Raw genomic sequence first — 114865 nt, forward strand, 5'->3', positions numbered from 1 at the left:
CAACTGGCCGGCCGGCCCGACGCCGCCGAAACGCTGCGCTCGCTGCGAGAAACCGCGCTGGCCAACGAGAAATGCGGCCCCATGGAACGCCAGCTGGCTGAAAAGCTGGCGGCCTGAGACAAGCAAAGATAGGGACAAACGCCGTGCAGACACTGAAACTCATCGTCCGGGAAGTCCGGCAGGAATCGCCGCTGATCCGTTCGTTCCGGCTGACGCGCGAGGACGCCGGCCCCCTGCCCGCCTTCGGACCGGGCGCGCACCTGAAGGTGACGGTGCCGGGCCTGCGCGAGCCGCGCTGCTACTCGCTGGTGCAGTTGGCGCCGGAAGCCGGCAAGTTCGCCCAGCCCGCGGAGTACCGGCTTGGCGTGCGCCTGGAGGAAACCAGCCAGGGCGGCTCGCGCCACATGCATGCGCTGGCCGAGGGCGACACGCTCGATGTCGAAGGCCCGAAGAATGATTTCCCGCTGCACGAATCGCCTGCCGGCGACGAACCCGTCGTGCTGATCGCGGGCGGCATCGGCATCACGCCGGTGGCATCCATGGCCGCGGCGCTCAAGGCCGCGGGACGCGCCTTCCATCTGCATTACTGCGGCCGCAGCAAGGACCAGCTGGCCTTCCTGCCCGAACTGCAGGCCCTGGCCGGCGACGACCTGAGCCTGCACGCGGACGACGATCCGTCCTGCCGCTTCGACCTGCAGGCGCTGCTGGACGCATCCTCGCCGCGCCAGCACCTGTATGTCTGCGGCCCCAAGGGCCTGATCGACGCAGTCATCCAGGGCGCGCACGCACGCCACTGGCCCGACGCCCACATCCATTTCGAACTTTTCGCCACCGCTGCACCGCAGGCCGGCGACCAGCCCTTCGAGGTCGAGCTGCGCCAGTCGGGCCGGGTGCTGACCATCCCCGCTGACAAGACCATCATCGACGTGATGGAAGAGGAAGGCTGCGACCCGATGTACGACTGCAAGCGCGGCGAATGCGGCGTCTGCCAGGCCACCGTGCTGGAAGGCGAACCCGACCACCGCGACTACTACCTCTCGGACACCGAGAAGGCCAGCGGCAAGATCATCCAGATCTGCATCTCGCGCGCGAAATCGGCGCGCCTGGTGCTGGACCTGTAGCCCCGACGCAAGGAAGCGCCCTCATGGCCAAATACCGCGACAACCCCGACGCCATCCGCGCCCTGCTGCGCGACACCGAGGTGCACAAGGATCTGTTCATCGACCAGGAGCTGTTCGAGCTGGAGATGGAACGCCTGTACGCCAACACCTGGGTCTACGTCGGCCACGACAGCCAGGTCCCCAACCCGGGCGACTACATCACCACCACAGTGGGCAACCAGCCCGTGGTGATGGTGCGCCACAGCGACCGCTCGGTGCGGGTGCTGCACAACCGCTGCCCGCACAAGGGCACCATGGTGGCGGGTGAAGCCTGCGGCAACACCGGCAAGTTCTTCCGTTGCCCCTATCACGCCTGGACCTTCAAGACCGACGGCAGCCTGCTGTCCATCCCGCTGAAAAAGGGCTACGAGAACACCGGCCTGGAAAACTGCGAAGCCAGCCAGGGCATGGCTGCCGTGAAGGACGTGAAGAACCATCGCGGCTTCGTGTTCTGCCGCCTGAACCCCGAGGGCCAGTCCTTCGAGGATTTCTTCGGCGAATCGCTGTCCACCCTGGACAACATGGTCGACCGCTCGCCCGAGGGCCGGCTGGAAGTCGCCGGCGGCGTGCTGCGTTACATGCACCGCTGCAACTGGAAGATGCTGGTCGACAACCAGACCGACACCTGCCACCCGATGGTGGCGCATGAGTCCTCCGCAGGCACCGCCGTGAAGGTCTGGGAACAGGCGCCGGAAGGCACGCCCAAGCCCATGGCCGTCGAGTTGTTCGCCCCCTTCATCTCGCCTTACGAGTTCTTCGAGAACATGGGCATCCGCGTATGGGAGAACGGCCACGGCCATACCGGCGTGTCGGACTCCATCCATGCCTCGTACTCGGGCATTCCGGGCTACTGGGACTCCATGGTCGCGGCCTACGGCGAGGAACGCGCCAAGCAGATCCTGGGCGACGTGCGCCACAACACCGTGTACTTCCCCAACATCATGGTCAAGGGCCCGATCCAGACGCTGCGCGTCTTCAAGCCCATCGCAGCCGACCGCACGCTGGTGGAATCCTGGACCTTCCGCCTGGTGGGCGCGCCCGACCTGCTGCTGGAACGCACGCTCATGTACAACCGCCTCATCAACGCGCCGACCTCGGTGGTCGGGCACGACGACCTGGAAATGTACGAGCGCGCCCAGGACGGCCTGCAATCGCGGGCGCGGGACTGGGTCAACGTGGGCCGGCTGTACTCGCCCGACGAGGTCGGGCAGAAGAACGTCGCCACCAATGGCACCAATGAATGGCAGATGCGCAACCAGTACCGCGCATGGGGCCGCTACATGACCGGACCGGAGTCGGTATGAGCGCAAGCGACCGCGAGTTGATCGATTTTGTCTACGCCGAGGCGCGCATGCTGGACGAGCTGCGCTTCGAGGACTGGCTGAACCTGTACACCGAAGACGGCTACTACTGGATGCCGCTGGCCCATGGCCAGACCGATCCCAAGCTGCACGCCTCGCTCATGTACGAAGACAAGCTGCTGCTGCGCGTGCGCGTGGAGCGGCTGGCCGGCCAGCGCACGTTTTCGCAACAGCCCAAGAGCCGCTGCCACCACTTGCTGCAGGCGCCCACGGTGGAGCACGGCCATCCCGATGCCGCCCCCGCCGAAGGCCGCCACGTGGTACGCACCGCCTTCCATTACGTCGAGACGCGGCAGGACGCGCAGACGCTGTATGCAGGCTGGACCACCCACCACCTGGTGGAGCAGGACGGCGTCTTGCGCATCCGTCTCAAGCGCGTGGACCTCGTCAACTGCGACGCGGCCTTCGGCAATATCCAATTGTTCATGTAGGAGCGGCTTGTGAGCACCACGGTCCATCAGGCATTCCGCGACACCGCGGCCCGCTACGGCGCCCAGCCCTTCCTGTGCATCCTGCCGGAAACGGCCCAGGCCTATGGCATCGCCGCAGGCGAACTAAGCTACGCCCAGGCCGCCGAGTCCATCGAGGCCCTGCGCGCGGCCTATGCGCGCGCCGGCTACGGCCACGGCCACCGCGCCGGCCTGCTGCTGGAGAACCGCCCCTCGTTCTTCCTGCACTGGTTCGCGCTGAACGCGCTGGGCGTGTCGGTGGTGCCCATCAACCCCGATCTGCGCGCAGCGGAACTGGAATACCTGACGGGGCATTCCGAGATCGCTTTGGCCGTTGCCCTGCCGGAACGCCATGCCGACCTGCTGGCCGCGGCAGAACGCGCCGGCCGCGAACTGCGTGTGATGGGACCGGACGACACGCCGCCCGCCGCGCCCTTTGCGGCGCCGCTGGCGGGCAGCGAGCCCGATATCCTGACCGAATGCGCCCTGCTCTATACCTCCGGCACCACCGGACGGCCCAAGGGCTGCATCCTGCCCAACCGCTATTTCCTGCATGCCGGCGGCTGGTACGCGCGCATCGGCGGCTTGTGCGAACTGCGCCCTGGCCAGGAACGCATGCTGACGCCGCTGCCCCTGGTCCACATGAACGCCATGGCGTACTCGGCCATGGCCATGCTCCTGACCGGCGGCTGCCTGATTCCGCTTGACCGCTTCCATCCCAAGACCTGGTGGGACAGCGTGCGCGATTCCGGCGCGACGGTGCTGCACTACCTGGGCGTCATGCCCGCCATCCTGATGAAGGCCGAACCGTCCGCACGGGATAAGCAGCCCGCCATCCGCTTCGGCTTCGGCGCGGGCGTGGACCGCAAGCTGCACCAGCCCTTTGAAGAACGCTTCGGCTTTCCGCTGCTGGAAGCCTGGGCCATGACCGAAACTGGCGCGGGCGCCGTCATCATCGCCAACCATGAGCCGCGCCACATCGGCAGCAGCTGCTTCGGCCGCGAGGAAGAAGACGTGCTGGTGCGCATCGTCGCTGATTCCGGCTTGGAAGCCGCCGCCGGCGAACCGGGCGAATTGCTGGTGCGCCACGCCGGCGATGACCCGCGCTACGGATTCTTCGCCGGCTACCTCAAGGACCAGGACGCGACCTCCCAGGCCTGGGAGGACGGCTGGTTCCATACCGGCGACATCGTGCGCCGCGACGCCGACGGCGCGCTGCGCTTCGTGGACCGCAAGAAGAACGTCATCCGCCGCAGCGGCGAGAACATCTCCGCAGTGGAAGTCGAAAGCGTGCTGCTGCAGCACCCGCTGGTGAAGGCCGTGGCGGTCGCCGCCGTGCCCGACGCCGTGCGCGGCGACGAAGTGCTGGCCTGCGTGGTGCCCGAAAGCCTGCCGGCCGAGGGCGTCGCAATGGCCGAGGCCGCCCGCAGCATCGTGCAATGGAGCCTGGAGCAGCTGGCCTATTACAAGGCCCCCGGCTACGTCGCCTTCGTCGACAGCCTGCCGCTGACCACCACCAACAAGATCCAGCGCGGCGAAATGAAAGCCCTGGCGCCCACGCTGCCCGGCACGGCCCGCTGCGTGGACACCGGCCACATGAAGAAGCGCCAGGAGCCCGCGCGATGAACCGCCTGGGCTATGACGGCGTGGTGGCGGCCCTGCCCGTCACGATTCCGTATGAACGCTATTCCACCCATGCGGCCCACTGGTGGCTGGGACGGGCGCTGGGCGCGCTGATCCGCCAGGCCGGTATCGCCAAGACCGAGGTGGACGGCCTCTGCGTGTCCAGCTTCACCCTGGCGCCCGACACCGCCGTCGGCCTGGTGCAGCACCTGGGCATGAGCCCGCGCTGGCTGGACCATATCCCCATGGGCGGCGCCAGCGGCGTGGCTGCCTTGCGCCGCGCGGCCCGCGCCGTGCAGGCCGGCGACGCCAGCATCGTGGCCTGCATCGCAGGCGACACCAACCACGTGGACTCGTTCCGCAACACGGTCAGCCAGTTCTCGCGCTTCGCGCAGGACGCGGTCTATCCCTATGGCGCAGGCGGCCCCAACGCCAGCTTCGCGCTGCTGACCGCCAACTACATGCGCGCGACCGGCGCCACCCGCGAGGACTTCGGCAAGCTTTGCGTGGCGCAGCGCGACAACGCCCTGCGCTATCCGCACGCGCTGATGAAGAAGCCGTTGACGCTCGCCCAGTACCTGGACGCCCGCGTCATCACCGACCCGATACACCTGTTCGATTGCGTGATGCCCTGCGCCGGCGCCGACGGCTTCCTGGTCATGAGCGAAGACCGGGCGCGCGCGCTGAACCTGCCCTACGCCCGCATCCTCTCCACCATCGAACGCCACAACGCCTGGATCGAGGACCCGATCCAGACCCGCGGCGGCTGGACCGTGGACCTGGACGAACTCTACGGCCAGGCCGGCGTCCAGCCTGGCGACATGGATTTCCTGCAGGCCTACGACGACTATCCCGTCATCAACCTGATGCAGATCGAAGACCTGGGCTTCTGCCCGAAGGGCGCGGCCCCCGACTTCGTGCGCAACAACAGCTTCACCGTGGACGGCAGCTTTCCCTTCAACACCAACGGCGGCCAATTGTCCGTGGGCCAGGCCGGCGCCGCCGGCGGCTATCTGGGCATGGTCGAAGCGCTGCGCCAGTTGAGCGGCACGGCCGGCGGCACGCAGGTGGCCGACGCCCGCCTCGGCATGGTGAGCGGCTTCGGCATGATCAATTACGACCGCGGGCTGTGCACGGCCGCGGCCATCCTGGGGAGCCACGCATGACCGAACCCTTGGCCAAGCCGCCCCGCAAGAACCCGATCGCCCGCACCCGCCAGCCGACGCTGCCGCCGGGCTGGCGCAGCCGCAGCGCGCTTGGGCTGACCGCCGCCGCAGCCGAGGGCCGCTTCGACCTGCAGACCTGCGCCGATTGCGGCGCGGTCCAGTATCCGCCCCGCGAAGTCTGCGGCCATTGCCTGTCCGAGCATCTGCCCTGGCGGCCTGCCGATCCCGGCGGCGTGCTGCTGGTCAGCACCACCCTGCATCACAGCAACGACCTGTATTTCCGCGAACGCCTGCCCTGGCGCGTGGGCACGGTGCGCATGACTGCCGGCCCATCCGTGGTGGCGCATGTGCACCAGGACTGCGCCGACGGCGACCGCGTGCGCCTGGCGCTGAAGCTGGACCGCAGCGGCCAGGCCGTGATGATCGCCCTGCCTGAAAGGAATACGCCCAACATGGAAGACGACAAGACCCTGCGCGAGACCTCTTGCGATCCGAAGTTCCGCCGCGCGCTCGTCACCGACGGCAAGTCGGCGGTGGGCCAGGCCGTGGCGCGCGCCCTGCTGGACGCCGGCTGCCCGACCGTGTTCCTGGGCGACCCGCAAGCCTGGAAGCGCGACGCCGCCTACGAGGCCCTGGCGGCAGACCCGCGGGTGCAGGCGGTGGTGCTGGACGTGACCGATACCGATTCGGTCGAGCGCGCCGCCGCCTCCATCGGCGGCAAGGTCGAGATCCTGGTGAACACCGCCGACCTGGAACGCGAAGGCGGGCTGCTGAACCGCAAGGACGTGAACACGGCGCGCGACGCCATGGACGTGAACGTGCTGGGGCTGATGCGCCTGGCGCAGAGCTTCGGCCCGGCCCTGTGCGGACGCGCGGCGGACGGCGTGAACAGCGCCACGGCCTGGGTCAACGTGCTGTCCATCTACGCCCACATGAACCTGCCGTCGCGCGGCATGTGGTCGGCGTCCAAGGCGGCTGCGCTGTCCCTGGCGCAATGCCTGCGCGCCGAGATGCGCGGCGCGGGCGTGCGGGTGGTGAACGTGTTCCCCGGGCCGGTGGATCACGAATGGGAGCAGCGCACGCCGCCCCCGCGCGTGGCGCCTGCCGCGATCGCGGCCGCCATCGTGCGCGCACTCAAGGACGGCATCGAGGACGTCTACGTCGGCGATGTCGCGCAGGAATTCCGCGCCCGGCTGGCGGACAACCCCAAGGGACTGGAACGGGAGCTGGGAGCCTGACGGCCCGCCGCCCCGACAACGTACGAACCTAGAGGAACAGCACATGAGCCAAAACATTCTTGCCCAATTCATGGCCGAACTGATGTCCGGCCGCATCCGCGTGGTGGACCTGACCGAAACGCTGACGCCGGAATTCCCGACCATCGTGCTGCCGCCGGAATTCGGCCAGGCCTGGCCGTTCCGCATCGAGGAGATCTCGCGCTACGACGAGCGCGGCCCCGCCTGGTACTGGAACAACTTCTCGTGCTCCGAACACACCGGCACCCACTTTGACGCGCCGGCCCACTGGGTCACGGGCAAGGACCAGCCGGACAACACCGTCGACACCATTCCGGTGGAAGCCTTCATCGCCAGCGCCTGCGTCATCGACTGCTCGGCCGAGTCGCGCGACAACCCCGATTTCCTGCTGACCATCGACTTCGTGAAGAAATGGGAAGAGCAGCATGGCCGCATTCCCGCGCGTTCCTGGGTGCTGATGCGCACCGACTGGTCCAAGCGCGCCAAGCCCGCCGATTACCTGAACCAGCAGGAAGACGGCGCGCACTCGCCCGGCCCGGACGCTGAAGTGGTGCCCTGGCTGATCAAGGAACGCGACGTGCACGGTTTCGGCACCGAGTCGGTCGGCACCGACGCGGGCCAGGCGCAGCACCTGGATCCCCCCTATCCTTGCCACTACTACATGCATGGCAACAACCGCTACGGCCTGCAATGCATGACCAACCTGGACCAGCTGCCGCCCACCGGCGCGGTGATCTTCTCGGCGCCGCTCAAGATCCGCAGCGGCTCGGGCAGCCCGCTGCGCGTGCTGGCGCTGGCGCCCAAGGCCTGAGCAGGCCGCCCCAGAGCCGGCCTCACGACAACGACAACAGGGGGATACCCATGACGCACACCAACGTCGCCATCGTCACCGGCGGCAGCGCCGGCATCGGCGCCGAAATCTGCCGCAGCATGCTGGACGCGGGCTACGAAGTGATTTCCATGGCACGCCGTGCCGCCGACTTCAGCCACCCGCGCCTGCACAACGTGCAGGTGGACCTGCTGGACGCCGAGGCCACCGCGCAAGCGGGCGCCGAAGCCGCTGCCAGGTTCCCCATCAGCCACGTCATTCACAACGCCGGCGTCATCTGGCCCAACCTGCTGCCGCAGGTCACGCAGGAAGAACTGCACGGCCTGACCCAGATCCACCTGGGCGCGGCCATCAGCCTGGTGCAGGCCGCCCTGCCCGGCATGCAGGAGCGCAAGTTCGGCCGCATCGTGATGATGTCCTCGCGCGGCGCACTGGGCCTGCCGACCCGCACTGCCTATTCGGCCACCAAGGCCGGCATGGTGGGTATGGCGCGCACCTGGTCGCTGGAGCTGGCGCCTTATGGCATCACGGTCAACGTGGTGGCTCCCGGTCCGATCCAGACCGACATGTTCTACGAGGTGATCGAGCCCGGCAGCGAGCGCGAAAAGCAGCTGGCGGCCGGCATACCGGTCAAGCGTCTGGGGCGTTCCGACGACGTGGCGCGCGCCGTCATGTTCTTCTCGGATCCCGCCAACAGCTTCGTCACCGGCCAGACGCTGTTCGTCTGCGGCGGCGCCAGCGTCAGCTCCATCACCATCTGAACACGCGTCGCGCGAGCCCGCTTCGGGTTTTGACGGATAGGTAAGCACTGCGGACCAGGTCTACAGTGCGAGCCTGCGCACAGAAAGTTTAAGCAACAAGTATTAAAGCAAACCAAGCAAGCACAGAAGTACCCGTTTTCTCCGTTTTCCAGCCGCACCCCCACCCTGCTCCCTATCCGGAGGTTTTGCCATGCTGTCGAAGAAACTCCCCCTGGCCGCTGCCGCCGCGGTAGCCGCGCTGTTCGCCCTGCCCGCCCTGGCCCAAGTCAAGGTCGGCGTCGTCACTTCATCCACCGGCCCGACGGCCCTGGTGGGGATTCCCCAGAAGAACACCGTGCCGCTGCTGCCGAAGAAAATCGGCGACTTGACCGTGGAATACATCTCGCTGGATGACGCCAGCGATTCCACCAACTCGGTGACGGCCTTCAAGAAGCTGATCTCGGAGCAGAACGTGGACGCGCTGATCGGCCCGTCGGGCTCGCCCAACGCCATGGGCGTGATCCAGTTCGCGGCGGAAGCCGGCGTGCCGATGCTGGCGCCCGTGGGCACCGCCGCCGTCGTGCTGCCCATGAACGACCAGAAGAAGTGGGTCTTCAAGACCACGCAGAACGACGACATCATTGCGCGCGCGCTGGTCGACCACATGGCCAAGACCGGCATCAAGACTGTCGGCTTCATCGGCCTGAACGATCCCTATGGCGAGAACTGGTACAAGGTCTTCTCGGGCATGGCCGCCGAAAAGGGCATCAAGATCGCCGCCAACGAACGCTACCTGCGCTTTGACAGCTCGGTCACGGGCCAGGCGCTGAAGATCCTGGCCGCCAAGCCGGACGCCGTGCTGGTGGCCGCCCCCGGCGCCGCCAGCGTGCTGCCCCAGACCACCCTGTTCGACCAGGGCTACAAGGGCAAGTTCTACCAGACCCACGGCGCGGCCCTGCCCGACTTCCTGAAGCTGGGCGGCAAGAAGGTCGAAGGCACGGTGCTGGCCGCCAGCCTGATGCTGGTGCTGCCGGAAATGCCGGACAGCAACCCGTCCAAGAAGGTCGCTTCGGACTACATCGCCGCCTACGAAAAGCTCAACGGCTCCAAGCCCGCCACCTTCGGCGCCAACGTCTATGACGCCGGCCTGCTGCTTGAGAAGGCCGTGCCGCTGGCGGAAAAGGCCGGCAAGCCGGGCACCAAGGAGTTCCGCAACGCGCTGCGCGATGCGCTGGAACAGACCAAGGAGCTGGTTGGCACGCAAGGCGTCTACAACATGACGGCCGCCGACCACAGCGGCTTTGACGACCGCGGCCGCGAGCTCATCACCGTCAAGGACGGCGCCTGGACATTGGTGAAATAGTCCCCCCCGAAGCGCTGCGCGCTTCCCCCCAGGGGGGCATGCCTGCGGACCGGCAAAGCCCGGCTCCGCAAGGTGGACTCCCCCCGAAGCGCTCCGCGCTTCCCCCCAGGGGGCATGCCTGCGGACCGGCAAAGCCGGCTCCGCGGCATCCCGAGGATGCGCAGAGTTTGCTCCGTGGGCGCGCGGATGGGGAATGAGGTGCCTGGCGTGCTTGTCTGTCTTACCCGGAATTTCGCATGAATGCTCAGATTGCCCTGATACTCGGGCAGGACGGCATCACCAACGGCGCCATCTATGCGCTGCTGGCCTTGTCCATCCTGCTGGTCTTTACCGTCACCCGCGTGCTGTTCATCCCGCAAGGCGAGTTCGTCGCGTTCGGCGCGCTCACCATGGCCGCGTTGCAGGCCGGCAAGCCGGTGCTGCTGGTGTGGCTGCTGTTTGCCTTCGCGCTGGCCGAGGTCGGCGCCGATCTGCTGGCGCGGCGCAAGCGCCCCGGACGCAACCGCGGCGTCTGGCGCATGGCGGTCAAGGTGGCCTATCCGCTGGTGCTGGCCGCGCTGTTCTACAACCTGCCGCTGGCCCAGCTGCCGATGGCGGCGCAGGCGCTGCTGACGCTGCTGCTGCTGGTGCCGATGGGACCGCAGCTGTACCGCTTGTTCTACCAGCCCATCGCGTCGGCCTCGACGCTGGTGCTGCTGATCGTCTCCATTGCCGTGCACCTGGCGCTGGTGGGCCTGGGGCTGCTGGCCTTCGGCGCGGAAGGCGCGCGCACGGCGCCCTTCAGCGACGCCAGCCTGGCGCTGGGGCCGTTGAACGTCAACAGCCAGGCGCTATGGGTGGTGGCGGTGTCGGCCTTGCTCATCGTCGTGCTCTACCAGTTCTTTGAACGCTCGATGTACGGCAAGGCCCTGCGCGCAGCCGCCTTCAACCGGCTGGGCGCGCGGCTGATGGGCATTTCGCCGATCTTCGCCGGCAAGGCCACGTTCTTCCTGGCCGCGCTGATCGGCACGGTGTCGGGCATCCTGATTGCGCCCATCACCACCATGTACTTCGACTCCGGCTTCATGGTCAGCCTGAAGGGCTTCGTGGGCGCCATCATCGGCGGCCTGGTGAGCTATCCGCTGGCAGCGGCCGGCGCCATCCTGGTCGGCCTGATCGAAGCCTTCTCCTCGTTCTGGGCCAGCGCCTACAAAGAAATCATTGTGTTCACGCTGATCATCCCCGTGCTGCTCTGGCGTTCACTGAAAAGCCATCACGTCGAGGAAGAAGACGAATGAACCCGCGCCACATCCTCTTCGCATTCCTGGCGCTGCTGGCCCTGGCGCCGCTGGCGCTGCCGCCGTTCTACGTCACCTTGCTGAACTACATCGGCCTGTACGCCATGGTGGCGCTGGGCCTGGTGCTGCTGACCGGCGTCGGCGGACTGACGAGTTTCGGGCAGGCCGCGTTCGTGGGCGTGGGCGCCTACACCACGGCGTTGCTGACCACCCGCGCGGACACGCTGCCGTCCTGGCTGGCATGGCTGGGCGCATCGCCCTGGCTGACCCTGCTGGCGGGGCTGTTGCTCACGCTGGTCATCGCTTACCTGCTGGGCGCGATCACGCTGAAGCTGTCGGGGCATTTCCTGCCACTGGGCACCATCGCCTGGGGCCTGTCGCTGTACTTCGTCTTCGGCTCGGTGGAGGGCCTGGGCGGCCACACCGGCATCCCGGACATTCCCGCCATCAATCTGTTCGGCTGGACGCTGAACCAGGGCGACAACATCTACTACCTGATCTGGGCCTTCCTGCTGGTGGCCGTATGGTCCACGCAGAACCTGCTGGATTCGCGCGAGGGCCGCGCCATCCGGGCGCTCAAGGGCGGCCGCGTGATGGCCGAATCGATGGGCGTGGATACTGCGCGCTCGCGCATGGTGATCTTCATCATCGCCGCGCTGCAGGCCTGCGCCTCGGGCTGGCTGTACGCGCACATGCAGCGCTTCGTGAACCCCAACCCCTTCGGCCTGCAGATGGGCATCGAGTACCTGTTCATGACCGTCATCGGCGGCGCGGGACAGGTCTGGGGCGCGCTGGTCGGCGCGGGCGTCTTCACCGTGCTCAAGCAATGGCTGCAGGACTGGATGCCCAAACTGCTGGGCCAGACCGGCAACTTCGAGGTGATCGTATTCGGCTTCGGCATGGTGCTGCTGCTGCACCGCGCCCGCAGCGGCCTGTGGCCGGTGCTGACGCGCTGCGTGCCGGTGAAGAAGCAACAGCGCAAGCTGGACATGAACGCCGAGCCGCTGCCGCGCAAGCCCATGCCGCCGCGCGGCGAGGTGGTGCTCAAGGCCGTGGACGTGACCCGCAAGTTCGGCGGCCTGGTCGCCAACAACGCCATGAACCTGGAAATCCGCGCAGGCGAAATCCTGGCGCTGATCGGGCCCAACGGCGCGGGCAAGAGCACCATGTTCAACCAGATCTCGGGCGTGGACACGCCGACTTCCGGCACGGTGACGCTGCTGGGCCATTCCGTGGCCGGCGTCGGCGCGCGCCGCATCGCGCGGCTGGGCCTGTCGCGCACCTTCCAGCACGTGCGCCTGCTGGGCCGCATGAGCGTGCTGGAGAACGTGGCCATCGGCGCCCATCTGCGCGGCCATCGCGGCGTGCTGCCTGCCGCCTGGCGGCTGGACCGCGCCGAGGAAGCGCGCCTGCTGGCCGAAGCCGCCCGCCAGGTCGAGCGCGTGGGCCTGGGCAAGCATCTGCACGACGAGGCTGGCTCGCTGGCCCTGGGACAGCAGCGCATCCTGGAAATCGCCCGCGCGCTGGCGTCCGACCCCTGCATCCTGCTGCTGGACGAGCCCGCCGCCGGCCTGCGCTACCAGGAAAAATGCGAGCTGGCCGAATTGCTGAAGAAGCTGCGCGCCGAAGGCATGGCCATCCTGCTGGTGGAGCACGACATGGACTTCGTGATGGGCTTGGTGGACCGCGTGGTGGTCATGGACTTCGGCGAAAAGATCGCCGAAGGCCTCCCCGCCGAGATCCAGAACAACCCCGCGGTGCTTGAAGCCTATCTGGGCGGAGTGGAATGATGAGCGCGAAACTGCTGGAAGTGCGCGACCTGCGCGTGGCCTACGACAAGGTCGAGGCCGTCTCGGGCGTCAGCCTGGAAGTAGGCGAAGGCCAGATCGTGACCGTGATCGGCCCCAACGGCGCCGGCAAGACCACCTTGCTGTCTGCCATCATGGGCGTGCTGCCGTCCAGCGGCCGGATCGTCTTTGGCGGCAAGGTCCAGGAGCATGCCGAGATCGAGGAAATGGTGGCGGCCGGCATGAACCTGGTGCCTGAGAAGCGCGAGCTGTTCGCCGAGATGACGGTGGAAGACAATCTGATGCTGGGCGCGTTCCACCGCTTCCGCAGCGGCCTGCGCGACCAGGACCAGACGCTGGCCGAGGTCTATGAACTGTTTCCGCGCTTGAAGGAGCGCCGCGCCCAGCTGTCCGGCACGCTATCCGGCGGCGAACGCCAGATGCTGGCGGTGGGCCGCGCGCTGATGGCCAAGCCCAAGCTCCTGATGCTGGACGAGCCCAGCCTGGGCCTGGCGCCGCGCATCGTGCGCGAAGTGTTCCGCATCGTCACGCGCTTGCGCGAGATGGGCGTGTCCATCCTGCTGATCGAACAGAACGCCCGCGCCGCGCTGCAGGTGGCGGACTATGCCTATGTGCTGGAAACAGGTGCCGTCACGCTGGAAGGCCCGGCCGCCCAGGTGGCGGAAGACCCGCGCGTGGTCGAGGTGTATCTGGGACTGGGGCACGGAGCCGCTGCCTCAACGCCCGCCTGAAACGCCGGCAGAAGCCTGCCAAGGGCCTGCCAGCTTGGCAGGCTTCAGGCCACGCCGCGGCGTCTGTCGCGGCGGTACATGGCATAGCCCAGCGGCCACAGGGCCGCGACCATGAACTTCGCCATGGGATTGGTCAGCTTGTAGGCTTGCACCGCCGTCGGCACGCCGGAATGCTTCAGATGCAGCCGAAAGCGCGTGTAGCGGATCGCGGCCATGATGAATTCGCGCGGCCGGTAGCGGAAGAATTCCAGGTGATGCTGCAACACGTCCCAGGCCAGCAGGTACAGGCCTTGGGCATTGTTGCCCACGGAAACCGCGCCCTGGCTCAGGCCGCCGGGCGTGTCGTGGTAAGTCCGCACCACGCGGTTGATGAAGCGGCTGAGATACCCCGCCCGCGCAATCGCCCACCACACCAGGCTTTCGGGCACAAAGCCCGCGACATCCTCGGGGAAGGGATACTTCCTGAGAATGTCGGTGCGCATACAGCCGAATTTCTCGCCTTTGATGCGATAGCGGAAATAGACATCCACCGCCGTGCTGTCGAACACGTCCTGCGGATAGCGGTCGCCGACGATGCTGCCATCGGGACGCGCACACAGGCCCGTTACGGCCACGTAGGATTCGCGCCGCGCCGGCGGAATGCTGTCCCAGGCCTCCTTGAATGTGGCCAGGGCATCGGGCGGCATTTCGTCGTCGCTGTCCAGCGCGACGATGAGTTCGCCGCGCGCCTCGCGCACGCCACGGTTGAAGGCGGTTTTCTTGTGGCGGTTGTTCTGCCAGAAATAACGGATGGGAAAATCGGCGCGCGCCTGCCAGTCCAGGATCGATTCGTGGGTGTTGTCGGTGGAACCGTCGTCCACCACGACCCATTCGAAATCCCGGAAAGTCTGCCGGGAAAGGGATTCATATACCCGGTGCAGCGTGCCCGCCCGATTGTAGGTGGGCGTTAAAACAGTGAATAAAGTTGGTGTGTCGGTCATGCCCACTGAGCCCCTTTGCGATGCGTCGAGCAAGCGCTGCGGTCTTGGTTTTGGTGTTTTCGCCTGAAGTTTAGGGGATATGCTCGCGCGTACCGGCCCCGTCGGCCTCAAATTTGCAATCAAATCTGACAAAAACTGCAATTCGCGGGACTTCGCGAAGCCGTAGTTGCCTTGGGACGCACTCCGTAGTGGCGTACACTCGGGCGGCCAAAACCGGAATGCCTATGGAAGCTTCGACCGTCCAGCTCAATGACATCGCCTTGTTCGTGGAGGTTGCCAAGCGCAAGAGCTTCAGCCTGGCGGCGCGCGCGCTGAACATGCCGACCTCGACTTTATCGCGCCGCATCAACGAGTTGGAGCGCGCCATCGGCCTGCGGTTGATCAACCGCAACACGCGCCGCCTCGACCTCACCGAAGCCGGCGCGGCCTATATGCGGCGCTGCCAGGGCCTGATCGACGAAGCCAGGTTGGCGCACGAGCAGCTGCAATCCCTGTCCGGCGGCCCGTCCGGCAACCTCCGGGTATCCATGCCCTACAGCCTGGCGATCTGGCTGTTGCCAGAAACCATCAATGATTTCACCGACCGCTATCCGGAAGTGGAATGCGAGTTCGACCTGAGCATGATGACGGCCTCCGACGCGCAAGGCACGCCGTTCGACATCGTGCTGCGCTTTGGCAGCAATGCGGATTACCCGCTGGCGTCGGCCAGCGCCGCCGATCTGAATGGCAACCGGGGCATGCACAGCGGGGCGGTCGTGCAGGAGCTGGTCTCCCTGAACAACTACCTGTATGCCTCCGACCGCTACCTGGAACGCTACGGCGAGCCCAAGACGCCGGCGGATCTCACCCAGCACCAGTGCCTGCGCACCACCATCGACGAGGCGCATTCGCACTGGACGCTGCGCCGCGGCGCGGTCAGCGAACGCGTGCCGGTCAGCGGCCACCTGGCGGCCAACAACATGAGCATCGCGGGCACCCTGGCGGGCCTGGATCTGGCGATCACGCGCATGCCGCATTGCCTGGCGCTGGAGCCCATCATCAAGCGCAATTCGCTCAAGCGGGTGCTGCCAGGTTGGTCGGTGGATCCGATCTCGATCTACGTGGTGTATCCGTCCAGCATCCAGCCGGCCAAGACCCGGGCCTTCATGGACTTCATCCGGCCCAAGCTCGGTCCGCCCCAAGACAAGAAATAGGCTGGCCCCCGCAGGACAAAAAAAACCGCTCGGCGCACCGAGCGGTTTTTTTGATCTGGCCGAGCCTGGGCTGCGGCCGGACGCGTCACTTAGACGCGCTTGATCTTTTCCAGCATCTTGAAAACGCCCTTGGGCGACGTGACGAACAAGCGCTTGAAAGCCTTGCCCAGGCAACGACGTTCCAGGGTGTTGCGACGCACGCGTTTGCGTTCAGCCATGTTGATTCTCCTGTTGAATTTGCGGAAATGTTGCCCGCACAACCGGAAACTGGGCTGGCGGAAAATTCGGGTAACTTGGCATTTTAGCCTGAAATGCCCTGACGGCGCCAGCGACGCAAAAATGCGGTGTTTCCGCCACGTTCGCGCCTGAAGCACTCAAATGCGGGACGGAACGCCGCCCGGTCAGCCGGAATAGGCGCCCGCACCCGTCCAGGCCCCCTCCTGCAATCAGCCGGAAAGGCTCTTCAGCCGCTCCAGCACCTGTTCCTTGCGCGGCAGCGGATCCACCGCGCCATAGCCCAGCGTGGACAAGGCCGCCGCGGCATTGGCGTAACGCACGGCGTCTTCCCAGGAGTCTCCCAGGCAACGGCGCGCCAACAGGCTGCCGGCGAAGCAGTCGCCCGCGCCGGTCGCGTCCACCGCATCCACGCGCAAGGCGGCCACGGGTACGCGGCGCTGGCCGTCGTCAATGATGGAGCCGTCCTTGCCCAGCTTCAGCACCACCACGCCGGTGGCGCCGGCATCGCGGATCCAGTCCAGCGTGCGTTCCGGATCGTCGTTGCCAGTGAGATGCTGCATATCGTCCATGCTGGGCAGGAACAGGTCGGCCGTGCGCATGGTTTCGCGCAGCACGGCGCGGGCGCGGTCCACCGGCCACAGGCGCAGCCGCAAGTTCGAATCCAGGCTGACCTGGACGCCGGCCGCGTGCGCGCGCTCGATGGCAGCGAACACGGTGTCGCAGGCGCTGGTGCTGATCGCCAGGCTGATGCCCGACACGTGCAGGTAGCGGGCGCGTTCGATCAGGCCCGAGTCCAGGCTGGCCGGCGTCATCAGGCTGGCGGCCGAGCCGCGGCGCAGGTAACTGAAGGCATGGCCGTCGGGGCCGTGCTGAACGAAGTACAAGCCGGTGTGAGCCTGCTCATCCACCTGCACGCCTGACGTATCCACGCCCTCGGTCTGCCACAAGTCCAGGAACTGCTGGCCAAAGGCGTCGTTGCCGACACGCGTCAGATAGGCGCAGCTTGCGCCCTGCCGCGCGGCTGCGATGACGGCGTTGGAGGTGTCGCCGCCAAAGCCCTGCAGATACTGGCGCTGGTCCTGATGCGTCTGGTTCAGTTCGACCAGCGGCTCGCCCAACGCGACGATATCGAAATCAGCCATGGGCGGCCTCCCGGGTGCGAACGATCTGCGCCACCAGCGCGGCGGTGTCGCGGGCAGCGAAGGCCGCCTTGTCATAGAGATTGCTGCCGATGCCGACGATGGCGGCGCCGGCAGCGAAGTACGAGCCCATGTTGTCCTGGGTGACGCCGCCCGTGGGGCAGAAAATGGTATCCGGATACACCGACTTGAGCGCGGCCAGGTGCTTGGGGCCGCCGGTGTCTGCGGGGAATATCTTCACCACGTCCACGCCCGCGCGGCGCGCCGCCAGCACTTCGGTGGGGGTAAAGGCGCCCAGCAGGCAGAGCGCGTCGGCCGCATGCGCCAGGTCGACGATGTCGGTGGCCAGCGCTGGCGACACTAGGAAGTCCGCGCCCGCGACCAAGGCCTCGCGCGCGTGGTGCTCGTCCAGCACCGTGCCCACGCCCAGCAGCAGCGCGCTGCCGTGCTTGTCTCGCAGCGCCCGCAGCAGGTCGGTGACGCCGGGGATGGTCCAGGTCAGTTCCAGCGTGGTGCAGCCGGCGGCCACCGCGACTTCGGCCGCATAGGCGGCGGTGGCGGCGTCCGTGTAGCGCAGCACGGGGACGACCCGGGAGGCCAGGAGGGTGGAGAGCTTGGAGGCAAGAGGGGCAGCGGTTGCGGTCATGGCATTCCTTGGGGGCAGACGGTCAGGCGCCGCCGGGCGATACCGGCAGGACGGCGAGTTTGGCCGCGGCGGCATCGCGCAGCCGCAGCAAGGGTTCGATATAGGCGGCTTGCGGGTCTTCGCGCCGCCGGAACAGCAGGGTACTGACGCTGACGCCCGCGATGGGCCGTCCGGCCGCGTCGCACAAGGCTACGCCGTAGCAGACGATGCCAGCTTCGTTTTCCTCGTCGTCCGTGGCGTAGCCGCGGGCGGCGGCCGCGTCCAGCACGGCGCGCAGTTCGGGCAGGCTGGTCACGGTGCCGGGCATGCGGGCAGTCAGCGGCAATTCGCGCAAGAGGCGTTCCCGCGAGGCTGGATCCAGCGCCGCCAGGTAAGCCTTGCCGACCGCGCTGGAATGCAGCGCCACGCTGGCCCCGACGCGCGAGGCCATGCGCACCGGACCGGGGCTTTCCAGCTTGTCGATATAGGTCATCTCGTGTCCGGCAGGCACGGCCAGGTGCACGGTTTCGCCGGTTTCATCGCGCAAGGCCTGCAGGTCGGGCGCCAGCGCCGCGCGCAGGTCGAACTGCGACCAGGCCCGGCTGGCCAGCGACATCAGGCGCGGCCCCAGGCGGTAGGCGCCGCCGGTTTCGGCCACCATGCCTTGTTCGGCCAGCGCCGCGACGATGCGGTAGACGGTGGGCCGGGGATAGCCGCAGCTGCGCGCCAACGACGCGGCCGTGGGCGGCTGGGGCGCATCCGCCACCGCCTGCAGCACCGTCATGAATTTGGCGAACGCCGCGGCGCCCGGGACCTTGGTTTCCAGCAAGTTTGTCTCCAGCTAATGGCCATATGCCTTTAGCAGTGAATCTGCAGAACGTGCAACGCCGACAGCGCGAATTTCAGACGAATCTGCGATACTGTTTATTTGTACAGCTAGTGAGCTCTTGTTTTGTCCATATATTGGACTCATGACTCACAATATAGTCAATTATTCCATATCGCCGCGCTCGGAACCAGCGATGGGTTGTCGCTCGGGCAGGCCTCTCCCCTCAGGCTACGATACCGTCCATGAGCTCCCAAATTCGCATCGTTGGCGCCCGCCAGAACAATCTCAAGAACCTGGACCTGACCATCGCCACCGGCGAACTCGTCGTCGTGACCGGCGTGTCGGGGTCCGGCAAAAGTTCGCTGGCCTTTGACACCCTGTACGCCGAGGGGCAGCGGCGTTATGTGGAAACTTTCTCGCCCTATGCGCGCCAGTTCCTGGACCGCATGGACAAGCCGCAGGTGGACCGCATCGAAGGCATCCTGCCCGCCATCGCCATCGACCAGACCAATCCGGTGCGCAGCTCGCGCAGCACGGTCGGCACGATGACGGAACTGAACGACCACCTGAAGCTGTTGTTCGCGCGCGGCGCCAAACTGTATTGCCGCGGGTGCGGCAAGGTGGTGCGGCGCGACACGCCGGATTCCGTGTACCACTCGCTGGCCGAACGCGCCGCCGCCGCCGGCGATCCGCGGCTGGTGGTGACTTTTCCCATTGCCGTTCCCGCCAACTTCACCGAAGAGGAAGTGCGCGGCTTCCTGGAGCAGCAGGGCTACACCCGCGTGCACGCCGAGGAAAACGCCGCGCCGCGCGCAGCCGCCCCGGCCAAGGGCGCCAAGAAGGCCAAGGCCGCAAAAGGCAGCACTGAATCACGCCGCATCCTGCACGTGGTGCAGGACCGCTTCCGCTTCGCCGGCACCGAACGCGAACGCGTCATGGAAGCGCTGGACACGGCGCTGCGCATGGGCGCCGGCCACCTGGCCGTGTACGTCATGGACGCCGAGGGCGGCAACGCCCACATCTGGAAGTACAGCGACCGCCTGCATTGCGCCGACTGCGACATCGAATACACCGATCCCCTGCCCAGCAGCTTCTCGTTCAACTCGCCCCTGGGCGCATGCGAGGCCTGCCGCGGCTTCGGCCGCGTGATCGGCATCGATTTCGGCCTGGTCATTCCGGACGAAAACAAGACCCTGCTGGAAGGCGCCATCAAGCCCTGGACCACGCCGTCGTACAAGGAATGCCAGGACGAACTTCAGAAATACGCGCCCAAGGCCGGCGTGCCGCTGGGCGTGCCCTGGAAAAAGATGAGCGAAGAGCACAAGCGCTGGGTGCTCTATGGCACTCCCGACTGGAAGGGCGGCAACGACGCCTGGAAGCACCAGTGGTATGGCGTGCAGCGCTTCTTCGACTGGCTGGAAACCAAGGCCTACAAGATGCACGTGCGCGTGCTGCTGTCCAAGTACCGCAGCTACACGCCCTGCCCCACCTGCAATGGCGCGCGCCTCAAGCCCGACGCGCTGCTCTGGCGCCTGGGCACCAAGGAAGAAGCCGACACCGTGCTGCCGCCGGAAGACGGCCGCTACAAGCGCTTCATGCCGGTGAGCGCCAACTGGAGCCGCGAGCAGCTCGACAACCTGGGCGGCCTGTCCATCCATGACGTGATGCTGCTGCCCATCGAACGGGTGCGGACCTTCTTCGACACGCTGTCGTTCTCAGGCGCGCTGGACGCCGCCACCGACTTGCTCATGACCGAGGTGCGCGCGCGCCTCAAGTTCCTGTGCGACGTGGGCCTGGGCTACCTGACGCTGGACCGCCAGAGCCGAACGCTTTCTGGCGGCGAAGTGCAGCGCATCAACCTGACCACGGCGCTGGGCACCTCGCTGGTAAACACCCTGTTCGTGCTGGACGAACCCTCCATCGGCCTGCACCCGCGCGACATGCACCGCGTCGTCGAAGTCATGCACCGGCTACGCAACGCCGGCAACACGCTGGTGGTGGTGGAGCACGATCCGCAGGTCATGGTCGCCGCGGACCGCATCATCGACATCGGCCCCGGCCCCGGCGAACGCGGCGGCCAGATCGTCTTCGACGGTACGCCGGCCCAGCTGCGCTCGGCGCGCACGCTGACGGGCGACTACCTGGGCGGCCGCCAGCGCGTGGAAGCGCCGCGCCCCATGCCGGTGGCGGCGAACACGCCGCGCCTGCTGCTGGAAGGCGTCAGCGCGCACAACCTGAAGAACGTCTCCGTCGAGCTGCCGCTGGGCCGCCTGGTCTGCGTGACCGGCGTGTCCGGCTCGGGCAAGTCCACGCTGGTGCAGGACGTGCTCTACCCCGCCCTGCTCAAGCAGAAGGGCAAGCCATCGGAAGCGCCGGGCGCCTTCGAGCGCCTGCTGGGCGCCGAACAGATCGCCGATGTGGTCATGGTGGACCAGACCCCTATCGGCAAGACCGCGCGCTCCAACCCGGCCAGCTACGTGGGCGCGTTCGACGCGATCCGCAAGCTGTTCGCCCAGGCACCGCTGGCGCGCGAGCGCGCCTACACGGCCGGCACGTTCAGCTTCAACGGCGGCGACGGCCGCTGCCCCACCTGCGGCGGCACCGGCTTCGAACACGTGGAAATGCAGTTCCTGTCGGACGTGTACCTGCGCTGCCCGGACTGCGACGGCAAGCGTTTCCGCCCGGAAGTGCTGGAAGTGCGCGTCGAGCATCTGGGCAAGAGCGCGTCCATCGATGAAGTGCTGGAGATGACGGTCAGCGAGGCGCTGGACTTCTTCAAGGGCCTGCGCGACGTGCAGACGGGCCTGGCGCCGCTGGCCGACGTGGGCCTGGAATACGTGCGGCTGGGCCAGCCCGTGCCCACCCTGTCGGGCGGCGAGGCTCAGCGCCTGAAGCTGGCCGGCCACCTGGCCGAAGCCGCGCGCAGCGGCATCTCCACCGCCAAGGTCGCCAAGAAGGGCAGCCTGTTCCTGTTCGACGAGCCCACCACCGGCCTGCACTTCGACGATGTGGCGCGGCTGATGCGCGCGTTCCGCAAGTTGCTGGCCGCCGGCCACACGCTGCTGGTGATCGAGCACAACCTGGACGTGATCCGCGCGGCGGACTGGCTGATCGACCTGGGCCCCGAAGGCGGCGACGCCGGCGGCCTGGTCATCGGCACCGGCACGCCACAGGACCTGATGGACAACCCCAAGTCGCATACGGGCGCCGCCCTGCGCGACTACGAAGTCAGCATCCTGCCGGCCGACGTGGTGGTAAGCACCGACGCCGACGCGCAGGAAGTCGAGCAGGCCGGCCTGACGGCCCGCATCGCCGAGCCCGGCGAAACCTACAACGCGGACGTCGGCCGCCCATTGCAGTCCCTGATGCGCGAGCGCCGCCAGGCCAATATGGCGATCGAAATCCGCAATGCGCGCGAACACAACCTGAAGAACGTAAGCGTGGAAATCCCGCGCGACAAGTTCACCGTCATCACCGGCGTGTCCGGTTCGGGCAAGTCCACGCTGGCCTTCGACATCCTGTTCAACGAAGGGCAGCGCCGCTACCTGGAATCGCTCAACGCCTACGCCCGCGCCATCGTGCAGCCGGCCGGCAAGCCGGACGTGGACGCCATCTTCGGCATCCCGCCCACGGTCGCCATCGAGCAGCGCACCAGCCGCGGCGGACGCAAGTCCACCGTGGCAACGATGACTGAAATCCATCACTTCCTGCGCCTCTTGTACGTCAAGCTGGGCACGCAATACTGCCCGGATTGCAACGTGGCGGTGGAGCCGCAGAACACCGACCAGATCGTGGCGCGTCTGCTGCGCGAGCACAAGGGCGTGCACATCGGCCTGCTGGCGCCGCTGGTCACGGCCCGCAAGGGTTACTACACGGACCTGGCCAAATGGGCCGGATCCAAGGGCCACTCGCACCTGCGCGTGGACGGCGAGTTCATTCCCGTGGCCCCGTGGCCGCGCCTGGACCGCTACAAGGAACACACCATCGAACTGCCGATCGCGGACGTGGTCGTGGATCCGGCCAACGAGGCCGAGCTGCGCGCGGCGGTCAAGAACGCGCTGGAAAACGGCCAGGGCGTGATGTCCGTGGTCTGGCCTGTGAACAAGCTGCACGAGGCACTGGACAGCGACCTGCAGCAGCAGCACTTCTCGGTCAAGCGCGCCTGCCCGTCCTGCGGCACGAGCTTCCCCGAACCGGATCCGCGCCTGTTCTCGTACAACTCCAAGCATGGCTGGTGCACGGGCTGCTACGGCACCGGCCTGCAGCTGCAAGGCTTCGATGAAGAGCAGACCGGCGAGGAAACCGCCTGGAACGCGTGGTACGAAGGAGAGGCCAAGGTCTGCACCCAGTGCGATGGCGACCGCCTGAATCGCGTGGCCCGCGCCGTGCGCTGGCGCGACAAGTCCATCGCCGAACTCGCCTCGCTGCCGGTGTCGGACGCGCATACCTTCTTCACCGGACTGGTGGCGCGCGGCCGCGAAGGCGAGATCGCCCGCGACATTCTCACGGAAATCCGCGGACGCCTGAACTTCATGCAGGAAGTGGGCCTGAACTACCTGGCGCTGGACCGGGCCGCGCCGACGCTGTCCGGCGGCGAAGCGCAGCGCATCCGCCTGGCGGCGCAGCTGGGCTCCAACCTGCAGGGCGTCTGCTACGTGCTGGACGAGCCGACCATCGGCCTGCATCCGCGCGACAACCGCATCCTGCTGGACGCGCTGGCGCGCCTGGAAGGCAACGGCAACACGCTGGTGGTGGTGGAGCACGACGACGACACCATCCGCCGCGCCTCGCACATCATCGACATCGGTCCGGGCGCGGGCATCCGCGGCGGCCGCGTGGTGGCCCAGGGCAGCGCGCAGGACCTGATCGAAGCGCCCGAATCGGTCACTGGCCGCTACCTGGCCAAGCCCTTGCAGCATCCTCTGCAAGGCCGCCGGCCGGTCGAGGCCGACACGCCCATGATCGAGATCAAGGGTGCGCGCCTGCACAACCTGCGCAGCGTGGACGCGAAGATCCCGGTCGGCCGCCTGAGCGTGGTGACCGGCGTGTCGGGCTCGGGCAAGTCCACGCTGGCGCGCGAAGTGCTGCTGGACAACCTGATGCAGGCCGTGTCGCAAGGCAAGGCGCCGGGCTGGGCCGGCTGCGACAGCATCAAGGGCTGGGAAGCCATCGACCGCGTGCTGGAAGTGGACCAGACCCCTATCGGCAAAACGCCGCGCTCCTGCCCGGCCACCTACGTGGGTTTCTGGGACGACGTGCGCAAGCAGTTCGCCGACACCCGGGAATCGCGCATGCGCGGCTGGACCGCGGCGCGCTTCTCGTTCAACACCGGCGACGGCCGCTGCCCGATCTGCGAAGGCCAGGGCATGCGCACCATCGAGATGAACTTCCTGCCGGACGTGAAGGTGCCTTGCGACGCCTGCAACGGCGCGCGCTTCAACAACGACACCCTCAGCGTGCAGATGCGCGGCAAGAACGCCGGCGAACTGCTGGCCATGGAAGTGGACGACGCCATCGGCTACTTCGCCGCGCATCCCAAGATCCATCGTCCCCTGCAGCTGATGCAGGACGTGGGTCTGGGCTACCTGACGCTGGGGCAGCCCTCCCCCACGCTGTCAGGCGGCGAAGCACAGCGCATCAAGCTGGTGACCGAGCTGTCCAAGGCCCGTCTCACCGACGGTCTGATCAAGACTGGCCGCGCCTCGCGCATCCCGCATACGCTGTACGTGCTGGACGAGCCCACCGTCGGCTTGTCGATGGCCGATGTGGAAAAGCTGATCCACGTGCTGCACCGGCTGGTGGAAGCCGGCAATACTGTGGTGGTGATCGAGCACAACCTGGACGTGATCGCCGAAGCCGACTGGCTGCTGGACCTGGGCCCCGAAGGCGGCACGGGCGGCGGCAAGCTGGTGGGCGAAGGCTCGCCCGAACACGTCATGACCCTGAGCGACCATTCCCATACCGGGCGGGTCCTGAAGGAATTCCTGGCACATCAACAGCAGTAAGAAGCATGGAATGTCGCTTTGAAGACCGGCTGGCGGGCCGCGCGCTGCGATTCGAGGGCTTGTGCTCGCGGATCGAGGCGCGCTGCGCCACCGAGGTCGCCCCGGCCCTGGCCGCCATCGAGGCGCAGCGGCAGCAGGGGCGCTGGATCGCCCTGTTGCTGGACTACGAACTGGGCGAATGGCTGTTGCCCGAAGCCGCATTGGCGCCGCCCGCCGGCCCCTGGACGCCGCCGCGCGACGACGCCAGGCCACGCCTGACGGCGCTTGCATTCGAAAGCAAGCACGACGAAGCGCCCTGGGACGCGCCGGATGCAGGCAGCGCGCCAGCCGCCATCAGCCTGCCCGCGCCGCGCATGACCGAGGTCGACTACGTGCGCCAGATTGAAGCCATCCGCGGCCTGATCGGCGACGGCGAGCTGTATCAGGTGAACTACACCCAGCCGCTGGACCTGCAATTCCAGGGCGACGCGGCCACCCTGTACCGGCGCATCGCCGCCCGCAACCCGGTGGCGCACGGCGCGTTCATCCAGGACGGCGAACGCACGGTGCTGTCGTTTTCGCCCGAACTGTTCGTGCGCCGCGACGGCCCGCGCCTGACCACGCGCCCGATGAAGGGCACGGCCCCGCGCGCCCCCGATCCGGCCGAGGACGAACGGCTGGGCCAGGCGCTGCTGGCCAGCGAAAAAAACCGCGCCGAAAACCTGATGATCGTGGACCTGCTGCGCAACGATCTGGGCCGGCTGGCCGAGCCGGGCTCGGTGCGGGTCGACGCGCTGTTCTCGCTGGAGCGCTATCCCACCGTCTGGACCATGACGTCCACAGTGTCGGCGCTGGCGCCGCACGCCTCGCTGGAAGAGGTGCTGCGCGCGCTGTTTCCCTGCGGCTCCATTACCGGCGCCCCCAAGGTCGCGGCCATGCGCCGCATCCGCCAGATGGAAACAGCGCCGCGCGGCCTGTATTGTGGCAGCATCGGCTGGCTGGCGCCGGACGGCGACTTCTCGCTGAACGTCGCCATCCGCACCCTGGTCCTGGACCACGCCGGCCACGGCATCTATAGCGTGGGCGGCGGCATCGTGCACGATTCCGACCCGGCCGAGGAATGGCAGGAATGCCATTGGAAGGCCCGGATCTTGCGGGCCTGAGGCCACAGTCCGGATGTCCGGCGCCCCTGCGCGCCGGCCGCCATCGGTAGTAGGATAGAGCGCGGCCGCAGCGCGCCTTTACGCCAGGAGAGTCCCATGCAACCCGAACTGATCGAGACCATCCTGGTCGATGCCGAACGACGCGTGCCGCTGCTGGGGCGCCACCTCAAGCGTCTGGAAGCGTCCTGCAAGGCCCTGGGCTACGGCTGGGGAGGCCGGGCCGTCGAAGCCGACATCATGATCACCGCCCTGGGCCTAGCCACGCCGGGGCCGCACAGGCTGCGCCTGCTGGTGGCGCGCGACGGCAGCCGCAACATCCAGACCGCGCCGCTGCCACCCCTGCAACCCGCACAGGAAGCCATGCTGGCGCCCGAAGCGCTGCGTTCATCCGAACCGCTGCTGCGCTACAAGACCACCTACCGCCCCTGGTACACCAAGACCATCGAATGGCTGCCGTCGCATCCGCACATCTTCGATCTGCTCTACCTGAATGAGCGCGGCGAACTCTGCGAAGGCAGCCGCAGCAACGTTTATCTGCGCCTGGATGGCGACTGGTACACGCCGCCCGTGGACAGCGGCTGCCTGCCCGGCGTGCAGCGCGCCGAACTGCTCGAAACGGGCAAGGTGGAAGAACGCGTCCTGACCCTGGCCGACCTGCATGCCGCCGAGGAAATCCGCCTGTCCAATGCGCTGCGCGGCTGGTTTCCGGTAACGCTGCGCGACACTTAATCCGCAAACTCGTCGACCACCACCTGCCGCAGCCACTGGTTGGCGGGCTCTCGGTGGTTGCGGGCGTGCCAGAACACGTTGATGACGGACTCCGGGATCTTCACCGGACAGGGCGCAGTTGCCAGGCCGAACGGACCGCAGGCGCAGTCGGCAAAGCGCTGCGGCACCACGGCAATCATGTCGGTGGCGGCCAGCACCGGCCCCACCGCAATGAAGTGCGGCACCGTCAGGCGCAGGCGCCGCCGGATGCCGGCCTGCCCTATCACCTGGTCGACCACGCCGTGGCCGGTGCCTTCCGAGGCGATGGCCACGTGCTCGGCCGCGCGGAACTGCCGCGCCGAGACCCCGGTGCGCGCCAGCGGATGGTCGCGGCGGAAGATGCACACATAGGGCTGGCGGAACAGCAGCCGCTGGAAGAAGCCGCTCTTCAAATCGGGCAGGAAGCCCATGGCCAGATCGATGCGGCCGCGCTCCATCTCGTCCTTCACGTCGATCGAGGTGGTGCGCACGGTGCGCACCGTGACGCCGGGCGCGGCGCGGTCCAGCGCGCGCATCAGCCGCGGCAGGAAATAGGTCTCGCCCACGTCGTTCACGCCGATCACGAAGGCACGACCGCTATGCGCGGGGTCGAACGCGGCGCGCGCGTTCAGGGTGCTGTGCAGCGCCTCCAGCGCGGCGGCGATGGGCTGCGCCAGATCCTGCGCGTAGGGCGTGGGCACCATGCCGCGCGAGGTCCGCAGGAATAGCTCGTCGCCCAACAGCTTGCGCAACCGGCCCAGCGCATTGCTGACGCCCGGCTGCGAGATGCCCAGGCTCTCGGCCACGGCCGACACCCGGCCGTGCTTGCGCAGTTCGTTGAAGACGACCAGCAGGTTCAGGTCCACGTCTTGCAGGTTCATGGGCTGTCTCCACCAATATTGATTCTGGTGATTTATCTCATCAAGCAGATTCTATTTATTTATTTCACCTTCTGCCCGATGATGCAAAAAACGCCAGCGCCCATGCCGCGCCGGCTCTGCTGGATCGCGCCCGCGGTCCGCCGAACCAAGGAGACACGCCATGCGTACCTGTACGCTGTCCGCCGCCGCGCCCTGTCGCCGGAGCGGATCATGAACGCCCCCGAGCAGCCCATCCAATTCGCCCCGCGCTGGCAGGACGACGGATCCCACCGCATCCCCTTCGGCGTCTACACCGACGCCGCCCTGCATCAGCGCGAAATGGAGCGGTTCTTCTACCGCGCGCACTGGAGCTACGTGGGCCTGGAAGCCGAGATCCCGAACCCGGGCGACTTCAAGCGCACTGCGGTGGGCGAACGCTCTGTCATCTTGCTGCGCGACAACGACGGCCAGGTGCGCGTGGTGGAAAACGTGTGCGCCCACCGCGGCGTGCAGTTCTGCCGCGAACGTTCGGGCAACCGCAGCGAATTCGTCTGTCCGTACCACCAGTGGAACTACGACCTGCAGGGCAATCTGATCGGCGTGCCGTTCCGCCGCGGCGTCAAGCAGGACGGCAAGGTCAACGGCGGCATGCCGCCCGACTTCAACCCGCAAGAGCACGGCCTGACCAAGCTGGCCGTGGCCTGCCGCAACGGCGTGGTGTTCGCCTCGTTCGACCACGACGTCGAGCCGCTGGAGGATTATCTGGGGCCGGACATCCTGCATTATTTCGACCGCGTCTTCGACGGCCGCGAACTGGTGATCCACGGCTACAGCCGCCAGCGCATCCCCGGCAACTGGAAGCTGATGCAGGAAAACATCAAGGATCCGTATCATCCGGGCCTGCTGCACACCTGGTTCGTCACCTTCGGCCTGTGGCGGGCCGACAACCGCTCCGAGCTGAAGATGGACCGGCACTTGCGCCACGCCGCCATGATCTCGACGCGCGGCCAGGGCGGCAAGGGCAGCGTGACCAGCGGCGTGTCCAGCTTCAAGGAGCAGATGTCGCTGAACGACGACCGCTTTCTCGACATCGTGCCGGAGCCCTGGTGGAACGGCCCCACCGCCGTGCTGATGACGCTGTTTCCCAGCGTCATCATCCAGCAGCAGGTGAACTCGCTGTCCACGCGCCACATCCAGCCGGTGGGCCACGACGCCTTCGACTTCGTCTGGACGCACTTCGGTTTCGCCGACGACACGCCCGAGATGACGCGCCGCCGGCTGCGCCAGGCCAATCTGTTCGGCCCGGCGGGCTTCGTGTCGGCGGACGACGGCGAGGTCATCGAGTTCTCGCAATCCGGCTTCGAACAGAAGCCCTGGCACCGCAGCGTGGCGGAACTGGGCGGCAAGACCGCCGAAAACACCGACCACATGGTCACGGAAACGCTGATCCGCGGCATGTACGCGTATTGGCGTCGGGTCATGGAGGCCTGACGATGCTGGACTTTCCGCTCTACTACCAACTGACCTGCCTGTACAACGACTACGCCGCCGCGCTGGACGCGGAACAATGGGAAAAGTGGCCCGAGTTTTTCCTGGAAGACTGCGTGTACAAGGTGCTGCCGCGCGAGAACCACGAGCGCGGCTATCCGCTGGCAACCATGTCCTTCGAAAGCCGCGGCATGCTGAAGGACCGCATCTACGGCGCCACCGACACCATCTTCCACGATCCCTACTACCAGCGCCACGTGGTGGGCGCGCCGCGAGTGCTGTCGGTACAGGGCGACCGCATCGAGTCCGAGGCCAACTACGCCGTGTTCCGCACCAAGCCCAGCCAACTGACCACGGTGTTCAACGTGGGCCGTTATCTGGACGTGGTCCGGCGCGGCCCCGACGGGCTCAAGTTCGAATCGCGGCTCTGCATCTTCGACAGCGAGCTGGTGCCGAATTCGCTTATCTACCCCATCTGAGAAAGGACACGACAGCAATGAGCACGCAATGGATCAAGGCCATCGCGCGGGACGAGGTGCCTGAAGACGACGTCATCGCCGTGCAGGCCGGCGGCCGCGAGATCGCGCTGTATGGCGTGGACGGCGAGGTCTACGCCACCGCCAATCTCTGTACGCACGGCAATGCGCGGCTGTGCGACGGTTTTCTGGAGGGGCATGAGATCGAATGTCCGCTGCATCAGGGGCGCTTCGACGTGCGCGACGGGCGCGCGCTCTGTTCGCCGCTGCGCGAGAACATTGCCGCCTATCCGGTCAGGATCGAGGACGGCGTGGTGTTCGTGGCGTTGTAGCGTCTTTGTCAGACCGCGAGGCGCAGCGCCTCGTTGGCGGCCGCCATGCCCATGGCGGCCGTGACGGTCACGACCGAGCCATAGCCGGCGCAGGACAGGCCTTGCGGCGCCAGGGTCTGGCCCGAAGCGCCCATGTCGTCCTCGCCTTCCGTGGGGCGAGTCCAGGCGTCGGGCAGGATGGCGGGCTGGTCGAACCATAGGGCATGGATGCCCATCTTCGGCACGCGCTTCAGTGCTTTGCCGTTCTGATCGGAAGCTCGCGGAAAGCCGTGTTCGCGGCGCAGCTTGTTGCGCAGCTTGGACAACAGTGCATCGTTGACCGCAGCCGACAGGTCGCCGGCGCGCAGGGCCAGCGGATCGGTCTTGCCTCCAGCGCCGCCGCACAACAGCATGGGCACGCCGATTTCGCGCGCATGCAGGATCATCGCGATCTTCGCCGCGGCCTGGTCGGTGCAGTCGATGATGACCGAATACGGGCCGGACAGGACCTGGGCGACGTTCTCGGGCGAAACGAAGTCATCCACCCGCGTCAGCCGGCATTCCGGATTGATCGCCAGCACGCGCTCGGCCATGGCATCGACCTTGGATTGGCCCAGCGTCTCGGTCAAAGCGTGGATCTGCCGATTGACGTTGGATTCGGCGATGTGGTCCAGGTCGATGAGCGTCAACGCGCCGACCCCGCAGCGCGCCAGGGCTTCGACGGTCCAGGAACCCACGCCGCCCAGGCCTGCTATTGCCACATGGGCGTTGCGCAGGCGGGTCGGGGCTTCGGGGCCGTAGAGGCGGGAAAGACTGCCGAAGCGGCGGTCGAGGTCGGCTTGGGGTTCTGGGGTGTTCATGAGGGCGTATTTTATTGCAGGCGGGTGTTGGGGGACGGGTGCTGGTTCTTGAGACGCCTGGCACGGCGGCGCCCGGGGTGGCGCGGGGCAACGATTGCGGTCCGGAGCGTTCGCTCCGGACTTCCCCTGCGTCATCCTCGTCACCGCCTCCGGCGGTTCCTTCGGATTCCCTCGGGCTTATCGACGCCCCGCGCCACCCCAGGCGCCGCCGCGCCAGGCTCTGCTGATTGAATCTTGCCGGTCGCTGGGACGGGTGGTGTGCTTGGCGTTCTTCTCCCCGACGAGGAAGAGAGAAAGATCTTGCGGGGACGCCAAAGACGGCCGCGCGGGCGGCCTTCTTTGGCATATGGTTGCAGTCAGTTGTACGGATGGCGCTGCGCGCGGGTGCAGGCATGCACTCATATGCAATCCGTCGCCCAGCAACGATTCCTGCTCAAGCGCAGATCATCATCAGCGCACAGCGGCATCACCAATCGCAAGACGCCGCGTAAGCCCCAAAAGGCCGCCCGGGCGGCCGGCCTGGGGCGGGCCCCGCAAGACCATCGCCCAACCCCCACCGTCGGCGAGAATCCTACGAAGACCAGTCACCCCAGCTGACGCCAAGTTTCAAAAGCGGAGTCTGGCGCGTCGGTGCGCTGGGGCGCGTGGGGCGTCGATAAGCCCGAGGGAATCGGAAGGGAAGGCCGAAGGCCTGGACGACGATGACGACGGGGAAGTCCGGAGCGAACGCTCCGGACCGCAATCGTTGCCCCGCGCGCCCCAGCGCACCGACGCGCCAGACGGATTAAGAACCCGCCGCTGCGCCAGCAGCAGACTCAGCAGCACCACCGCCAACAACATCATCCCCCCCGAGCGCCTGATAAACCGTCACCTGATTCACCAACCGATTCAACATATTCTCATCCCGAGAAACCTCAGCCACCCGCCGCTTCTCCTGCGCGTCCAGCCAGTCCTTCAACGGCACCGCCCCCGCCCGGTAGCGCACTTCGTACAGACGCTCGGCCTCGCGCGCCGCGCGCAGAGACGCGTCCAGCTGCTCTGCCTGCAAGCGCAGTTGCGTGCGATTGGACAGCGCGTTTTCCACGTCCGCCATCGCCTGGTACAGCGCCTGCCGGAAATTCACCACCCGCTCTTCGTAGTCGGCCTTGGAGATCTTGATGTTGAGCTGCATCTGGTTCCATTGCAGGAACGGCAGCGTCAGCGCCGCCCCCAGCGAGCCCACCGGGTTCTTCAGGACATCGGACAACGTGGGGCTCGAACTTCCCAAGGCGCCGGTCAGCGTCAACGGCGGGTAGAAGCTGGCGCGGGTTGCGTCGACGGTGGACAGGGACTGGCGCAGGCGCAGCTCGGCGGCGCGCAAGTCGGGACGGCGGCCCAGCAGGTCGGCCGGCACGCCGGCGCGCGCTTGCGGCAAGGGATAGCCCGGCAATCGCGCCGGGTCGGCCATCATGCGGTCCGGCGGGCCGTCGAACAGGATGGTCAGGGCGTTGGCGTATTCCACCCGTTGCTGCACCAGCAGCGTATGAGCGGCTTCCTGGCTGGCCACGGTCTGTTCAGCCTCGGCCATTTCCAGCGCCGACGCGCCGCCCGCCGCGTATTGGGCGCGCACCAGGTCCTGCGTCCTGCGTGCGTACGCGATGCTCTCGGCGCTGCTGGCAATACGCTGGTTGATGAAGGCGGTCTGCCAGTACAGCGTGGCCGTGGTGCCCACCAGGGACAGCGCGGCACTCTGGCGGTCCTGCTCGGTCGCCAGCGCATCCCACTGCGCCGCGTCGCGCTGGCTGGACAGCTTGCCCCACAGGTCCACTTCGTAGCTGACAGTCAACTCCGCCGCGTTGGTCCGAGAGATCGCGCGATCTCCGTACAGATTGCGGTTGCGCGTCACATTGGCGTTGCCGCCCAGTTGCGGCAGCAGCTTGTCCTCGGTGATTCCAGCCTGGTACTGCGCCCGGCGCACGCGGATCGCGGCGGCGGCCAGGTTGTTGTTGCGCGCCAGCGCGGCGTCGACCAGGCCGTTGAGCGTCGGGTCGTTGAAATTGCGCCACCACTGGCCGCCATCGGCCAGCGGCCCGGCCTGGAAGTCGCCTGCGGGCGCATGGGTCCAGGCGGCTGGAATGGACGTCAGCGGCGGCTCGTAGTCGGTGTGCAGCAGGCTGCCGCAGCCGGCCAGGGCCAGCAGCAGCGCCAGGGCGGCAGGTTTGCAGATCAGGGAAACCGCTTTCATCTTCCTCATTCCCGGGCCAGGGCCTCGACGGGATCCAGGCGCGCGGCATTGCGCGCCGGCAAATAGCCAAAAAGCACACCGATCAGCGTCGAGCAGCTGAACGCCGCCACCATCGATGTCGTGGAATAGATCATCTGGAACGACCCGCCCGTGGCCTTGGACACCAGCACGCCCAGCCCCAGGGACAGCACGATGCCGATGGCGCCGCCTATCAGGCACACCAGCACCGCTTCGATCAGGAACTGCTGCATGATGTCGCTGCGCCGCGCCCCCACCGCCATGCGCACGCCGATCTCGCGGGTGCGCTCGGTCACCGACACCAGCATGATGTTCATGACGCCGATGCCGCCCACCATCAGCGAGATCAGGGCAATCATGGACACCAGCAGCGTCATGGTGGCGGTGGTGCGTTCGATGGTCTTGCGGATCGCGTCCGTGTTGAACACGAAGAAATCCTTGGTCACGTGACGCCGCGTCAGCACGCGCACGATGGCCTGCTCCGCCGCGGCGGGCGGCGAGGCGTCATTGACGCGCACTGTGATGCTTTTCAGATGCTGCTGCCCCAGCACGCGCGACAGCGCCGTGGTGTAGGGGACCCACACGTTCAACGAATCATTGCTGCCGAAGACGGTTTCTTTCTTTTGCGTCACCCCGATCACGCGCGCCGGCATCGACCCCAGGAATACCACCTGCCCGATGGGCTCGGTATGCGAGCCGAACAGCTTGCGCCGGGTGGCGTCATCGATCACCACTTCCTGCGCACGCCGCAGCACGCTGGTCTCGTCGAAGAACTTGCCCTGGGCCAGCTTGATGGCGCGCACGCGGAAATATTGCTCGCCCACGCCCTGGATCACGCCGGTCACCGACACGTTGCGATAGCGCAGCGTGTTGCTGGTGGAGACTTCCGGCGTAACGCTGTCCACATAGGATTCGCGCGCCAGGGCGTCGGCGTCGGCCGGCACCAGGGTGCGGATATTGACGGCCTTCTCGTCGCCGAAGTCCTTGCCCGGAAAGATCTCCACCGTGTTGGTGCCGATCTCGCTGATGTCGTCCAGGATCTTGCGGCGCGAGCCTTCACCCAGCGCCACCACCGACACCACGGCCGCGATGCCGATGATGATGCCCAGCATCGTCAGCGAGGTGCGCAGCCGGTGCGCATTCATCGCCAGCAACGCCATGCGCAAAGCCTCGCGGCAACGGTCCAGGTAGGCCTGCCACACAGGCCGCGCGGCCAGCGCCGGCGCATCTTCCTTGACGCGTTCGCGCCGCGGCGCGTCGGGATTGCGCTTGTCGGCGACGATCTCGCCGTCGCTGATCTCGATGATGCGCTGGGCGTGGCGCGCCACATTCATATCGTGCGTGACGATGATGATGGTGTGGCCGGCCGCGTTCAGTTCTTCCAGGATGCGCAGCACTTCCTGGCCGGTGTGCGTATCCAGCGCGCCGGTCGGCTCGTCGGCCAGGATGATGTCGCCGCCGTTCATCAGCGCCCGCGCGATGCTGACGCGCTGCTGCTGGCCGCCGGACAGTTGGCCGGGCCGGTGCCCGGACCTGTCGCCCAATCCCAGCCGCTTGAGCAGTTCATCGGCGCGTTCCAGGCGCGCCTCGCGCCGCTTGCCGGCGTAGACGGCCGGCACCTCGACGTTGCCCTGCGCGGTCAGATCGGACAGCAGGTGGTAGCGCTGGAAGATGAAGCCGAAGTGCTCGCGGCGCAGCTCGGCCAGTTCGTCCGGGTCCAGCTCGCCCGTGCTGCGCCCGTCGACCCGGTACTCGCCGCGGGTGGGGCGATCCAGGCAGCCCAGGATGTTCATGAGCGTGGACTTGCCCGACCCGGACGCACCCACGATCGCCACCATCTCGCCGGCCTCGATAGCCAGGTTGACGTCCTTCAGCACCGCGATGGTCTGTTCGCCCGCGGGAAACTCGCGGCGCACGCCCGTGAGCGATATCAAAGGCCCGCTCATGTCAGGCCCCCGGCGCAGCCGCGGCCGGCGCGGCATCCGCCGACACGACGCGCTCGCCCACCTCCAGCCCTTCCAGCACCTGCGCCTGGACGTTGTTGTTCATGCCTATCCTGACCTGGCGCGTTTCGGTCTTGTTGTCCTTCAGGACCACGCGCACGGCGTAGCGGCCGTCCTCGCCGCGCTTGCCCAGCGCCGAGGCCGGCACCACGACCGTGTTCTTGGCCTCCCCCAGCACGATGAAGACCTGGGCGGTCATGGAGATGCGCAGCTTCTCGTCCGGATTGGGCACGTCGAACAGGCCGTTGTAGTAGACGGCGGCGGTGGTGGAGCTGCCGCTGGTCGATCCGGTAAGCGAAGACGCCGCGTCGTCCTTCTGCACCGAATCCGGCGCCGGCTCCACGGCGCGCAGGGCGGCGCGGTAACGCTCGTCGGGTTCGCCCAGGATGGTGAAGTACACCGGCAGGCCGGGCTTCACGCGGGTCACGTCGGCTTCCGAGATCTGCGCCTTGATGGTCATGGTGTCCACCTGGGCCACCTTGATGATGGTGGGCGCGCTCTGGATCGAGTTGACGGTCTGTCCTTCCTTGGTCACCACCGCGACCACCATGCCATCGATGGGCGAGACGATGCGCGTATAGCCCAGGTTGACCCGGGCGGTGTCGACCTGGATCTCGGCCTGCGCGATCTGTGCATCCAGCGAGGCGATTTCGGCGCGGGTCACGCCCAGCGTAGCCTCGGCGCTCTCGTAGGCCTCGCGCGAACTGGCGTCGGCCGCCAGCATCTGCCGCTGACGGCGGAAGGCCAGCTCGGCCTGCTTCAGCGTGGCGACCTTGGCGGCCCGCTCGGCGCGCCGGGTCTGCAAGGCGGCCTCGGCGTTGCGCAGCTCGTTCTGCTGGGTCATGTCGTCGATCTCGGCGACCAACTGGCCCTTTTTGACGCGGTCGCCCAGCGCCACCTTCAGGGATTTGAGCTGGCCGGTAGCCTGGGCGCCGACGCTGACGCGTTCGATGGCGTCGATGGTACCGCTGGCCAGCACGCTGTCTTCAAGGTCGGCCCGGGTGACCTCGGCCACCGCGAAAGTGGGCGGCGGCGGCGCGGAAAAGAATGCGGCGCGCACGCCGAAACCGGCTAAAAGCAGAAAAACGGCGATCAGGGCGTAGCGCTTGAACTTGCTGCGAGACTTTTTCATTGAACCTGTCGGATGTGGCGCTGGAAATCGAGCCAGCGCCGGTATTGCGAATTGCGGACCGGACAAGGGGAGGCTTGCCCACGCTGCCTGCACATCCTAAACGTCTAGTGCGTCCGAACCATCGACGATCTGTGGCGAAACGGTGAAAAACAGTAAAGCGGAACGGAACGTCAAGGTCCGCGTGATTGTTCCGTTGCATGAACGATACAACGCTTTGTCCGTCACCCACGCAAGCCCTCGCACGCAGATGCGGCGAACGTGCCGCCATCTTGCGCCATAAGCATGCGACTTCGCCCCTAGATAGCCGCCATCATGCGATTGGCGCCAAAATACGTTTGCGGCGCTGCAAAACAGCAGCGCCTCGACATAGGGCGACGATATGGCCAGAATGAACGCAGTTACGCCGTATCCGTGTCCACTTCTCATAGATCCCCCTCTTCGTCACCCAGTTCCCCAGAATTTTCCGGGGCGGTGCTTTTGTGCCTGCTGGCCATGATGAATCACGTGGCGCTCACTGGGGGACGGATCACGGTTTCCCTCACCGCGCTGCAGATGGGGCTGTCGACCTTCAAGGTGGGCACGCTGGTCGCGGTGTTCGCGGTGCTGCCCATGCTGTTCTCTGTGCGCGCCGGCCGCTGGGTTGACCGGGTCGGCATTGTGCGGCCGCTGGTCATCGGCACGGCCCTGGTCGCCTCGGGCACCACGCTGCCCTTCATCTCACAGACCCAGTTCGCCCTGCTGATAGCCTCCTGTTGCATCGGCATCGGCTTCATGTTGCATCAGGTCGCCACGCAAGACCTGCTGGGCCACGCGGAACCGGCTCAACGGCTGCGCAATTTCTCCTTTATGTCGCTGGCGCTGGCGGGGTCCGGATTCTCGGGCCCGCTGATCGCCGGGCTGGCGATCGACCATCTGGGGACGCGTCTGGCCTTCGGCCTGCTGACCTTGGGTCCGTTGCTTTCGGCGGGCGGCCTTTATGTCTTGCGTCACCAATTGAAGGCGGTGGATTCGCAGCTGTCAGGCAAAAAAGAGGCTGAAAAGCGGCGCGTTACTGAATTGCTGGAAGTGCCGGCATTGCGCCGCATCCTGATGGTCAACACGATTTTGTCCGGCGCGTGGGACACCCATTTGTTCGTCGTGCCCATTTTCGGCGTCGCCATCGGCCTGTCGGCCACCACCATTGGCGTCATTCTTGCGTCCTTCGCGGCGGCTACTTTCGTTATCCGCCTGATATTGCCCTTCATCCAGCGCCGCGTGCGATCCTGGACGCTGGTGCGGGTAGCGATGGCGACAGCCGCCATTGATTTCATGCTTTACCCGCTGTTCACCGACGTTAACGTCCTGATCGTGCTGTCTTTCATCCTCGGGCTGGCCCTGGGCTGCTGCCAGCCGAGTATGCTTTCCCTGCTGCACCAGCATTCGCCGCCGGGCCGCGCCGCCGAGGCCGTGGGCCTGCGGATGGCCCTGATCAACGGCTCGCAGGTGTCCCTGCCGTTGACCTTCGGCGCGCTCGGTGCGGTAATTGGCGTTGCCCCCCTCTTCTGGGCGTACTCCGTGGCCCTGATGGCCGGAGGCTGGGCCAACCGCAATCCCCCGATCGAATCTGAACGCAAAGCGTAGCCGTGAACATGCAGTCCTCTCCTCCCGCCGCCGGCAATTCCGGCGCCAGCCTGCCCTTTCGTCTTTGGACTGCGCAAGAGCGGCAGGAATCACTGGACGAGGCGCTGCGCCACTGGCAATCGGGCGAAGACGTGTGGGTCTACGGCTACGGCTCCCTGATCTGGCGGCCCGACTTCGACTTCGTGGAGCGCCGGCTGGCAACGCTGCGCGGCCACCACCGGGCGCTGTGCCTGTGGTCGCGGGTCAACCGCGGCACCCCGGAATGCCCGGGTCTGGTATTCGGCCTGGACCGGGGAGGCTCCTGCCGCGGGGTGGTCTACCGCCTGGCGGGCGACCAGGTGCCGACCTATTTCCCCGCGCTCTGGGAGCGCGAGATGTCCACTGGCGCCTATCTGCCCCGCTGGATCAACTGCGCCACCGATACCGGCACCGTGCGGGCGCTGGTCTTCATCATGAACCGGGACAATCCGGCCTACATCCGCGCCCTGCCCGAACCCGAGCTGCTGGCCATCGTGCGCCGCGCCGCCGGACGCTATGGCCCCTGCACCGAATACGTGGTGCAGACCGCCCAGGCGCTGCGCGCCGCCGGCATCCATGACGCCCGCCTGGACGCCATCGCGCGCCGGCTGGAGCTGGACGGGCACACCCTGCCGGAAGGCGCCTGAGGCCCGGCCTCGGGAAATCTTGCCTGCGCCCTGAGCGGGGTCAATGAGGGTACCGCCTCCCAGGCGGTATAAACTCCTTGTTATCAACGCTGAACTACTAGCCCCATGTCCGTCTCTGATCTGCGTCAAAGCTACGACAAGAACGTGCTGCTCGAAGGCCAGGCCGCCGCCTCCCCGTTCGAGCAGTTCACCCGCTGGTTCGACGAGGCCCTGGCCGCCAAGGTCCCCGAACCCAACGCCATGACCCTGGCCACGGTGGACGCCAGCGGCCAGCCCAGCGCGCGCATCGTCCTGATCAAGGGCTTCGATGAGCGCGGGTTCACGTTCTTCACCAATTACGAATCCCGCAAGGGCCTGGACCTGCAGGCCGAGCCGCGCGCCAGCCTGCTGTTCTTCTGGCAGCCGCTGGAGCGCCAGGTCCGCATCGAAGGCGTGGTCGAAAAAGTGGCCGGCGACGAGTCGGACGCCTACTACCACAGCCGCCCCGCCGGTTCGCGCATCGGCGCCTGGGCCTCGCGCCAGAGCCAGCCCATCACCCGTGAAGAGCTGGAAGCCCGCGAACGGGAATTCCGCGAGCGTTTCGGCGAACAGCCGCCGCGCCCGCCGCACTGGGGCGGCTACCGCCTGAAGCCCACCGCCTTCGAATTCTGGCAAGGCCGGCCCTCGCGCCTGCATGACCGCCTGCGCTATGTCGCCGACGGCCAGGCCTGGAAGATCGAACGCCTGTCGCCTTGATGCCGGGCGCCGCGCGCCCGCCCCCAATTAACGATTGCATGACCGCCTCCTCCCCTGATTTTGACGCCGCCTTTTTCCGCACCGCGCTGGGCCGTTACGCCACGGGCGTGACCGTCGTGACGACCGCCGACCCCGATGGCGCGCCCATCGGCCTGACGGTCAGCTCCTTCAACTCCGTGTCGCTGAACCCGCCACTGGTGCTGTGGAGCCTGTCGCGCAGTTCGTCGTCGCTGGCCGCCTTCGAGCAGTGCGAGCGCTACGTCGTCAACGTATTGGGCGCGGAGCAGATCGCGCTGGCGCGCCGCTTCGCCACCGGCAAGACGCCGGACCGCTACGCAGGCCTCACGGTGCATCACGCGCCGGGCGGCACGCCCATGCTGGACGGCCACTGCGCCGCCTGGTTCGAATGCCACAACCGCAGCCGCTACGTCGAGGGCGACCATGTCATCATGGTGGGCGAAGTGGAGCGCTGCGGCCATAGCGGCGAGCCGCCGCTGGTCTTCCATGCCGGCGGTTTCGACCTGACCCCGGCTGGCGCCCGTTCGGAAAGGAAAACGCCATGAGCGTGGATGTGGATTGCGTCGTCATCGGCGCGGGCGTGGTGGGCCTGGCGATCGCGCGCGCGCTGGCCCAGTCCGGACGCGAGGTGCTGGTGGCAGAAGCCACCGAGGCGATCGGCACCGGCACCAGTTCGCGCAACTCCGAAGTCATACACGCCGGCATCTACTACCCGGCGGGCAGCCTCAAGGCCCGGCTCTGCGTGCGCGGCAAGCACCTGCTTTACTCCTATTGCGCCGAGCGCGGCGTGCCCTACAAGCGGCTCGGCAAGCTCATCGTCGCCACCACGACGGAACAGGCCGCGCAGCTGGAGGGCATTGCCCAGCGCGCCCGCGCCAACGGCGTGGACGACCTGCAGTTCATTTCCGGCGAGGACGCCATGCGCCTGGAGCCCGCGCTGCGCTGCACCGCGGCGCTGTCCTCGCCGTCCACCGGCATCGTCGACAGCCATGCGCTGATGCTCTCGTTCCAGGGCGACGCCGAAAACGCCGGCGCCCAGTGCGTCTTCCACACGCCGCTGGTGTCCGGCCGGGTCCGCCCCGAAGGCGGCTTCGAGCTGCAATTCGGCGGCGACGACGCCATGACCCTGAGCTGCAACGTGCTGATCAATTCAGCCGGCCTGCACGCGCCGGCGCTGGCGCGCCGCATCGACGGTCTGCCCGCGTCCAGCATCCCCAAGGATTACCTGTGCAAGGGCAGCTATTTCACTCTGTCCGGCCGCGCGCCGTTCTCGCGCCTGATCTACCCTGTGCCGCAGCATGCCGGCCTGGGCGTGCATCTGACGCTGGATCTGGGCGGCCAGGCCAAGTTCGGCCCCGACACCGAATGGGTCGAAACCGAGGACTACACGCTGGACCCGGCCCGCGCCGACGTCTTCTACGAGGCCGTGCGCAGCTATTGGCCGGCCCTGCCCGATGACGCGCTAGCGCCCGGCTACACCGGCATCCGCCCCAAGATCTCCGGCCCCCACGAGCCCGCGGCCGATTTCGTCATCGCCGGCCCGGCCGCGCATGGCGTGCCCGGCCTGGTGAACCTGTTCGGCATAGAATCCCCGGGGCTGACCTCCAGCCTGGCCCTGGCCGAAGAGACCCTGGCCCGTCTGAACGGATGATCCCCACGCCGCGCATGCCGCGCGTGGCGCCATCAACAAATACTGTCACCTCTTCTCCTTTTTCTCCTCTCCCTGAACCATGCAGCACAACGACTACATCCTGACCCTGTCCTGCCCCGACCGCACGGGCATCGTGTACCGCGTCAGCGGCCTGTTGTTCGAATTGGGCTGCAACATCCTGGATTCGCAGCAGTTCGGCGACGAAGAGACCGGGCGCTTCTTCTTGCGGGTGCACTTCGACGTCCCGGCGGGCGTAGCCGCCAGCGACCTGCGGGCGCGGCTGGACGGGATGTCGGCGGAGTACGGCATGGAGCTGAAGCTGCATGACGCCCGCCGCAAGGAACGCCTGCTGATCATGGTCAGCAAGCAGGGCCACTGCCTGAACGACCTGCTGTTCCGCGTGCACAGCGGCCATCTGCACGCCGAAGTTGCCGCCATCGTCTCGAACCACAACGACTACGCCAGCCTGGCGGCGTCCTACGGCATCCCGTTCCACCACCTGCCGGTCACCGCCGACACCAAGGCGGAACAGGAAAAGCAGGTGCTGGCCCTGGTCGATCAGGAAGGCATCGACCTTGTGGTGCTGGCCCGCTATATGCAGATCCTGTCGGAAGACATGTGCCGCGCGCTGAACGGCCGCGCCATCAACATCCACCACAGCTTCCTGCCCAGCTTCAAGGGCGCCCGCCCCTACCACCAGGCGCATGCGCGCGGCGTCAAGATCATCGGCGCCACCGCCCACTACGTGACCTCGGACCTGGACGAAGGCCCCATCATCGACCAGGACATCGAACGCGTGGACCACACGATGACCGCCCAGGACCTGACCCAGGTCGGCAGCGACATCGAATCCCTGGTGCTGTCGCGCGCCGTGCGCAGCCACGTCGAGCACCGCATCCTGCTCAACCGCAACAAGACCGTCGTCTTCCGCTGATCCTCAGCTTGCGGATCGCCGTCCGGCGGATTCGCCTGGCGGCGGATCCTCGGGCGCGCCTGCCCCCAGCGGGAACTGGCGCGCCGCCATTTCCACCGCCTTTTCCTGCAGCGGCGAACGCGCAGCCTCGGGCCAGATCATCTGGCTGACCGAGCGGGCCGCGTGCTCGAAGGCAATGAAGCGCGTCCCCGCCAGCCCGCTGCGCGACAGGCAGGCCGGCACGATGGACACGCCCAGCCCCTGCGACACCAGCGACGCCACGCTCAGCCAGTGCCTGACCTCGTGCCGGATCACGGGCATGAAGCCCGCCGACACGCACATGGACAGCACCGTCTCGTAATAACTGGGCGAAGCGGCCCGGGCGAAGAACACGAAGTCGTCCGCGGCCAATTCCGCCAACCGCAGGGATTCCCGGCCGGCCAGGGGATGCGCCTGCGGCAGGCACACCACGAAAGGCTCGGCCATCAAGTCGCGCGCCAGCACGCCTGGCGGCACCGGATTGGCATGGATGAAGCCCAGATCCTGCTCGCCGCGGCGCACGGCCTCGATCTGGTCATGGGAATTCAATTCGGTCAGCACATGTTCCACGTCGGGCAGCTCGGCGCGCATGGCGTTGAGCAGCGCCGGCAGGCCGCGGTACAGCATGGAACCGACGAAGCCGATGCGCAGCCGGCCGCGCAGGCCCGCGTCCACGCGCTGCACCAGTGTGCGCACCTCTTCCGCCTGGCGCAGCAACGTCAGGGCTTCCCGGTACAGCACCTGGCCGGCGTCGGTCAGCTCGACGTGGCGGCTGGTGCGGGTCAGCAGGCGCGCGCCGACGTTGTCCTCCAGTTGGCGGATGGCGTAGCTGAGCGGCGGCTGGGAAATGTGCAGCCGCGTGGCCGCGCGGCTGAAGTGGCGTTCTTCGGCCACGGCGATGAAATAGCGCAACAGGCGCGGATCCAGGTCCATTTGTCTCCCCTGGGACTGCAATCCATACTTTTTTTGGATTGTTCTACACACAAACAGTATTTGTATAGATTAATCCATGCAAGCACCATCACAGGCATCGTTCCCGTCTTCAGCAGGATGCCGCCATGGATACCCCCGTCAAGACCGCGCCCACCGCCGCCACGCCCGTTCCGGATTCGCGCGGACAAAACCTGTTCAGCGCGGACCCTTACGCCGAGGCGCTCAGCCGGCGCTACCTGCCGCCCGCGCTGCACGCCCACCTGCTGCCCCACCTGGAACGGCTGGGCGCGCTGGCAGGCGGCGTCATGGACGAACTGGCCGCCACCGCCGACAAGCACCCGCCCACGCTGTCCGTGCGCAGCCGCGCCGGCGCCGACGAGTCCCGCATCGACAAGCATCCGGCCTACGTCGAACTGGAGCGCCTGGCCTACAGCGAATTCGGCCTGGCGGCGCTGTCGCACCGCGGCGGCGTCCTGGGTTGGCCCGAACCCATGCCCGCGGCCGCCAAGTACGCGCTCAGCCACCTGTTCGTGCAGGCGGAGTTCGGCCTGTGCTGCCCGGTCAGCATGACCGACTCGCTGGCTCGCACCCTGCGCAAGTTCGGCGACCCGGAACTGGTCGAGCGAGTCCTGCCCGAAGTGACCTCGCAGGATTTCGATGCGCTGCGCCAGGGCGCCATGTTCATGACCGAACAGGGCGCCGGGTCCGACGTCAGCGCCACCGAAGTGACCGCCACGGCGCAGGACGACGGCACCTGGCTCATCCACGGCGACAAATGGTTCTGCTCCAATCCGGACGCAGGCTACGCCATGGTGCTGGCGCGCAGCGAAGCCCAGGCCGGCCTGAAGGGCGTATCGCTGTTCCTGCTGCCGCGCGACCTGGCCGACGGCACGCACAACCACTACCGCATCCTGCGCCTGAAGGACAAGCTGGGCACGCGCTCGATGGCCAGCGGCGAGATCCGCCTGGAAGGCGCGGTGGCCTGGCTGGTGGGCGAGCGCGGCCGCGGCTTCAAGCACATGGCCGACATGATCAATAATTCGCGCCTGTCCAACGGCATGCGCGCCGCCGGCCTGATGCGCCGCGCCGTGACCGAGGCGGTCTATGTCTCGCAGCACCGGCGCGCCTTCGGCAAGCGCCTGATCGACATGCCGCTGATGCAGCGCCAGTTGGTCAAGATGACGGTCTGGGCCGAACAGGCCCGCAGCGTGATGTTCCAGACGGCGCGTGCGCTGGCCGACGCGGACCAGGGCGCGGCCGATCCGGCGCTGGCGCGCATCCTCACGCCGCTGATCAAGTTCCGCGCCTGCCGCGATGCGCGCAAAGTGACCGGCGACGCCATGGAAGTGCGCGGCGGCTGCGGCTACATCGAGGAATGGACCGAACCGCGTCTGGTGCGCGACGCCCACCTGGGCTCCATCTGGGAAGGCACCAGCAACATCGTGGCGCTGGACGTGCTGCGCGCCATCACCCGGGAAAACTCGCTGCCGGCGCTGCGCAGCCATATCGACGGCCTGCTGGCCGCAGGCCGCCCCTGCCCGCCCGAACTGGCCGACATGCAGGCGCGCGCGCTGGAGCAGACCTATGCCCTGGCCGAACACGCCGCGCAGGCCGACCGCCCCGAGCTGGCGCGCCAGGCAGCTTCGCTGCTGTACCACGCCGTTTCCATGGCCGCCCTGCGCTGGGAAGCCACCGAACCCGGCCTGGAAAGCCGCGCGCTGCTGGCCGACCAGGTGCTGCAGCATCGCCTGGGCCCGCGCGATCCCTATGCCATTGCGGCCGACGAAAGCACGGCGTGCCGCGCCATCCTGCAATACGCGCTGTAAGAACCGACGCCGGCGGCACAGCCGGCGCGCAACCACTGGAGACAAGCATGAACCGAACCTTCGCCCCTTTGCTGCTGGCGGCTGCCGCCGCCATCGCCCCCGCCGCACCCGCGCTGGCCGCGGACGCCTATCCCTCGGCCCGGCCCGTGACGCTGATCGTGCCCTTCCCGCCGGGCGGTCCCACCGACGCCCTGGCGCGCAGGCTGGCCGACAAGCTGCGGCAACCGCTCAACCAGAACGTCATCGTCGAAAACCGCGCAGGCGCCGGCGGCAACATCGGCTCCGAGTACGTGGCGACCGCCAAGCCGGACGGCTACACCCTGCTGTTCGGCACCTCGGGGCCGCTGGCGATCAACGTCAGCCTGTACAAGAAGCAGGGCTACAACCCCGAGACCAGCTTCGCGCCCATCATCCGCATCGGCCACCTGCCCAACATCCTGGTGGTGAACCCGTCGGTGCCCGCCAACAATGCGCAGGAACTGATCGCCTACGCCAAGAAGAATCCGGAAAAGCTGAGCTACGCCTCGTCGGGCAACGGCGCCTCGTCGCACCTGGCCGGCATTCTCTTCAACAATATGGCCGGCACCCAGATCATGCACATCCCCTACAAAGGCACGGGACCGGCCCTAAATGACCTGCTGGGCGGGCAGGTGTCGATGTCGTTCACCGACATCCTCACCGCGCTGCCCTACATCAAGGCGGGCAAGCTGCGCGCCATCGGCCTGGCCAGCGCCCAGCGCTCGGATGCGCTGCCCGACCTGCCGACGCTTTCCGAGCAGGGACTCAAGGGCTACGACGTCAGCGTCTTCTTCGGCATCGTCGCGCCCAAGGGCACGCCGGCTGACGTAGTGGACACGCTGAACCGCGCCTTCAAGACCGCGCTGTCCGATCCCGAGGTCGCGCAGACGCTGCGCAGCCAGGGCATCGTCGAAGCCCAGGACCAGACGCCGCAGGGCCTGGCGACCTTCATCTCGGCCGAAGTGCCCAAATGGCGCGACCTCATCAAGAGCGCCCACGTTTCCATCGACTGAACGGACCCCACATGGCTGCAACCCTGCCCAACGCCGGCGCGCTCGCCGGCTGCAAAGTGATAGACCTGTCGCGCGTGCTGGGCGGCCCCTATTGCACGCAGATCCTGGCCGACCACGGCGCCGACGTGCTGAAGATCGAGCCGCCCGGCGGCGACGAGACGCGCGGCTGGGGCCCCCCCTTCCTGGGCGATACGGCGTCCTACTTCATCGGCGTGAACCGCAACAAGGACGGCATGACGCTGGACCTGTCGCAGCCCGCTGGGCAGGAATTGCTGCGCCATCTGCTGGCCGACGCCGATGTGCTGGTGGAGAACTTCAAGCCCGGCACGCTGGAGAAATGGGGCCTGGGATACGAAACGCTGAGCCGCGACTTCCCCGCTTTGATCCATTGCCGGGTCAGCGGCTTCGGCGCGGACGGTCCGCTGGGCGGCCTGCCCGGCTACGACGCCTGCGCCCAGGCCATGTGCGGCCTGATGAGCGTGAACGGCGATGCGGACGGCGAAGCCACCCGGGTCGGACTGCCGGTGGTGGACATGGTGACCGGCCTGAACGCGGCCGTGGCCATCCTGCTGGCGCTCAATGAGCGTACGCGCAGCGGACTGGGGCAATTCCTGGACATCACGCTGTACGACTGCGCCCTGTCGCTGCTGCATCCGCACGCGCCCAATTACTTCTACAGCGGCAAGGTGCCCGCGCGCAGCGGCAACGCGCACCCGAACATCGCGCCCTACGAAACGCTGCCCACGGCCAGCGGCCCGATCTTTCTCGCGGTCGGCAACAACCGCCAGTTCGCGCAGCTGGCTCAGGCTTTGGAAGCGCCAGGATTGGCGGACGATGCGCGCTACGCCACCAACGCCGACCGCCTGCGCAACCGCTCATCCTTGCGCGACGACCTGTCCGCGCTGCTGGCGGGCCACGACGCCGCTGCGCTGGCCGACCGTCTGCTGCGTGGAGGCGTCCCCGCCGCCGCCGTACAGACCGTGGACCAGGCCTTGGCGCATCCGCATACCCGCCATCGCGGCATGGTGCTGGAGCAAGGCGACTATCGCGGCGTGGGTTCGCCGATCAAGCTGTCGCGCACGCCAGCCACGCTGCGCAAGCTGCCGCCGACGCTGCGTCCCGCCGACGCCGGCGAATAGGCCCGCGCGGCCTCAGCCGCCCTGGGCCACGCCTTCGCGGCGCGGATCGGCGCCGCCCTGCAGGCCGCCAGCATCGATCACGATGCCGTGGATGCCGCTGGGGAATTCGGTGATGCGCACCGGATGCCCCATGCGCTCAAGCTCTGGCGCCAGCGCCTCCAGCGCGGTGCCCTTCTCCAGCTCGGTCTCCTTGTTGCGGCTGCCCATGTTCGGCAGGTCGATGGCCGCCTGGATGTCCAGGCCCCAGTCCAGCACGCCCACAATGGTCTTGGCCACATAGTTGATGATGGCGCTGCCGCCCGGCGACCCCACCAGCAGATAGGGCTTGCCATCGCGCAGCACGATCATCGGCGCCATCGAGCTGCGCGGGCGCTTGCCCGGTTCGATGCGGTTGGCGACGAGGCGGCCCTCGGGATCCTTGTAGGACGAGGAAAAATCCGTCATCTCGTTGTTCAGCAGGAAGCCGCGCACGAAGATCTTGCTGCCGAACTCGTTTTCGATGGTGGTCGTCATGCTCAAGGCATTGCCCTGGGCGTCCACCGCCACCAGATGGCTGGTCGAGGGCAGCGCCCACGCGTCGTCCTTGCCCAGCGACAGCAGCTTGCCTTCCGGATCGCCGGGCAGCGCCACCTTCATGCTGCGGTCCGGCTGGATCAGCGCGCCGCGCGCGCGCAGATAGGCGGGGTCCAGCATGGCGCGCACCGGCACCCGCACGAAGTCCGGATCGGCCACGTAGAAATCGCGGTCGGCGAACGCCAGCCGGCCAGCTTCCGAAAAGTAATGCACCGCCTCCAGGCTGCCCGGCTTGTAGCGGGCGAGGGGGAACTGCTCCAGTTCGCCCAACATCTGCAGCACCGCGATCGGGCCGCTGCTGGGCGGCCCCATGCCGCACAGCTGGTAGCCGCGATAGGCGCCGCAGACGGGATCGCGCGTCTTGGCGCGATAGCCCGCCAGGTCGGCCAGGGTCAGGTCGCCGGGTACGGCGTGGCCGCGCACGGCGGCGACGATATCCCGGGCGATGTCGCCCTGGTAGAACGCGTCCGCGCCTTGCTCCGCCACCGCGCGCAGCGTGCGCGCGAATTCCGGGTTCTTCAGCACGTGGCCCACCGGCCAGGGAGCGCCGTCCGGCGCGTAGAAGTAGGCCGCGGCCGCGGCTTGCGTGCGCAGTTCCTTGTTGCCGGCCAAAAGCTTATGCAAGCGCGGCGACACGGCAAAACCTTGTTCGGCCAGCCGGATCGCGGGCTGGAACAAGTCGGCCCAGGGCAGCGCGCCCTGCTCCTTGTGCGCCAGCTCCAAGCCTCGCAGCAAGCCCGGCACGCCCACCGCCAGGCCGCTGTTCACCGCGCGGGCGAATGGCACCGGCTTGCCGTCCGCATCCAGGAAACGTTGCGGCTGGGCCGCGGCGGGCGCGGTCTCGCGGCTGTCGTAGGTCTGGATACGGCCGCTCTTGGCCGAATACACCACCATGAAGGCGCCGCCGCCGATGCCCGACGATTGCGGCTCCACCAGGTTCAGGACCAGTTGGGCGGCGATGGCGGCGTCCACCGCGCTGCCGCCCCGGCGCAGCATCTCGTCGCCCGCCTGCGTCGCCAGCGGATTGGCCGATGCCATCATGAAATGCGGCGCACGCACCAGTTGGCGCGTCTGTATGCCGCTGGCGGCCTCGGGGTTCAGGTCCTCGGCGGCCTGCGGCGTGCGGGCCCAGGCCGCGGGCATGGCGGCAAGCGCGGCGGCAAGCATGAGGGCGGCGGCGTGGCGGGGTGCGCGCATGGGAAGCTCCTGTGTGCGCCGGCTTTCCGGCAGGGGTTCATGATAGTCAAGGCGCCCGCGGCTGTCGCGACGCCAGCCGCATCCGGCTTAGAATCGCGGTTTCCGCCCACCGTCCCCACCGTGCCATGCGTTTGCGCCACATCGAGATTTTCGAAGCGATCCGCCGTACCGGATCCCTGACCGAGGCCGCGGCCGCGCTGCATATCTCGCAGCCCGCGGCCAGCAAGCTCCTGGCGCACGCCGAGGCGCAGCTGGGCTTCAAGCTGTTCGAGCGCGTCAAGGGCCGGCTCGTCGCCACGCGCGAAGCCGAGATCCTCACGCCCGAAGTCGCGCGCCTGAACCAGGACCTCAACAGCGTGCGCAGGCTGGCCGCCAGCCTGCGCGACCATCCCAACGGCCACCTGCGACTGGGCTGCGCGCCAGCGCTGGGCCTGGGGCTGCTGCCCGGCGTGGTGCGCGACAGCCGGGAGGCGCAGCCCGGCATCACCTTCGACATCCACACGCATCACAGCACCGAACTCGTACAGGGGCTGCTGACGCGCGAACTGGACCTGGCCATCACCTTCGACACCAACGACTATCCGGGCCTGACCCGCATGGGGCTGGGCCACACGGAGCTGGTGCACCTGAGCCGCAAGGAAGGCACGGGGCCGCTGCCGCTGGCGGAGCTGACGGCCATGGCGGGCGACACGCTGATCGTGCTGGACGCGGCCGACGCCTCCGGCGCCCTGCTGCAGATGGCATTGGACGCGCAGGGCCTGGATCCGCAAGTCGCCATCCAGGTGCAAACGCACTACGTGGCCTGCGCGCTGGTGGACGCAGGCTGCGGCGACGCCATCGTGGACGCCATCACCGCGCAGGCGATGCTGCGTCCCGGCATGAACCTGCGCCGGCTGGACCCCGCGCTGCGCGTGCCGATCAGCATCATGGTGCGCAACCAGGATCCGCTGTCAGCGCTGCACCGCGACTTCATCGAACGCTTGCGCGCCGCCTGCGAAGCGCTGCAGGCCGGACTCGACGCCGCGGCCTGAAGCGGCCGGCGCACAAAAAAAAACGGGCGCCCGAAGGCGCCCGTCATTGCGTGCAGACAGGGCAGGCAGCGCCCGCCCCGCGCGGCGTCAATCCAGCTTGATGTTCTGCTTCTTCACGACGTCCTTCGCCCAGTCATACTGCTCTTTGATTTCCTTGGCGAATTCTTCCGGCGTGTTGCCCGACGGCGCCGAACCCTGGTCGTCCAGCGCCTTGATGACCTTGGGGTCCTTCAGGGCCACCACGGCAGCGTCGCGCAGCTTGTTCACGACTTCCATCGGCGTGCCCTTGGGCGCCAGCAGACCGTACCAGACCGGCTGGTTCAGCACCGGGAAGCCGGCGTCCTTGAAGGTCGGCACGTCCTTGATCGAATCGATGCGGGTCGGCCACGCGATGGCCATGGCGCGCAGCTTGCCCGCCTGGATCTGCGGCATCGACGACGGCAGGTTGTCGAACAGGATTTCGATCTGGCCGCCGACGGCGTCAGCCACGGCCGGGCCCGAACCCTTGTACGGCACGTGCACGATGTCCGTGCCGGTGGCCATCTTGAACGATTCGCCCATCAGGTGCAGCACGCCGCAAGTGCCCGAGCTGCCGTAGGAGTACTTGCCCGGGTTCTTCTTCAGCTCTTCCAGGAAGCCCTTGAAGTCCTTGGCGGGGAACTTCGGGTTCACGGCCACCACGTTGGCGGTGTTGGCGAAGTTGGTGACCGGCTGGAAGTCCTTGATCGGATCGTAGGGCAGGTCATTGGGGCGGCAAGCGGGGTTCACGGCCATCGTCGACACGGTGGCGATCGACAGCGTGTAGCCGTCGGCATCGGCGCGCGCGGCTTCGGATGCGCCGATGGCGCCACCGGCGCCGCCCTTGTTTTCCACAACCATGGGCTGGCCCAGTTCCTGGCTCATGCGCTGCGTCACCAGGCGCGCGATGATGTCGGTCGAGCCGCCAGGCGCGAACGGAACGATCACGCGGATAGGCTTGCTCGGGTACTTGTCGGCAGCGAAGGCGGCGGAGGCGCCAAAGGTGCCGGCAACGCCGGAGGCCAGGGCAATGGCCACGGCCAGGGAGCGGACTTTATTCATAGGTGTGTTTCCTCCAATATGCGAGCCCGTGTGTGTACGGACCGTTGTGTGATGCGCCTGCCTGTAGACAGGTCAGCAATGAACGGCGGGAGGGCGCAAGTTCTGTGCGCAGGGAGAGCACTGCTTTTATAGGTTGCTTGTGGCACATGCGCCCGCCAGAATGACGGAGAATAGCAGCAAATGCTTACAGACGCATAGCGCCGGGATCCCCTTCTGACGCGCATCAAATACCTGCTCTCACATGTCCGTTGCCCTTCTGGTTTTCCCTGATTTCATGCTGGTCGCGCTGGGTTGGGCGCTGCGTCACAAACTGGATTTCTCGCGCGAATTCTTCGCCGGCACCGAGCGCCTGGTTTACTTCGTCCTGCTCCCCGCACTGCTGTTCCAGTCCATCCTGCGCACCCCCATCACCGCCGGCAACGCCGCCATGCTGCTGCAGGCCTGCGCAGCCGTCATCGCGACCGGCGTCGCGCTGACCTGGCTGGCGCGCTGGGCGCTGCGGCCGTCGCCGCTCAGCCTGGCCTCGTCCGCGCAATGCGGCTACCGCTTCAACACCTATCTCGGCCTGGCCTTGTCGGCCAGCCTGGGCGGCGCCCAGGGCCAGACGGTCATGGCGCTGATCGTCGGGTTCGCCGTGCCGATGGCCAACATGGCGGCGGTCTACGGCCTGGCGCGCCACAGCGGCGGCAACCTGCTGCGCGAACTGGCACGCAACCCGCTGGTCATTTCCACGCTGGCCGGCCTGGCCTGCAATCTGGCCGGCGTGCATCTGCCCGGCCCGCTGGACACGGCGCTGGGACGCCTGGGCGCTGCCGCGCTCGCGCTGGGCATCATGTGCGTGGGCGCCAGCCTTTCATGGGAAGGCGGCAAGGGCCATGGCGCGCTGATCGCCTGGATGCTCGGGGTCAAGCTGCTGGCGCTGCCCGCGGCGGCCCTGCTGATCGCGCATCTGCTGGCGCTGCCGCCGCTGGAATCGCAGATGCTGCTATTGTTCGCGGCCCTGCCCACCGCGTCCGCGGCCTATGTGCTGGCCATGCGCATGGGCGGCGACGGCCGCATGGTGGCCGTGCTGATATCGCTGGGCACGCTGCTTTCGGCGTTGACGATTCCGCTGTGGCTGATGCTCACCGGCGCAGGTTGAGCGGCAAGGCCCGACAACGAAAAAAGACCGCCGCGGCGGTCTTTTTTCATGCACGCACAGGCCCGCTTACTAGGACTTGTGCGCGTTGGTCATGGAAGCCGGCACCACCCATTCGGCGAACTGCGCTTCGGTCACGTAGCCCAGCGCCAACGCCGATTCCTTCAGCGACAGGCCTTCCTTGTGCGCCTTCTTGGCGATCTGCGCGGCCTTGTCGTAGCCGATATGCGGATTCAATGCCGTCACCAGCATCAGCGAACGGTCGACCAGTTCGGCGATGCGCTCGCGATTGGGTTCGATGCCGGCGGCGCAATGCTCGTTGAAGCTGGCCATGCCGTCGGTCAGCAGGCGCACCGATTGCAGGAAGTTGTGGATCACCAGCGGCTTGAACACGTTGAGTTCGAAGTTGCCGCTGGCGCCGCCGATATTGATGGCCACGTCGTTGCCCAGCACCTGCGCCGCCAGCATCGTGATGGCTTCGCATTGCGTCGGGTTGACCTTGCCCGGCATGATCGAGCTACCCGGCTCGTTCTCGGGAATGCTGATTTCACCCAGGCCCGAACGCGGACCGCTGGACAGCCAGCGCACGTCGTTGGCGATCTTCATCAGGCCGGCTGCCAGCGACTTCAGCGCGCCGTGCGCGAACAGCAGCGCTTCGTGCGAAGCCAGGCCCTGGAACTTGTTGGGCGCCGACACGAAGGCAGTGCCGGTGGCATGCGCCAGTTCGGCGGAAACCTTGGCGCTGAACTGCGGGTGCGCGTTCAGGCCCGTGCCCACGGCCGTGCCGCCGATGGCCAGCTGGTGCAGGCCAGGCAGGGTGGCGCGGATCTGCTGCTCGGCCAGGTCCAGCTGGGCCACGTAGCCCGACAGCTCCTGACCCAGCGTCAACGGCGTGGCGTCCTGCAGGTGGGTGCGGCCGATCTTGACGATGTCGTAGAACTCGGCGCTCTTGGCCGCCAGCGTGGCGCGCAGCGCCTTCAGCGAGGGCAGCAGATGATGCTCGACCTGCACCGCCGCCGCCACGTGCATGGCGGTCGGGAAGGTATCGTTGGACGACTGCCCGCGGTTGACGTGGTCGTTGGGGTGGACCTTGCGTTCTTCGCCGCGCACGCCGCCCATCAGTTCCGAAGCGCGGTTGGCCAGCACCTCGTTCATGTTCATGTTGCTTTGCGTGCCCGAGCCGGTCTGCCAGACCGACAGCGGGAACTCGTTGGGCCATTTACCGGCGATCACTTCATCGGCGGCGCGGACGATGCCATCGGCGATCTTCGGATCCAGTTCGCCCAGATCGGCATTGACCTTGGCCGCCGCGCGCTTGAGCCGCGCCATCGCTTCGACCAGGGGGACCGGCATCTTCTCGGTGGAAATCGCGAAAAAATGCAGCGAACGCTGGGTCTGGGCGCCCCAGAGGTGATCCTCAGGGACTTCGATGGGACCAAACGTGTCTTTTTCAATGCGGGTCTTCATGGCGCGTGCTACTCCGTGGCGACGTCGATTACGGCTGACGGCAGCGCGCCAGCCGCGAGAATGTTGAGAATGACAATCAGTTATAGGTTAGCAGAAACCCGCATTCCTATAATTGCGCAAACATCCGTGCTCCCTCCACCGTTTTTACCACTCGCCCCGCGCCATGTCCGCCCCTCTTTGCAGCCTGACCTTGCACCTGCCCGACGAAGCCGCCACGGAATCGCTGGCACGTCAGCTCGCCCCCCTGGTTTCCGGCGGCCAGGCCGGTCCGGCTGGGGGACATATCCACCTCCAGGGGGACCTGGGCGCGGGGAAAACGGCCTTCACACGGGCCCTGTTGCGGGAAAGCGGCATCACGGGACGGATCAAAAGTCCCAGCTACGCGCTGCTTGAATCCTATAAAGTTTCTAACTTATACTTCTATCACCTTGATTTTTATAGATTTAGTGATACGCGAGAATGGTTGGACGCAGGATTCCGGGATTTACTGCGTGACGACGCAGTCGTTTTGATCGAATGGCCGGAGCGGGCCGGGGGCCTTTTGCCCCCTCCCGACCTGCTGATTTCCCTAGCCTATGCAGGCGACGGACGCGACGCCACCCTGACCGCGTACACCGCTCGAGGACAAACATGGTTGAACGCGATTGTCCCCCCGCCCCAGTCGGCGCCCTCCCCTCGGCAGGCGCCACCCGGCGCCGCCTGATCAGCGTCGCCGCCACCCTGCTCGTCCTGCCGGTCCTGCCGCGCCTGGCGCAGGCGGCGACCATCCTGGCTGTGCGCACCTGGCCGGCCGACGAATACACCCGCGTCACGCTGGAGCTCGACAGCGAGCTCAAGGCTGAGCAGTTCACGCTTGAAAACCCCCACCGCCTGGTGGTGGACATTGAGGGACTGACCATCAGCGCGGCCCTGAACGACCTGGTTTCCAAGGTCCGGCCTGACGACCCCTACATCCAGAGCCTGCGGGTGGCGCAAAACCGCCCCAACGTGGTGCGGCTGGTGTTCGACCTGAAGCAGCCCGTGGCGCCCCAGGTGTTCACGCTCAAGCCCGTGGCCGACTACCAGTACCGTCTGGTGCTGGACCTGTATCCGAAGATCGCCCAGGATCCGCTGGTCGCGATCCTGAACAAGCAGACCGGCCCCGACGTGGACGACCCGCTGGCGCGCATCCTGGAAGACATCCAGCGCAACCCGGTGACCCGCGCCGATCCGCCCGAGCCGCCGCGCGTGCGCGGCCAGCAACCGGCGCCCCCGCTGCCCACCGCGCCCAAGCCTCCGCCCGCCACCGCCAGCCGCGGCAAGCAGCGCATGGTCACCATCGCGCTGGATCCCGGCCACGGCGGCGAGGACCCGGGCGCCATCGGCAGCAGCGGCCTGCGCGAGAAAGACGTGGTGCTGCGCATCGCCCGGCGCCTGAAGGCGCTGATCGACAGCCAGCCCTACATGCGCGCCTATCTCACGCGCGACGACGACTACTTCGTGCCCCTGCACGTGCGCGTGCAGAAGGCGCGCCGCGTGCACGCGGACCTGTTCATCTCGATCCACGCGGACGCCTGGATCAAGCCTTCGGCCAATGGCTCGTCGGTGTTCGCGCTGTCGCAGCGCGGCGCCACCAGCGCCCAGGCGCGCTGGATGGCGGACAAGGAAAACGCGGCCGACCTGATCGGCGGCGTCAACCTTGGCAGCCACGACCGCCAGGTGGCCAAGGTACTGCTGGACCTGTCCACCACCGCGCAGATCAACGATTCGCTGAAGGTGGGCAGCGCCTTCCTGGACGAAATCAAGAAGATCAACCGCCTGCACAAGAACAGCGTCGAACAGGCCGGCTTCGCGGTCCTGAAAGCGCCGGACATTCCTTCGGTGCTGGTCGAAACCGCCTTCATCAGCAACCCGCAGGAAGAAGCCCTGCTGCGCAGCACCTCGCATCAGGACAAGCTGGCGCAGGCCATGATGACGGGCATCCAGCGTTACTTCACCGCCAACCCGCCGCTGGCGCGGCTGGGCGATGTGAGCTGACGGCGACGTCTGCCGCCGCATGAAAAAGGGCGTTGCGCTTCACGGCGCAACGCCCTTTTCAATGTGACGCGTGTGCCGCAGCATCCGCTGCGGCGCTTCACGCGCCGCGTTTGGCCTTGATCAGCTTGAACAGGCCCGCGCCGATCACCGGCACGATGGCGGCGGCCAGCCCCAGCAGCACGATGGTATTCAAGTGTTCGCGCACCAGCGGGATGTTGCCGAAGAAGTAGCCCGCGGCCACCAGGCTCACCACCCACAGCAGCGCGCCCAGGATGTTGAACAGCTGGAAGCGCGACTGCGGCATGTCGGCCACGCCCGCGACAAAGGGCGCGAAAGTGCGCACGACCGGGATGAAGCGCGACATGACGATGGTCTTGCCGCCGTGCTTTTCATAGAACGCGTGCGTGCGCATCAACGCGCCGCGGTCCAGAAAGCGCAGGTTCATCGAAAACACGCGCGGCCCGATATAGCGTCCGATGAAGTAGTTCACCGTATTGCCGGTGATGGCGGCGATGATCAGCAGCCCGCCCATCAGGAACGGATCGATGTGCCCGGTCGCGCCGAACGCGCCCGCGATGAACAGCAGCGAATCCCCCGGCAGAAAGGGCAACACGACCAGCCCCGTCTCCGCAAAAACGATCAGGAACAGCACCAGGTACACCCACACGCCATACTGCGCGACCCAGACGCCAAGCGTCTTGTCGATGTGGAGCACCATATTGAAGAATTCGAGCATTGAAGCAACCCTGCCAGCGGAATGGGATATCAGTCCGCGACTATAGCCCACCCGCCCATGACGCTAAAATCGTCCACATAGCCATACCTGAACGCCAGCCACATGACCGAACGCCGCTCCATTCTTGCGCTTCCCGACCTGCTGATCAGTCAGATCGCCGCCGGCGAGGTGATCGAGCGGCCGGCATCCGTGCTCAAGGAAATCCTCGAAAACGCCATCGACGCGGGCGGACGCGCCATTGAAGTGCGCCTGGAAGGCGGCGGCATACGCCGCATTGCCGTGACCGACGACGGCGGCGGCATTCCGCCCGAAGAGCTGCCGCTTGCGCTGGCGCGCCACGCCACCAGCAAGATCCGCTCCTTGAACGAACTGGAATCTGTGGCATCCATGGGGTTCCGCGGCGAAGCGCTGGCCTCGATCGCGTCCGTGGCCCAGGTCACCATCATTTCCCGCACCCGCGATGGCGAGCACGCCTGGCAGATCGATGCAGGCAGCATGCAGGTCAGCCCCGCCTCGGGTCCTCCGGGCACCACGGTGGACGTGCGCCAGTTGTTCGACGCCGTGCCGGCCCGCCGCAAATTCCTGCGCTCCGAGGCCACCGAGTTCGGCCACTGCGTCGACGCCATGGAGCGCATCGCTCTGGCGCATCCGCAGATCGCCTTCCGCCTGTTCCATCACGACCGCGCGCAGCGCCAATGGCTGCCCGCCGAACCGCCGCAGCGCATCCGCGACGTGCTGGGCGCGGAATTCGCCGAACACGGCCTGCTGCTGTCGCACTCGGTCGGCACGGTCAGCCTGGCGGGCATGATCACCCGTCCCACCGCAGCCCGCGCCCGCGCGGACCGCCAGTATCTCTACGTGAACGGCCGCTACGTGCGCGACCGCACCGTCAGCCACGCCCTGCGCGCCGCCTACGCGGACGTACTGCATGGCGACCGCCAGCCCGCCTACGTGCTGTTCCTGGACATCGACCCGGCCGCCGTGGACGTGAACGTGCACCCGGCCAAGCATGAGGTCCGTTTCCGCGACAGCGGCGCGGTGCATCGCTTCGTGTCCCATGCGGTCGGCCAGACCCTGGCGCAGACGGGCGGCGCGTCCGCCGCAGCCCCCGCGGCGCAAAACGACGACGCGGACGACGCCGGGTTCGAAACCGTGGCCCGGCCCGCCACCGCCGCGGCGACCGACGCCGCGCCGCAAGCCTCGCCTTACGCGCCCGCCAGCAGCCCCCGGCCCATGACGGACGCGCCCCGGCCCGCCTACGCCGGCGGCAACGCATCATCATCGTCTTACGGCTTGCGCCCATCGCCCGCGCCGCAGCGCCCGCACACCCAGGTGCCGTTCCGCCTGCATGCCGAACCCGCCGGCATTCCGGCCGCGGACTGGCAATCGCTCTACCGCCCGCTGGATGACGACTCGGCCGCCAAAACCGCGCCGCTGCGCGAACCCGCACCCGCGCCTGTCGCGGCTCTGCCCGCGGACGAAGAACATCCGCTGGGCATGGCGCTGGCGCAGCTGCATGGCATCTACATCCTGGCGCAGACCCGCCGCGGCATCGTGCTGGTGGATATGCATGCCGCGCACGAGCGGGTGGTCTACGAACAGCTCAAGCAAGCCCTGGACGCGCGCAGCCTGCCGCGCCAGGATCTGCTGGTGCCCGTGGTGTTCCATGCCCAGGAAAAGGATGTGGCGCTGGTCGAGGAATACGAAGAGCAGCTGAACGAACTCGGCTTCGAAATGCGCCCGTCCGGCCCCACCTCGATCGCCGTGCGCTCGGTGCCGGCCATCCTGGCCCGCGGCGACATCGAAACGCTGGCCCGCGCCGTGCTGCGCGACCTGGGCGCCGTGGGCGTGTCGCGCCTGCTGACGGAACAGCGCAACGAGCTGCTGTCCACCATGGCCTGCCATGGTTCCGTGCGCGCCAACCGCAAGCTCACCATCGAAGAAATGAACGGCCTGCTGCGCCAGATGGAAGCAACCGAACGCGCCGACCAGTGCAACCACGGCCGCCCCACCTGGATCCAGTGGTCGGTGTCCGACCTGGACAAGCTCTTCCTGCGCGGACAATAAGCTTGTCGCCGTCCTCCTCCCCCAACGCGACGCCGCTGGTCATCTGCCTGGCCGGCCCCACCGCGGCCGGCAAGAGCGCCTCCACCCTGGCGCTGGCCGAGCGCTGGCCGCTGGAAATCGTCAACGTCGATTCCGCCACGATCTATCGCGGCATGGACATCGGCACGGCCAAGCCCTCGCCCGAGGAACAGGCGCAGGTGCCGCAGCATCTGCTGGACATCCTCGACCCCATCCAGTCGTACTCCGCAGCCGACTTCGTCGCCGATGCGCTGCGCCTGATAGACGAGATCCGCGCACGCGGACGCATCCCGCTGCTGGCGGGCGGCACCATGATGTACTACAAGGCGCTGCGCGACGGCCTGGACGATCTGCCGCAGGCGGATCCGGCGCTGCGCGCCGAGCTGGAAGCGCGCGCCGCCGTCCAGGGCTGGCCCGCGCTGCACGCCGAACTGGCGCAGCTGGATCCCGTCACTGCCGCACGCCTGGCGCCCAACGACAGCCAGCGCATCCAGCGCGCGCTGGAGATCTGCATGCTGTCCGGCCAGCCCATGTCGGCCCTGCTGCTGCGCAGCCAGCGTCCGCGCGACGCGACGGGCAACCAGTACCTCACCATCAGCCTGGAGCCTTCCGACCGCGCCGCGCTGCATGCCCGCATCGAGCAACGCTTCGACGCCATGCTGGACCGCGGCCTGCTCGACGAAGTCCGCGCCCTGCGCGCCAGGGGCGACCTGCATACCGGGCTGCCCTCGGTCCGTTGCGTGGGCTACCGGCAGATGTGGGCGCACCTGGACGGCGAGGTCGACCTCGCCACCGCCCGCGAACAAGGCATCGCCGCCACGCGCCAGCTGGCCAAGCGCCAGATCACCTGGCTGCGCGCGCAGCCCGAGCGCGTCATCGTCGACTGCCTGGCGGCGGATGCCGTGGCGCAAACCATAGACGCGATGGCCGTCGCGCTGGCGGGACGCGCCTAGCCAGGCGCCAGACACAAAAAAACCGCGCCGTGGCGCGGTTCTTCGTTGCGGACAGCGTGGCTTACACCACGAAGGTTTGCGCCATGCCTTCCTTCTGCTCGACGATCTCGCCCAGCGTGCTGACGGTCTCGCCCTGCTCGCGCAGCGTGGCGGCGATGGCTTCGGCCTGCGCCGGATCCACCACCAGCACCATGCCGATGCCGCAGTTGAAAACGCGGTACATCTCGGTGTCTTCGACCTGGCCCTGCTCTTGCAGCCACTGGAACAGCTTGGGCATTTCCCAGTTGGCGCGGTGCAGCTTGGCCGACAGGCCGGGCTGCAGGATGCGCGGCACGTTGTCCAGCAAGCCGCCGCCCGTGATGTGGGCCAGGCCCTTGATGCTGGTGCCGTGCTTGGCCAGGGCGGCCAGCACCTGCTTCACGTAGATGCGCGTCGGCGCCATGACCACGTCAACCATCGGCTGGCCGTGGAAATCGTCGTCGGGCTTGGCGTTGGCGCGTTCCAGGATCTTGCGCAGCAGCGAATAGCCGTTGGAGTGCGCACCGCTGGAAGCCAGGCCCAGCACCACGTCGCCGGTCTTGATCGACTGGCCGGTGATGATGGCGGACTTTTCCACCGCTCCCACCGCGAAGCCGGCCAGGTCGTACTCGCCGTCCGGATACATGCCCGGCATTTCGGCGGTTTCACCGCCGATCAGCGCGCAGCCCGACAGCTCGCAACCCTTGGCGATGCCGCCCACCACGGCCGCCGCCGTATCCACCGAAAGCTTGCCGCAGCCGAAATAGTCCAGGAAGAACAGCGGCTCCGCGCCCTGCACCAGGATGTCGTTGACGCTCATGGCGACCAGGTCGATACCCACGGTGTCGTGGCGGTTCCAGTCGAACGCCAGGCGCAGCTTGGTGCCCACGCCGTCGGTGCCCGAGACCAGCACGGGTTCCTTGTACGACTTCGGCACTTCGAACAGGCCGCCAAAGCCGCCGATACCGGCCAGCACCCCGGGACGCATGGTGCGCGCCGCAAGCGGTTTGATACGGTCGACCAGGGCGTCGCCTGCGTCGATGTCGACACCGGCATCGCGGTAGGTCATAGGGGCGGTAGGTTGATTCGTCATGAGAAATGCCGTGGGGTATGTAACAATTGCTGGGATTTTGGTGGAACGCCCTGCATTTTACGATGTTGCGGGGACTAGCAGGGATCGGCGCCGCCAAAGCGGTCCGGACGGCGACCGCGCCGGCTCGCCCGGCCAGGGCGGGCAAGAGGGGCCGGATCGGCGCAAACCCAAGCCAGCCCAGGCCCATCGACGCGACACCCTGGCCCCAGGTGGTTTAAAGTGTAGGGTTGGCCGGTATTGATTTTGTCGGTTCCGTGGTGCAAACCCCGGAGTTTCGCGCCCGGCCAGCGACGTTTTGACCCGTTGTACTGACCTGTAGCCGTATTGACCCGTACTACCCGCCTCGTTTCGGCACCTTGTAAGCTCCCATGAACCGCCAGCTGCTGCTTGACGTTCTTCCCGCGCCAGCGCCATCGCTGAACAACTATATCGCCGGCCCCAACGGGGAAGCGCTGGCGGCAGTGCGCGCGCTGCTTCCTGGCCGCGCCCTGTACATCTGGGGCGCCGCGGGCTGCGGCCGCAGCCATCTGCTGCGCGCGCTGACCGCCCGCCCCGACGCCGTCTATATCGACGCCGAGACTGGCGAAAACATGCTGCGCCGCCTGGCCGAAGCCGATTCCAAGTCGCCCATGCCCAAGTTCGTGGCGGTCGACGACGTGCACCGCATGAACGACAGCCGCCAGGCCGCCCTGTTCGCGCTCTACAACCGCTGGCGCGAATCCGCCGCCACCGGCCGCGCCTTCGCGCTGGCGCTGGCGGGCGACCGCGCTCCGCTGTCGATGCCGCTGCGCGAGGACTTGCGCACGCGCCTGGGCTGGGACCTGGTTTTCCGCCTTGACCCGCTGTCCGACGCCGACAAGCTGGCCGCCCTGTCGGCCCAGGCGGCTGCCCGCGGCATGCACCTGGCGCCCGAAATCATCAATTGGATGCTCACGCACCACGAGCGCGACATCCGCAAGCTGGCGGAGCTGATCGACGCGCTGGACCGCTATTCCCTGGCCACCGGCCGTCCCATCACCCTACCTCTGCTGCGGGCCATGCTCGCAGATCCTGATTCACAACGCACATGACCTCCCGACGTCTCGCCCTGTTCGACCTGGATCACACCCTGTTGCCGCTGGATAGCGACTACCAATGGGCCGACTATCTGGCACGCACGGGCCGCGCCGGGGATCCCGCCGAAGCCCGCCGCCAGAACGACGATCTGATGGATCGCTACAACCGCGGCGAGCTCACCGCCGAGCAGGCGGCCGAGTTCATGCTCGGCCTGCTGGCCGCGCACACGCCTTACGACCTGGCGGCCTGGCATGAAGCCTTCATGGAAGAAGTGATCCGCCCGTCCATGACGCCCGCCGCGCGCGACCTGGTGCAATCGCACCTGGAAGCCGGCGACCTGTGCGCGGTGGTCACGGCCACCAACAGCTTCGTCACCGCTCCCATCGCGCGCGCCTTCGGCGTGCCCCACCTCGTGGCCACCGACGCGGAATACCTGCGCGGGCGCTACACCGGCCGCATCCTGGGCACGCCCAGTTTCAAGGAAGGCAAGGTGGTGCGCGTCAACGACTGGCTGGCCGGCATGGGTTTGGGACTTGCGGATTTTTCGGAATCGTTTTTCTATAGCGATTCGGTCAACGATGTACCCCTGCTGGAGAAAGTGACCCGTCCGATCGCAGCCAACCCCAGCCCCACCCTGCGCGGCATCGCCCAGGAGCGCGGCTGGCAGGTGATCGACTTGTTCGACCACATGGAAGATTCGAAGTCCTAAATGATCACTGAAACCATAAAAAAATTCGTCGGCCGACTATTCGCGCCGGCAGCCCGGGGGCCGTTGCGCATCGCGCGCGACAAGCACGGCATCGACCGCCGCAACGTCTCGCGCCACGCGATCAAGGTCTGCGAGGTGCTGCGCCAGCACGGCTATGACGCCTACATCGTCGGCGGCGCCGTGCGCGACCTGATCGTGGGCCTGGAGCCCAAGGACTTCGACGTGGCCACCAACGCCACGCCCGAGCAGATCCGTCCGCTGTTCCGCCGCGCCCGCATCATCGGCCGCCGCTTCCAGCTGGTGCACGTGGTCTTCGGCCAGGAAATCATCGAAACCTCCACCTTCCGCGCCCCCGCCTCGGAAGACCAGGAGACCGACGAACACGGTCGCATCCTGCGCGACAACGTATTCGGTTCGCACGAAGAAGACGCGGCGCGCCGCGACTTCACCATGAACGCGCTCTACTACGACCCGCACAACGAGGAAGTCATCGACTTCCACAACGGCGTGGCCGACCTGAAAAAGCGCCAGGTCCGCATCATCGGCGACCCGACCAAGCGCTACCGCGAAGACCCGGTCCGCATGCTGCGCGCCGTGCGCTTCGCCGCCAAGCTGAACGGCACCATCGACCCGGCCACGCGCCAGCCCATCAGCACCATGGCCGAGCTCATCGAGAACGTGCCGGCCTCGCGCCTGTTCGACGAAATGCTCAAGCTGCTGACCTGCGGCCATGCCATGGACTGCCTGCGCCAGCTGCGCGCCGACGGCCTGCACAAGGGCCTCTTGCCCCTGCTGGACGTGGTGCTGGAGCAACCCGGCGGCGAGCATTTCGTGGAGCTTGCGCTGGAACGCACCGACGCGCGCGTGCGCTCGGGCAAGACCATCAGCCCCAGCTTCCTGTTCGCCGCGCTGCTGTGGCAACAGGTGGAAGCGCGCTGGAAGCAGCTGCGCGCGCAGGGCGAGCACACCATCCCCGCCCTGTCGCAAGCCGCCGATTCGGTGCTGGACGAACAGACCGAAAAGCTCGCCATCCAGCGCCGCTTCTCGTCCGACATGCGCGAGATCTGGTTCATGCAGCCACGTTTCGAGCGCCGCATGGGCAAGACCATCTACCGCATGATCGAACAGCCGCGCTTCCGCGCCGCCTGCGACTTCCTGCAACTGCGCGCCGCCGCCGGCGAGTTCGACAGCGTGCTGGCGCAATGGTGGATGGACCTGGCCAACGCCGACGACGTCACCCGCAGCGAGATGATCGAAGAGGTGTCCCGCCAACCGCGCGATGCCGGCGACGCCCCCTCCGCCCCGCGCAAGCGCCGCCGTCCCCGCCGTTCGCCCTCGCGTGGCACGCCGCCCGCAGCGGGTTAAGTCATGACCGCTCCTGTGCGCGCCTACGTCGCGCTGGGCGCCAACCTGGGCGACGGCGCAGCCACGCTGCGCAGTGTCCTGGCTGAATTGCAGGAAACCGGCGGCATCGCCGCGGTGGCGGCATCGCCGTTCTACCGCAGCGCGCCGGTCGAAGCCACCGGCCCCGACTTCGTCAACGCAGTGGCGGCGCTGGACACGCATCTGACCCCGCTGGCCCTGCTGGATGCGCTGCAGGCGCTGGAAAACCGGCACGGCCGCGAGCGCCCCTACAAGAATGCGCCGCGCACGCTGGATCTGGACCTGCTGCTGTACGGCGACACCGTGCTGGACCATGAGCGGCTGACGCTGCCCCACCCTCGTATGCACCTGCGCGCCTTCGTGCTGCTGCCCCTGCGCGACCTGGCTCCCGGCCTGGCGCTGCAAGGCAAGCCCATCGGCGACTGGATCGCCGCGATCCACGACCAGCCGATAACGCGCATCGCGGACTGAACGCCGGCGGCCAAGCCCGCCCGCTATTCCTTCGGCGCGTAGGCCATCAGCACGCGCTCCACGTCCTCGACCTGCGGCAGGCCCGCTTCATTGCCCAGATGCTGGATCTTGTGGGCCGAAGCCGCGCGCGCAAAGGTGAAGTGCTCCGCCCACGGCAGTTCCGGCCGGTTCAGATAGGACCAGACGTAGGCGCCGTGGAACACGTCCCCGGCCCCCGAGGTATCGACAATGCTGGCGGCCGGCACGTCCAGCGCGGGCAGGACATCCACCGTTCCCGTCTCGTCGTACCAGAGCATGCCGCGCTCGCCCATGGTGACCGCGCCGATGCGGCAGCCGCGCGCCTTCAGCAGTTCCAGCAGGCCTGACGGCGCAAGCCCCAATTGTTCGCACATGCGCTCCGCGCAGACCGCCACGTCGACGTGGCGCAGCAGCTCGTCGGTGTTCTCGCGCACGCCGCCGCCATCGAGCGAGGTCAGCACGCCCGCCTGCCGACACGCCTGCGCGTAATGCAGGGCGGCGTCGGGCTGATGCCCGTCCAGGTGCAAGGCACGGTAGCCGCCGATGTCCAGCCGCGGAAAGTCGTTCAGGTAGTCCACGTCGCGCGCACGCACGATGGCGCGCTTGCCGTGATTGGGCATGATGAAGGACAGGGACGAACGGCTCACTTTGCGCGCATGCAGCGACACCCCGTGCGCCGCAGCCATGTCCGTGTACATGTGGCCCAGCCAGTCCGATGCCAGCGAGCAGATCAGGTCCGGCGGCGTGCCCAGCCGCGCGCAGGCGAACGCGGCCGTCACCGCGTTGCCGCCGAAGGACACCGCGTAGTCGCGCGCCACGCTTTTTTCATCGCCCGTAGGCCATACGTCCGCCAGCACGGTGACGTCGATATAAGTGTGTCCGATGAAGAGCGCTTCGCCCATGGAGCTGCCGGAAAGAAGTGATCGGAACCGGCCTAGATGCCGGTGGTTTCGCCCGCCTGCGCCAGCACCAGTCGCGCGCGTGCGATGACTGGGGCGTCGACCATCTTGCCGTCCAGCATGAAGGTGCCGGCCGAAGTGTCGCGATGCGTGGCGATGACGCGGCGCGCCCAGGCCAGTTCCTGCGCCGCGGGCACGAAGGCCGCGTGGATCACCGGCACTTGCGTGGGGTGGATGCACAGCATGCCGCCAAAGCCCATTTGCTGCGCGCGGCCGGCGGCATGCGCCAGCCCGGCCTGGTCCTGGATGCCCGGAAACACGCCATCCAGCGCGGGCGCCAGTCCGGCTGCGCGGCTGTGCAGCAGCACCTGCACGCGCGCCTGGTCCAGCACGGTTTGCGCCCCCGGCGTATCGGGCGTCAGTCCCAGGTCCAGGCCGTAGTCCAGACTGCCGAAGGCCAGGCGCTCCACGCCGGGCGTGGCGGCGACTTCCGCAACGTTGAGGATGCCCTGGGCGGTTTCCAGGATGGGAATCACCCGCAGGCCCGCCTGGACCACATGGCGCACCTGCGCCAGGCTCTCGGCCTTGGGCAGCAGCACGCCGGCCACCCCGGGCTTGCCGCGGCAGGCCTTGAGATCGTCGTCGTGCCAGGAAGTGGAGGCGTCGTTGATCCGCACCCACAGCCGGACGCGCGGATTCGTCCCCAGGAAATCGCACAGCGCTTCCCGGGCGGCCGCCTTGGCCAGATGCTCCACCGCGTCTTCCAGATCGACGATGACGGCGTCGGCGCCGGCGGCCAGCGCCTTGGGGATGCGCTCGGGGCGCGACGCCGGCACGAACAGCGCGCTACGGACAACGGGATGCGTCACACGACCTCCGATGCATGGAACTGCGCCACCTGATCGGGCGCGTATCCCAATGATGCTAGCACCGCATCGGTGTTTTGGCCCACCGCGGGCACCGCGGCCATGCGCGGCGCGAAGGCGTTGCTGCTGGCCGGAGGCAGCAGCGCGGGCAGCTCGCCGGCGGGGCTGTCCACCTGGCTCCAGCGGCCTCGGGCCTGCAATTGCGGATGGGCCCAGACGCCGGCCATGTCGTTGACGCGCGCATTGGCGATCTGCGCGTCCTCCAGCCGCTGCGTCACCTGTTCGATGGACAGGTCGGCGAAGGCGGCCACGATCAGCGCGCGCAGGTCGTCGCGGTTGGCGGTGCGCAGCGAATTGGAGATGAAGCGCGGGTCTTCCGCGAGTTCCGCCTGGCGCAGCACCTGGGCGCAGAACACGCGCCATTCGCGCTCGTTCTGCAGGCCCAGCATGATGGTGGCGCCGTCGCCCACGGGGAACGGCCCGTAGGGATAGATGGAGGCGTGGGCCGCGCCCGCGCGCACGGGCGGCGTGGCGCCGTCGAAGGCGTAGTACATGGGAAACCCCATCCACTCCACCATGCTCTCCAGCATGGAGACGTCCAGGCGGCTGCCCAGGCCCGTTTTCTGCCGCAGCAGCAATGCGTTCAGGATCGCGGAATAGGCGTACATGCCGGCCGCGATGTCGGCAATGGAGCAACCGGCCTTGACCGGATCGTCCCTGGTACCCGTCACGGACAGGAAACCGCTTTCGCTCTGGATCAGCAGGTCGTAGGCCTTCTTGTCCTGATAGGGCCCGCCTTCGCCATAGCCCGAGATATCGCAGACGATCAGGCGCGGATACTTCTTGTGCAGGGCGTCAAAAGACAGTCCCAGACGCGCAGCGGCGCCGGGCGCCAGGTTCTGCACCAGCACGTCGGCCGTCTCCAGCAGGCGCTCCATGACGCCACCCGCCTCCTCGCGCTTGAGGTCCAGCGTCAGGCTTTCCTTGGACCGGTTGGTCCAGACGAAATGCGAGGACAGGCCGCGCACGCGCTCGTCGTAGCCGCGGGCGAAGTCCCCGCCGCCGGGACGTTCGATCTTGATGACGCGCGCGCCCATGTCCGCGAGCTGGCGGGTGCAGAACGGCGCGGCGATCGCGTGCTCCAGGCTGACGACGGTGATGCCGTCCAGGGGACGGGGGGCCTCTATGCTCATTCTGTAAACCTCAGTTCAGCTTGGTGGGCCAGCGTGCCGTCCTGCTCAGCCCAGAGCTGGGCCACGCCCGGCTCGGTCAAGCGGCCGGCCACCTGGAAGGGTGCGGGCGCAATCAGCGGACGCAGGCCGCGATACGACAGGTGGGTCAGGCGCGCCTGCGGATGGGCGCGGGAGAAGGCGGCAACCATCTCGGTGGCGATGAGCGGGCCGTGCACCACCAGCCCGGGATAGCCCTCGGTGCCCGTCACGTAGGGATGGTCGTAGTGGATGCGATGGCCGTTGAAGGTCACCGCCGAGTAGCGGAACAGCAGCACCGGCGACGGCTCAACGGTATCGCGCCACTGCGCCTGCGGCGCGGGCTCGCTGCCCGTGAGCTTGGGCGGCGTCGGCTGCCGATAGACGATGTCCTGCTCCTCGTGGATGGCGACCTCGCCTTCCTGGCGGAACTCGTGGCGCACGGTCACGAACAGCAGTGCGCCAGTGCGCCCTGCCTTTTCCTTGACATCGATCACCGTGGATTCGCGCTCCGCGGGCACGCCGACCAACAGCGGCCGGCGGAACTCGACCCGGCCGCCCGCCCACATGCGGTTGCGGTCCTGGGCCGGCGGCAAAAAGCCGCCGCGCGCCGGATGGCCATCCGTCCCCAGCCCGCCCATGTCCACCGTGGAAATGAAGAACGCCCATTGCCACAGCGGCGGCAAGGCATCGCCCTGGACCGGCGCCGGACCGCCCAGGGTTGCCGCGATGCGCGCGCCGTGGCCAGGATCCATGGCGTCCGCCCTGCGTTCGCCGCTGCCGATCCAGGCGGCCGGATCTGTAGATGTCATGCCGATATCCTCTGCTGGGGTTTTTACAGACTGAAGCATGCCCGCAAGCCGTCCCGCTTGTGAATTCGTTTTTGCTCAAGGCGGGGTTTGCGCTGCCTGAATCGCACCCCTGCCTCCCGGCCCGACGCCTCGCGCCGTAATATATGGCCCATGCACTTCGACCTCGCCGACCTACGCCTGTTCATCCACATCGCCGAATCCCCCAGCCTGACCCAGGCTGCCAAGCGGGCGCACCTGTCCCTGGCAGCCGTCAGCGTGCGCATCAAGGCGCTGGAGAACCAGCTCAATACCCGCCTCCTGTACCGCGACAGCCGCGGAGTGGAGATCACGCCTGCGGGCCAGAAGCTGCTGCAGCACGCGCGCGTCATCATGCGCCAGGTGGACCACCTGAAACATGACTTCCAGGAGCAGGCCGACGGCGACGCCGGCCACATCCGCATCTTCGCCAACACCACGGCGGTCACGGAATTCATGCCGGACATCCTGGCGCAATTCCTGTCCGGCCACCCTGGCGTCACCGTGGACCTGCAGGAACGCCTGACCCGCGACATCGTGCGCGGCGTGCTGGACGGCACCACCGACCTGGGCATCGTGGCCGGCCCGGTGGATGCGCCCGAATTGCAGACCATCCACTTCAGCACCGACAAGCTGGTGCTGGTGGTGCCCAATGGCCACCCGCTGCAGGATCAGGAAAAGATCAAGCTGGCCGAGGCGGTGCGCTACCCCTTCATCACCATGCACGAAGGTTCCACCCTGGTCGCCTTCCTGCGCGACCAGCTGGAACAGGTGGGCCAGCGCCTGCCCCAGCGCATCCAGCTCTACAGCTTCGATTCCATCTGCCGGATGGTGCAGGCGGGCGTGGGCATCGGCGTCATCCCCGACTCCGCCGCGCGGCGCTATGGCGCCGACATGAAGCTGCGCGTGGTCGAATTGGACGAGCCCTGGGTGGTGCGCGAACGCAAGCTACTGGTGCGCGACATCGACGCCCTGCCGGGTTGCGCGCGCGAACTCATAGAACAGATCCAGGCGGCGCGGACGCCCTGACGGCCGTCTGCAAAGCTCAGGTGCCGGTGAACGCCGGCGGGCGCTTCTGCGCGAACGCCCGCATGCCTTCCAGGTAGTCGTCGGTGTAGCCCAGTTCGCGCTGCAAGCGGCATTCCAGATCGAACTGCTGCGCCAGCGTGTTGCCGCTGGACGCGTGCAGCGCCGCCTTGGTAGCCGCATAGGCGCGCGTAGGTCCGGCCGCCAGCGTATCGGCGACTTCGGCCAGCGTGTCCGCCAGCGCGGCGTCTGGCACCACACGCCAGATCAGGCCCCAGGCTTCCGCCTGCCTGGCGCTGAGCGCTTCGCCGAACAGCGCGGCGCCCATGGCCCGCGCAGAGCCCACCAAACGCGGCAGGAACCAGGTGCCGCCGGCATCCGGCAGCAGGCCGATCTTGCTGAAGGCCTGAATGAAGCGCGCCGACTCCACTGCGAACACCACGTCGCAAGCCAGCGCCAGGCTGGCGCCTGCGCCGGCCGCGACGCCGTTCATCACGCACACCACCGGCACCGGCAGGTTACGCAGCCGGGTGATCAGCGGTCGGTAGCACTGCTCAAGAATCAGGCTCAGGTCGCGACGTGCTCCGTCCTCAGCCGGCTTGCGCTCGCCCAGGTCCTGCCCAGCGCAAAAGCCCCGGCCCGAGCCTGTGATGATCAGTCCGCGCAGGCCGCTGTCCGCCTCCATGGCATCCAGCGCCCGCGCCAGCTCGGCATGCATGACTTCCGTGAAACTGTTCAACCGGTCGGGCCGGTTCAGTGTGATGACGCCCACGCCCCGCTCCAGCGTGAAGCGGATCTGGGTGTAGCCGCCTTCGACCTGTGTCGTCGCCGCTGCGCTCATGCCAGTTCCTCCAGCACCGCCAGTTGCTCGGCCGTATCGCCCAGCAGCTGGTCCACGACGGTCAGCCGTTTGAAGTAATCGCCCACGTCCAGCTCGTCGGTCATGCCCATGCCGCCATGCAGCTGCACCGCCAGTTGCGCCACCAGGCGTCCGGCGCGCGCGGCTTCCAACTTCGCGGAGGCGATCATGCGGCGGCGCTGCGCAGCGTCGGTTTCGGTCAGCGCCGCCACCGCCACATAAGCCATGGACAAAGCCAGTTCCTTGGCCACCAGCATTTCCGCCAGGCGATGCTGCAAGGCCTGGAACGAGGCCAGCGGTTGGCCGAACTGCTTGCGCGCCTTCAGGTAGTCGACGGTGATCTCCAGCAGCCGCTCCATTGCGCCCGCGGCGTGCGCGCATAGCGCGGCCGTGCCCCATTGCAAGGACTGCGCCAGCGCCTGGTCGGCGGCGGTCCCTTGCGCCAGCAAGGCCTCGGGCGCCAGATTGACCGCGTTCAGATCCAGCCGGGCGCAGCGCGCGCCGTCCAGCGTGGGCGTATCGGTGATCCTCACGCCTGCCGTATCCGCCGGCACCGCCAGCAACAGGGTCTCGCCCCCGTCGCCGCGCGCGCTGACCAGCCACGCGGTGGCCGCCGCGCCGTGCCAGACCAGATGCTTGGCGCCGTCCAGCCGCCAGCCATCGGCAGTCTTGCTGGCGCGGCAATCGCGCGGATCGGTGTCGTAGCGGCGGCCGGGCTCCTGGTACGCCACGCTGACCACGGCGTCGCCCGAGGCGATGGCCGGCAGCCACAAGCCGCGCGCTTCGCCGCCGCAGGCTTCGATCAGCGCCGCGCCCATGACCGCGCTGGGAATGACCGGCTCGGACACCAATCCGCGTCCCAGTTCCACGTGCACGGGCAGCAGGCTGGCGGGCACTTCGCCGAAGCCGCCGAAATCCTGCGGGATGGTCAGGCCCAGAACGCCCAGTTCAGCCAGCGCGGCCCAGGCGTCGGCATCCAGCTTGCCCGCCGCCTGCCGGGCCCGGCGGCGCGCGTGCGTCCATTCCTGGTCCACCAGTCGCCGCAGGCTGTCCGCCAGCATGCGTTGTTCTTCGGTATAGATGAAATCCATGCGTCGTCTTCCTGTCGGGTTGCGCGAGGCCGGGCCTACAGGCCCAGCACCAGGCGGGCGATGATGCCCTTCTGCACTTCGGTGGTGCCGCCGTAGATCGAGGTCTTGCGCATGTCGGCATAGCCGGCGCCGGCCGCAGCCGCCAGTTCCGGCCCAGGACCGCTGTATCCATGGTCTGCCTGCAGCCAATCGGGGTCATAGGGCCAGGCGTCCGGCCCCGCCACCTCCATCTGCAGCATGGCCAGGTCCTGCTGGATCTCGGAGCCGCGGATCTTCAGCACCGACGCTTCCGGCCCCGGCGTGCCGTCGTTGCTGGAGGCCACGCGCAGCAGCAGCATTTCCAGCGCCATGATGTCCACCTCGATGCGCGAGATGCGGTCGCGGAACCGGCTGTCGGCCAGCAGGGGCTTGCCCCGGGACTGCGCCTGCACCGCCATGTGCTTGAGCACGCCCAGTTCGCGGTGGCAATGGCCCAGGCCTGCGATGCCGGTGCGCTCGTGGCCCAGCAGGTACTTGGCATAGGTCCAGCCCTGGTTCTCCACGCCCACCAGGTTGGCCACGGGCACGCGCACGTTCTCCAGCCAGACCTCGTTCACGTCGTGCCCCCCATCCAGCGTGCGGATGGGGCGCACGGTCACGCCCGGCGTACGCATGTCCAGCAGCAGCATGGAGATGCCGCGCTGCGCGCGGGCCTCGGGGTCGGTGCGGACCAGGCAGAACATCCAATCGGCGTACTGAGCCAGGGTGGTCCAGGTCTTCTGGCCGTTGACGACGTATTCGTCGCCGTCGCGCACGGCGCGGGTCGAGAGCGAGGCCAGATCGGACCCCGACCCCGGTTCGGAATAGCCCTGGCACCACCAGTCCTCCACGCGGATGATGCGAGGCAAGAGGCGCGCCTGCTGCTCGGCGCTGCCGTACTTCATCAGGACCGGGCCGATCATGGACAGGCCGAATGGCAACAGGCGCGGCGCGCCGGCCTTGAAACATTCGACCTCGAAGATCAGCCGCTGCAAGGCATTCCAGCCGGTGCCGCCATGCTCGACCGGCCAGTTCGGCGCGCCCCAGCCCTGGTCGGCCAGGATGTTATGCCAGCGTACGTAGTCCTCGCGCTCCAGCCGCTGGTGGCGCAGCACCTTGTCGCGTATGTCCAGCGGCAGCTTGTCCGTGGCGAAGGCGCGCACTTCTTCGCGGAATAGCCGCTCCTGCGGCGTCCAGGTCAGATTCATGGTCGGGCTCCTTTTCCGATATCTAGCCACGCGGGGGCACGCCGGACAATCTGCCTCTTCCGAAGACGGGCTTCGCGCAGGACATAGGGCGCCCCACTACGGGCCGGCAGAAGGCCAGCTTCAGCAATGAAGAATGGCCGAACCCGCCGCCAGTGCCGACACTTGCAAGCGTCATCCACTGGAACCTGTAGGCATCATGACCGTTCCCGATCAGCAGGCCGTCGCGCCGCAAGGCGTCGAGGCGCAATACCGCCAGGCGCTGGACCAAGGCCGCTTCCTCATCCAGCATTGCGCGGGCTGCGACCGCGCCGTGTTCTACCCCCGCATGATCTGCCCGCATTGCGGCGCGGACAAACTCGCCTGGACCGAGCCCGACGGGCGCGGCGAGGTCTATTCCACCACCGTGGTGCGCCGCAAGCCCGAGGCGGGCGGCGACTACAACGTGGCGCTGATAGACCTGCGGGAAGGCGTCAGGCTGATGAGCCGCGTCGAAGGCGTGGCGCCGGACGCCGTGCATATCGGCATGGCGGTGCGCGCGCAGGTGGCGCAGCAGGACGGCCGCGGCCTCCTGATCTTCCGACCCAACCAGGAGGCGCAATGACGCTGAACGATCTGCGCGGCGCCGTGGCGGTGGCCGGCGTGGGCCACGCGGGCCTGGGCCAGGCCGCGGGCTACACCGAAATGGAAATCCTGGTGCAGGCCGCGCAGCGCGCGGTGGCAGACGCCGGCCTCACCATGCGCGACATCGACGGCATCTGCACCGCCAGCGTGGCCGCGCCCATGTGGGCCATGCCGGTCATCGAACACCTGGGCATCCGCCCCAGCTTCATCGACAGCACCATGCTGGGCGGCTCCAGTTTCGTCGCGCACCTGCTGCCCGCGCTGCACGCGCTGGCATCCGGCCAGTGCAACGCGGTGCTGGTCTGCTATGGCAGCACGCAGCGCACTTCCACCTTGAGCCGCGCCGAGATCGGCCGGGTCCGCAAGCAGTTCGATCCACAGCCGTACGAAACGCCCTACGAGCCGCTGAGTCCCCTGTCCTCCTACGCACTGGCGGCCGCGCGCCACATGCATCAATACGGTACGCGTCGCGAGCACCTGGCGCAGGTGGCGCTGGCCGCCAACCAATGGGCCCAGCTGAATCCCGAAGCGCAATTGCGCGAACCCGCCACGCTGGACCAGATCCTCTCGGCCCGCATGGTGTCCGATCCCTTGAGCGTGCGCGATTGCTGCCTGGTCACCGACGGCGCCGGCGCCTACGTGCTGGTGCGCGCCGAGCGCGCCCGCGACCTGCCGCGTCCGCCGGTCTACGTGCTGGGCAACGCCACCGCGGTCTGGAACCGCCAGATCTCGTCCATGGAAGACCTGACCGTGACCGCCGCGGCCGAGTCCGGCAAGCGGGCCTTCGAGATGGCAGGCGTTGCGCCCCGGGACATCGACGTGGTGGAACTGTACGACGCCTTCACCATCAATACCCTGCTGTTCCTGGAAGACCTGGGCTTCTGCGCCAAGGGCGAAAGCAAGGACTTCATCGCGGGCGGCGCCATCGCCCCTGGCGGCGCGCTGCCGGTCAACACCAACGGCGGCGGGCTGTGCTGCGTGCATCCCGGCATGTACGGCGTCTTCATCATGATCGAGGCCGTCCGCCAACTGCGCCGCGAATGCGGCGCGCGCCAGGTCGCCGATGCGCATCTGGCCTTGGTGCACGGCAACGGCGGCACCCTGTCCAGCCAATCCACCGCCATCCTGGGCACCCAGGCCACGCTTTGAGCGACGCAACCATGTCCCCGGCAGCCCCTCTTACCCGCATCCATCAATTGCTGGCGCAGCAAGCCGGCCAGCGGCCCGACGCCACCTTTCTGTACGAGGAGGGCGGCGGCAAACTGAGCTACGCGCAGTTCTGGCGGCGCGTGCAGGCCGCGGCCGCATGGCTCGAAGAACAGGGCGTACGTCCCGGGCACCGCGTGCTGATCGCCGGCGAAAACTGCGCGGCCATGGTCGCCGCGTTGTTTGCCTGCAGCGTGGCGGGCGCCTGGCCGGTGGGCGTGAACGCGCGCCTGTCCGCGCGCGAGATCGACGCCATCCGCGTTCACGCGCAGCCCGAACTGCTGCTCTACACCAGCGGCGTCTCGCCCGCCGCCGCAGCCCATGCCGAGCACGCCGGCGCCGCCGACGCCGACCCGGACGTCTGGGGCCCAGGCATGCAGACCGCAAGAGCGGATGCGCCCACGCAGGCCGAAACTGGCGACACGGCCGCGGAAGTGGCCACCGTGATCTACACGTCCGGCACCACGGGCGCGCCCAAGGGCGTCCTCGTGCCGCACCGCGGCCTGCTGCATTTCGCCCGCGTGTCCGCCGCCTCGCGCCGCCTGACGCCGCAGGACATCGGCTACGCCGCACTGCCCATGTCGCACATCTTCGGCATCGCCACCGTGCTGATGGCCACGGTGCACGCCGGCGCCAGCCTGGTGCTGCGCAGCCGCTTCGACGCCGCCGACGCCTTCAAGGCCCTGGCCCATCCCGGCGTCAGCATCCTGCAGGGCGTGCCCACCATGTTCAGCCGCATGATGGCCGTGGCGCCGCCGCGCGCGGAGCTGCGCGCCCCTGCCCTGCGCTACCTGTACACGGGCGGCGCCGCGCTGGATCCCACGCTAAAGCGCGACGCCGAGCGCTATTTCGGCGTCGCCATGCACCACGGCTACGGCATCACCGAATACGCGGGCTCCATGTTTGTCACCCGCATCGATGCGCCGCGCAGCGACTGCTCGGCCGGCCATGCGGTCGAAGGCGTGGAAATGCGGATCGGCAACCCCGACAACGGCGCGCCCGCACCCGGAGAGCGCGGCGACATCCTGATCCGCGGCCCGGGCGTCATGCTGGGCTACTACCGCAATCCCGAACAAACGGCGCAGGCGCTGCTGCCCGGCGGCTGGCTCAACACCGGCGACATCGGCTACGTCGACGAACAGGGCGCGCTGTACATCGCAGGACGCTCCAAGGACTTGATCATCCGCTCCGGCTTCAATGTCTATCCGCTGGAAGTCGAATCCGTCATCAACGCGTTCCCCGGCGTGCGCCTGTCGGCCGTGGTCGGGCGCCCCACCGCCGACCAGAACGAAGAAGTCATCGCCTTCGTCGAGCCCTTGCCCGGCGCCACCGTGGACACCAACCTGCTGATGCTGCATCTGCGCGCGCAGCTGGCGCCGTACAAGCGGCCCGCCCGCATCATCCCCATCGACACCATTCCCACCACCGTCAGCGGCAAGATCCTCAAGCAGCCGCTGAAAGAAAGGCTGGCATAGCCGCGGCTAGCTGTTCCGCTGCACGACCCGCCACTTACCCACAAGGAGACTACAGCGTGAACATCAAGACCCTGCTCGCCGCGGCCGCCGCCACGGCGGCGCTGGCCACGGCCTCAAACGCCTGGGCCGACGCCTATCCCGAACGCCCCATCCGGCTGCTGGTGGGCTATGCCCCCGGCGGCCCCGTGGACACCACCGCCCGCGTCTTCGCCAAGTACCTGGGCGACAAGCTGGGCCAGTCCGTGGTGGTGGAAAACCGCGCCGGCGCCAGCGGCATGATCGCCTCCGACGCCACCGCCAAGGCCGCGCCCGACGGCTACATGCTGGGCTTCGCCGCCAGCCCCACCCTCACCATGTCGCCGCTGGTACAGCGCAGCACGCTGTTCGATCCGCGCAAGGACTTCTCGTTGATCGGGCTGGTGGTGGACTACGCCAACGTTCTGCTGATCGGCCCGCAGATCCCAGCCAAGAACGTCAGCGAATTGGTCACCTACGCCCGCGCCCATCCGGATGCCGTGTCGTTCGGTTCCGCCGGCATCGGCGCGTCCAACCACCTGTCGGCCGAGCTGCTGAAGAAGCAGGCGGGTGCGCCCATGCTGCACGTGCCCTACCGCGGCAACTCGCCTGCCATGGTCGATGTGATCAGCGGCAAGATCACCTTCATGTTCGACATCACCAGCACCGCCATCCCCTTCGTCAAGAGCGGCAAAGCGCGCGCCCTGGCGGTCACGTCCAAGACCCGCAACCCCGAACTGCCCGACGTGCCCACCATGGTCGAAGCCGGCATGAAGGACTACGAAGTGGTCGGCTGGTACGCGCTGGTTGGGCCGAAGAAACTGCCCGACGCCGTCGCGGCCCGCCTGACCCGCGCGCTGAACGAAGTCTCCAGCGATCCGGCCTTCCGCCAGGCCATGACCGATGGCGGCTACACCATCAACACCGGCGACTCCAAGGCGCTGCAATCGCGCATCGACCGTGAATACGCCTTGTGGTCCGATGTCATCCAAAGCGCCAACATCCAGGCCAATTGAGTACCACCGGAGCATCCAGATGAATCCCCCGCTCGCGCTGCACGCCCACACCCGCCTCCCCGTCATCGGCGCCCCCATGTTCCTGGTCTCCGGACCGGACCTGGTGGTGGCGCAATGCGCGGCGGGGATCATCGGCACCTTTCCGTCGCTCAACGCCCGTCCGCAGGAGCAGCTGCACGACTGGCTCACGCGCATCGAGAACGGCCTGGCCGCGAAGCGCCAGGCCGCACCCGACGCGCAAATCGCGCCCTATGGCGTCAACCTGATCGTCCACCCCAGCAATCCGCGTTGGCAGGGCGATCTGGCCATCTGCGCCGAGCGCCGCGTGCCGCTCATCATCACCTCGCTGCATGCCCCCGAAGCCGTGGTGGCCGCCGCGCACGGCTATGGCGGGCTGGTATTCCATGACGTCACCAATGTGCGGCACGCCAAGCGCGCGCTGGACGCCGGGGTCGACGGCCTGATCCTGGTGGCGGCGGGCGCAGGCGGCCATGCAGGGCAGATCAGCCCATTCGCGCTGGTCAACGAGATCCGCGCCTTCTACGACGGCCCGCTGGCGCTGTCCGGCTGCATCAGCCACGGCAAGGACATTCTGGCCGCGCAGGTGCTGGGCTGCGACTTCGCCTACATGGGTACACGCTTCATCGCGACGCAGGAATCGCTGGCCGGCGACGCCTATCGCGAAATGGTGCTGCAGGCGCAGGCGGCAGACGTGACCTACACGCCCTACTTCTCGGGCGTGCCCGCGAACTACCTGTCGGCCAGCATCCGGGCAGCCGGCCTGGATCCCCTGGAGCTTGCCAGGAACGGCGTAGCCCCGCCCGCGAACATGGACAAGAGTTCGCGGCCCAAGGCCTGGAAGGATGTGTGGAGCGCGGGCCAGGGCGTGGGCGCGGCGCAGGAAATCCTGCCTGCCGCGATGCTGGTGGATCAGCTGGAATCCGAATATCTCGCCGCGCGCGAAGCCCTGCGCCAGCTTTAGTCCAGCTTGATGTTGGCGGTCTTGATGACGTCGCGCCATTTCGCGATTTCATCGCGGACGAACTCGCCGAACTGTTCTGGGGTGCCGGGCTTGGGCTCGGCGCCTGCGGCGATCATCCCCTGCGCGGTGGCCTGGTCAGACAGAACCTTCACGAGATCCGCATTCACGCGTTTCACGATGTCGGGCGGGGTGCCTTTGGGCGCCATCACGCCGCTCCACGAGTATGCCTCGTAGCCTGGCAGACCGGACTCGGCGATGGTAGGCACGTCGGGCAGCATGCTGGAACGCGTGGGATTGCCTACCCCCAGCGCACGCACCTTGCCGCCCTTCAGATGCGGCACGGCGGATGGACCGTCGGCGAACATCACCTGCACCTGTCCGCCCAGCAGGTCTTGCATGGCGGGCGCGCTGCCGCGGTAGGGCACGTGCTGGATGCGCACGCCGGCCATGGCGTTGAACAACTCGCCGGCCAGGTGCGTGCCGCCGCCCGTGCCTGACGAGCTGAACGAGAGCTTGCCCGGATTGGCCTTGGCATAGGCGATCAGCTCGCTGACCGAATTCACGGGCAGCGTCGCGTTCACCACCAGCACGATGGGAAACACCGCCGCCATGCCGACCGGCACGAAGTCCCGCGTAATGTCGTAGCTCAGATTGCCGCGCAGGCTGGGCAGCACCGCATGGTGGATGGAGGCAAAAAAATAGTTGTAGCCGTCGGGCTCGGACTTGGCCGCGAACTGCGCGCCCACGATGCCGCCAGCGCCCGACTTGTTGTCGACCACCGTGGGCACCGACCACAGCTGCCCCAGCGGCTGCGTGGTGAAGCGCGCGGTCGTGTCCACGGGGCCGCCCGCAGGAAACGGCACGATGAAGTTCACGGCATGCGCCGGCCAGGCGGCGGCGCGGGCCATCTTGGGGAACAGCGCGGGCAGCGCGGCGGCGGCGCACGCGGCGCCCAGCCGCGCAACGGCGCGGCGGCGTAGTAGATCGGTCACGGCAGTCTCCTGGTTCTCGGTTTTATGGGCGGCCAAGCTCTAGGACTGCTGCCTGACGCCTTTTTTATTATTTGCCGAACCTGCGGAGTCACCGCTACATATTTGCAAAAGCCCCTCTTCGGAACGCGCTACAGGCCGCGCGCCGCACGCTGCACATGTTCGATGAAGCATTCCGCGAAACTGGGCAGGTCGCGGCCGCGCTGGCGGCACAGCAGACGGTCGCGCAACGCCCAGGGGTCATCCAGCTTGAGCACGTGCAGCGCATCCGGACGGCTGTAGCGCGCCGCGCAGGCGCGCGGCACCACCGCGATCCCCGCGCCCGCCTCCACCATGCGGCACACGGCCTCGAAGCTACCCACGTGCACGCGCTGGCAGATGCGCTTGCCCAGGCCGCTGGCGATATCTTCCAGGAAGGTCTGGATGGCGCTGTCGGGATGTATGCCGACGAACTGGTAGGCATCGACCAAGTCGGCGAAATGCGCGGACTCCGTGGCCGCCAGGGGGTGGTCCAGCGACGTGACCACGGTGAGTTCATCGCGGAACAGCGGCGTGACGTCCAGGCCCGACACGTCGATATTGCCCGCCACCAGCCCCAGGTCTCCCTGGCCTGCGCGTATGGCGATGACGATATCGCCAGATATTTTTTCCTCCAGCTCCACGTCCACGTCAGGGTTTTCCGCAAGAAACGTGGACAAGGCGTCGGCCAGGAACGAATTGGTGGCCGTGGTGTTGGCCAGCAGGCGCAGGCGTCCCTTCAGGCCGCTGGCATAGGGCTGCAGGTCCGCGTTCAGGCATTCCAGCTGGCGGAACACGGCGTTCGCATGCTTGAGCAGCACCTCGCCCGCCGGCGTCAGCGCCACGCCCGTGGCCATGCGCACCAGTAGCCGGGCCTTGAAGGCCTCTTCCATGTTCTTCACCCGCGCGCTTGCCGCCGGCAGGGACAGGAAGGTGCGTTCCGCAGCCCGGGTCAGATTGAGTGTTTCCCCCACGTTCAGAAACAAACGCAGGTCCGTCAGATCGTGTCTCATGTTCCACCACGCAGAAGGGGGGCATATCTAATTTTGAATTCTTCGCATGCCTCGTCGAATCTACCATGGTGCATCCCCTCGAACCAGAGCGTTCGATGCGGAACTGTTTTCCACACGGCGCGCGCGCCGCAGCACAGGAGTCAGCTTCAATGAGCGGCATAGTTTCCGGAAAAGTGGTGATCGTGACTGGCGCGGGCGGCGGCATCGGCCGCAGCATTGCACTGGCCATGGCGCAGGCCGGCGCCAAGGTGGTGGTGAACGACATCGGCGTATCGCTCACCGGCGAAGGCGGCGCGGACGGCCCCGCGCAAGCGGTCGTCAAGGAGATCGTCGCGGCGGGCGGCCAGGCCGTCGCCAACACCGACAGCGTGGCCGCGTACGACAGCGCCAGCCGCTGCGTGCAGACGGCAATCGACGCCTTCGGCCGCATCGATGCCGTGGTCAACAATGCCGGCAATCTGCGCGACCGGGTTTTCCACAAGATGAGCGAAGAGGAATGGAGTCAGGTGCTGGGCGTGCACCTGAACGGCTCCTTCTTCATGAGTCGCGCGGCGGCGCCCTACTTTCGCGAACAGGAGTCCGGCGCGTTCGTGCACATGACCTCCACGTCCGGACTGATCGGAAACTTTGGCCAGGCCAACTACGCGGCGGCCAAGCTGGGCATCGTGGCCCTGTCGAAATCCATCGCGCTGGACATGGCGCGCTACAACGTGCGCTCCAACTGCATCGCGCCGTTCGCATGGAGCCGCATGACCAGCTCCATTCCCGCCGAAACCGACGAAGAAAAAGCCCGCGTCGAAAAGCTGAAGAAAATGGAAGCCGGCAAGGTCGCGCCCATGGCCGTGTATCTGGCCAGCGACGCGGCCAGCGAGGTCACCGCGCAGATCTTCGCGGTGCGCGCCAACGAGATCATGCTGATGAGCCAGCCGCGCCCGCTGCGCACCGTGCACCACGGCGAAGGCTGGACGCCCGAGCGCATCGCCGAGATCGCCGTGCCCGCCATGCGCAAGCACTTCTACGCGTTGGAGCGTTCGCCTGACGTCATCGACTGGGATCCCATCTGAGGCCGCCATGCCCCTGGACTACGCAACCGTGAAGAACTGGCGCTTCGACGAAGTCCGCCAGCGCTACGACGAAAAAGACACCATGCTGTACGCCCTGGGCATAGGCCTGGGGCAAGACCCCGAAGACGCCGGCCAGTTGCGCTACGTGTACGAAAAAGGCTTGCAATCCTTCCCCACCATGAGCGTGGTGCTGGGCTATCCGGGCTTCTGGGTCCAGGATCCGCGCGCCGGCATCGACTGGGTACGCGTGGTCCACGGAGAACAACGGCTGACCATGCATGCGCCCCTGCCGGCGGCGGGCGTGGTCACCGGCAGAAGCCGCAACACGCACGTGATCGACAAGGGCGCCGACAAGGGCGCCATCATCATCACCGAACGCACCTTGCACGGCGAAGACGGCGCCTGCCTCGCCACCCTGCGCCAAAGCACCTTCTGCCGCGGCGACGGCGGCTTCGGACAGGGAGACGACAGCCCCGCCGCCCTGCCCGCAGCGCCCGACGGCGCCCCAGACCTGAGCTGCGAAATCCGCATCCCCGCCAGCGCCGCCCTGCTGTACCGACTGAACGCCGACCGCAATCCGCTGCACGCAGACCCCGAGGTCGCACGCGCGGCCGGCTACCCCAAACCCATCCTGCACGGACTGTGCTCCTACGGCGTAGTCGCGCACGCCATCGTCAAAAGCTGCTGCGGCTACGACGCCTCGCGCCTGGTCAGCCTGAACACGCGCTTCTCGGCGCCGGTCTATCCCGGCGAAACCCTGCAGTGCGACATCTGGCGCCTGCCCGACGGCCAGCTCCGCTTCCAGGCCCGCGCGCAGGAACGCGGCGTGGTGGTCATGAGCCACGGCACCGCGGAGCTGAAGCCATGAACCGCCCGCCCGCATTGACCGGCATCCGCGTAATGGACCTGTCGCGCATCCTGGCCGGCCCCTGGTGCACGCAGAACCTCGCCGACCTGGGCGCCGACGTCATCAAGATCGAACGCCCGCGCGTCGGCGACGACACCCGCGCCTGGGGCCCGCCGTTCCTCAAGGACGGCGCGGGCCAAGACACCGAGGAATCCGCCTACTACCTCAGCGCCAACCGCAACAAGCGTTCCGTCGAAGCCGACATGGCCACGCCCGCAGGCGCCGCGCTGATCCGCGAACTGGCGGCCGCCAGCGACATCCTGGTCGAGAACTTCAAGGTGGGCGGCCTCGCCAAGTACGGCCTGGACTACGACAGCCTGAAGCAGATCAACCCGCGCCTGATCTATTGCTCCGTCACAGGCTTCGGCCAGGACGGCCCCTACGCGCAACGCCCCGGCTACGACTTCATGATCCAGGGCATGGGCGGCCTGATGAGCATCACCGGCGAACGCGACGACCTGCCCGGCGGCGGTCCGCAAAAAGCCGGCGTGGCGGTCACCGACATCGTCACCGGCATGTACGCCACCGTGGCCATCCTGGCCGCCCTGCAGGAACGCCACAACAGCGGCCTGGGCCAGCACCTGGACATCGCCCTGCTGGACAGCCACGTCGCCCTGCTGGCCAACCAGAACTCGAACTACTTCAACTCCGGCGTGGCGCCCCAGCGCGCCGGCAACGCCCACCAGAACGTCGTGCCCTACCAGGTGTTCGCCGCCAGCGACGGCCACCTGATCGTGGCCACAGGCAATGAATCGCAGTACCGCGCATACTGCCGCGCCATCGGCGCACCCGAACTGGGCGACGACCCGCGCTTCGCCACCAACCGCATGCGCCTGGCCAACCGCGAGCTGCTGGTCGACCTGCTGACCGAGATCATGCGCCAGGGCCAGCGCGACGACTGGATCGCCAAGCTCGAGGCCGTGGGCGTGCCCTGCGGACCGATCAACGATATCGCCCAGGCCCAGGCACATCCGCAAGCGCTGGCACGTCAGCTGCGCCGCGATATGCCGCATCCGGCGGGCGGCATGGCGGCGGTGACAGCCAGCCCGTTGCGGCTATCGGCCTCGCCGGTGGAATACCGTCGCGCGCCGCCGCTGCTGGGGGAACATACGGAGGAAGTGCTGCGGGAGGTGCTGGGGAAGACGCAAGAAGAGATCGCCGTGTTTCGCGAGGGATTAAAGACGACGAACTGACGAGGGCCGCGCCTACAGCGAAGACTCCAGTCACAGGACGACGATGAGCCCCACACGCCACTCACCGCATGCGCGCTAGCGGCCACCACAGCAATCAAATAAATCACGTATGTCATTATTGGCCGCCCGGGCGGCCAATAATGACGGGCAAATCAAGCCTCTCCCCCGACCACGGCTCCAGTAGCGCGCCAGGCCAAGACAAACGTAGCCCGTCGGCGCGGGCGTCTGGGTGGCGAGCAACCTCGATGCGCCCGAGGGAATCCGTAGGAGTCGCCGAAGGCGAGGACGAGGATGACAACGGGGCAGTCCGGAGCGAACGCTCCGGACCGCAATCGTGGGCGCTCGCCACCCAGGCGCCCGCGCCGACGGGCGACCTACGAAGCACTAGGCACTAAAGCCAAAAAAAACGGCCACCAGTCCCCTGGCAGCCGTTTTTCTCACAGCCTACGGAATCAAGCCACAGCGACAGGAATCTTCCCGATCTTGGCCTGCCATTCCTTGGGCCCCGTGGTATGGACAGAGGTACCCTGAGCGTCAACCGCCACAGTCACCGGCATGTCCTTCACGTCGAACTCGTAGATGGCTTCCATGCCCAGGTCCGCAAAACCCAGCACCTTCGCGCCACGGATAGCCTTCGACACCAGGTAAGCCGCGCCACCCACCGCCATCAGATAAGCCGAGTTGTGCTTCTTGATGGATTCGATAGCCACCGGACCGCGCTCCGACTTGCCGATCATCGCGATCAGGCCCGTCTGCTCCAGCATCATGTCCGTGAACTTATCCATGCGCGTAGCGGTAGTGGGACCCGCCGGGCCGACCACTTCGTCGCGCACCGGATCCACCGGACCCACGTAGTAAATGACGCGATTCTTGAAATCCACCGGCAGCGGCTCGCCCTTGGCCAGCATGTCCTGGATACGCTTGTGCGCCGCATCGCGGCCCGTCAACATCTTGCCCGACAGCAGCAGCGTCTGGCCCGGCTTCCAGCTGGCCACTTCTTCCTTGGTCAGCGTATTCAGGTCCACCTGCTTGGACTTGTTGTAGTCCGGCGCCCAGTGCACTTCCGGCCACTCCGACAGCGACGGCGGATCCAGGCGAGCGGGGCCCGAGCCGTCCAGTTCGAAGTGCGCGTGGCGCGTCGCCGCACAGTTCGGGATCATCGCCACGGGCTTGGACGCCGCGTGCGTCGGGAACGTGCTGATCTTGACGTCCAGCACCGTCGTCAAACCGCCCAGGCCCTGCGCGCCGATACCCAGCGCGTTGACCTTCTCATACAGCTCGATACGCAGCTCTTCCAGCTTGTTCTGCGGACCGCGGGCCAGCAGCTCGTACATGTCGATGTCTTCCATCAACGACTGCTTCGCCATCAGCATGGCCTTCTCGGCCGTGCCGCCGACGCCGATGCCCAGCATGCCCGGCGGGCACCAGCCCGCGCCCATCGTCGGCACCGTCTTCAGCACCCAGTCCACCAGCGAATCGCTCGGATTCAGCATCGCGAACTTCGACTTGTTTTCCGAACCGCCGCCCTTCGAAGCGACTTGCACGTCGACCTTGTCGCCCGGGACAAGCTCGACGTGCAGGATACAGGGCGTGTTGTCGCGCGTGTTCTTGCGCGCAAACAGCGGATCGTCCAGCACCGAGGCGCGCAAAGGATTGTCCGGGTTCAGGTAGCCGCGGCGCACGCCTTCGTCACAGAGTTCCTGCAGCGTGCGCTTGGTCTCGAAACGCACGCCCATGCCGACCTTCAGGAACACGTTGACGATGCCCGTGTCCTGGCACAGCGGACGCTTGCCCTCGGCGCACATGCGCGAGTTGGTCAGGATCTGGGCCATCGCGTCGCGCGCGGCGGGGCTTTCCTCGCGCTCGTAGGCGCGGGCCAGGTGACGGATGTAGTCGACCGGGTGGTAGTAGCTGATGAACTGGATGCCATCGGCTATCGACTGGATGAAGTCTTCTTCTTTGATGATGACTGACATGGCGATATCGGGTCTAGATGAAAAACGTGAAAACGCGGCCGGCGTGACTAGCCCGCCGCGATGGAGAAAGAACTATTTTTGCCGCCGGGCCGCCCCAAGGCAAACAGCGCCCCCTCGGGGGGCAGCTAGCCCCGCAGGGGCGCGGCGTGGGGGCATTTCCTATTTGCCTTGCCAGACCGGTTTGCGCTTCTCGGCGAAGGCGGTCGCGCCTTCCTTGGCGTCGGCGGACGAAAAGATGTGCGCAATCAGCGGACGCTGCTGGTCGAACATGCTCGCCTGATCCCAGTCGCCCGACTGCGCCACGATGCTCTTGGCGGTCTGCACCGCCAGCGGGCCATTCTCGACGATGGCGCGGGCCAGTTCCAGAGCGCCCGCCAGGGCGGCGCCCGGCTCGGTGATGCGGTTGACCAGCCCGAAGGAATGGGCGCGCTCGGCCGTCAACATTTCGCCGGTCAGGATCACTTCCATGGCGATGTGGTACGGCAGGCGGCGCGGCAGGCGCAGCATGCCGCCAGCGCCCGCCACCAGGCCGCGCTTGACTTCAGGCAGGCCGAACTTGGCGTTGCTGGCGGCCACGATCAGGTCGGAAGCCAGCGCCATTTCGCAGCCGCCGGCCAGCGCATAGCCTTCCACCGCCGCGATCAGCGGCTTCTTGGGCGGCCGCTCGTTCAGGCCCGCGAAGCCGCGGCCTTCCACGTAGGGACGCTGCCCCGACTTGGCGAAAGCCTTCAGGTCCATGCCCGACGAGAACGTGCCGCCGCCGCCCGTCAGGATGCCGATGCGGATGTCGTCGCGGCTGTCCAACTGGTCCAGCGCCGCGGCCATGGCCTGCGCGGTCTCCAGGTTGATGGCGTTCTTGGCCTCGGGACGGTTGATCGTGATGATCTGGATGCCGTCGGTGACTTCTACCTTGATCAGGTCTGACATGGGACTGCTCCTTCCGGGAATTCTCGGAATCAGGTTCCGGGTTTTATATAAGACTTGGTACGCAACCTGGAATCATACGATCATTGGTTTCCAGGCGCAGCGACAGGCCCGCGAGGCGTCCACCAGCGGCACACTGTCCCCCTGCGAACCGCCCCGAAGGCCCAGATGTAACCGTCCGCCCGGCATTCGGGAACCGGACCGCCCCAGGCCAGTTAAAATGTCGGGTTTCCCACGCCCAGGGCAAGCCTTGCCCGGCGGCCGAATTCCAAGAATCCTATGCTCACCTTTCAGCAAATCATCCTTACGCTCCAGGAATACTGGGACAAGCAGGGTTGCGCCCTGCTGCAACCCTACGACATGGAAGTCGGCGCCGGCACCTCGCATACCGCCACGTTCCTGCGCGCGATCGGCCCGGAGCCCTGGCGCGCCGCCTACGTGCAGCCCTCGCGCCGCCCCAAGGACGGCCGCTACGGCGAAAACCCCAACCGCCTGCAACACTATTATCAGTACCAGGTCGTGTTGAAGCCCGCGCCTCCGGAAATCCTGGACCTGTACATCGGTTCGCTCAAGGCGCTGGGCATCGATCCCACCCAGCACGACATCCGCTTCGTAGAGGACGACTGGGAGAACCCCACCCTCGGCGCCTGGGGCCTGGGCTGGGAAGTCTGGCTGAACGGCATGGAAGTCACCCAGTTCACCTACTTCCAGCAAGTGGGCGGCCTGGACTGCACGCCGACCACCGGCGAAATCACCTACGGCCTGGAACGCCTGGCCATGTACCTGCAGGACGTGCAAAGCGTGTACGACCTGGTCTGGACCGAAGGCGCCAACGGCAACCGCGTGCTGTATCGCGACGTGTTCCACCAGAACGAAGTGGAACAGTCCACCTACAACTTCGAGCATTCGTCGGCCGAGATGCTGTTCTCGCACTTCAATGACTACGAAGCCGAGGCCAAGCGCCTGATGGACGTGCCGCTGGCGCTGCCCGCCTACGAGGCCGCGCTGAAGGCCGCGCACACGTTCAACATGCTGGACGCGCGCGGCGCGATCAGCGTCACCGAGCGCGCCGCCTACATCGGCCGCATCCGCAACCTGTCGCGCGCCGTCGCGCAGGCCTACTACGATTCCCGCGAACGACTGGGCTTTCCCATGCTGGGCCGCGACAAGGCCGCCGGGGAGGCTGCATAAATGACGACGAACATCCGCCCGCTGCTGGTCGAACTGCTGACCGAAGAACTCCCGCCCAAGGCCCTGCAGAAGCTGGGCCAGGCCTTTGCCGAAGGCGTGCGCGCCACGCTGGAGCGCCACGGCCTGCTGGCCGCCGGCTGCGCCGCCACCGCGTATTCCACGCCGCGCCGACTGGCCGTGCACCTGTCCGCCGTGCTGGCTCAGGCGCCCGACCAGCCCTATGCCGAAAAGCTGATGCCGGTGAAGATCGGCCTGACCGAAGACGGCCAGGCCACGCCCGCGCTGCAGAAGAAGCTGGCCGCCAAGGGCCTTGAGAACATCGACCTGTCGACCCTGGAACGTGAATCCGACGGCAAGCAGGACTACCTGGTCGCGCGCGGCACCGCTCCCGGCGCCCAGCTGGCCGCCGGCCTGCAGGAAGGCATCGACGCCGCCATCAACGGCCTGCCCATTCCCAAGGTCATGCGCTACCAATTGGCCGACGGCGTCACCACCGTCAAGTTCGTGCGTCCGGCGCACGGCCTGGTCGCGCTGTTCGGCGCCGACGTGGTGCCGGTGTCCGCGCTGGGCCTGGCCGCCGGCCGCGACACGCTGGGCCACCGCTTCATGAGCGCGGGCCCCGTGTCCTTCGCCGACGCCGACGCCTACGCCGCCACCCTGGCCGAAAAGGGCCGCGTGGTGGCCTCGTTCGAAGGTCGCCGCGACGAGATCCAGCGCCAGTTGCTGGACCATGCCGGCCGCCTGAACGCCACCCTGGGCGACGATCCCGAAGTGGCCGCGCTGCTGGACGAAGTCACGGCCCTGGTCGAACACCCCACCGTCTACGTGGGCCAGTTCGAAGAGCAGTTCCTGCAAGTGCCGCAGGAATGCCTGATCCTGACCATGCGGCTGAACCAGAAATACTTCCCGCTGTTCGATCCGGCTACCGGCCGCCTGACGCACCGCTTCCTGATCGTCAGCAACATGCACACCGACAATCCGGTGAACATCGTTGAAGGGAACCAGCGCGTGGTGCGCCCGCGCCTGGCCGATGCGCAGTTCTTCTTCGAAACCGACCGCAAGACGCCGCTGGCGGCGCGCGTCGAACAACTGGGCTCGATCGTCTACCACAACAAGCTGGGCACCCAGCTGGAACGCGTGGAGCGCGTGCGCGCCATCGCCCGCGGCGTGGCCGAGCAACTGGGCGGCGACGTCTCCGCCGCCGACCGCGCGGCCATGCTGGCCAAGGCCGACCTGGGCTCGAACATGGTGGGCGAATTCCCCGAGCTGCAAGGCGTCATGGGCGCCTACTACGCGGCCGGCGACGGCGAGCCCGACAGCGTGGTGCAGGCCCTGCGCACGCAGTACCGCAACCGCTACGACGCGCCCGTCACCGCCGACACGCTGACCGCGGCCACCCTGTTCATCGCCGAGCGCGTGGAAACCATGGTCGGCATCTGGGCCATCGGCCTGGCGCCCACCGGCGAGCGCGACCCCTTCGGCCTGCGCCGCGCCGCGCTGGGCCTGATCAGCGCCTTCGAACAACTGGCCGCAGGCGGCTGGCTCAAGATCAGCGAGACCGGCCCCCTGTCGCTGGACGGCCTGCTGGAACTGGCCGCGGGGACCTTCCCCGCCGGCAAGATCCCCGCCGACACGCTGGCCGAAGTCCGCGCCTTCATCTACGAACGCTACCGCAACCAGCTCATCAACGACTTCGACCGCAATGCCGTCGAAGCCGTGATCGCGCTGACCCCGCCGTTGCACCAGGTGGCCGAGCGCGTGCGCGCGGCCGCCGCCTTTGCGCAGCTGCCCGAGGCCGCCAGCCTGGCCGCCGCCAACAAGCGCATCGGCAACCTGCTCAAGAAGGCCGAAGGCGAGATCGGCGCGGTGAACGACGGCGCGCTCGTGGAACCGGCTGAAAAGGCCCTGGCCGCCGCCGTTTCCGCGCTGCGCCCGAAGGCCGAGGCGCAACTGGCCGCGGGCGACTTCGCCGGCAGCCTGAGCACGCTGGCCCAGGTCCGCGAAGCCGTGGACGCCTTCTTTGCCGACGTCATGGTCATGGCCGAAGACCCGGCCGTGCGCGCCAACCGGCTGGCCCTGCTGGGCCAGTTGCATGGCCTGATGAACCAGGTCGCTGACATCTCCAGGCTGGCACAGTGAAACTCATCATCCTAGACCGCGACGGCGTCATCAATCAGGACAGCGATTCGTTCGTCAAGAATCCGGACGAATGGATCGCCCTGCCCGGCAGCCTGCAGGCCATCGCCCGGCTGACGCAGGCGGGCTGGAAGGTGGTGGTCGCCACCAACCAGTCGGGCCTGGCGCGCGGCCTGTTCGACATGGACACCCTGACGGCCATCCATACCAAGATGCGCCGCGAACTGGCCGCCGCTGGCGGCAGTATCGACGCGGTCTTCATGTGCCCACACGGCCCCGATGACAATTGCTCCTGCCGCAAGCCCAAGCCCGGCATGTTCGAACAGATCGGACACCGCTACGACGTCGACCTGGCTGGCGTGCCGGCGGTGGGCGATTCGCTGCGCGACCTGCAGGCCTCGTCGTCGGTCGGCTGCTCGCCCTGGCTGGTGCTGACCGGCAACGGCAAGAAAACGCTGGCCAAGGGCGGTTTGCCTGACAACACCCGCGTCTGCGACGACCTGTCGGCCGTGGTCGACGCGCTGCTGCAGGACCATTGATCCAATGGCCCGCCTACGTTCGCTGCTGTACTTCCTGTTCCTGGCCGTCACGGTCATTCCCTATGCCTTCGCCTGCATCCTGTGGGCGCCGCTGCCTCTGCACTGGCGCTACAAGCTGACCGTGGGCTGGCCGCGCCTGGCCATCTGGGGCGCGCGCTTCTTCTGCGGCATCCGCTGGCAGGTCAAGGGCTGGGAAAACCTGCCCGACGGCCCGGCGGTGCTGCTGTCCAAGCACCAGTCGGCCTGGGAAACGCTGTTCTTCCCGGCCCACATGCCGCGCGAAGTCTGCTTCGTCTACAAGAAGGAACTGCACATGGTGCCGTTCTTCGGCTGGGGCTTGGCGCTGCTGCGCATGATCCCGATCGACCGCGCCAAGGGTCGCGATGCCTTCGATCAAGTGGTCAAGCAAGGCCAGACGCGCCTGGACGAAGGCCGCTGGCCCCTGCTGTTCCCCGAGGGCACCCGCGTGCCGCCCGGCAAGACCGGCCGCTTCAAGATGGGCGGCGCGCTGCTGGCCTCGCGCACCGGCGCGGTCGTCATCCCCGTGGCGCATAATGCCGGCGAATGCTGGCGCCGCAACGCCTTCGTGAAGTATCCGGGCATGGTTACCGTGTCCATCGGTCCCGCGATAGAATCCAAGGGACTCTCCCCCGAGGAACTGAACAAAAAGGTTCAGGACTGGATCGAAGGGGAAATGCGGCGTCTCAATCCAGAAAGGTATGGCCAGCACTGATCAGCTCGAACTCCTGTTCGACGAACAGCAGCACGACGCGCCCACGGGCGCGCCGCCGCTGAACGCCGCGCCAAAGGCTCCGGCCGCGCCTGAGGCGGCCTCGCCCAAGCCGGTCCCGCCCAAGCCCCTCTTCCCCGATCTGCCGCCGGCCGCCGCCCCTGCGGGCGAACCGCTGCTGACGCTGTCGCCCAACGCGGCCTCGCTCGTCCCCACGCCCTGCCCCGACCCGCTGCCGCCCGGCGCGCGTTGGCGCGAGGTCGCGACCGAGCAGCAGTCCATCGGCTTCGTGCTGCTGCGCTCGCGTCGCCGCAGCATAGGCTTCGTGATCACCGACGACGGCTTGCGCGTCACCGCCCCGAACTGGGTGACGCTGACGCAGGTGGACGACGCCGTGCGCGAGAAGGCCCGCTGGATCCTGACCAAGCTGCGCGAATGGCATGCCCGCAAGCAGCAACTGGCCATGGCGCATACGCGCTGGCAGCCGGGAGGCGAACTGCCCTACCTGGGCAAGCGCATCGTGATCGGCGTGGGCGGCGACAGCCGCCAGGCCAGCCTGTCGGGCGATGCCGACGCCCCCCAGGACGGCGACACCCTGTGGCTGGCGCTGCCGTCCTCGGCGGACCAGGGCCGCATCCGCGATTCGGCCCAAGCCTGGCTGCAGCAGCGCGCCGGCGCCTGGTTCGGCGCGCGCCTGGCCCATTTCCTGCAGGTCAGCGGCCTGAAGATCCAACGCTGGCGCCTGTCCTCGGCCGCCACCCGCTGGGGCTCCTGCACCAGCGACGGCAACATCATGCTGAACTGGCGCCTGATCCATTTCGCGCCCGCCATCATCGACTACGTCATCGCGCACGAGCTTGCCCATTTGCGCGAAATGAACCACAGTCAGGACTTCTGGCGCGAAGTAGGGCAGATCCTGCCCGATTTCGAAGACGCCAAGAACATCCTGCGACGTCACGACCCCGCATCCTTGCCTCAGTTCTGAGGCATTCTGGAGACACGAAAATGTTGCTGCTGATTCCGGGCCCGGTCACGACCGACGCGCGGGTGAAGGCCGCCATGGCGCAAGACTATGCGCCGTGGGACAACGATTTCCGTCAGACCTACCGGCAGGTCTGCGATGGCGTCCTGCGGGCGGCGCAGGCGTCGCCCGACGAGCACGCCGCGCTGGCGCTGCCGGGCTGCGGCCACTTCGCGGTGGAAGCCGCCATCCGCAGCTTCATCCCCGCCGCCGGCCGCCTGCTGGCGCCCTCCACCGGCGCCTACGCCGCCCGCCTGCAGAAGCTGGCCGGCGATGCCGGCCGCGTCGCCGTGCCGCTGCCCGTAGGCCCCACAGAGCGGATCGATCCGCAAGCGGTCGCGCAGGCGCTGGAACAGGATCCCACGCTCACGCACCTGGCGCTGGTCTACAGCGAAACCGGCAGCGGCATCTGCCACGACGTGCCCGAACTCGCGCGCATCGCGCATGCGCTGGGCCGCCGCGTCATCGTCGACGCCGTATCCGCCTTCGGCGCGCTGCCCCTGGAGCTGCACGCCCTGCCCGCCGTGGAGGCAGTGGTGCTGACGGCCAACAAGTGCCTGGAAGGCATGCCCGGCGCCGCCTTCGTGGTGGCGCGGCGCGACAGCCTGGAAGCGGCGCGCGGCATCGCCGGCAGCTGGTCGCTGGACCTGGCCGACATCTACCAGCAAAGCCAGCAGCCCAATGCCGGCCCGCGTTTCACGCCGCCCGCGCCCACGCTGGCCGCGCTGGCCGTGGCGCTGGAGCTGCACCGCGAAGAAGGCCGCGAAGCCCGCCTGGCGCGCTACACCGCCAACATGCACACGCTATATGATGGCGTCAGGGAACTGGGCCTGGCGCCTTACCTGCCGCCCGCGCTGCAGGGGCCCATCGTCGTCAACGTCCGCGCCCCGGATGCGCCGACCTGGAACCTGCAATTGTTCGTGGACGCCCTCAAGCGCCGCGGCTACGTGCTCAGCAACTTCTACAACACCGAACAACCTTCGTTCCGGGTCGGCTGCATCGGCGCCTTCGGGCCAGACCAGATGCGGCAGGCAGTCGACGCCATGGGCGGCGCGCTGCGCGACATCGGCATCACCCGGGAAGCCGCCGGCAACGGCGGATTCTTCCCGTTCCCCCTCACCGCTTAAGGAAACCATCCCATGCGTATGCTCCACACCATGCTGCGAGTCGGCAATCTCGACAAGTCCATCGACTTCTACACCAATGTGCTCGGCATGCGCGTCCTGCGCCGCAACGACTACCCCGAAGGCAAGTTCACGCTGGCCTTCGTCGGCTACCAGGACGAATCCGAAGGCGCCGTCATCGAACTGACCCACAACTGGGATACGGACAAGTACGACCTGGGCACCGGCTACGGCCACATCGCCCTGGAGGTGGACAACGCCTACGAAGCCTGTGACAAGGTCAAGGAAAAAGGCGGCAAGGTCACGCGCGAAGCCGGCCCGATGAAGCACGGCAAGACGGTCATCGCCTTTGTCGAAGACCCCGATGGCTACAAGATCGAGTTCATCCAGAAAAAGGGCCGCCAGGACTGAGCCCCGCGCGGCCAAAGCCAGGAAGACACTTCCATGATCCACACCATCCTGAAAATGGGCGATCCGCGGCTGCTGCGCGTGGCCGCGCCCGTGGAGCGCTACGACACGCCCGAGTTGCATGCGCTGATCGACGACATGTTCGAAACCATGGCCGCCGCGCAAGGGGTGGGCCTGGCCGCGCCGCAGATCGGCGTGGATCTGCAGCTGGTGATCTTCGGCTTTGACCGCAACGAGCGCTATCCCGACGCCCCCGCCGTGCCGCAGACCATCCTGTGCAATCCCGTCATCACGCCGCTGTCGGACGAGACGGAAGACGGCTGGGAAGGCTGCCTGTCGGTGCCGGGCCTGCGCGGCCTGGTGCCGCGCTACCGCCGCATCCGCTACAGCGGACGAGATCCCTACGACCAGCTCATCGAGCGCGAGGCCGAGGGTTTTCACGCCCGGGTGGTGCAGCACGAATGCGATCACCTGATCGGCCGGCTCTACCCGTCGCGCATCCAGGACTTCAGCAAATTCGGGTTCACTGAAATCCTGTTCCCGGACATGGATCCGAATCAGGACGACTAAGGCCCCGCTCCCGCCTTGCGGGGGCTTGCGTCCCTACCCTAAGCCTCGCCGGAGTCCGCCTTGGCGACCTGCGGCGACAACTCCTCGGGCGCGAAATCGTCCACCTGCAACACCCGCGAGACCAGGGCTTCGGCCTCTTCCAGCGAGGCCGCCTGCGCGTCGGTAATGGCGCCGCGCTGATGGGCTTCGCGCCAATCGCGCACGCCGGACTGGCGCAGGCGGTCGCGCAGCGGCTGCACGGCGTCCGCCAGCGCGAAGGCGCGGGTCAGAAGGCCTACCGGATCGTCGCCGGCAGCGCCGGCGTCGCGATGCAGGTCGGCCGCCAGGCGCACATGCGTGGGCGAAGGCTTGAGCAGCAGTTCAGCGCATTCCCGGGTCAAGGCGTCGCTCGGCCCCTTGGCCAGGCGCAGCGGCAGGATGGCCGCGCGCAGTCCCCACGACAACACGCGGCCCGGCAGATTGCGCAGGACCTGATCCATGCTTTTCTCGATGCTGGCGTAGCCCTGCTCCAGGCACCACTGCACCAGCGGCAGATCGTCGTGCTTGCGGCCCTCGTCTTCCCAGCGCTTGAGCACCGCCGACTGCAGATACAGTTCGGACAGGATGTCGCCCAGGCGGGCGGAGATCATTTCCCGGCGCTTCAGGCCTCCGCCCAGCTGCGCCAGCGTGGCATCGGCCAGCAGCGCGAAGCCCGAGGCATAGCGGCCCAGCCGCCGGTAGTGGCCGGCCACGGGACCGGATGAAGGCGCAGGCGCCAGCACCCCGCCAGTCCAGGCGCGGCCGATGGCCCGCAGCGCGTTGATGCCTGTGTGGCGCAGATGCCGCCAGAACACGTCGTGGAAGACCTCCATGCCACGGTCTTCGTCGGGGTTGCCCAGCGCCAGGATTTCCGGCATCAGATAGGGATGGGCGCGGATCGCGCCCTGGCCGAAGATGATCAGGTTGCGCGTCAGGATGTTGGCGCCCTCGACCGTGATGGCGATGGGCACGGCGCGGTACAGCGCGCCCAGGTAATTGCTGGGACCGTCGATGACGGCGCGGCCGGCATGGATGTCCATCGCGTCGTTGACCGAGCCGCGCATGCGCTCGGTGGCGTGGTACTTCATGATGCCCGAGACCACTGCCGGCTTGACGCCCTGGTTCAGCGCGGCGCAGGTCAAGCGCCTGGCGGCTTCGACCAGATAGGCATTGCCCGCCAGCCGGGCCAGCCCTTCCTGCACGCCCTCGAACTTGCCGACGGGAATGCCGAACTGTTCGCGCACGCGGGCATACATGCCCGTGGTGTGCGCGCACATCACGGCGGCCGCGGCCGACAGAGACGGCAAGGAAATGCCCCGCCCCGCCGCCAGCGCGCTCATCAGCATCTGCCAGCCATGCCCGGCGCGCTCGGCGCCGCCGATCAGCGCGTCCAGCGGCACGAACACGTCGCGCCCGCGGTTGGGGCCGTTCTGGAAGACCTGCATGGCGGGCAGGTGGCGGCGCCCGATCTCCACGCCGGGCGCTTCGGTCGGCACCAGCGCGACCGATATGCCAATGTCCTTGGCGCCGCCCAGGATGCCGTCGGGGTCCGATAGCTTGAAAGCCAGCCCCAGCACCGTCGCCACCGGCCCCAACGTGATGTAGCGCTTGTGCCAGTTCAGCCGGATGCCGATCAGTTCGCGCCCGTCGATCACCTGGCGGCAGACCACGCCCGTGTCCACCATGGACGCGGCGTCCGAACCGGCCTCGGGGCTGGTCAGGCCGAAGCATGGCACCTCGCGGCCGTCGGCCAGCCGCGGCAGCCAGTAGTCGCGCTGCGCCGGCGTGCCGGACTGCATCAGCAATTCGCCGGGGCCCAGCGAATTGGGCACCATGACGGTGACGCCCGCGGTGATGGAGTAGGCCGAAATGCGCCGCACGACCTCGGAGTGCGCATAGGGCGAAAAGCCCAGGCCGCCGTAGCGCCGCGGAATGATCATGCCGAAGAAGCGTTCGGCCTTCAGGAAGTCCCATACCTCGGGCGGCAGATCGCGCCGGTTCCAGGTGATGTCCCATTCGTCCAGCATGGCGCAAAGCCGCGCCAGCGGGCCGTCTATGAAGCGCTGCTCGTCCGCGGTCAGCGTGGCCGCCGGCACGTCCAGCAGCTTGCGCCAGTCGGGATTGCCGGTGAACAGATCAGCATCCCACCAGGTGTCGCCGGCCTCGATGGCTTCGCGCTCCGTCGCCGACATGGCGGGCAGTGCGTTGCGCGCCCAGCGGTAAGCGGGTTCCGAGATGCGGCGCCGGCGCCATGCGTTGAAGTCCATGAGTTTTCCTCACTGTTATGGCCCCAGGCCCCAGGGCGTATCAGGTCAAAGTACCAGAATTGGCGGCGTCGGGCCAAGCTGCGGCCTGCCGACTCTGCGACAATGGGCCTCGGCGCGCAGCGCGCAATCCATCGCTATCCGGGCAGTCTCCGCATGCTGAACAAACTCTGGCTGGGCTTTTTCCTTACCGCGGCCGCGGCGGCTCTGTACCGCTGGCTGGTCATCGGCGACCCCGATGTCTTCCGCATGATGGTCGCCAGCCTGTTCGACATGGCGCGCGTGTCGGTGGAAGTGATGGTGCTGCTGTTCGGCACGCTGACGCTGTGGCTGGGCTTTCTGCGCATCGCCGAGGGCGCCGGCCTGGTGGAAAAACTGGCGCGCGTGCTGGGACCGCTGTTCGCGCGCCTGATGCCCGGCGTGCCGCGCAACCACCCGGCCATCGGTCTGATCACGCTGAACTTCGCCGCCAACGGACTGGGCCTGGACAACGCCGCCACGCCCATCGGCCTGCGCGCCATGCGCGAACTGCAGTCGCTCAATCCCACGCCCGAAACCGCCAGCAACGCGCAGATACTGTTCCTGGTGCTGAATGCGTCATCACTGACCCTGCTGCCGGTGACGCTGTTCATGTTCCGCGCGCAGCAGGGCGCGCCGGACCCGACGTTGGTGTTCCTGCCCATCCTGCTGGCCACCAGCGCATCGACCCTGGCAGGTTTCCTGGCCGTGGCGGCCTGCCAGCGCCTGCGCCTGATCGATCCGGTCGTGATGCTGTGGCTGGGCGGCGCGGCGCTGCTCATGGGCGGATTCATGGCGCTGCTGGCCAGCATGTCGGCGGCGGCCATCGCCGCGCTGTCGTCGCTGCTGGGCAATCTGGTCCTGTTCGGCATCCTGATCGCCTTCCTGGTGGCGGGCGCCTGGAAGAAGGTGCCGGTCTACGAGGCCTTCATCGAAGGCGCCAAGGAAGGCTTCGACATCGCCAAGAGCCTGCTGCCCTATCTGGTCGCGATGCTCTGCGCGGTGGGCGTGCTGCGCGCATCGGGCGCGCTGGATTTCCTGCTGGACGGCATCCGCTGGCTGGCGATGCAAGCGGGATGGGACACGCGCTTCGTGGATGCCCTGCCTACCGCGCTGGTCAAGCCATTCTCGGGCAGCGCGGCGCGCGCCATGATGCTGGAAACCATGACGCATTTCGGCGTGGACAGCTTCCCCGCGCTGCTGGCCGCGGTGGTCCAGGGCAGCACCGAGACCACCTTTTACGTGCTGGCGGTGTACTTCGGATCGGTGGGCATATTGCGGGCGCGCCACGCGGTGGGCTGCGCCCTGATTGCCGACCTGGCCGGCGTGCTGGCGGCCATCGGCGTGTGCTACTGGTTCTTCGGCTGAAACCCGCCGCCCGGCGGCAAGGAGCGCCAGGGCGGCGCTCCTGCCCCGCCGTATCAATCCACCAGCAGGATCTTCATGCCGTTGGTGCCACCGCTGTCGCGGTAGAAGTCGCCCTTGGTCAGGATCACCCAATCTCCGGTCTGCACCAGGTTGCGCTTGCGAAGTTCATCGATGGCGGCGTTGCTCAGGTCGGCAGGCTCGTAGTCCGACGGCGCGAACGGAATCGTGTAGACGCCGCGGAACATGGCCACGCGGTTTTGCGTGATGCTGTGCGGGCTGTAGCAGTAGATAGGCACGCCCGAGCGGATGCGCGACATGATCAGTGGCGTGTGACCGCTTTCGGTCAGCGAAATGATGGCCTTGACGCCGGGGAAATGGTTGGCCGCGTACATGGCCGCCAGCGCGATGGTCTCGTCGCAACGGGTGAAGGTCTCGCCCAGGCGGTGATGCGACTTGGTCGAGGTCGGGTGCTTTTCCGCGCCCAGGCAGACGCGGGCCATGGCCTGCACGGTTTCCACGGGATACTGGCCCGATGCGCTTTCCGCCGACAGCATGACGGCATCGGTGTAGTCCAGCACCGCGTTGGCCACGTCGGACACTTCGGCGCGCGTGGGCATGGGGCTGGAGATCATCGACTCCATCATCTGCGTCGCGGTGATGACGACCTTGTTCAGCGTGCGGGCGTGCTGGATGATGCGCTTCTGGATGCCGACAAGTTCGGCATCCCCAACCTCCACGCCCAGGTCGCCGCGCGCCACCATCACGCCGTCGCTGGCGCGGATCAGCGCGTCCAGCGCCTCGTCGTCGGCCACGGCTTCGGCGCGTTCGATCTTGGCGATGATCCACGCCTGGCTGCCGGCGGCCGCCAGCAGCGTGCGCGCCTCGTCGATATCGCTGCCATAGCGCGGGAATGACACGGCCACGTAGTCCAGTTCCATCTCGGCGGCCAGCTTGATGTCGACGCGGTCCTTGTCGGTCAGGCTGGGCGCGGACAGGCCGCCGCCGCGGCGGTTGATGCCCTTGTTGTTCGACAGCGGGCCGCCCACGGTAACGGTGGTGTGGACCTCGTCGCCTTCGACGCTGTCCACCACCAGCACCACGCGGCCGTCATCCAGCAGCAGCTCGTCGCCGACGCGGCAGTCCTGCACCAGTTCGGGGTAATCGATGCCGACGATGCTGGCCGTGCCCTCTTCCTTGGGATGCACGCGCGACAGCGTGAACGGCTGTCCGATCTGCAGTTGGACCAGCTTGTCCTTGAAGCGTGCAATGCGGATCTTGGGGCCTTGCAGGTCGCCCATGATGGCGACGAAGCGGCCCTGCTTGGCGGCGATCTCGCGCACCATGCGGGCGCGCTCGCGATGGTCGTCCGCGCTGCCGTGCGAGAAGTTCAGGCGGGCCACGTCCAGACCCGCGCGGATCAGCGCTTCTATGCGTTCAGGCGTCGAAGTCGAAGGTCCCAGGGTGGCGACAATTTTGGTGCGGCGCAATACGGGCATGACGATCCACTCTCGCTAAAACAACAAAAACGCTATGGTACGCCGGCCGCGCCCGCGCAGGTATCATGGGCATCACCTCAACCGAAAAACGAGCTCGACTGAACCCGTGAAAATCGTCATCGCCCCCGACTCTTTCAAAGAAAGCGTGTCCGCCCCCGATGCCGCGGCAGCCATTGCACGCGGCGTGAAGGCCGCTGTTCCCGGCGCTCACACGGTATGCATTCCGATGGCCGACGGCGGCGAAGGCACGGTCGAAGCCGTGCTCGCGGCGACCGGCGGCAAGGAACGCCAACAGACGGTGAACGATGCGTTGGGCTACAAGGTCGACGCCGTCTGGGGCTTGCTCGAGGACGGCACGGCGGTGATCGAGATGGCCGCGGCGGCGGGCCTGGAACTCATCGCCCCTGCCAAGCGCGATCCGATGCGCGCCAGCAGCCACGGCGTGGGCGAACTGATGCTGGCAGCCTTGAACGCAGGCGCCAAGCGCATCATCCTGGGCCTGGGCGGATCGGCCACCAACGACGCGGGCGCCGGCATGCTGACTGCGCTGGGCGTGCGCCTGCTGGACGCTGACGGCCGCAGCCTGCCGCCCGGCGGCGGCGCGCTGGGCAAGTTGGCCAGCATCGATACCCACGGCCTGGATCCGCGCCTGGCCCAGATCCGCATCGACATTGCCTCGGACGTGGACAACCCTTTGTGCGGCCCACAGGGCGCCTCGCATGTGTTCGGCCCGCAAAAGGGCGCGACGCCTGAACAGGTGCTGATCCTGGATCAGATGCTGACGAATTTCGCCGATGTGTGCGCCAAGCACCTGGGCTCCGACCATCGCGACCACCCAGGCGCGGGCGCGGCGGGCGGCCTGGGATTCGCCGCCAAGGCGTTCCTGAACGCAGGTTTCCGGCCCGGCGTGGAGATCGTGGCCGAACTGGGCGGACTGGCCCGGGCGGTCGAAGGCGCGACCCTGGTGTTCACGGGCGAAGGCCGCATGGACGCGCAGACCCTGCGGGGCAAGACTCCGGCCGGCGTGGCGAAGATCGCGCAGCGCGCGGGCGTGCCCGTAGTGGCGCTGGCCGGCTCGCTGGGCGAAGGCTACGAAGCGCTGCACGCCTGCGGCATCAGCGCCGCGTTCAGCCTGGCGCCCGGCCCCATCACGCTGCAGCAGGCGCTCACGGACGCCGAAAAACTGCTGGCCGACCGCGCCCGCGACGTCATGCAGCTCTGGATGACCGCGCAGAAGCGCATGTTGTAGAAACCCAAATGAAGAAGCCCGCTTGCGCGGGCTTCTTCATTTTGCGGATCCAGCCTCACTCGGCCTGCAGCACTCCGGCCGCCACGAGCGCATCCGCCAGACGGATGTACCGGTCCACCGAAATATCCTCGGCGCGCGCCGTGGGCGCGATGTCCAGCGCTTCCCAGGGCACTTGCTGCGCCCAGTCCGCCAGCACCCGGCGCAGCATCTTGCGGCGCTGTGAGAATGCCCGCGCCACCACGGTTTCGAAGGCCCGCTCGCTGACCGGACGCAGACGGTCCGCCGGCAAGGGCACCATGCGCACGATCGCCGACACCACCTTGGGCGGCGGGTCAAAGGCTTCCGGCGGCACGTCGAACAGCTTGTGCATGCGGTAGCGCGACTGCAGCATCACCGACAGGCGGCTGAAGTCGCCTGAACCGGGCTGCGCGACCATGCGGTCGATCACTTCCCGCTGAAGCATGAAATGCTGGTCGCGGACGTGATCGGCCCAGGTCATCAGATGGAACAGCAACGGGCTGGAGATGTTGTAGGGCAGGTTCCCCACCACGCGCAGCGCAGGCCCGAACTGGGAAAAATCCACCGTCAAGGCATCGGCCTCGACCACGGTCAGGCGGCTGGCGTCGAACTGCTTGCGCAGGCGCGCCGCCAGGTCGCGGTCGATCTCGACCGCCGTCAGGTGATCCAGGCGTTCGAGCAACGGCCGGGTAAGCGCGGACAAGCCCGGGCCGATCTCGACCACGGTGTCGTCGCGGGCGGGCGAAACCGCCCGGACGATGGACTCGACCACGCTCTCGTCGGTCAGGAAGTTCTGGCCAAAGCGCTTGCGCGCCTGGTGCTGGGACATGTAAAGCCTGTAATGCGTTTAGCGGTTGTTCTGCTGGATCTTCTGCTGCTTTTCCAGACGATTGTCGATGTACGCCTGGGCGCGCAACTGCTCCAGCCAATCCTCGAAAGCCGGCTGGGCGCGGCGTTCAAACAAGGTCTGACGGGCCTTCATGCGAGCCATATCGTCGGTGGCGTCGTGCTGGCGGCGCTCTTCCACTTCGATCAGGTGCCAGCCGAAGGGCGATTGCACCGGTTGGCTGATTTCACCCGGCTTCAGGGCGTTCATGGCGGCCTCGAACGGCGGCACGGTTTCGCCCGGGTTCAACCAACCCAATTCGCCGCCTTGCGGGGCGGTCGCGTCCTGCGAATACTGGCGCGCCATGTCCTCGAACTTGGCGCCACCGCTCACCAGGCGCTGACGCACCTGCTCCAGGCGCTGACGCGCCATTTCGTCGCTCATGACGGTGGAGGTCTTGATCAGGATGTGGCGCGCGCGAGTCTGCATCACTTCCACAGGGCCTTGGTGCGCAGGCGCCTGCGCGGGCGCGGCGGCGGGCTGCGGCGCCTGGGCCGGCGCCGGAGCGCGGGCCGTGCGGGCGGGCGCCGGCTGGGCGGTGCCGCGGTCCATCACCTTGATGATGTGGAAACCGTTGCCGCTCTGGATCAGGCCGCTGACCTGGCCTTTTTGCAGATTGCCGACGGCCTGAACAAACAGGTCGGGCCAGCCGTCCAGCGGGCGCACACCCATGACGCCGCCTTGCAAGGCTTCGGGACCGTCCGAGGCCGCGGCGGCCAGGCTGGCGAAGTCATCGCCACGCTTGGCTTGCGCCAGCAGGCTTTCGGCCTTCTTGCGCAGCACCGCCAGCTGCTCGGGCGACGAACCTTCCGGCACGCGCACCAGAATCTGGGCCAGGGCGTAGAGCATCGGGCCCGACGGCGCAGCGGCCTGTTGGGGTTCGGGCTGCGGCTGGGCCTGCGGTTGCGGGGCTGCCTGCGGCGCGGCGCCGAACGCCGGATTGCGCCGCTGATCCTTCAGGAACGCGTCGACTTCGGCGTCGGAAATCACGATCGTGGAATCCACCGCGCGCTGACGCAGGCGATCCGTGCGGATCTCGTCGCGCAGCGACTTGCGATAACCGTCCCAGCTCGTGCCGGTTCTTTCGATTTCCTGGCGTAGCTGGGCCACGGTGATCTTGTTGCGGGACGCAATGGTCTGGATGGCTTGGTCGATTTGCGCATCATCCACGCGTATGCCCAGGCGATCCGCCTCATGGCGCTGCACGCGCTCCATGATCAGGCGTTGCAATACCTGATGCTGCAAGGTCTGATCATCGGGCACCTGGATGCCCCGGGTCTTGAGCTCGCTCGAAATGCGCAACGACGCATCGCGCAATTCGCGCAGCGTGATCACGTCCTTGTCCACGACAGCAGCAATGCCATCGACGAACTGCTCGCGCTGCGGCGCGGGCGCAGCGTTCTTCTGCGCGGCGGAATTCGGCTTGGCGCCATTGTTCGCGGCCTTGCCGCCCTGCTCGGCCGCATGGGCCACGGGCAAGCCGGCGCACACGGCCAACAGCAGCGCATTGCCAGAGAGGCGGCGCAAAGAGTGCAACCTACGCATCATTCATACCTTTCAAATGTGGTCCCGGCAGGCACAGGCGGCGTAATGCGCGTGTAGCCAGGGATACTTCTGTTCAGCAGGTTCATCGGGTCGGTTCCCAGGGAGCCCAGACCGGTCAGTTCAAGCTGGAAGAACACCGCAGAGTTCGCGTCCGTGGCGGAGACCGCATATCGCTGGTAGACCACGCGGCCCACCCAGCAGCAATCTCCCTTGTACTCCAGGCCGGCGATGGCCTGCGTCACGCGGGGCGATTCCGTCGTATCGGCAATCGTGCTGGAAGGCCCGGAACGCAAGGAATAGTCCACCCGTCCGACACCATACCAGCGCTTGCTGAACGGCCACTGTACCGCCATGCTGACCTGGTTCTGGCCCTGCGGCTGATAGTAGACACCAGGCTGAGGGTCACGCTGATAACGATAAGACAAGGCAATCGTGGTCAAACGTTGCGGCGCCCAGCGTGCACTGATCAGACCGCGAGACCAATTGTTGTCGTATGGGTTGTATTGCGCAGCGACTTCAGTACTGAGCGTGTCCGTGAGCGCTGCGCTCGCACCAACGAGGAAGTCCGAGCGGACGTTTTCACGCGGCGTTTCGCCGGGCAACGTGACCTTCTGATCGGCGAAATACAAGCGCTGCGCGACGGCCAGCGACATGCGCTCAAAACCCGTATTGGCGTCCAGCCAGCGCGTGGTCAGCGCCGCCGTCAGTTGGTTCGCGTTCGCAATGCGATCCCAGCCGCCGCTGTAGATATTTTCCTCGAATGCCTGCGAGAAGCTGAAATCGGCCAGCGACGTGTCGTAGACCGGCAGCTTGGACTGGTCACGGTAAGGCACGTAGAGGTAGTACAGGCGCGGTTCGAGAGTCTGTGTAGATGCCTTGCCAAACAGGGTCGTATCGCGTTCGAAAATCAGGCCGGAATCCAGCGACATGATGGGCACCGTGCGCGATTGCGACTGCGGGTAGCCAAACGAGGTACCCGCGCTGGACGTCCCAGCATTCAAGCCCAGCCAGTCCCTGCTATACCAATTGGTCTGGTATTGGGTGTAGTTCACCCCCGCCTTCGGAACTATGAACCAGCCGGGGCGCACGATCGGATAGGAAACCGTGGGATATGACTGCAAGCGGTCGCCTTCGGGGCCTGTGCGTGCGCCGTTCAGCAGGGGCTTCTTGAAGCGTACGGCAGTCGAGGTCCAGTCCACATCGAAGCCACCCCAATCGTAGCGTGCTCCGCGGAAGAAGAGTTCGGGTTCCTTATCGTACGGCGGCGACAACGGCGCATCCGGATCCTGCAGCGTCTGATACTTGTAGACCTGGGCGTATGCACTCCAGTAGCCGGAAGGCGATCCCCAGCCCACGCGCGCGCGCTGAGGCAGATAGGTTGTGGATGCCTGATTCAAGCCCAGCTGGGAAATATCCCGAAAATAATTGTCGTCCGAGACCTTGGCGAAATCCCAATCTGCATAGAAGCCATGAGAGAACGTCTGCTGGTGACGCCACCAATACATCCAGCGGTCGGTGCCCGTAATATTGTCGTTGGGCAAGTAGGTGCCATTCAGATCACCTGCGAAACCCGGACCAAGATACCGAAACTCCCCTCCGAGCTGCAGCCCGCGCTTGGAGAAGTAGCGCGGCTGCACGGTCATGTCATAGTTCGGCGCCAGATTCAGGTAGTACGGAATCGAAAAATCGAAACCGCCCTGGCTGGTCGTGCCATAGGTCGGCATCAGGAAGCCCGACTTGCGCTCCCGCTTGACCGGAAAGGTCATGTAAGGCGACGCCAGGATGGGCACGTCCTTGAAATACAGCACACCGCTGCGGGCCACACCTTCATTCTCATCGAAGTCGATGTCGACGGTATTGGCCTTGATGTACCAGGACGGCGTTTCGCAGGCGCAGCCGCTGTACGTCACCGTGTGCAGCCGCATCTGCGAGCGGCTGAAGATGTCCGCATGCTCGGCGACGGCGAAGCCGCCGTTGGCGCCCATCCAGAAATTGGGTTTTTCGATCTCGCCCGAGGACTTGTCGACGTTGAACTTGGCATTCGGCCCGATCACCAGGGTGCCGTCGCGCATCATGCGCGCGCTGCCCTGCACGTCGACTTCGCCCGTGTCCTTGCGGTAGTTGATGCGGTCGCCCTTGATCACGCTGTCGATGCGGCGCACCTGGGCATTGCCCGTCAGGGTCAGGTCAGAGTCGGGATCGCCATCAATGCTGTCCGCCTCCATGAAGGCGGGAATGCTGTCGTCCGGCAGGCGGTGGATCCGCAGGCCCGGCGAGGTGCGCAACACGGGAGTCGCCGAGGTCGACGACGCGGCGGGAGCGCTGCCCTGGCTACCTTGGGCCTGGACGGCTCCGGCGGCGACACTGACAGCAGAGAGGATCAACCATCGAACCTTGCGCACGAGTGAAAACAGCCCTTTTTGACGATGGTGGGAACGCGACACCGGCACCCACGGAGGGCCAATGCTAACGGAAACGAGCCGGTATTATAGAGAAGCCGCGCCATAGGCCCAGACTTATGTGCTCGGGACACAATTCTCAGCAATATTGCCTTTCTGACACGGATCTTCCTTGAAAAACGATCACGACCCCCGCCTGGAGCAGATCCGCCACTGGCTGGGCGGCCTGCCCGCCAGCCTGAACCTGGCCATCGACACGCTGCGTCCGGCGTCAGCCGACGCCAGCTTCCGCCGCTATTTCAGGCTGGACGCCGGCGAGCGCACCTTGATAGTCATGGACGCCCCGCCCGCACACGAGGATTGCCGGCCCTTCCTGCACGTGGACCGTCTGCTGGCGGACGTCGGCCTGAACGTGCCTGCAGTGCTGGAGCAGGATCTGGACCAGGGCTTGCTGCTGTTGTCCGACCTGGGCGAGCAGACCTACTACCAGCGCATTCAGGCCGGACTGCCGGACAGCGAACTGCAGACGCTGTATCGAGAGGCCCTGGCCGCCCTGGTCCGCCTGCAACAGGCCTCCACTGCCGGCCTGGGCACTTATGACACCGCCCGCCTGGCTGACGAACTCAAGCTCTTCCCCGAGTGGTACGTGCAGAAGCATCACGGCGTGACGCTGGACGACAAGACCGCAAACGCGCTGGAAAAGATCTTCGCATTGCTGTCCGCGAGCAATGGCGGACAGGCCCAGGTGCTGGTGCATCGCGACTACCATTCGCCCAACCTGATGGTCTGCGACCAGCCGAAGTACGGACCGAACCCGGGCATCATCGACTTCCAGGATGCGCTGGCCGGCCCCATCACCTATGACCTGGCCTCCCTGGTGACGGATGCCCGCACGACCTGGGAAGAACCCCAGCAATTGGACTGGGCCATCCGCTATTGGGAAATGGCGCGGGCGGCCGGCCTGCCGGTGGACTCGGATTTCGCGGAGTTCCACCGCGCCTATGAATGGATGGGCCTGCAACGCAACCTGCGCATCCTGGGCGTGTTCGCCCGCCTGAATCACCGCGATGGCAAGGCGCATTACCTGGCCCACATTCCGCGCATGAACGGCTACGTGCGCCAGGTGGCCCAGCGCTACGGCGTCTTCACGCCGCTGCTGCGCCTGCTGGACAAGCTCGACGACCGCCAGGTCAGCGTCGGATACACCTTCTGATGCGGGCCATGATCCTCGCGGCGGGCCGCGGCGAACGGATGCGCCCCCTCACCGACCGCCTGCCCAAGCCCCTGTTGTCCGTGGGCGGCCAGCCGCTCATCGTCTGGCACCTGCGGCGGCTGGCGGCCGCCGGCATCCGAGACGCGGTCATCAACCATGCCTGGCTCGGCCACGAAATCGAGCGGGCGCTGGGCGACGGCAGCACATACGGCGTACAGATCCGCTATTCGGCCGAAACCTCCGCGCTGGAAACCGCCGGCGGCATCGTTCAGGCGCTGCCGTTGCTGGGCGACGAGCCCTTCCTCGTCGTCAACGGCGACGTCTGGTGCGACTGGGACCCCGCCGCGGCCGCAGGCTTGGCGCGCACATTGCCTGAAGGCGGCGCCTGGCTGCTGCTGGCGGACAACCCGCCCCAGCATCCGGCTGGCGATTTCCGCCTGGATGCCGACGGCAGCGTCCATGCCCAGGGCGAACCTCGTTTGACCTTTGCGGGCATCGGCGTCTACCATCCCTCGTTGTTCGCCGACGTCCCCCGGGGCGCGGCAGCGCCCCTGGCGCCTCTGCTCCGGCAAGCCATGGCCCGCGGCCTGGTGCGCGGCGCGCGCCACCAGGGCAAATGGACGGATGTCGGCACGCCGCAGCGGCTCGCCGACCTGGATGCCGAGCTCACCGGCCAAGCACGCTGATGTCCACATATTTCACAATATCAAGGTGCGCAACCAGGCTTGTCCGCGCACCCAACGGTCCCGGCTAACGGGGTATTCTCTAGCGCTTTGACCTGCGCGCGCAGCGCGCGGGCGAGCAAACACACAGGAAGTTTTCTAGGAATGGGGATGTTTGGAAGATCGCAACGGGCTGTATTCAAGCCTTCCGTATACCAGCCCGGCCAACGCACGCGCCGCATGCCGCGCTGGCTGGTCCTGCTGCTGGTGGGCATCGCCCTGGGCGCCGGCGGCGTGCTCTTCCTGCAGACCAACTACGGCCCGCAACGCCTGACCGTGGAGCAATCCGAGCAGCTGCACAGCGAACTGAGCACCGCCAACCTGGAGCGCCAGCGCCTGCAAAGCCAGCTTGAGGAAGCCACCCAACAACGCGACGCCAACAAGTCCGGCCATGAAAAGCTGACCGCCGACCTTTCTGAAGCCCGCAGCAAGATTGACACGCTGAACAAGGAACTGGTGCTGTTCCAGGACGCCATGCCCGCCGACCCGCGCGGCGGCAACCTGGGCATCCGCTCGGCCACCTTCAAGCGCGCGCCCGGTCTGCTGGACTACCAGGTGCTGGTCATGCGCGAGGATCGCCAGGGCGCGCCGTTCAAGGGCACCCTGACCTTCTCCATCGACGGCACCTACCCCAACGGCCGCGCCGCCACCGTCACGCCGGAAGGCCCCGCCCTGAACGTCGACCGTTACGACTACGCCCTGGGCCAACTGAAGCTGCCCGACGGTTTCACTGCCAAGGTCGTGGTGCTGCGCGTGCTGGACGGCGCCCAGAAGCAGCAGGCGATGCGCATCTATTACGTGCGCAACTGATAGATACGCCGCGCCCGAAGACCCGCCCTGATCCGGCGGGTTTTTTTTGCCCCAAAAATATGGTTGCGCACGCAACCTCTTAAGCATATAGTTGCGCAAACAACCAATTTCTGGAGACAGCATGCCGCTCCCCGCGCACGTTCCCGTCCTCATCGTCGGCGGCGGCCCCGTCGGCCTGACGCTGGCCGCCCTGCTTGCCGAATACGGCATCCCCTCGCTGACCCTGGAGGCCGACGACGACTATTGCAGCGGCAGCCGCGCCATCTGCATCTCGCGGCGGTCGCAGGAAATCATGGGCTGGGTCGGCGCCGACCGGCCCCTGACCGCCACCGGCCTGGCCTGGACCGGCGGCCGCAGCTACTTCCGCAACAGCGAAGTCCTGCATTTCGAGATGCCGCACGATCCGCTGCAGCGCTACGCGCCCATGGTCAACATCCAGCAATACGCCGTGGAGGAGTACGCCCATCAGGCCATGCAGCGCCATCCGGCGCTGGCCGAGCTGCGCTGGTCGGCGCGGCTTGCCGGCCTGAGCGCCGACGCGGACGGCGTCACGGCTGAAGTGGACATCGAAGGCGGCCGCCAGACTGTGCGCGCCGATTGGCTGATCGCCTGCGACGGCGGCCGCAGCACCGTACGCGAGGCCATGGGCCTGAAGCTGGAAGGCATGCAGTACGAAGGACGCTACGTGATCGTGGACATCGAACAGGAGTCCAGCCGCCCCGTGGAGCGCCTGGCCTGGTTCGATCCGCCTTCCAATCCCGGCTCCACCCTGCTCATGCACCGCCAGCCCGGCAACGTGTGGCGGGTGGACTACCAGATCCGCGACGACGAGGACCCCGAAGAGGCCGTAAAGCCCGAGAACGTGCTGCCCCGCGTGCAAAGCCATCTGGACATGATCGGCGAAACCGCGCCTTGGAAGCCGCTGTGGATCTCCATCTACAACGCCAAGTGCCTGACCTTGGAAAACTACCGCCACGGACGCGTGCTGTTCGCCGGCGACGCCGCCCACCTGGTGCCGATCTTCGGCGTGCGGGGCCTGAACTCGGGACTGGACGATGCCGGCAACCTGGCCTGGAAGCTGGCCTGGGTGCTGCGAGGCCAGGCTCCCGACAGCCTGCTGGACAGCTACAGCGTGGAGCGCGTCCACGCCACCCGCCAGAACCTGACCTATGGCGCCAAGAGCACCGAATTCATGGCCCCGCCGGACTTCGGATTCCGCCTGATGCGCGAGGCCGCCCTGCGCCTGGCGCTGACGGATGAGCGGGTGCGCCAGCTGATCAACCCGCGGCAATCGGCGCCCATCTCCTACGATGCCTCGCCGCTGAACCTTGATGATGGCGCGCCGCAGGCCGGCGTAACCGCCGCGCCCGGCCAGCCCGCGCCCGAAGCGCTGCTGCATGATCGCGGCGCGCCGCTGCATCTCAGCGCGTGCTTTGGCGCCGGCTTCGTCGCGCTGGCGCTGGCTCCCGACACCGCTCTGGCGGCCGAACTGGACGCCCTGGCCGCCGCCACCCGCAACTCGCCCCAGCCGCTGCGCGTGCTGAAGACGGGCGATGATGCCTTGCAGGACCCGCACGGGCAGCTACGCCAGCGCTACGGCGCGCAAGCCGGCGCCGTCTACCTGCTGCGGCCCGACGGCTACGTTCTGGGACGCTGGATTGCCCCCTCGGCCGCCACCCTGCGCGCCGCGCTCAAGCCCTACTACCCCTCGATCGCACTGGACGCGCACAAGGAAGAGCTAGCATGAACAACGATGAACTGGACCAGGTCTATACCGCCATGGCGCAGACCCTGACGCGCGTCGGCGAAGAACAGGCGTCGCTCTTCCTGTCGATCCTGAGCCTGTCGCTGCTGGCCCGCGTGAGCGATGCACGCGACGCCGCCGCGCTGCTGGCCCAGGCGGAAGCCGCCTGCCTGGCCAACGGCCCTGTGGCACACTATCCCGCCTCCGCCCCTGCCCGCCCGACGTGAAACAGCCCGCCCTGGAACGATTCCTGACCTACCGCCTGCACGTGCTCAACAAGATCACGGACAGGGACACGAATCGCGCCTATCTGGAAGAATGCGGGATTCCTCTGGGCGAGGCGCGCTGCCTGGCGGCCATCGGCCGCTACGCGCCCTTGTCGGTCAACGATCTGGCGCTGGCGGCCAATCTGAACAAAGGCCAGGCCAGCCGCTCGGCACAAGCGCTGGTGGACCGCGGCCTGGTGGAAAAGACCATGTCCGCCTCGGATGGACGCGGCGTGGTGCTGGCGCCCACCCCGGAAGGCCTGGTGCAATACCAGCGCGTCATCGACCTGATCGCCCGCCGCAATGAAGAGATCTTCGGCTGCCTCAGCGCGGACGAGCAGCGCCTGCTGGGCGACATGCTGGACCGCGTGAACAGCCATTTGCAGCCCGACGCGGACGGCTCGGAAGAGCCGCTCCCGCCCACGCCGCCAGGAAACGCGCCCTAAGCCTTGGGCGCGGTGGCGCCCAATTGCGCTGCCGCCTCGTCCATGAACTGCGCCATGCGCACATCCAGCTCGGTCACGCCGCCGGCATCGTGGGTGGTCAAGGTCACGTCCACGCGGTTGTAGACGTTGGTCCATTCCGGATGATGATTCAGCTTCTCCGCGAACATGGCGACGCGCGTCATGAAGCCGAATGCCGTATTGAAATTGGGAAAGCGGAAACGCTTTTCGATGGCGTCGCGCATCGCCACGGCCTGCCAGCCAGACAGGGCGGCCACGGCGGTATCGGTGCCGATGCGGGCGGGAGGGAACATGCTCATGACGGACTCCAAAAAAAACGGGCGGCGGCGCGTTGCGCCAGCCGCCTCGGACACTGGGCTGGCCCCGGCTTACTGCTGGACCGCGTACAGGTAGATCTCCACCCGGCGGTTCAGCGCGCGGCCTTCGGCGGTCGCATTGTCGCCGATCGGATCGTTCGGCCCGCGGCCCTCGACCGTCAGGCGGCCCGCTGCCACGCCCTGCTTGCTGAGGTAGTCGGTCACGCTCTTGGCGCGGTTGACCGACAGGGTCTGGTTATGCGCCAGGGCGCCCGTGCTGTCCGTATGGCCGACCACCTTGGCCCGCAGTTCAGGATGCTGGTTGAGCGAGCGCGCCACGCTGTCCAGCACCGGCAACAGCGCGGGTTTGAGCTGCGTCTTGTCGGTATCGAACGACACGCCGCTGGGAATGTTGACCTTGAGGCTGCCGTCGGGCATTTCGACCACGTCGATGCCCAGCGACGAAGCGCCCGACTTCTGCACGTCTTCCTTGACGACCTTCCAGTTGTAGCCAACCAGGCCGCCCGCCACCGCGCCGATGCCGGCGCCGATGGCCGCGCCCTTGCCGTGGCCGATCAAGGCGCCGATGCCGGCGCCGATCGCCGCCCCCGCGCCCGTGCCCACGGCGGTATTGGTCTGCTGCTGCGTGGCGCATCCCGCCAGCAATGCACCCGCCGCCGCAACGACTGCGATCCGGTTGAATATTGTTCTTGAGCTCATGGCAACCTCCACTTATTCCGTCGGTGTGCCGGATCATTCCGGCCAGACCATGCTAGCAAGCACACGAAGGGAGGCAGGCAACATTTTGTACTATCAGGAAGGTCCCGAAGATAGTGCGACCGCGCTGTGGAACACGGCCGCAGCCTGGGCGGAAAGACTCTCAGGCCCGCAACAATGGGCTACATTCCACCCGCCGCCGGCCGGCCTCCGATGCGAAGGCCGGCGCCCGGCGCCTAACGCTGCTGGAACGTCCGGCGCGCCACGTTCAGCGACACCATCGCCATGAGCGCAATGGCCAGCAGGTAATAGCTGGGCGACAGCTTGGAGTCGGTGGTCGCGATCAGCCAGGTCAGGATGAATGGCGCGAAGCCGCCGAAGATCGTCACTGCAATGTTGTAGCCCAGGGACAAGCCGGTGGTACGCACCTGCACGGGGAAGATGGCGGACATCAGCGCCGGCATGGGCGCGAAGTACGCCGTCGCCAGGATGCCCAGGATGACCTGGACGATCATCAAAACGCCCACCGTCGGATACGACACCAGCAGATAGAACAAGGGATAGCACAGCAGCGCGGTCGAAAGGGCCGCGGCCATCATGATGCGCGCGGGTCCGATGCGGTCGGCCAGCGCGCCGACGAAGGGCGCGCCTACCGTCATGATGACGCCCGTGACCAGCGTCGCCAGAAAACCGATGGTAGGCGGCAGACCCAACTGGCGGATCGAGTACGTAGGCATGTACAGGGCCAGGTAGTTGCCCACCGAGCCCAGCGCCACGAAGCCAACGGTAACCAGCAGCCGCAGCTTCTGCCCCGCGAACATGTCGCTCAGCGGCGAAGCCGATGCCTCTGCCGCGCTGAACTCCGGCGTTTCATCCATGTGATGGCGGATGTAGTAGCCCACCGGCGCGATCAGCAGGCCGAACACGAACGGAATGCGCCAGCCCCAGCTTTCCAGCTGGGCCTGGGTCAGCGTCGCGTTGAGCACCGCGCCGAACAAGGCGGCCAGCAGGATCGCCGCGCCCTGGCTGGCGACCTGCCAGCTGGCGTAATAGGCGCGCCGGTCCGGCGCATATTCAATGAGGAAGGCCGTGGCGCTGCCGAATTCCCCGCCCGCCGAAAAGCCCTGGATCAGCCGGGCGACCAGGATGATGATCGATGCGGCCACGCCGATCTGCGCATGCGTGGGTACCACCACGATGATCAGCGTGCCTATCATCATCAGGAAAATGGACGCCGTCAGCGCCGCCTTGCGGCCCGCCCGGTCGGCATAGCTGCCCAACACGATGGCGCCCAGCGGCCGCATCAGGAACGACACGCCGAAGGTGGCCAGCGCCAGCAACAGCGAGGAGCTCTCGCTGGCGGACGGAAAGTACAGCTTGGCGATGATCAGCGCGAAGGTGCCATACGCGATCATGTCGAACCACTCCAGCGCATTGCCGATGGACGCGGCGATCACCGCGCGCCGCGCCTGGGCGCGCCGGTCGCCTGCCGGCGCCGCCTTGCTGCGGCCGGCGGCGGCCGCATTCCACGTTGTCTTCTCCGAATAAGCCATTTTTCCCTCTGTTATTTTCTAAAAATTAACGATCGATCAACTCATTGGCCGGTCATCGCAAGATGGCCCGCCAGCTTTTCCATGAACTGTTCGCACAGGCCGATCTGCGACAGCGCGACATACTCGTCCGGCCGCTGCGCCTGCTGCAGATTGCCGGGACCGCAAATGACCGCCGTCATGCCGGCCCGCTGGAACAGGCCGGCCTCCGTGCAATACGCCACCTTCTCGGTGCCGCGCGCGCCAGTCAGCGCCTGCGCCAACCGCGCAATTTCGGCGGTGGCGGCGGTATCGAAACCGGGCACCTCGGCCAGCGCTTCCAGCTCGATGTCGGCCTGCGGGTTCTCCGCCTTGATGCGCTCGCGCAGCTCGCCAGTGATGTAGCGGCGCAAACCGCCGATCACGTCCGGCGCCAGCACGCCCGGGATGGTGCGGAATTCGAACTCGAACTGGCAACGGTCCGGGATCGTGTTGACGGACAAGCCGCCCGAGATCGTGCCGGTGTTGGCCGTGGTGTACGGCACCTCGAAGTCCTGGTCGAAAGGGCCGTTCTGGCGATGGGCGTCGGCCATGTCGCGGATGTGGCAGATGGCGCGCGCCGCATATTCGATCGCGTTGACGCCGCGCGGCGTCAACGAAGAATGCGCGGCGTGCCCATGCACGGTGCAGCGGTACAGATTGCTGCTCTTGTGGGCGGAAATGACGCGCATCTCGGTGGGCTCGCCCACGATGCAGCTATCGGGACGGATATCCAGCTTGGCCAATTCACGCAGCATGATGTCCGCCCCCAGGCAGCCGACCTCCTCGTCATAGCTCAGCGCCAGATGCAGCGGCACGCGCAAACGCCGCGACGTGAACGACGGCAGCATGGCCAGCGCGGTTCCGATGAAGCCCTTCATGTCGCAAGTGCCGCGGCCATATAGGCGGCCATCGCGCACCTCGGGCGCGAACGGATCGCTGCTCCAGGCCTGGCCGTCCACCGGCACGACGTCGGTATGGCCGGACAGCACCACCCCGCCCTGGGTGCCGCCGTCCGCGGCAGGCACGGTCACAAAAAGATTCGCCTTCTTGCCGTCGGCGTTGTAGATCAATCGGGGCGCCAGACCGGTCGCGACCAGGTGGTCGCGCACCGTTTCGATCAAGCCCAGATTGGACAGGCGGCTGGTCGTGTCGAAACGCACCAGCCGTTCTATCCATTCCAGGGAACGGGGAAGCTCTGCAGTATTCATGGGTCGTACCCTAAGGTTGAGGCCTGGCGCTCAGGCAGCCTTGCTCCGCGCCGCGTCCAGAAAGCGCGCCAGTCTAGCCACGCCTTCATCCAGGCGCTCGTGCGCGCTGGCATAGCACCAGCGCAGATAGCCCTCGCCCTCGGGACCGAACGCCATGCCCGGCGCCAGGCCCAGCCCGCCGCGCACGACCAGATCCTTGCAGAACGCCAGGCTGTCCGACACGCCCCGAATGCGGAAGAAGGTGTACATCGCCCCCGGCGCCGCACCCGCGAGTTCAACCCCGGGCACCTGCGACAGCTTCGACGCCAGATGGTCGCGCGCCAGCCGCAGCCGCTGCACGGTACGCGCGATGACGGGCTCGCCCTGTTCAAGCGCGCAAAGCGCGGCGGTCTGCACGAAACCCGGCGTGCAGGTGTTGCTGTATTCGATCAGCTTGCCGATTTCCGGCAGCAGCCCGCGCGGCACCACGACCCAGCCCACGCGCCAGCCGGTCATCAGCCAGGCCTTGGAGAACGAATTGCAGCTGACCACCCGGTCGTCCGGCGCAGCAATGTCCAGGAAGGTGGGCGCCACCGCGCCTTCGTAGTAGTAGCGTTCATACACGTCGTCGGAAATGATCCAGATGCCGTGCTTGCGGCAGTGCTCCAGCACCGCGCGCTGCTGCTCGGCGGTCATCACCCAGCCCGTCGGGTTGTTCGGCGAATTCACCAGAAGCGCGCGCACGTCCGGCGTCAGGGCGCTGAGCAAGGCGTCCAGGTCCAGGCGCCAGCCGCTCTCGGAGAACGACAGCGCAACCGTCGTCACGCGCGCCCCCAGCACCTTGGGCATTTCCACCAGGTTGGGCCACAAGGGCGTCACGGCGACCACGTGATCGCCCGCGCCCACGATGGCCTGCACGGCCGTCATCAGCGCCGACGTGCCCGAGCTGGTGACTGCGATGTTGTCCACATCACGTTGGCCGTGCAGCCCGCTCACATACCCGGCCAGGCGTTCGCGCAACGCAGGCACGCCCAGGGTCTGTACATAGAAGGTCTGCCCGGAAGCGATGTGGGCGATGGCCGCGTCGCGGAACGCGGGCGGCGTCTGCTCGTCGGGTTCGCCGAACCAGAAGGGCAGCACGTCGGCGCGGCCCATGCCCGCATTGGCGACTTCGCGGATTTGCGACGAACGCAAGCTCTGCACGCTGGCGCGCGCATTCGCCGTGACGCCGCCGGTAGATACTGCTGTATTCATGCCTGTTCCTGACTTGCCAGTAGATTGAGATCGCGCCGCCACTCAGCGGCATGCCTCGCTGAACTGCGCGCGCGCCTGGCGGGCGCCGCGGGCCAGCCAGGCCACATCGGAGTGCAGCGCAATGAATTGCACGCCCAGCTTGCGGTAACGCGCGGCCTCTTCGGGATCGTTGGCGAAAATGCCGACCGCCTTGCCCGCCGTGCGGCCGGCGTCGATCACGCGGCCCACGGCCTCGCGCACCTCGGCGTGGGCCATGTCTCCCAGCCGGCCCAGGCTGGCGGCCAGGTCGGCGGTGCCGACGAACAGGCAGTCCGCCCCAGGCAGCGCGGCAATGGCTGCCACGTTGCGTACCGCCTGCGCCGATTCGATCTGCAGGATCGCGCAGGCCTGCTCATTGGCCCGCCTGACGTAGGAAGGGTCCTGCCCGTACATGCCGGCCCGCACCAGCCCCGCCACGCCGCGCACGCCGCCATTGCCTTCGCACGGAAAGCGCATGGCCGCGATGGCGCGGCCCGCGTCCTCGGCCGTGTCGATGTTCGGGAAAATGATCGTCTGGGCGCCGCAATCCATCGCGCGCTTCACCAGCGCGGCATCGTTCACCGTCACGCGCACGA

The 114865-nt window shown here is 67.2% G+C and carries 102 protein-coding genes (2 of these 102 running past the window's edge); 64 read left to right on the plus strand and 38 right to left on the minus strand.

Going from position 1 to position 114865, the window contains the following annotated elements; genetic code table 11:
- The 13 genes from IB257_RS18335 to IB257_RS18395 all read left to right on the plus strand — a co-directional run.
- Positions 1-117: the 3' end of an indolepyruvate oxidoreductase subunit beta family protein gene (locus IB257_RS18335; protein WP_175213830.1), read on the plus strand. 1428 nt of this gene lie to the left of the window's left edge; the window shows 117 of its 1545 coding nt (coding positions 1429-1545); its start codon lies off the left edge, out of view; it ends in the stop codon at positions 115-117.
- 26 nt (positions 118-143) lie between these two features.
- Positions 144-1121, plus strand: coding sequence for a PDR/VanB family oxidoreductase (locus IB257_RS18340; protein WP_175159420.1), 978 nt, complete (start codon positions 144-146; stop codon positions 1119-1121).
- 23 nt (positions 1122-1144) lie between these two features.
- Positions 1145-2464: an aromatic ring-hydroxylating dioxygenase subunit alpha gene (locus tag IB257_RS18345; RefSeq protein WP_054457389.1), complete on the plus strand. Its 1320-nt coding sequence runs from the start codon at positions 1145-1147 to the stop codon at positions 2462-2464.
- Positions 2461-2952, plus strand: coding sequence for an aromatic-ring-hydroxylating dioxygenase subunit beta (locus IB257_RS18350; RefSeq protein WP_054457391.1), 492 nt, complete (start codon positions 2461-2463; stop codon positions 2950-2952). The genes IB257_RS18345 and IB257_RS18350 overlap by 4 nt, the downstream gene beginning before the upstream one ends.
- A gap of 9 nt (positions 2953-2961) precedes the next feature.
- The gene (locus IB257_RS18355; protein ID WP_175213829.1) at positions 2962-4596 is read left to right on the plus strand and encodes an AMP-binding protein; all 1635 of its coding nucleotides are present in this window, start codon (positions 2962-2964) and stop codon (positions 4594-4596) included.
- Positions 4593-5759 (plus strand): thiolase family protein, encoded by a 1167-nt coding sequence (locus IB257_RS18360; RefSeq protein ID WP_192352503.1) that lies wholly within the window; start codon positions 4593-4595, stop codon positions 5757-5759. Before IB257_RS18355 ends, IB257_RS18360 begins: the two co-directional genes overlap by 4 nt.
- On the plus strand, positions 5756-6997 hold the full coding sequence (locus IB257_RS18365) for an SDR family NAD(P)-dependent oxidoreductase (RefSeq protein ID WP_192492654.1): 1242 nt from the start codon (positions 5756-5758) through the stop codon (positions 6995-6997). Before IB257_RS18360 ends, IB257_RS18365 begins: the two co-directional genes overlap by 4 nt.
- Before the next feature lie 43 nt (positions 6998-7040).
- Complete coding sequence (locus tag IB257_RS18370; RefSeq protein WP_054457398.1) at positions 7041-7826, plus strand: cyclase family protein; 786 nt, start codon at positions 7041-7043, stop codon at positions 7824-7826.
- A 50-nt stretch (positions 7827-7876) separates the two neighbouring features.
- A complete protein-coding gene (locus IB257_RS18375) occupies positions 7877-8605 on the plus strand; it encodes an SDR family NAD(P)-dependent oxidoreductase (protein WP_059371593.1) in 729 nt (242 codons plus the stop codon).
- A 190-nt stretch (positions 8606-8795) separates the two neighbouring features.
- On the plus strand, positions 8796-9947 hold the full coding sequence (locus tag IB257_RS18380; protein WP_054457402.1) for an ABC transporter substrate-binding protein: 1152 nt from the start codon (positions 8796-8798) through the stop codon (positions 9945-9947).
- Positions 9948-10183: 236 nt separating this feature from the next.
- Positions 10184-11224 carry a branched-chain amino acid ABC transporter permease gene (locus IB257_RS18385; RefSeq protein ID WP_119449705.1) on the plus strand — a complete coding sequence of 347 codons (1041 nt, stop codon included), beginning with the start codon at positions 10184-10186 and terminating at the stop codon, positions 11222-11224.
- Positions 11221-13014, plus strand: a complete 1794-nt coding sequence (locus IB257_RS18390) for an ATP-binding cassette domain-containing protein (protein ID WP_054457407.1) — start codon at positions 11221-11223, stop codon at positions 13012-13014. The genes IB257_RS18385 and IB257_RS18390 overlap by 4 nt, the downstream gene beginning before the upstream one ends.
- Positions 13014-13763, plus strand: a complete 750-nt coding sequence (locus IB257_RS18395) for an ABC transporter ATP-binding protein (protein ID WP_192354653.1) — start codon at positions 13014-13016, stop codon at positions 13761-13763. Before IB257_RS18390 ends, IB257_RS18395 begins: the two co-directional genes overlap by 1 nt.
- 44 nt (positions 13764-13807) lie before the next feature.
- On the opposite strand, the gene IB257_RS18400 is transcribed toward IB257_RS18395, so the two are convergent.
- Positions 13808-14743 (minus strand): glycosyltransferase family A protein, encoded by a 936-nt coding sequence (locus tag IB257_RS18400; protein ID WP_054457409.1) that lies wholly within the window; start codon positions 14741-14743, stop codon positions 13808-13810.
- Between the two features lie 224 nt (positions 14744-14967).
- Between IB257_RS18400 and IB257_RS18405 the strand changes: the two genes are divergently transcribed.
- Positions 14968-15936: a LysR family transcriptional regulator gene (locus IB257_RS18405; protein WP_119449706.1), complete on the plus strand. Its 969-nt coding sequence runs from the start codon at positions 14968-14970 to the stop codon at positions 15934-15936.
- Between the two features lie 89 nt (positions 15937-16025).
- Here IB257_RS18405 and IB257_RS31725 read toward each other — a convergent pair whose 3' ends face one another.
- The 4 genes from IB257_RS31725 to IB257_RS18420 form a co-directional block, all read right to left on the minus strand.
- The gene (locus IB257_RS31725; protein ID WP_255423380.1) at positions 16026-16154 is read right to left on the minus strand and encodes a hypothetical protein; all 129 of its coding nucleotides are present in this window, start codon (positions 16152-16154) and stop codon (positions 16026-16028) included.
- A 228-nt stretch (positions 16155-16382) separates the two neighbouring features.
- Entirely contained in the window at positions 16383-17315 is a 933-nt protein-coding gene (locus tag IB257_RS18410; protein ID WP_175181117.1) for a sugar kinase, read from the minus strand.
- Positions 17308-17958 carry a bifunctional 4-hydroxy-2-oxoglutarate aldolase/2-dehydro-3-deoxy-phosphogluconate aldolase gene (locus IB257_RS18415; protein WP_175181116.1) on the minus strand — a complete coding sequence of 217 codons (651 nt, stop codon included), beginning with the start codon at positions 17956-17958 and terminating at the stop codon, positions 17308-17310. Before IB257_RS18415 ends, IB257_RS18410 begins: the two co-directional genes overlap by 8 nt.
- A gap of 22 nt (positions 17959-17980) precedes the next feature.
- Positions 17981-18766, minus strand: a complete 786-nt coding sequence (locus IB257_RS18420; protein ID WP_175213826.1) for an IclR family transcriptional regulator — start codon at positions 18764-18766, stop codon at positions 17981-17983.
- Between the two features lie 242 nt (positions 18767-19008).
- Here IB257_RS18420 and uvrA point away from each other — a divergent pair, with 242 nt between their 5' ends.
- From uvrA to IB257_RS18435, 3 genes are all read left to right on the plus strand, one after another.
- On the plus strand, positions 19009-24771 hold the full coding sequence (uvrA, locus tag IB257_RS18425; RefSeq protein WP_054457418.1) for an excinuclease ABC subunit UvrA: 5763 nt from the start codon (positions 19009-19011) through the stop codon (positions 24769-24771).
- A gap of 5 nt (positions 24772-24776) precedes the next feature.
- Positions 24777-25913 carry an aminodeoxychorismate synthase component I gene (locus tag IB257_RS18430; protein ID WP_175213825.1) on the plus strand — a complete coding sequence of 379 codons (1137 nt, stop codon included), beginning with the start codon at positions 24777-24779 and terminating at the stop codon, positions 25911-25913.
- 96 nt (positions 25914-26009) lie between these two features.
- The gene (locus IB257_RS18435) at positions 26010-26642 is read left to right on the plus strand and encodes an aminotransferase class IV family protein (RefSeq protein ID WP_054457422.1); all 633 of its coding nucleotides are present in this window, start codon (positions 26010-26012) and stop codon (positions 26640-26642) included.
- On the opposite strand, the gene IB257_RS18440 is transcribed toward IB257_RS18435, so the two are convergent.
- Positions 26639-27541 carry a LysR family transcriptional regulator gene (locus tag IB257_RS18440; RefSeq protein WP_054457424.1) on the minus strand — a complete coding sequence of 301 codons (903 nt, stop codon included), beginning with the start codon at positions 27539-27541 and terminating at the stop codon, positions 26639-26641. The genes IB257_RS18435 and IB257_RS18440 overlap by 4 nt on opposite strands.
- 210 nt (positions 27542-27751) lie before the next feature.
- Here IB257_RS18440 and IB257_RS18445 point away from each other — a divergent pair, with 210 nt between their 5' ends.
- Genes IB257_RS18445 through IB257_RS18455 form a run of 3 tightly spaced genes read left to right on the plus strand, consistent with a single transcriptional unit; the run spans position 27752 to position 29816 of the window.
- Complete coding sequence (locus IB257_RS18445) at positions 27752-29011, plus strand: aromatic ring-hydroxylating dioxygenase subunit alpha (RefSeq protein ID WP_054457613.1); 1260 nt, start codon at positions 27752-27754, stop codon at positions 29009-29011.
- 2 nt (positions 29012-29013) lie between these two features.
- Positions 29014-29487 carry a nuclear transport factor 2 family protein gene (locus tag IB257_RS18450; protein WP_054457426.1) on the plus strand — a complete coding sequence of 158 codons (474 nt, stop codon included), beginning with the start codon at positions 29014-29016 and terminating at the stop codon, positions 29485-29487.
- A gap of 17 nt (positions 29488-29504) precedes the next feature.
- The gene (locus tag IB257_RS18455; protein ID WP_054457428.1) at positions 29505-29816 is read left to right on the plus strand and encodes a non-heme iron oxygenase ferredoxin subunit; all 312 of its coding nucleotides are present in this window, start codon (positions 29505-29507) and stop codon (positions 29814-29816) included.
- A gap of 8 nt (positions 29817-29824) precedes the next feature.
- Here IB257_RS18455 and IB257_RS18460 read toward each other — a convergent pair whose 3' ends face one another.
- The 4 genes from IB257_RS18460 to IB257_RS18475 form a co-directional block, all read right to left on the minus strand.
- On the minus strand, positions 29825-30655 hold the full coding sequence (locus tag IB257_RS18460; RefSeq protein WP_192492655.1) for a ThiF family adenylyltransferase: 831 nt from the start codon (positions 30653-30655) through the stop codon (positions 29825-29827).
- A gap of 784 nt (positions 30656-31439) precedes the next feature.
- Positions 31440-32879: an efflux transporter outer membrane subunit gene (locus IB257_RS18465; protein ID WP_175159402.1), complete on the minus strand. Its 1440-nt coding sequence runs from the start codon at positions 32877-32879 to the stop codon at positions 31440-31442.
- Between the two features lie 5 nt (positions 32880-32884).
- Positions 32885-34843, minus strand: a complete 1959-nt coding sequence (locus IB257_RS18470; RefSeq protein ID WP_054457614.1) for a MacB family efflux pump subunit — start codon at positions 34841-34843, stop codon at positions 32885-32887.
- Between the two features lies 1 nt (position 34844).
- Positions 34845-36032: an efflux RND transporter periplasmic adaptor subunit gene (locus IB257_RS18475; protein ID WP_054457433.1), complete on the minus strand. Its 1188-nt coding sequence runs from the start codon at positions 36030-36032 to the stop codon at positions 34845-34847.
- Positions 36033-36443: 411 nt separating this feature from the next.
- Here IB257_RS18475 and IB257_RS18480 point away from each other — a divergent pair, with 411 nt between their 5' ends.
- The 6 genes from IB257_RS18480 (at position 36444) to purU (ending at position 41655) form a co-directional block, all read left to right on the plus strand.
- Positions 36444-37652, plus strand: a complete 1209-nt coding sequence (locus IB257_RS18480; RefSeq protein WP_370540112.1) for an MFS transporter — start codon at positions 36444-36446, stop codon at positions 37650-37652.
- Between the two features lie 2 nt (positions 37653-37654).
- Positions 37655-38317 (plus strand): gamma-glutamylcyclotransferase, encoded by a 663-nt coding sequence (locus IB257_RS18485; protein WP_054457436.1) that lies wholly within the window; start codon positions 37655-37657, stop codon positions 38315-38317.
- A gap of 105 nt (positions 38318-38422) precedes the next feature.
- Positions 38423-39052: a pyridoxamine 5'-phosphate oxidase gene (gene pdxH, locus IB257_RS18490; protein ID WP_054457438.1), complete on the plus strand. Its 630-nt coding sequence runs from the start codon at positions 38423-38425 to the stop codon at positions 39050-39052.
- 38 nt (positions 39053-39090) lie between these two features.
- Entirely contained in the window at positions 39091-39615 is a 525-nt protein-coding gene (locus tag IB257_RS18495) for a flavin reductase family protein (protein WP_059371570.1), read from the plus strand.
- On the plus strand, positions 39612-40721 hold the full coding sequence (locus tag IB257_RS18500; RefSeq protein ID WP_175159396.1) for an NAD(P)/FAD-dependent oxidoreductase: 1110 nt from the start codon (positions 39612-39614) through the stop codon (positions 40719-40721). The genes IB257_RS18495 and IB257_RS18500 overlap by 4 nt, the downstream gene beginning before the upstream one ends.
- Before the next feature lie 79 nt (positions 40722-40800).
- Positions 40801-41655: a formyltetrahydrofolate deformylase gene (purU, locus tag IB257_RS18505; protein ID WP_119452128.1), complete on the plus strand. Its 855-nt coding sequence runs from the start codon at positions 40801-40803 to the stop codon at positions 41653-41655.
- Positions 41656-41658: 3 nt separating this feature from the next.
- Here purU and IB257_RS18510 read toward each other — a convergent pair whose 3' ends face one another.
- Positions 41659-42606, minus strand: a complete 948-nt coding sequence (locus IB257_RS18510) for a LysR family transcriptional regulator (RefSeq protein ID WP_054457446.1) — start codon at positions 42604-42606, stop codon at positions 41659-41661.
- A 125-nt stretch (positions 42607-42731) separates the two neighbouring features.
- Between IB257_RS18510 and IB257_RS18515 the strand changes: the two genes are divergently transcribed.
- From IB257_RS18515 to IB257_RS18525, 3 genes are read left to right on the plus strand one after another with little or no spacing between them, the layout of a single operon-like run.
- Positions 42732-44432 (plus strand): acyl-CoA dehydrogenase family protein, encoded by a 1701-nt coding sequence (locus IB257_RS18515; RefSeq protein WP_054457447.1) that lies wholly within the window; start codon positions 42732-42734, stop codon positions 44430-44432.
- 47 nt (positions 44433-44479) lie between these two features.
- Positions 44480-45463 (plus strand): tripartite tricarboxylate transporter substrate binding protein, encoded by a 984-nt coding sequence (locus tag IB257_RS18520; RefSeq protein WP_054457449.1) that lies wholly within the window; start codon positions 44480-44482, stop codon positions 45461-45463.
- A gap of 11 nt (positions 45464-45474) precedes the next feature.
- Positions 45475-46602: a CaiB/BaiF CoA-transferase family protein gene (locus tag IB257_RS18525; protein WP_192492656.1), complete on the plus strand. Its 1128-nt coding sequence runs from the start codon at positions 45475-45477 to the stop codon at positions 46600-46602.
- Between the two features lie 12 nt (positions 46603-46614).
- On the opposite strand, the gene ggt is transcribed toward IB257_RS18525, so the two are convergent.
- Positions 46615-48372: a gamma-glutamyltransferase gene (gene ggt, locus IB257_RS18530; RefSeq protein ID WP_119452125.1), complete on the minus strand. Its 1758-nt coding sequence runs from the start codon at positions 48370-48372 to the stop codon at positions 46615-46617.
- 125 nt (positions 48373-48497) lie between these two features.
- Between ggt and IB257_RS18535 the strand changes: the two genes are divergently transcribed.
- Positions 48498-49403, plus strand: a complete 906-nt coding sequence (locus tag IB257_RS18535; RefSeq protein WP_054457455.1) for a LysR family transcriptional regulator — start codon at positions 48498-48500, stop codon at positions 49401-49403.
- An 87-nt stretch (positions 49404-49490) separates the two neighbouring features.
- Here the strand turns inward: IB257_RS18535 and IB257_RS18540 are convergent, their stop codons facing one another.
- Complete coding sequence (locus IB257_RS18540) at positions 49491-50483, minus strand: tripartite tricarboxylate transporter substrate binding protein BugE (protein WP_054457457.1); 993 nt, start codon at positions 50481-50483, stop codon at positions 49491-49493.
- Positions 50484-50724: 241 nt separating this feature from the next.
- On the opposite strand from IB257_RS18540, the gene IB257_RS18545 reads away from it, so the two are divergent.
- Positions 50725-51624 (plus strand): AEC family transporter, encoded by a 900-nt coding sequence (locus IB257_RS18545; RefSeq protein WP_175181109.1) that lies wholly within the window; start codon positions 50725-50727, stop codon positions 51622-51624.
- A gap of 69 nt (positions 51625-51693) precedes the next feature.
- Here the strand turns inward: IB257_RS18545 and fumC are convergent, their stop codons facing one another.
- Positions 51694-53088 carry a class II fumarate hydratase gene (gene fumC / locus IB257_RS18550; RefSeq protein ID WP_054457461.1) on the minus strand — a complete coding sequence of 465 codons (1395 nt, stop codon included), beginning with the start codon at positions 53086-53088 and terminating at the stop codon, positions 51694-51696.
- Positions 53089-53251: 163 nt separating this feature from the next.
- On the opposite strand from fumC, the gene tsaE reads away from it, so the two are divergent.
- Both tsaE and IB257_RS18560 read left to right on the plus strand, forming a co-directional pair.
- Positions 53252-53791: a tRNA (adenosine(37)-N6)-threonylcarbamoyltransferase complex ATPase subunit type 1 TsaE gene (gene tsaE / locus IB257_RS18555; RefSeq protein WP_054457463.1), complete on the plus strand. Its 540-nt coding sequence runs from the start codon at positions 53252-53254 to the stop codon at positions 53789-53791.
- Positions 53719-55104 carry an N-acetylmuramoyl-L-alanine amidase gene (locus IB257_RS18560; protein WP_054457465.1) on the plus strand — a complete coding sequence of 462 codons (1386 nt, stop codon included), beginning with the start codon at positions 53719-53721 and terminating at the stop codon, positions 55102-55104. The genes tsaE and IB257_RS18560 overlap by 73 nt, the downstream gene beginning before the upstream one ends.
- Positions 55105-55201: 97 nt before the next feature.
- Here IB257_RS18560 and IB257_RS18565 read toward each other — a convergent pair whose 3' ends face one another.
- Positions 55202-55840, minus strand: coding sequence for a VTT domain-containing protein (locus tag IB257_RS18565; protein ID WP_175163801.1), 639 nt, complete (start codon positions 55838-55840; stop codon positions 55202-55204).
- Between the two features lie 102 nt (positions 55841-55942).
- Between IB257_RS18565 and mutL the strand changes: the two genes are divergently transcribed.
- Together mutL and miaA are read left to right on the plus strand one after the other, a co-directional pair.
- Positions 55943-57907, plus strand: coding sequence for a DNA mismatch repair endonuclease MutL (gene mutL / locus IB257_RS18570; RefSeq protein WP_175213818.1), 1965 nt, complete (start codon positions 55943-55945; stop codon positions 57905-57907).
- A 2-nt stretch (positions 57908-57909) separates the two neighbouring features.
- Complete coding sequence (gene miaA, locus IB257_RS18575; RefSeq protein ID WP_054457470.1) at positions 57910-58878, plus strand: tRNA (adenosine(37)-N6)-dimethylallyltransferase MiaA; 969 nt, start codon at positions 57910-57912, stop codon at positions 58876-58878.
- Positions 58879-58939: 61 nt separating this feature from the next.
- Here miaA and purM read toward each other — a convergent pair whose 3' ends face one another.
- Positions 58940-59989 carry a phosphoribosylformylglycinamidine cyclo-ligase gene (purM, locus tag IB257_RS18580; protein ID WP_054457472.1) on the minus strand — a complete coding sequence of 350 codons (1050 nt, stop codon included), beginning with the start codon at positions 59987-59989 and terminating at the stop codon, positions 58940-58942.
- A 368-nt stretch (positions 59990-60357) separates the two neighbouring features.
- On the opposite strand from purM, the gene hda reads away from it, so the two are divergent.
- Genes hda through IB257_RS18600 form a run of 4 tightly spaced genes read left to right on the plus strand, consistent with a single transcriptional unit; the run spans position 60358 to position 63608 of the window.
- Positions 60358-61059 carry a DnaA regulatory inactivator Hda gene (gene hda / locus IB257_RS18585; protein ID WP_054457473.1) on the plus strand — a complete coding sequence of 234 codons (702 nt, stop codon included), beginning with the start codon at positions 60358-60360 and terminating at the stop codon, positions 61057-61059.
- Positions 61056-61754, plus strand: a complete 699-nt coding sequence (locus IB257_RS18590) for an HAD family phosphatase (RefSeq protein WP_013391641.1) — start codon at positions 61056-61058, stop codon at positions 61752-61754. Before hda ends, IB257_RS18590 begins: the two co-directional genes overlap by 4 nt.
- A complete protein-coding gene (gene pcnB / locus IB257_RS18595; protein WP_054457475.1) occupies positions 61755-63119 on the plus strand; it encodes a polynucleotide adenylyltransferase PcnB in 1365 nt (454 codons plus the stop codon).
- Positions 63120-63122: 3 nt separating this feature from the next.
- Positions 63123-63608 carry a 2-amino-4-hydroxy-6-hydroxymethyldihydropteridine diphosphokinase gene (locus IB257_RS18600; RefSeq protein ID WP_054457477.1) on the plus strand — a complete coding sequence of 162 codons (486 nt, stop codon included), beginning with the start codon at positions 63123-63125 and terminating at the stop codon, positions 63606-63608.
- Between the two features lie 23 nt (positions 63609-63631).
- Here IB257_RS18600 and IB257_RS18605 read toward each other — a convergent pair whose 3' ends face one another.
- From IB257_RS18605 to IB257_RS18620, 4 genes are read right to left on the minus strand one after another with little or no spacing between them, the layout of a single operon-like run.
- Positions 63632-64528: a sugar kinase gene (locus IB257_RS18605; RefSeq protein WP_175213816.1), complete on the minus strand. Its 897-nt coding sequence runs from the start codon at positions 64526-64528 to the stop codon at positions 63632-63634.
- A gap of 32 nt (positions 64529-64560) precedes the next feature.
- Positions 64561-65394 (minus strand): CoA ester lyase, encoded by an 834-nt coding sequence (locus tag IB257_RS18610; protein WP_192492657.1) that lies wholly within the window; start codon positions 65392-65394, stop codon positions 64561-64563.
- Positions 65391-66584, minus strand: a complete 1194-nt coding sequence (locus IB257_RS18615) for a CaiB/BaiF CoA-transferase family protein (protein ID WP_054457482.1) — start codon at positions 66582-66584, stop codon at positions 65391-65393. Before IB257_RS18615 ends, IB257_RS18610 begins: the two co-directional genes overlap by 4 nt.
- Positions 66581-67411, minus strand: coding sequence for a MaoC family dehydratase N-terminal domain-containing protein (locus IB257_RS18620; RefSeq protein WP_192492658.1), 831 nt, complete (start codon positions 67409-67411; stop codon positions 66581-66583). The genes IB257_RS18615 and IB257_RS18620 overlap by 4 nt, the downstream gene beginning before the upstream one ends.
- A gap of 150 nt (positions 67412-67561) precedes the next feature.
- Between IB257_RS18620 and IB257_RS18625 the strand changes: the two genes are divergently transcribed.
- Complete coding sequence (locus IB257_RS18625; RefSeq protein WP_054457486.1) at positions 67562-68455, plus strand: LysR family transcriptional regulator; 894 nt, start codon at positions 67562-67564, stop codon at positions 68453-68455.
- A gap of 16 nt (positions 68456-68471) precedes the next feature.
- Here IB257_RS18625 and paaG read toward each other — a convergent pair whose 3' ends face one another.
- From paaG to IB257_RS18640, 3 genes are read right to left on the minus strand one after another with little or no spacing between them, the layout of a single operon-like run.
- Entirely contained in the window at positions 68472-69293 is an 822-nt protein-coding gene (paaG, locus tag IB257_RS18630) for a 2-(1,2-epoxy-1,2-dihydrophenyl)acetyl-CoA isomerase PaaG (RefSeq protein WP_192492659.1), read from the minus strand.
- Positions 69290-70402 carry an acyl-CoA dehydrogenase family protein gene (locus tag IB257_RS18635; protein ID WP_054457490.1) on the minus strand — a complete coding sequence of 371 codons (1113 nt, stop codon included), beginning with the start codon at positions 70400-70402 and terminating at the stop codon, positions 69290-69292. Before IB257_RS18635 ends, paaG begins: the two co-directional genes overlap by 4 nt.
- A 35-nt stretch (positions 70403-70437) precedes the next feature.
- A complete protein-coding gene (locus IB257_RS18640; RefSeq protein WP_192492660.1) occupies positions 70438-71628 on the minus strand; it encodes an acyl-CoA dehydrogenase family protein in 1191 nt (396 codons plus the stop codon).
- A gap of 196 nt (positions 71629-71824) precedes the next feature.
- Here IB257_RS18640 and IB257_RS18645 point away from each other — a divergent pair, with 196 nt between their 5' ends.
- Genes IB257_RS18645 through IB257_RS18665 form a run of 5 tightly spaced genes read left to right on the plus strand, consistent with a single transcriptional unit; the run spans position 71825 to position 76943 of the window.
- The gene (locus IB257_RS18645) at positions 71825-72229 is read left to right on the plus strand and encodes a Zn-ribbon domain-containing OB-fold protein (protein ID WP_192492661.1); all 405 of its coding nucleotides are present in this window, start codon (positions 71825-71827) and stop codon (positions 72227-72229) included.
- Positions 72226-73398, plus strand: a complete 1173-nt coding sequence (locus tag IB257_RS18650; RefSeq protein ID WP_054457495.1) for a thiolase — start codon at positions 72226-72228, stop codon at positions 73396-73398. Before IB257_RS18645 ends, IB257_RS18650 begins: the two co-directional genes overlap by 4 nt.
- A gap of 11 nt (positions 73399-73409) precedes the next feature.
- Positions 73410-74930 (plus strand): class I adenylate-forming enzyme family protein, encoded by a 1521-nt coding sequence (locus IB257_RS18655; RefSeq protein WP_119451448.1) that lies wholly within the window; start codon positions 73410-73412, stop codon positions 74928-74930.
- A gap of 56 nt (positions 74931-74986) precedes the next feature.
- Positions 74987-75961 carry a tripartite tricarboxylate transporter substrate binding protein gene (locus IB257_RS18660; RefSeq protein ID WP_175181103.1) on the plus strand — a complete coding sequence of 325 codons (975 nt, stop codon included), beginning with the start codon at positions 74987-74989 and terminating at the stop codon, positions 75959-75961.
- 19 nt (positions 75962-75980) lie between these two features.
- The gene (locus tag IB257_RS18665; protein WP_054457499.1) at positions 75981-76943 is read left to right on the plus strand and encodes a nitronate monooxygenase family protein; all 963 of its coding nucleotides are present in this window, start codon (positions 75981-75983) and stop codon (positions 76941-76943) included.
- Here IB257_RS18665 and IB257_RS18670 read toward each other — a convergent pair.
- Both IB257_RS18670 and IB257_RS18675 read right to left on the minus strand, forming a co-directional pair.
- Complete coding sequence (locus tag IB257_RS18670; RefSeq protein WP_054457501.1) at positions 76940-77935, minus strand: tripartite tricarboxylate transporter substrate binding protein; 996 nt, start codon at positions 77933-77935, stop codon at positions 76940-76942. The two genes, IB257_RS18665 and IB257_RS18670, sit on opposite strands and share 4 nt — an antisense overlap.
- A 128-nt stretch (positions 77936-78063) precedes the next feature.
- Positions 78064-78963 (minus strand): LysR family transcriptional regulator, encoded by a 900-nt coding sequence (locus tag IB257_RS18675; protein WP_054457503.1) that lies wholly within the window; start codon positions 78961-78963, stop codon positions 78064-78066.
- A 149-nt stretch (positions 78964-79112) separates the two neighbouring features.
- Here IB257_RS18675 and IB257_RS18680 point away from each other — a divergent pair, with 149 nt between their 5' ends.
- The 3 genes from IB257_RS18680 to IB257_RS18690 are packed head-to-tail and all read left to right on the plus strand — an operon-like array spanning position 79113 to position 82127.
- A complete protein-coding gene (locus IB257_RS18680; RefSeq protein WP_054457509.1) occupies positions 79113-80027 on the plus strand; it encodes an SDR family NAD(P)-dependent oxidoreductase in 915 nt (304 codons plus the stop codon).
- A gap of 7 nt (positions 80028-80034) precedes the next feature.
- On the plus strand, positions 80035-80895 hold the full coding sequence (locus tag IB257_RS18685; protein ID WP_054457511.1) for a MaoC family dehydratase: 861 nt from the start codon (positions 80035-80037) through the stop codon (positions 80893-80895).
- On the plus strand, positions 80892-82127 hold the full coding sequence (locus IB257_RS18690) for a CaiB/BaiF CoA-transferase family protein (protein ID WP_192492662.1): 1236 nt from the start codon (positions 80892-80894) through the stop codon (positions 82125-82127). The genes IB257_RS18685 and IB257_RS18690 overlap by 4 nt, the downstream gene beginning before the upstream one ends.
- Positions 82128-82579: 452 nt before the next feature.
- On the opposite strand, the gene IB257_RS18695 is transcribed toward IB257_RS18690, so the two are convergent.
- Entirely contained in the window at positions 82580-84103 is a 1524-nt protein-coding gene (locus IB257_RS18695) for a fumarate hydratase (protein WP_054457515.1), read from the minus strand.
- 159 nt (positions 84104-84262) lie between these two features.
- Positions 84263-85030, minus strand: a complete 768-nt coding sequence (locus IB257_RS18700; protein ID WP_054457517.1) for a crotonase/enoyl-CoA hydratase family protein — start codon at positions 85028-85030, stop codon at positions 84263-84265.
- 276 nt (positions 85031-85306) lie between these two features.
- Between IB257_RS18700 and glyQ the strand changes: the two genes are divergently transcribed.
- From glyQ to def, 8 genes are read left to right on the plus strand one after another with little or no spacing between them, the layout of a single operon-like run.
- Entirely contained in the window at positions 85307-86218 is a 912-nt protein-coding gene (gene glyQ, locus IB257_RS18705) for a glycine--tRNA ligase subunit alpha (RefSeq protein ID WP_025136700.1), read from the plus strand.
- Complete coding sequence (gene glyS, locus IB257_RS18710; RefSeq protein WP_192492663.1) at positions 86219-88357, plus strand: glycine--tRNA ligase subunit beta; 2139 nt, start codon at positions 86219-86221, stop codon at positions 88355-88357. It abuts the gene before it with no gap.
- Positions 88354-88893, plus strand: a complete 540-nt coding sequence (gene gmhB / locus IB257_RS18715; RefSeq protein ID WP_054457520.1) for a D-glycero-beta-D-manno-heptose 1,7-bisphosphate 7-phosphatase — start codon at positions 88354-88356, stop codon at positions 88891-88893. Before glyS ends, gmhB begins: the two co-directional genes overlap by 4 nt.
- A gap of 4 nt (positions 88894-88897) precedes the next feature.
- The gene (locus tag IB257_RS18720; RefSeq protein WP_054457522.1) at positions 88898-89626 is read left to right on the plus strand and encodes a 1-acyl-sn-glycerol-3-phosphate acyltransferase; all 729 of its coding nucleotides are present in this window, start codon (positions 88898-88900) and stop codon (positions 89624-89626) included.
- The gene (locus IB257_RS18725) at positions 89613-90608 is read left to right on the plus strand and encodes a M48 family metallopeptidase (protein ID WP_175181097.1); all 996 of its coding nucleotides are present in this window, start codon (positions 89613-89615) and stop codon (positions 90606-90608) included. The genes IB257_RS18720 and IB257_RS18725 overlap by 14 nt, the downstream gene beginning before the upstream one ends.
- 20 nt (positions 90609-90628) lie before the next feature.
- Positions 90629-91771, plus strand: a complete 1143-nt coding sequence (locus IB257_RS18730) for a 2-aminoethylphosphonate--pyruvate transaminase (protein ID WP_192352488.1) — start codon at positions 90629-90631, stop codon at positions 91769-91771.
- A gap of 12 nt (positions 91772-91783) precedes the next feature.
- Positions 91784-92179, plus strand: coding sequence for a lactoylglutathione lyase (gene gloA, locus IB257_RS18735; RefSeq protein WP_054457526.1), 396 nt, complete (start codon positions 91784-91786; stop codon positions 92177-92179).
- Between the two features lie 33 nt (positions 92180-92212).
- Positions 92213-92746, plus strand: coding sequence for a peptide deformylase (gene def / locus IB257_RS18740; protein ID WP_192492664.1), 534 nt, complete (start codon positions 92213-92215; stop codon positions 92744-92746).
- 38 nt (positions 92747-92784) lie between these two features.
- Here the strand turns inward: def and IB257_RS18745 are convergent, their stop codons facing one another.
- Positions 92785-95031 (minus strand): acyl-CoA dehydrogenase, encoded by a 2247-nt coding sequence (locus IB257_RS18745; protein WP_192492665.1) that lies wholly within the window; start codon positions 95029-95031, stop codon positions 92785-92787.
- 153 nt (positions 95032-95184) lie between these two features.
- Between IB257_RS18745 and IB257_RS18750 the strand changes: the two genes are divergently transcribed.
- A complete protein-coding gene (locus IB257_RS18750; protein WP_119451456.1) occupies positions 95185-96414 on the plus strand; it encodes a nucleoside recognition domain-containing protein in 1230 nt (409 codons plus the stop codon).
- A 53-nt stretch (positions 96415-96467) separates the two neighbouring features.
- Here IB257_RS18750 and pyk read toward each other — a convergent pair whose 3' ends face one another.
- Positions 96468-97910: a pyruvate kinase gene (gene pyk, locus IB257_RS18755; protein WP_054457531.1), complete on the minus strand. Its 1443-nt coding sequence runs from the start codon at positions 97908-97910 to the stop codon at positions 96468-96470.
- Positions 97911-98016: 106 nt separating this feature from the next.
- On the opposite strand from pyk, the gene IB257_RS18760 reads away from it, so the two are divergent.
- Positions 98017-99159: a glycerate kinase gene (locus IB257_RS18760; protein WP_125473214.1), complete on the plus strand. Its 1143-nt coding sequence runs from the start codon at positions 98017-98019 to the stop codon at positions 99157-99159.
- Positions 99160-99214: 55 nt separating this feature from the next.
- On the opposite strand, the gene rsmA is transcribed toward IB257_RS18760, so the two are convergent.
- From rsmA to IB257_RS18775, 3 genes are read right to left on the minus strand one after another with little or no spacing between them, the layout of a single operon-like run.
- A complete protein-coding gene (gene rsmA / locus IB257_RS18765) occupies positions 99215-100006 on the minus strand; it encodes a 16S rRNA (adenine(1518)-N(6)/adenine(1519)-N(6))-dimethyltransferase RsmA (RefSeq protein WP_119451439.1) in 792 nt (263 codons plus the stop codon).
- An 18-nt stretch (positions 100007-100024) separates the two neighbouring features.
- A complete protein-coding gene (locus IB257_RS18770) occupies positions 100025-101611 on the minus strand; it encodes a peptidylprolyl isomerase (RefSeq protein WP_054457536.1) in 1587 nt (528 codons plus the stop codon).
- Complete coding sequence (locus IB257_RS18775) at positions 101608-104010, minus strand: LPS-assembly protein LptD (RefSeq protein WP_175214056.1); 2403 nt, start codon at positions 104008-104010, stop codon at positions 101608-101610. The genes IB257_RS18770 and IB257_RS18775 overlap by 4 nt, the downstream gene beginning before the upstream one ends.
- Positions 104011-104179: 169 nt before the next feature.
- Between IB257_RS18775 and IB257_RS18780 the strand changes: the two genes are divergently transcribed.
- From IB257_RS18780 to IB257_RS18805, 6 genes are all read left to right on the plus strand, one after another.
- The gene (locus IB257_RS18780; RefSeq protein WP_119451437.1) at positions 104180-105220 is read left to right on the plus strand and encodes an aminoglycoside phosphotransferase family protein; all 1041 of its coding nucleotides are present in this window, start codon (positions 104180-104182) and stop codon (positions 105218-105220) included.
- Complete coding sequence (gene murU, locus IB257_RS18785; RefSeq protein ID WP_192492666.1) at positions 105220-105906, plus strand: N-acetylmuramate alpha-1-phosphate uridylyltransferase MurU; 687 nt, start codon at positions 105220-105222, stop codon at positions 105904-105906. The genes IB257_RS18780 and murU overlap by 1 nt, the downstream gene beginning before the upstream one ends.
- Positions 105907-106053: 147 nt before the next feature.
- Positions 106054-106752 (plus strand): DUF6776 family protein, encoded by a 699-nt coding sequence (locus tag IB257_RS18790; protein WP_054457540.1) that lies wholly within the window; start codon positions 106054-106056, stop codon positions 106750-106752.
- A gap of 121 nt (positions 106753-106873) precedes the next feature.
- A complete protein-coding gene (locus IB257_RS18795) occupies positions 106874-108499 on the plus strand; it encodes an FAD-dependent oxidoreductase (protein WP_192492667.1) in 1626 nt (541 codons plus the stop codon).
- Complete coding sequence (locus IB257_RS18800) at positions 108496-108723, plus strand: hypothetical protein (protein ID WP_054457542.1); 228 nt, start codon at positions 108496-108498, stop codon at positions 108721-108723. The genes IB257_RS18795 and IB257_RS18800 overlap by 4 nt, the downstream gene beginning before the upstream one ends.
- Positions 108720-109208 (plus strand): MarR family winged helix-turn-helix transcriptional regulator, encoded by a 489-nt coding sequence (locus IB257_RS18805; RefSeq protein ID WP_054457543.1) that lies wholly within the window; start codon positions 108720-108722, stop codon positions 109206-109208. Before IB257_RS18800 ends, IB257_RS18805 begins: the two co-directional genes overlap by 4 nt.
- Here IB257_RS18805 and IB257_RS18810 read toward each other — a convergent pair.
- From IB257_RS18810 to IB257_RS18835, 6 genes are all read right to left on the minus strand, one after another.
- A complete protein-coding gene (locus IB257_RS18810; protein WP_054457544.1) occupies positions 109205-109525 on the minus strand; it encodes a 4a-hydroxytetrahydrobiopterin dehydratase in 321 nt (106 codons plus the stop codon). The two genes, IB257_RS18805 and IB257_RS18810, sit on opposite strands and share 4 nt — an antisense overlap.
- A gap of 69 nt (positions 109526-109594) precedes the next feature.
- Entirely contained in the window at positions 109595-110242 is a 648-nt protein-coding gene (locus IB257_RS18815; RefSeq protein ID WP_054457545.1) for an OmpA family protein, read from the minus strand.
- Between the two features lie 233 nt (positions 110243-110475).
- Positions 110476-111792 (minus strand): MFS transporter, encoded by a 1317-nt coding sequence (locus IB257_RS18820; protein ID WP_225589007.1) that lies wholly within the window; start codon positions 111790-111792, stop codon positions 110476-110478.
- Positions 111793-111833: 41 nt separating this feature from the next.
- Positions 111834-113018, minus strand: coding sequence for an acetylornithine deacetylase (gene argE / locus IB257_RS18825; protein WP_192492668.1), 1185 nt, complete (start codon positions 113016-113018; stop codon positions 111834-111836).
- Positions 113019-113048: 30 nt separating this feature from the next.
- Positions 113049-114251 carry a pyridoxal phosphate-dependent aminotransferase gene (locus tag IB257_RS18830; protein ID WP_119451432.1) on the minus strand — a complete coding sequence of 401 codons (1203 nt, stop codon included), beginning with the start codon at positions 114249-114251 and terminating at the stop codon, positions 113049-113051.
- A gap of 42 nt (positions 114252-114293) precedes the next feature.
- Positions 114294-114865, minus strand: the 3' portion of a protein-coding gene (locus IB257_RS18835; protein WP_175213803.1) for an HpcH/HpaI aldolase/citrate lyase family protein. The gene runs 223 nt beyond the window's last position; 572 of the gene's 795 nt are visible here — the last part of the coding sequence; the start codon falls outside the window, past its right edge; it ends in the stop codon at positions 114294-114296.

This window comes from Achromobacter sp. ACM03 (assembly GCF_014851665.1).
Lineage (GTDB): Bacteria > Pseudomonadota > Gammaproteobacteria > Burkholderiales > Burkholderiaceae_B > Achromobacter > Achromobacter aegrifaciens.

Coding starts and splice junctions, on each gene's coding strand:
- IB257_RS18665 (WP_054457499.1), top strand. CDS start 75,981: ATGAATCCCCCGCTCGCGCTGCACGCCCACACCCGCCTCCCCGTCATC.
- IB257_RS18510 (WP_054457446.1), bottom strand. CDS start 42,606: ATGGACCTGGATCCGCGCCTGTTGCGCTATTTCATCGCCGTGGCCGAA.
- IB257_RS18460 (WP_192492655.1), bottom strand. CDS start 30,655: ATGAACACCCCAGAACCCCAAGCCGACCTCGACCGCCGCTTCGGCAGT.
- IB257_RS18830 (WP_119451432.1), bottom strand. CDS start 114,251: ATGAATACAGCAGTATCTACCGGCGGCGTCACGGCGAATGCGCGCGCC.
- IB257_RS18560 (WP_054457465.1), top strand. CDS start 53,719: ATGGTTGAACGCGATTGTCCCCCCGCCCCAGTCGGCGCCCTCCCCTCG.
- IB257_RS18380 (WP_054457402.1), top strand. CDS start 8,796: ATGCTGTCGAAGAAACTCCCCCTGGCCGCTGCCGCCGCGGTAGCCGCG.
- IB257_RS18475 (WP_054457433.1), bottom strand. CDS start 36,032: ATGAAAAAGTCTCGCAGCAAGTTCAAGCGCTACGCCCTGATCGCCGTT.
- glyQ (WP_025136700.1), top strand. CDS start 85,307: ATGCTCACCTTTCAGCAAATCATCCTTACGCTCCAGGAATACTGGGAC.
- IB257_RS18455 (WP_054457428.1), top strand. CDS start 29,505: ATGAGCACGCAATGGATCAAGGCCATCGCGCGGGACGAGGTGCCTGAA.
- IB257_RS18385 (WP_119449705.1), top strand. CDS start 10,184: ATGAATGCTCAGATTGCCCTGATACTCGGGCAGGACGGCATCACCAAC.
- IB257_RS18390 (WP_054457407.1), top strand. CDS start 11,221: ATGAACCCGCGCCACATCCTCTTCGCATTCCTGGCGCTGCTGGCCCTG.
- IB257_RS18720 (WP_054457522.1), top strand. CDS start 88,898: ATGGCCCGCCTACGTTCGCTGCTGTACTTCCTGTTCCTGGCCGTCACG.
- purU (WP_119452128.1), top strand. CDS start 40,801: ATGCAGCACAACGACTACATCCTGACCCTGTCCTGCCCCGACCGCACG.
- IB257_RS18800 (WP_054457542.1), top strand. CDS start 108,496: ATGAACAACGATGAACTGGACCAGGTCTATACCGCCATGGCGCAGACC.
- IB257_RS18770 (WP_054457536.1), bottom strand. CDS start 101,611: ATGATGCGTAGGTTGCACTCTTTGCGCCGCCTCTCTGGCAATGCGCTG.
- IB257_RS18375 (WP_059371593.1), top strand. CDS start 7,877: ATGACGCACACCAACGTCGCCATCGTCACCGGCGGCAGCGCCGGCATC.
- IB257_RS18350 (WP_054457391.1), top strand. CDS start 2,461: ATGAGCGCAAGCGACCGCGAGTTGATCGATTTTGTCTACGCCGAGGCG.
- IB257_RS18605 (WP_175213816.1), bottom strand. CDS start 64,528: ATGGGCGAAGCGCTCTTCATCGGACACACTTATATCGACGTCACCGTG.
- purM (WP_054457472.1), bottom strand. CDS start 59,989: ATGACGAATCAACCTACCGCCCCTATGACCTACCGCGATGCCGGTGTC.
- IB257_RS18410 (WP_175181117.1), bottom strand. CDS start 17,315: ATGGCTGATTTCGATATCGTCGCGTTGGGCGAGCCGCTGGTCGAACTG.
- mutL (WP_175213818.1), top strand. CDS start 55,943: ATGACCGAACGCCGCTCCATTCTTGCGCTTCCCGACCTGCTGATCAGT.
- IB257_RS18540 (WP_054457457.1), bottom strand. CDS start 50,483: ATGAATAAAGTCCGCTCCCTGGCCGTGGCCATTGCCCTGGCCTCCGGC.
- rsmA (WP_119451439.1), bottom strand. CDS start 100,006: ATGTCCCAGCACCAGGCGCGCAAGCGCTTTGGCCAGAACTTCCTGACC.
- IB257_RS18440 (WP_054457424.1), bottom strand. CDS start 27,541: ATGAACCTGCAAGACGTGGACCTGAACCTGCTGGTCGTCTTCAACGAA.
- IB257_RS18370 (WP_054457398.1), top strand. CDS start 7,041: ATGAGCCAAAACATTCTTGCCCAATTCATGGCCGAACTGATGTCCGGC.
- IB257_RS18590 (WP_013391641.1), top strand. CDS start 61,056: ATGACCTCCCGACGTCTCGCCCTGTTCGACCTGGATCACACCCTGTTG.
- IB257_RS18515 (WP_054457447.1), top strand. CDS start 42,732: ATGGATACCCCCGTCAAGACCGCGCCCACCGCCGCCACGCCCGTTCCG.
- IB257_RS18640 (WP_192492660.1), bottom strand. CDS start 71,628: ATGAATCTGACCTGGACGCCGCAGGAGCGGCTATTCCGCGAAGAAGTG.
- IB257_RS18415 (WP_175181116.1), bottom strand. CDS start 17,958: ATGACCGCAACCGCTGCCCCTCTTGCCTCCAAGCTCTCCACCCTCCTG.
- IB257_RS18695 (WP_054457515.1), bottom strand. CDS start 84,103: ATGTCAGTCATCATCAAAGAAGAAGACTTCATCCAGTCGATAGCCGAT.
- IB257_RS18725 (WP_175181097.1), top strand. CDS start 89,613: ATGGCCAGCACTGATCAGCTCGAACTCCTGTTCGACGAACAGCAGCAC.
- hda (WP_054457473.1), top strand. CDS start 60,358: ATGAACCGCCAGCTGCTGCTTGACGTTCTTCCCGCGCCAGCGCCATCG.
- IB257_RS18810 (WP_054457544.1), bottom strand. CDS start 109,525: ATGAGCATGTTCCCTCCCGCCCGCATCGGCACCGATACCGCCGTGGCC.
- IB257_RS18790 (WP_054457540.1), top strand. CDS start 106,054: ATGTTTGGAAGATCGCAACGGGCTGTATTCAAGCCTTCCGTATACCAG.
- pyk (WP_054457531.1), bottom strand. CDS start 97,910: ATGCCCGTATTGCGCCGCACCAAAATTGTCGCCACCCTGGGACCTTCG.
- IB257_RS18625 (WP_054457486.1), top strand. CDS start 67,562: ATGCACTTCGACCTCGCCGACCTACGCCTGTTCATCCACATCGCCGAA.
- IB257_RS18470 (WP_054457614.1), bottom strand. CDS start 34,843: ATGAGCGGGCCTTTGATATCGCTCACGGGCGTGCGCCGCGAGTTTCCC.
- IB257_RS18650 (WP_054457495.1), top strand. CDS start 72,226: ATGACGCTGAACGATCTGCGCGGCGCCGTGGCGGTGGCCGGCGTGGGC.
- IB257_RS18525 (WP_192492656.1), top strand. CDS start 45,475: ATGGCTGCAACCCTGCCCAACGCCGGCGCGCTCGCCGGCTGCAAAGTG.
- IB257_RS18405 (WP_119449706.1), top strand. CDS start 14,968: ATGGAAGCTTCGACCGTCCAGCTCAATGACATCGCCTTGTTCGTGGAG.
- IB257_RS18820 (WP_225589007.1), bottom strand. CDS start 111,792: ATGGCTTATTCGGAGAAGACAACGTGGAATGCGGCCGCCGCCGGCCGC.
- IB257_RS18655 (WP_119451448.1), top strand. CDS start 73,410: ATGTCCCCGGCAGCCCCTCTTACCCGCATCCATCAATTGCTGGCGCAG.
- IB257_RS18400 (WP_054457409.1), bottom strand. CDS start 14,743: ATGACCGACACACCAACTTTATTCACTGTTTTAACGCCCACCTACAAT.
- IB257_RS18815 (WP_054457545.1), bottom strand. CDS start 110,242: ATGAGCTCAAGAACAATATTCAACCGGATCGCAGTCGTTGCGGCGGCG.
- IB257_RS18345 (WP_054457389.1), top strand. CDS start 1,145: ATGGCCAAATACCGCGACAACCCCGACGCCATCCGCGCCCTGCTGCGC.
- IB257_RS18690 (WP_192492662.1), top strand. CDS start 80,892: ATGAACCGCCCGCCCGCATTGACCGGCATCCGCGTAATGGACCTGTCG.
- def (WP_192492664.1), top strand. CDS start 92,213: ATGATCCACACCATCCTGAAAATGGGCGATCCGCGGCTGCTGCGCGTG.
- IB257_RS18365 (WP_192492654.1), top strand. CDS start 5,756: ATGACCGAACCCTTGGCCAAGCCGCCCCGCAAGAACCCGATCGCCCGC.
- IB257_RS18450 (WP_054457426.1), top strand. CDS start 29,014: ATGCTGGACTTTCCGCTCTACTACCAACTGACCTGCCTGTACAACGAC.
- pcnB (WP_054457475.1), top strand. CDS start 61,755: ATGATCACTGAAACCATAAAAAAATTCGTCGGCCGACTATTCGCGCCG.
- IB257_RS18730 (WP_192352488.1), top strand. CDS start 90,629: ATGTTGCTGCTGATTCCGGGCCCGGTCACGACCGACGCGCGGGTGAAG.
- IB257_RS18520 (WP_054457449.1), top strand. CDS start 44,480: ATGAACCGAACCTTCGCCCCTTTGCTGCTGGCGGCTGCCGCCGCCATC.
- paaG (WP_192492659.1), bottom strand. CDS start 69,293: ATGAGCGCAGCGGCGACGACACAGGTCGAAGGCGGCTACACCCAGATC.
- IB257_RS18750 (WP_119451456.1), top strand. CDS start 95,185: ATGCTGAACAAACTCTGGCTGGGCTTTTTCCTTACCGCGGCCGCGGCG.
- IB257_RS18620 (WP_192492658.1), bottom strand. CDS start 67,411: ATGACATCTACAGATCCGGCCGCCTGGATCGGCAGCGGCGAACGCAGG.
- fumC (WP_054457461.1), bottom strand. CDS start 53,088: ATGAAGACCCGCATTGAAAAAGACACGTTTGGTCCCATCGAAGTCCCT.
- IB257_RS18680 (WP_054457509.1), top strand. CDS start 79,113: ATGAGCGGCATAGTTTCCGGAAAAGTGGTGATCGTGACTGGCGCGGGC.
- murU (WP_192492666.1), top strand. CDS start 105,220: ATGCGGGCCATGATCCTCGCGGCGGGCCGCGGCGAACGGATGCGCCCC.
- IB257_RS18600 (WP_054457477.1), top strand. CDS start 63,123: ATGACCGCTCCTGTGCGCGCCTACGTCGCGCTGGGCGCCAACCTGGGC.
- IB257_RS18495 (WP_059371570.1), top strand. CDS start 39,091: ATGACCGCCTCCTCCCCTGATTTTGACGCCGCCTTTTTCCGCACCGCG.
- uvrA (WP_054457418.1), top strand. CDS start 19,009: ATGAGCTCCCAAATTCGCATCGTTGGCGCCCGCCAGAACAATCTCAAG.
- gloA (WP_054457526.1), top strand. CDS start 91,784: ATGCGTATGCTCCACACCATGCTGCGAGTCGGCAATCTCGACAAGTCC.
- IB257_RS18700 (WP_054457517.1), bottom strand. CDS start 85,030: ATGTCAGACCTGATCAAGGTAGAAGTCACCGACGGCATCCAGATCATC.
- glyS (WP_192492663.1), top strand. CDS start 86,219: ATGACGACGAACATCCGCCCGCTGCTGGTCGAACTGCTGACCGAAGAA.
- IB257_RS18565 (WP_175163801.1), bottom strand. CDS start 55,840: ATGCTCGAATTCTTCAATATGGTGCTCCACATCGACAAGACGCTTGGC.
- argE (WP_192492668.1), bottom strand. CDS start 113,018: ATGAATACTGCAGAGCTTCCCCGTTCCCTGGAATGGATAGAACGGCTG.
- IB257_RS31725 (WP_255423380.1), bottom strand. CDS start 16,154: ATGGCTGAACGCAAACGCGTGCGTCGCAACACCCTGGAACGTCGTTGC.
- IB257_RS18395 (WP_192354653.1), top strand. CDS start 13,014: ATGAGCGCGAAACTGCTGGAAGTGCGCGACCTGCGCGTGGCCTACGAC.
- IB257_RS18465 (WP_175159402.1), bottom strand. CDS start 32,879: ATGAAAGCGGTTTCCCTGATCTGCAAACCTGCCGCCCTGGCGCTGCTG.
- IB257_RS18430 (WP_175213825.1), top strand. CDS start 24,777: ATGGAATGTCGCTTTGAAGACCGGCTGGCGGGCCGCGCGCTGCGATTC.
- IB257_RS18435 (WP_054457422.1), top strand. CDS start 26,010: ATGCAACCCGAACTGATCGAGACCATCCTGGTCGATGCCGAACGACGC.
- IB257_RS18535 (WP_054457455.1), top strand. CDS start 48,498: ATGCGTTTGCGCCACATCGAGATTTTCGAAGCGATCCGCCGTACCGGA.
- IB257_RS18545 (WP_175181109.1), top strand. CDS start 50,725: ATGTCCGTTGCCCTTCTGGTTTTCCCTGATTTCATGCTGGTCGCGCTG.
- IB257_RS18635 (WP_054457490.1), bottom strand. CDS start 70,402: ATGGATTTCATCTATACCGAAGAACAACGCATGCTGGCGGACAGCCTG.
- tsaE (WP_054457463.1), top strand. CDS start 53,252: ATGTCCGCCCCTCTTTGCAGCCTGACCTTGCACCTGCCCGACGAAGCC.
- IB257_RS18360 (WP_192352503.1), top strand. CDS start 4,593: ATGAACCGCCTGGGCTATGACGGCGTGGTGGCGGCCCTGCCCGTCACG.
- IB257_RS18745 (WP_192492665.1), bottom strand. CDS start 95,031: ATGGACTTCAACGCATGGCGCCGGCGCCGCATCTCGGAACCCGCTTAC.
- IB257_RS18615 (WP_054457482.1), bottom strand. CDS start 66,584: ATGAGCATAGAGGCCCCCCGTCCCCTGGACGGCATCACCGTCGTCAGC.
- IB257_RS18645 (WP_192492661.1), top strand. CDS start 71,825: ATGACCGTTCCCGATCAGCAGGCCGTCGCGCCGCAAGGCGTCGAGGCG.
- pdxH (WP_054457438.1), top strand. CDS start 38,423: ATGTCCGTCTCTGATCTGCGTCAAAGCTACGACAAGAACGTGCTGCTC.
- IB257_RS18500 (WP_175159396.1), top strand. CDS start 39,612: ATGAGCGTGGATGTGGATTGCGTCGTCATCGGCGCGGGCGTGGTGGGC.
- IB257_RS18675 (WP_054457503.1), bottom strand. CDS start 78,963: ATGAGACACGATCTGACGGACCTGCGTTTGTTTCTGAACGTGGGGGAA.
- IB257_RS18685 (WP_054457511.1), top strand. CDS start 80,035: ATGCCCCTGGACTACGCAACCGTGAAGAACTGGCGCTTCGACGAAGTC.
- IB257_RS18795 (WP_192492667.1), top strand. CDS start 106,874: ATGCCGCTCCCCGCGCACGTTCCCGTCCTCATCGTCGGCGGCGGCCCC.
- IB257_RS18445 (WP_054457613.1), top strand. CDS start 27,752: ATGAACGCCCCCGAGCAGCCCATCCAATTCGCCCCGCGCTGGCAGGAC.
- ggt (WP_119452125.1), bottom strand. CDS start 48,372: ATGCGCGCACCCCGCCACGCCGCCGCCCTCATGCTTGCCGCCGCGCTT.